91 protein-coding genes and 1 tRNA gene (2 of these 92 only partly in view) are annotated in these 115,343 nt (G+C 53.9%); 43 read left to right on the forward strand and 49 right to left on the reverse strand.

What is annotated here, in order from left to right; translation table 11 throughout:
- The 6 genes from trxA to BLR09_RS09430 all read right to left on the reverse strand — a co-directional run.
- Nucleotides 1-231 carry the beginning of a thioredoxin gene (gene trxA / locus BLR09_RS09405; protein ID WP_093200848.1) on the reverse strand. Its footprint begins 456 nt before the window's first position, so 231 of the gene's 687 nt are visible here — the first part of the coding sequence; it begins with the start codon at nt 229-231; its stop codon lies off the left edge, out of view.
- The gene (gene nadB / locus BLR09_RS09410; RefSeq protein WP_093200851.1) at nt 228-1,808 is read right to left on the reverse strand and encodes an L-aspartate oxidase; all 1,581 of its coding nucleotides are present in this window, start codon (nt 1,806-1,808) and stop codon (nt 228-230) included. The genes trxA and nadB overlap by 4 nt, the downstream gene beginning before the upstream one ends.
- Before the next feature lie 170 nt (nt 1,809-1,978).
- The gene (locus tag BLR09_RS09415) at nt 1,979-3,409 is read right to left on the reverse strand and encodes a Gfo/Idh/MocA family protein (RefSeq protein ID WP_093200853.1); all 1,431 of its coding nucleotides are present in this window, start codon (nt 3,407-3,409) and stop codon (nt 1,979-1,981) included.
- A 178-nt stretch (nt 3,410-3,587) separates the two neighbouring features.
- On the reverse strand, nt 3,588-4,487 hold the full coding sequence (locus BLR09_RS09420) for a carbon-nitrogen hydrolase family protein (protein ID WP_093200856.1): 900 nt from the start codon (nt 4,485-4,487) through the stop codon (nt 3,588-3,590).
- Complete coding sequence (locus BLR09_RS09425) at nt 4,484-5,083, reverse strand: GNAT family N-acetyltransferase (protein ID WP_093200859.1); 600 nt, start codon at nt 5,081-5,083, stop codon at nt 4,484-4,486. Before BLR09_RS09425 ends, BLR09_RS09420 begins: the two co-directional genes overlap by 4 nt.
- 1 nt (nt 5,084) lies before the next feature.
- Complete coding sequence (locus BLR09_RS09430) at nt 5,085-5,486, reverse strand: nuclear transport factor 2 family protein (RefSeq protein ID WP_093200861.1); 402 nt, start codon at nt 5,484-5,486, stop codon at nt 5,085-5,087.
- 108 nt (nt 5,487-5,594) lie between these two features.
- Here BLR09_RS09430 and BLR09_RS09435 point away from each other — a divergent pair, with 108 nt between their 5' ends.
- Entirely contained in the window at nt 5,595-6,095 is a 501-nt protein-coding gene (locus BLR09_RS09435; protein WP_093200864.1) for an SRPBCC family protein, read from the forward strand.
- A gap of 68 nt (nt 6,096-6,163) precedes the next feature.
- The gene (locus BLR09_RS09440) at nt 6,164-7,039 is read left to right on the forward strand and encodes a diacylglycerol/lipid kinase family protein (RefSeq protein WP_176785501.1); all 876 of its coding nucleotides are present in this window, start codon (nt 6,164-6,166) and stop codon (nt 7,037-7,039) included.
- Here the strand turns inward: BLR09_RS09440 and BLR09_RS09445 are convergent.
- Entirely contained in the window at nt 7,036-8,412 is a 1,377-nt protein-coding gene (locus BLR09_RS09445; protein ID WP_093200869.1) for a DEAD/DEAH box helicase, read from the reverse strand. The genes BLR09_RS09440 and BLR09_RS09445 overlap by 4 nt on opposite strands.
- A gap of 366 nt (nt 8,413-8,778) precedes the next feature.
- Between BLR09_RS09445 and BLR09_RS09450 the strand changes: the two genes are divergently transcribed.
- The 4 genes from BLR09_RS09450 to BLR09_RS09465 all read left to right on the forward strand — a co-directional run bounded on the left by BLR09_RS09450 (nt 8,779) and on the right by BLR09_RS09465 (nt 12,947).
- Nucleotides 8,779-9,015 carry a type II toxin-antitoxin system RelE/ParE family toxin gene (locus BLR09_RS09450; RefSeq protein WP_317039214.1) on the forward strand — a complete coding sequence of 79 codons (237 nt, stop codon included), beginning with the start codon at nt 8,779-8,781 and terminating at the stop codon, nt 9,013-9,015.
- The gene (locus tag BLR09_RS09455) at nt 8,996-9,301 is read left to right on the forward strand and encodes a helix-turn-helix domain-containing protein (protein ID WP_093200874.1); all 306 of its coding nucleotides are present in this window, start codon (nt 8,996-8,998) and stop codon (nt 9,299-9,301) included. The genes BLR09_RS09450 and BLR09_RS09455 overlap by 20 nt, the downstream gene beginning before the upstream one ends.
- Nucleotides 9,302-9,430: 129 nt before the next feature.
- Nucleotides 9,431-11,749, forward strand: coding sequence for a S9 family peptidase (locus tag BLR09_RS09460; RefSeq protein ID WP_093200876.1), 2,319 nt, complete (start codon nt 9,431-9,433; stop codon nt 11,747-11,749).
- Nucleotides 11,750-11,852: 103 nt separating this feature from the next.
- On the forward strand, nt 11,853-12,947 hold the full coding sequence (locus tag BLR09_RS09465) for a DegT/DnrJ/EryC1/StrS family aminotransferase (protein ID WP_093200879.1): 1,095 nt from the start codon (nt 11,853-11,855) through the stop codon (nt 12,945-12,947).
- Here BLR09_RS09465 and BLR09_RS09470 read toward each other — a convergent pair.
- The 3 genes from BLR09_RS09470 to BLR09_RS09480 are packed head-to-tail and all read right to left on the reverse strand — an operon-like array spanning nt 12,929 to nt 16,396.
- Entirely contained in the window at nt 12,929-13,954 is a 1,026-nt protein-coding gene (locus tag BLR09_RS09470) for a cytochrome-c peroxidase (RefSeq protein ID WP_093200881.1), read from the reverse strand. The genes BLR09_RS09465 and BLR09_RS09470 overlap by 19 nt on opposite strands.
- A gap of 1 nt (nt 13,955) precedes the next feature.
- Nucleotides 13,956-14,438 carry a molybdopterin-dependent oxidoreductase gene (locus BLR09_RS09475; protein WP_093200884.1) on the reverse strand — a complete coding sequence of 161 codons (483 nt, stop codon included), beginning with the start codon at nt 14,436-14,438 and terminating at the stop codon, nt 13,956-13,958.
- Nucleotides 14,435-16,396 (reverse strand): TonB-dependent receptor plug domain-containing protein, encoded by a 1,962-nt coding sequence (locus BLR09_RS09480; protein ID WP_093200886.1) that lies wholly within the window; start codon nt 16,394-16,396, stop codon nt 14,435-14,437. Before BLR09_RS09480 ends, BLR09_RS09475 begins: the two co-directional genes overlap by 4 nt.
- 139 nt (nt 16,397-16,535) lie before the next feature.
- Between BLR09_RS09480 and BLR09_RS09485 the strand changes: the two genes are divergently transcribed.
- Together BLR09_RS09485 and BLR09_RS09490 are read left to right on the forward strand one after the other, a co-directional pair.
- On the forward strand, nt 16,536-17,774 hold the full coding sequence (locus tag BLR09_RS09485; RefSeq protein WP_093200889.1) for an MFS transporter: 1,239 nt from the start codon (nt 16,536-16,538) through the stop codon (nt 17,772-17,774).
- Nucleotides 17,775-17,967: 193 nt separating this feature from the next.
- Nucleotides 17,968-18,741: a tetratricopeptide repeat protein gene (locus tag BLR09_RS09490; protein ID WP_218126638.1), complete on the forward strand. Its 774-nt coding sequence runs from the start codon at nt 17,968-17,970 to the stop codon at nt 18,739-18,741.
- A 53-nt stretch (nt 18,742-18,794) separates the two neighbouring features.
- Here BLR09_RS09490 and BLR09_RS09495 read toward each other — a convergent pair whose 3' ends face one another.
- The 3 genes from BLR09_RS09495 to BLR09_RS09505 form a co-directional block, all read right to left on the reverse strand.
- A complete protein-coding gene (locus BLR09_RS09495; protein WP_093200894.1) occupies nt 18,795-19,496 on the reverse strand; it encodes a hypothetical protein in 702 nt (233 codons plus the stop codon).
- 129 nt (nt 19,497-19,625) lie between these two features.
- Entirely contained in the window at nt 19,626-20,468 is an 843-nt protein-coding gene (locus BLR09_RS09500; protein ID WP_093200897.1) for a LytR/AlgR family response regulator transcription factor, read from the reverse strand.
- Between the two features lie 3 nt (nt 20,469-20,471).
- The gene (locus BLR09_RS09505; protein ID WP_093200899.1) at nt 20,472-21,095 is read right to left on the reverse strand and encodes a rhomboid family intramembrane serine protease; all 624 of its coding nucleotides are present in this window, start codon (nt 21,093-21,095) and stop codon (nt 20,472-20,474) included.
- 131 nt (nt 21,096-21,226) lie between these two features.
- On the opposite strand from BLR09_RS09505, the gene BLR09_RS09510 reads away from it, so the two are divergent.
- Both BLR09_RS09510 and BLR09_RS09515 read left to right on the forward strand, forming a co-directional pair.
- Nucleotides 21,227-22,537 (forward strand): aminotransferase class V-fold PLP-dependent enzyme, encoded by a 1,311-nt coding sequence (locus tag BLR09_RS09510; RefSeq protein WP_093200902.1) that lies wholly within the window; start codon nt 21,227-21,229, stop codon nt 22,535-22,537.
- 171 nt (nt 22,538-22,708) lie between these two features.
- Nucleotides 22,709-24,790: a T9SS type A sorting domain-containing protein gene (locus tag BLR09_RS09515; RefSeq protein ID WP_176785502.1), complete on the forward strand. Its 2,082-nt coding sequence runs from the start codon at nt 22,709-22,711 to the stop codon at nt 24,788-24,790.
- A 71-nt stretch (nt 24,791-24,861) separates the two neighbouring features.
- Here BLR09_RS09515 and BLR09_RS09520 read toward each other — a convergent pair whose 3' ends face one another.
- The 5 genes from BLR09_RS09520 to BLR09_RS09540 form a co-directional block, all read right to left on the reverse strand.
- On the reverse strand, nt 24,862-26,436 hold the full coding sequence (locus BLR09_RS09520; RefSeq protein ID WP_093200907.1) for a SulP family inorganic anion transporter: 1,575 nt from the start codon (nt 26,434-26,436) through the stop codon (nt 24,862-24,864).
- Between the two features lie 19 nt (nt 26,437-26,455).
- Nucleotides 26,456-26,683 carry a hypothetical protein gene (locus tag BLR09_RS09525; protein WP_093200909.1) on the reverse strand — a complete coding sequence of 76 codons (228 nt, stop codon included), beginning with the start codon at nt 26,681-26,683 and terminating at the stop codon, nt 26,456-26,458.
- Nucleotides 26,684-26,790: 107 nt separating this feature from the next.
- Complete coding sequence (locus BLR09_RS09530; protein ID WP_093200912.1) at nt 26,791-28,161, reverse strand: sensor histidine kinase; 1,371 nt, start codon at nt 28,159-28,161, stop codon at nt 26,791-26,793.
- 27 nt (nt 28,162-28,188) lie between these two features.
- Nucleotides 28,189-28,872 carry a response regulator transcription factor gene (locus tag BLR09_RS09535; protein ID WP_093200915.1) on the reverse strand — a complete coding sequence of 228 codons (684 nt, stop codon included), beginning with the start codon at nt 28,870-28,872 and terminating at the stop codon, nt 28,189-28,191.
- 91 nt (nt 28,873-28,963) lie between these two features.
- Complete coding sequence (locus tag BLR09_RS09540) at nt 28,964-34,441, reverse strand: alpha-2-macroglobulin family protein (RefSeq protein ID WP_093200917.1); 5,478 nt, start codon at nt 34,439-34,441, stop codon at nt 28,964-28,966.
- 151 nt (nt 34,442-34,592) lie between these two features.
- Between BLR09_RS09540 and BLR09_RS09545 the strand changes: the two genes are divergently transcribed.
- Entirely contained in the window at nt 34,593-35,483 is an 891-nt protein-coding gene (locus tag BLR09_RS09545) for a glycosyltransferase (RefSeq protein WP_218126639.1), read from the forward strand.
- Nucleotides 35,484-35,857: 374 nt separating this feature from the next.
- Entirely contained in the window at nt 35,858-37,210 is a 1,353-nt protein-coding gene (locus tag BLR09_RS09550; protein WP_245689895.1) for an alpha-L-fucosidase, read from the forward strand.
- Between the two features lie 43 nt (nt 37,211-37,253).
- On the opposite strand, the gene BLR09_RS09555 is transcribed toward BLR09_RS09550, so the two are convergent.
- Together BLR09_RS09555 and BLR09_RS09560 are read right to left on the reverse strand one after the other, a co-directional pair.
- Nucleotides 37,254-38,483: an HD domain-containing protein gene (locus tag BLR09_RS09555; protein ID WP_093200922.1), complete on the reverse strand. Its 1,230-nt coding sequence runs from the start codon at nt 38,481-38,483 to the stop codon at nt 37,254-37,256.
- A 68-nt stretch (nt 38,484-38,551) separates the two neighbouring features.
- Nucleotides 38,552-38,914 carry a hypothetical protein gene (locus BLR09_RS09560; RefSeq protein WP_093200925.1) on the reverse strand — a complete coding sequence of 121 codons (363 nt, stop codon included), beginning with the start codon at nt 38,912-38,914 and terminating at the stop codon, nt 38,552-38,554.
- A 124-nt stretch (nt 38,915-39,038) separates the two neighbouring features.
- Here BLR09_RS09560 and BLR09_RS09565 point away from each other — a divergent pair.
- Nucleotides 39,039-39,111, forward strand: a tRNA-Ile gene (locus BLR09_RS09565).
- 47 nt (nt 39,112-39,158) lie between these two features.
- On the opposite strand, the gene BLR09_RS09570 is transcribed toward BLR09_RS09565, so the two are convergent.
- The gene (locus BLR09_RS09570; protein WP_093200927.1) at nt 39,159-40,010 is read right to left on the reverse strand and encodes an NAD(P)-dependent oxidoreductase; all 852 of its coding nucleotides are present in this window, start codon (nt 40,008-40,010) and stop codon (nt 39,159-39,161) included.
- A gap of 66 nt (nt 40,011-40,076) precedes the next feature.
- Nucleotides 40,077-40,916 (reverse strand): MBL fold metallo-hydrolase, encoded by an 840-nt coding sequence (locus BLR09_RS09575; RefSeq protein WP_093200930.1) that lies wholly within the window; start codon nt 40,914-40,916, stop codon nt 40,077-40,079.
- 245 nt (nt 40,917-41,161) lie between these two features.
- Between BLR09_RS09575 and BLR09_RS09580 the strand changes: the two genes are divergently transcribed.
- Complete coding sequence (locus BLR09_RS09580; RefSeq protein WP_176785503.1) at nt 41,162-41,866, forward strand: hypothetical protein; 705 nt, start codon at nt 41,162-41,164, stop codon at nt 41,864-41,866.
- A gap of 412 nt (nt 41,867-42,278) precedes the next feature.
- Here the strand turns inward: BLR09_RS09580 and ggt are convergent, their stop codons facing one another.
- The 5 genes from ggt to BLR09_RS09605 form a co-directional block, all read right to left on the reverse strand.
- Nucleotides 42,279-44,039 (reverse strand): gamma-glutamyltransferase, encoded by a 1,761-nt coding sequence (gene ggt / locus BLR09_RS09585; RefSeq protein WP_093200933.1) that lies wholly within the window; start codon nt 44,037-44,039, stop codon nt 42,279-42,281.
- A gap of 77 nt (nt 44,040-44,116) precedes the next feature.
- On the reverse strand, nt 44,117-45,502 hold the full coding sequence (locus BLR09_RS09590; RefSeq protein ID WP_093200935.1) for a chloride channel protein: 1,386 nt from the start codon (nt 45,500-45,502) through the stop codon (nt 44,117-44,119).
- 112 nt (nt 45,503-45,614) lie between these two features.
- On the reverse strand, nt 45,615-46,514 hold the full coding sequence (locus BLR09_RS09595) for an NAD(P)/FAD-dependent oxidoreductase (protein ID WP_093200938.1): 900 nt from the start codon (nt 46,512-46,514) through the stop codon (nt 45,615-45,617).
- A gap of 50 nt (nt 46,515-46,564) precedes the next feature.
- Complete coding sequence (locus BLR09_RS09600; RefSeq protein WP_093200940.1) at nt 46,565-48,016, reverse strand: sulfatase family protein; 1,452 nt, start codon at nt 48,014-48,016, stop codon at nt 46,565-46,567.
- Between the two features lie 88 nt (nt 48,017-48,104).
- On the reverse strand, nt 48,105-48,794 hold the full coding sequence (locus BLR09_RS09605) for a DUF2461 domain-containing protein (protein WP_093200943.1): 690 nt from the start codon (nt 48,792-48,794) through the stop codon (nt 48,105-48,107).
- Between the two features lie 102 nt (nt 48,795-48,896).
- Between BLR09_RS09605 and BLR09_RS09610 the strand changes: the two genes are divergently transcribed.
- Nucleotides 48,897-50,726, forward strand: a complete 1,830-nt coding sequence (locus BLR09_RS09610; protein WP_093200946.1) for an ABC transporter ATP-binding protein — start codon at nt 48,897-48,899, stop codon at nt 50,724-50,726.
- A 139-nt stretch (nt 50,727-50,865) separates the two neighbouring features.
- On the opposite strand, the gene sov is transcribed toward BLR09_RS09610, so the two are convergent.
- From sov to BLR09_RS09655, 9 genes are all read right to left on the reverse strand, one after another.
- A complete protein-coding gene (sov, locus tag BLR09_RS09615) occupies nt 50,866-57,996 on the reverse strand; it encodes a T9SS outer membrane translocon Sov/SprA (RefSeq protein ID WP_218126640.1) in 7,131 nt (2,376 codons plus the stop codon).
- 288 nt (nt 57,997-58,284) lie between these two features.
- The gene (gene ruvA / locus BLR09_RS09620; protein WP_093200951.1) at nt 58,285-58,878 is read right to left on the reverse strand and encodes a Holliday junction branch migration protein RuvA; all 594 of its coding nucleotides are present in this window, start codon (nt 58,876-58,878) and stop codon (nt 58,285-58,287) included.
- A 71-nt stretch (nt 58,879-58,949) separates the two neighbouring features.
- Nucleotides 58,950-60,368: a lytic transglycosylase domain-containing protein gene (locus tag BLR09_RS09625; RefSeq protein WP_176785505.1), complete on the reverse strand. Its 1,419-nt coding sequence runs from the start codon at nt 60,366-60,368 to the stop codon at nt 58,950-58,952.
- A 136-nt stretch (nt 60,369-60,504) separates the two neighbouring features.
- Nucleotides 60,505-61,953: an Asp-tRNA(Asn)/Glu-tRNA(Gln) amidotransferase subunit GatA gene (gene gatA, locus BLR09_RS09630; RefSeq protein WP_093200956.1), complete on the reverse strand. Its 1,449-nt coding sequence runs from the start codon at nt 61,951-61,953 to the stop codon at nt 60,505-60,507.
- Between the two features lie 85 nt (nt 61,954-62,038).
- Complete coding sequence (locus BLR09_RS09635; RefSeq protein WP_093200959.1) at nt 62,039-62,239, reverse strand: Sec-independent protein translocase subunit TatA/TatB; 201 nt, start codon at nt 62,237-62,239, stop codon at nt 62,039-62,041.
- A 98-nt stretch (nt 62,240-62,337) separates the two neighbouring features.
- Entirely contained in the window at nt 62,338-62,775 is a 438-nt protein-coding gene (locus BLR09_RS09640; RefSeq protein ID WP_245689897.1) for a YkvA family protein, read from the reverse strand.
- Between the two features lie 75 nt (nt 62,776-62,850).
- Nucleotides 62,851-64,398 (reverse strand): aldehyde dehydrogenase (NADP(+)), encoded by a 1,548-nt coding sequence (locus BLR09_RS09645; protein WP_093200961.1) that lies wholly within the window; start codon nt 64,396-64,398, stop codon nt 62,851-62,853.
- A gap of 21 nt (nt 64,399-64,419) precedes the next feature.
- Entirely contained in the window at nt 64,420-65,244 is an 825-nt protein-coding gene (locus BLR09_RS09650) for a fumarylacetoacetate hydrolase family protein (RefSeq protein WP_093200964.1), read from the reverse strand.
- Nucleotides 65,245-65,354: 110 nt separating this feature from the next.
- Entirely contained in the window at nt 65,355-65,780 is a 426-nt protein-coding gene (locus BLR09_RS09655; protein ID WP_093201458.1) for a MerR family transcriptional regulator, read from the reverse strand.
- A gap of 370 nt (nt 65,781-66,150) precedes the next feature.
- Here BLR09_RS09655 and alaS point away from each other — a divergent pair, with 370 nt between their 5' ends.
- Complete coding sequence (alaS, locus tag BLR09_RS09665) at nt 66,151-68,787, forward strand: alanine--tRNA ligase (protein WP_093200969.1); 2,637 nt, start codon at nt 66,151-66,153, stop codon at nt 68,785-68,787.
- 206 nt (nt 68,788-68,993) lie between these two features.
- A complete protein-coding gene (locus BLR09_RS09670) occupies nt 68,994-71,537 on the forward strand; it encodes a TonB-dependent receptor (protein WP_093200972.1) in 2,544 nt (847 codons plus the stop codon).
- A gap of 135 nt (nt 71,538-71,672) precedes the next feature.
- Here the strand turns inward: BLR09_RS09670 and BLR09_RS09675 are convergent, their stop codons facing one another.
- On the reverse strand, nt 71,673-72,395 hold the full coding sequence (locus BLR09_RS09675) for an RluA family pseudouridine synthase (protein ID WP_093200974.1): 723 nt from the start codon (nt 72,393-72,395) through the stop codon (nt 71,673-71,675).
- Nucleotides 72,396-72,577: 182 nt separating this feature from the next.
- On the opposite strand from BLR09_RS09675, the gene BLR09_RS09680 reads away from it, so the two are divergent.
- Nucleotides 72,578-73,546 carry an AAA family ATPase gene (locus BLR09_RS09680; protein ID WP_093200977.1) on the forward strand — a complete coding sequence of 323 codons (969 nt, stop codon included), beginning with the start codon at nt 72,578-72,580 and terminating at the stop codon, nt 73,544-73,546.
- 2 nt (nt 73,547-73,548) lie between these two features.
- Here the strand turns inward: BLR09_RS09680 and BLR09_RS09685 are convergent, their stop codons facing one another.
- From BLR09_RS09685 to BLR09_RS09700, 4 genes are all read right to left on the reverse strand, one after another.
- Complete coding sequence (locus BLR09_RS09685; RefSeq protein ID WP_093200979.1) at nt 73,549-75,834, reverse strand: GH92 family glycosyl hydrolase; 2,286 nt, start codon at nt 75,832-75,834, stop codon at nt 73,549-73,551.
- Between the two features lie 73 nt (nt 75,835-75,907).
- Nucleotides 75,908-76,786 carry a fructosamine kinase family protein gene (locus tag BLR09_RS09690; RefSeq protein WP_093200982.1) on the reverse strand — a complete coding sequence of 293 codons (879 nt, stop codon included), beginning with the start codon at nt 76,784-76,786 and terminating at the stop codon, nt 75,908-75,910.
- A 21-nt stretch (nt 76,787-76,807) separates the two neighbouring features.
- Complete coding sequence (locus BLR09_RS09695; protein WP_093200984.1) at nt 76,808-78,067, reverse strand: M14 family zinc carboxypeptidase; 1,260 nt, start codon at nt 78,065-78,067, stop codon at nt 76,808-76,810.
- Between the two features lie 18 nt (nt 78,068-78,085).
- The gene (locus tag BLR09_RS09700) at nt 78,086-78,592 is read right to left on the reverse strand and encodes a cupin domain-containing protein (RefSeq protein WP_093200987.1); all 507 of its coding nucleotides are present in this window, start codon (nt 78,590-78,592) and stop codon (nt 78,086-78,088) included.
- A 225-nt stretch (nt 78,593-78,817) separates the two neighbouring features.
- Here BLR09_RS09700 and BLR09_RS09705 point away from each other — a divergent pair, with 225 nt between their 5' ends.
- The 3 genes from BLR09_RS09705 (at nt 78,818) to BLR09_RS09715 (ending at nt 81,089) form a co-directional block, all read left to right on the forward strand.
- Nucleotides 78,818-79,357, forward strand: coding sequence for an RNA polymerase sigma factor (locus BLR09_RS09705; RefSeq protein WP_093200989.1), 540 nt, complete (start codon nt 78,818-78,820; stop codon nt 79,355-79,357).
- Between the two features lie 72 nt (nt 79,358-79,429).
- A complete protein-coding gene (locus BLR09_RS09710; protein WP_093200992.1) occupies nt 79,430-80,026 on the forward strand; it encodes a hypothetical protein in 597 nt (198 codons plus the stop codon).
- A complete protein-coding gene (locus tag BLR09_RS09715) occupies nt 80,010-81,089 on the forward strand; it encodes a hypothetical protein (protein WP_143011070.1) in 1,080 nt (359 codons plus the stop codon). Before BLR09_RS09710 ends, BLR09_RS09715 begins: the two co-directional genes overlap by 17 nt.
- A 51-nt stretch (nt 81,090-81,140) precedes the next feature.
- Here BLR09_RS09715 and BLR09_RS09720 read toward each other — a convergent pair whose 3' ends face one another.
- Nucleotides 81,141-81,779, reverse strand: coding sequence for an alpha/beta hydrolase (locus tag BLR09_RS09720; protein WP_093200997.1), 639 nt, complete (start codon nt 81,777-81,779; stop codon nt 81,141-81,143).
- Between the two features lie 333 nt (nt 81,780-82,112).
- Here BLR09_RS09720 and typA point away from each other — a divergent pair, with 333 nt between their 5' ends.
- The 13 genes from typA to BLR09_RS09785 all read left to right on the forward strand — a co-directional run bounded on the left by typA (nt 82,113) and on the right by BLR09_RS09785 (nt 99,134).
- Nucleotides 82,113-83,930: a translational GTPase TypA gene (gene typA / locus BLR09_RS09725; protein WP_093201000.1), complete on the forward strand. Its 1,818-nt coding sequence runs from the start codon at nt 82,113-82,115 to the stop codon at nt 83,928-83,930.
- Nucleotides 83,931-84,041: 111 nt separating this feature from the next.
- Entirely contained in the window at nt 84,042-85,469 is a 1,428-nt protein-coding gene (locus tag BLR09_RS09730) for a glycosyltransferase (protein WP_093201002.1), read from the forward strand.
- Nucleotides 85,470-85,474: 5 nt separating this feature from the next.
- The gene (locus BLR09_RS09735) at nt 85,475-86,230 is read left to right on the forward strand and encodes a glycosyltransferase family 2 protein (protein WP_093201005.1); all 756 of its coding nucleotides are present in this window, start codon (nt 85,475-85,477) and stop codon (nt 86,228-86,230) included.
- A gap of 59 nt (nt 86,231-86,289) precedes the next feature.
- Nucleotides 86,290-88,650, forward strand: a complete 2,361-nt coding sequence (locus BLR09_RS09740) for an SLBB domain-containing protein (RefSeq protein WP_093201008.1) — start codon at nt 86,290-86,292, stop codon at nt 88,648-88,650.
- Nucleotides 88,651-88,671: 21 nt separating this feature from the next.
- Nucleotides 88,672-89,730, forward strand: coding sequence for a Wzz/FepE/Etk N-terminal domain-containing protein (locus BLR09_RS09745; protein WP_093201010.1), 1,059 nt, complete (start codon nt 88,672-88,674; stop codon nt 89,728-89,730).
- Entirely contained in the window at nt 89,721-90,803 is a 1,083-nt protein-coding gene (locus BLR09_RS09750; protein ID WP_093201013.1) for a glycosyltransferase family 2 protein, read from the forward strand. The genes BLR09_RS09745 and BLR09_RS09750 overlap by 10 nt, the downstream gene beginning before the upstream one ends.
- 47 nt (nt 90,804-90,850) lie before the next feature.
- A complete protein-coding gene (locus BLR09_RS09755; protein ID WP_394331403.1) occupies nt 90,851-91,840 on the forward strand; it encodes a glycosyltransferase family 4 protein in 990 nt (329 codons plus the stop codon).
- Entirely contained in the window at nt 91,831-93,258 is a 1,428-nt protein-coding gene (gene wzy / locus BLR09_RS09760) for an O-antigen polysaccharide polymerase Wzy (RefSeq protein ID WP_093201018.1), read from the forward strand. Before BLR09_RS09755 ends, wzy begins: the two co-directional genes overlap by 10 nt.
- A 124-nt stretch (nt 93,259-93,382) precedes the next feature.
- Nucleotides 93,383-94,624 carry a protoporphyrinogen/coproporphyrinogen oxidase gene (locus tag BLR09_RS09765; protein WP_093201021.1) on the forward strand — a complete coding sequence of 414 codons (1,242 nt, stop codon included), beginning with the start codon at nt 93,383-93,385 and terminating at the stop codon, nt 94,622-94,624.
- Complete coding sequence (locus BLR09_RS09770) at nt 94,611-96,071, forward strand: flippase (RefSeq protein ID WP_093201023.1); 1,461 nt, start codon at nt 94,611-94,613, stop codon at nt 96,069-96,071. Before BLR09_RS09765 ends, BLR09_RS09770 begins: the two co-directional genes overlap by 14 nt.
- Nucleotides 96,040-96,993, forward strand: a complete 954-nt coding sequence (locus tag BLR09_RS09775; protein WP_093201026.1) for a hypothetical protein — start codon at nt 96,040-96,042, stop codon at nt 96,991-96,993. Before BLR09_RS09770 ends, BLR09_RS09775 begins: the two co-directional genes overlap by 32 nt.
- Nucleotides 96,994-97,038: 45 nt before the next feature.
- Complete coding sequence (locus BLR09_RS09780) at nt 97,039-98,607, forward strand: coiled-coil domain-containing protein (RefSeq protein ID WP_245689898.1); 1,569 nt, start codon at nt 97,039-97,041, stop codon at nt 98,605-98,607.
- Nucleotides 98,604-99,134: a T9SS type A sorting domain-containing protein gene (locus BLR09_RS09785; RefSeq protein ID WP_093201029.1), complete on the forward strand. Its 531-nt coding sequence runs from the start codon at nt 98,604-98,606 to the stop codon at nt 99,132-99,134. The genes BLR09_RS09780 and BLR09_RS09785 overlap by 4 nt, the downstream gene beginning before the upstream one ends.
- Before the next feature lie 51 nt (nt 99,135-99,185).
- Here the strand turns inward: BLR09_RS09785 and BLR09_RS09790 are convergent, their stop codons facing one another.
- Nucleotides 99,186-100,487 (reverse strand): nucleotide sugar dehydrogenase, encoded by a 1,302-nt coding sequence (locus BLR09_RS09790; protein ID WP_093201031.1) that lies wholly within the window; start codon nt 100,485-100,487, stop codon nt 99,186-99,188.
- 262 nt (nt 100,488-100,749) lie between these two features.
- On the opposite strand from BLR09_RS09790, the gene BLR09_RS09795 reads away from it, so the two are divergent.
- Both BLR09_RS09795 and BLR09_RS09800 read left to right on the forward strand, forming a co-directional pair.
- Nucleotides 100,750-101,640, forward strand: a complete 891-nt coding sequence (locus tag BLR09_RS09795) for a sugar transferase (protein WP_245689899.1) — start codon at nt 100,750-100,752, stop codon at nt 101,638-101,640.
- A gap of 42 nt (nt 101,641-101,682) precedes the next feature.
- Nucleotides 101,683-102,879: an anhydro-N-acetylmuramic acid kinase gene (locus BLR09_RS09800; RefSeq protein ID WP_093201037.1), complete on the forward strand. Its 1,197-nt coding sequence runs from the start codon at nt 101,683-101,685 to the stop codon at nt 102,877-102,879.
- 3 nt (nt 102,880-102,882) lie between these two features.
- On the opposite strand, the gene BLR09_RS09805 is transcribed toward BLR09_RS09800, so the two are convergent.
- Together BLR09_RS09805 and BLR09_RS09810 are read right to left on the reverse strand one after the other, a co-directional pair.
- Nucleotides 102,883-103,509, reverse strand: a complete 627-nt coding sequence (locus BLR09_RS09805) for a HupE/UreJ family protein (protein ID WP_093201039.1) — start codon at nt 103,507-103,509, stop codon at nt 102,883-102,885.
- A gap of 71 nt (nt 103,510-103,580) precedes the next feature.
- A complete protein-coding gene (locus BLR09_RS09810) occupies nt 103,581-103,994 on the reverse strand; it encodes a nucleoside-diphosphate kinase (RefSeq protein ID WP_093201042.1) in 414 nt (137 codons plus the stop codon).
- A 324-nt stretch (nt 103,995-104,318) separates the two neighbouring features.
- On the opposite strand from BLR09_RS09810, the gene BLR09_RS09820 reads away from it, so the two are divergent.
- The 3 genes from BLR09_RS09820 (at nt 104,319) to BLR09_RS09830 (ending at nt 107,263) form a co-directional block, all read left to right on the forward strand.
- Complete coding sequence (locus tag BLR09_RS09820) at nt 104,319-105,341, forward strand: DHH family phosphoesterase (RefSeq protein ID WP_093201463.1); 1,023 nt, start codon at nt 104,319-104,321, stop codon at nt 105,339-105,341.
- Between the two features lie 48 nt (nt 105,342-105,389).
- Entirely contained in the window at nt 105,390-106,259 is an 870-nt protein-coding gene (locus tag BLR09_RS09825; protein ID WP_093201047.1) for an FKBP-type peptidyl-prolyl cis-trans isomerase, read from the forward strand.
- A gap of 110 nt (nt 106,260-106,369) precedes the next feature.
- Nucleotides 106,370-107,263 (forward strand): FKBP-type peptidyl-prolyl cis-trans isomerase, encoded by an 894-nt coding sequence (locus BLR09_RS09830; RefSeq protein WP_093201050.1) that lies wholly within the window; start codon nt 106,370-106,372, stop codon nt 107,261-107,263.
- A gap of 53 nt (nt 107,264-107,316) precedes the next feature.
- Here BLR09_RS09830 and BLR09_RS09835 read toward each other — a convergent pair whose 3' ends face one another.
- From BLR09_RS09835 to BLR09_RS09845, 3 genes are all read right to left on the reverse strand, one after another.
- Nucleotides 107,317-108,450 (reverse strand): hypothetical protein, encoded by a 1,134-nt coding sequence (locus tag BLR09_RS09835; protein WP_093201052.1) that lies wholly within the window; start codon nt 108,448-108,450, stop codon nt 107,317-107,319.
- Between the two features lie 140 nt (nt 108,451-108,590).
- On the reverse strand, nt 108,591-110,117 hold the full coding sequence (locus tag BLR09_RS09840; RefSeq protein WP_093201055.1) for a trypsin-like peptidase domain-containing protein: 1,527 nt from the start codon (nt 110,115-110,117) through the stop codon (nt 108,591-108,593).
- A 283-nt stretch (nt 110,118-110,400) separates the two neighbouring features.
- The gene (locus BLR09_RS09845) at nt 110,401-110,829 is read right to left on the reverse strand and encodes an Hsp20/alpha crystallin family protein (RefSeq protein WP_093201057.1); all 429 of its coding nucleotides are present in this window, start codon (nt 110,827-110,829) and stop codon (nt 110,401-110,403) included.
- Between the two features lie 305 nt (nt 110,830-111,134).
- Between BLR09_RS09845 and BLR09_RS09850 the strand changes: the two genes are divergently transcribed.
- Nucleotides 111,135-111,359 (forward strand): DUF2798 domain-containing protein, encoded by a 225-nt coding sequence (locus BLR09_RS09850; RefSeq protein WP_093201060.1) that lies wholly within the window; start codon nt 111,135-111,137, stop codon nt 111,357-111,359.
- Between the two features lie 3 nt (nt 111,360-111,362).
- The gene (locus tag BLR09_RS09855) at nt 111,363-111,923 is read left to right on the forward strand and encodes a Crp/Fnr family transcriptional regulator (protein WP_093201063.1); all 561 of its coding nucleotides are present in this window, start codon (nt 111,363-111,365) and stop codon (nt 111,921-111,923) included.
- Here BLR09_RS09855 and mnmD read toward each other — a convergent pair.
- Nucleotides 111,920-112,636 carry a tRNA (5-methylaminomethyl-2-thiouridine)(34)-methyltransferase MnmC2 gene (gene mnmD, locus BLR09_RS09860; RefSeq protein WP_093201065.1) on the reverse strand — a complete coding sequence of 239 codons (717 nt, stop codon included), beginning with the start codon at nt 112,634-112,636 and terminating at the stop codon, nt 111,920-111,922. The genes BLR09_RS09855 and mnmD overlap by 4 nt on opposite strands.
- A gap of 94 nt (nt 112,637-112,730) precedes the next feature.
- Here mnmD and BLR09_RS09865 point away from each other — a divergent pair, with 94 nt between their 5' ends.
- Together BLR09_RS09865 and BLR09_RS09870 are read left to right on the forward strand one after the other, a co-directional pair.
- Nucleotides 112,731-114,257, forward strand: a complete 1,527-nt coding sequence (locus BLR09_RS09865) for a tagaturonate reductase (protein WP_093201068.1) — start codon at nt 112,731-112,733, stop codon at nt 114,255-114,257.
- Nucleotides 114,258-114,354: 97 nt separating this feature from the next.
- A protein-coding gene (locus tag BLR09_RS09870; RefSeq protein ID WP_093201070.1) for a UxaA family hydrolase crosses the window boundary here: on the forward strand, nt 114,355-115,343 show its 5' portion. Its footprint extends 664 nt past the window's final position; only the first 989 of its 1,653 coding nucleotides appear in the window; its start codon is at nt 114,355-114,357; its stop codon lies off the right edge, out of view.

Raw genomic sequence — 115,343 nt, forward strand, 5'->3', positions numbered from 1 at the left:
TACCGGTTTATTTTTATCGAGCGATGCCGCCGCCGTCTTGAATGTTTCCGGATTTTTCCAGTCGACGTTTTTTGCCCCGGGAAGGTACCCCCGCTCAAACTCAGAAGGTGTCCGTACGTCGAGCAGCTGGGTATTGTCTTTCATTTTTGCCTCGAAAGCGTTGGCGTCGAGGTTGGTTTGTGCGCCGGCTGCCAGGGTTAGCAGGCTGAAGGCAAGAATCAGGTACTTCATGCTTTGATATTGTCCAGGTTGTAATGCAGCCCGACGTTTTCCCGCCGGGACATGGCCATTTTGATAACGAGGTACGAGACGTTGATCATATTCCGGAGCTCGGAGATCGGGACAGAAACCTTCGATTCCCGGTAGAGTTGCTCATGCTCCCGGTACAGCAGCTCCACGCGCTCGTATGCCCGCCGCAAACGGCGGTTGGTGCGGACGATACCTACGTAGTTGGACATGATGCTGTTCAGCTCCCGCGTCATTTCCGTCACCAGTACCTGCTCTTCCGGATGCGTCGTGCCGGAGTCGTCCCAGTCGGGTACATTGTCCGGAATATAGGCGTCCTTGAGGTTTTCAATCGTGCCGAGGTAGGCGCGGTGCCCGAATACAACCGCTTCCAGGAGAGAGTTGGAGGCCAGGCGATTCGCCCCGTGCAGACCCGTGCAGGAGCATTCCCCGGCTGCGTAGAGGAAATGAATATTCGTCTGCCCCCATTCGTTCACCCGGATACCCCCGCAGAGGTAGTGCTGGGCAGGTACCACGGGAATCATATCCCTGCGGACGTCTATACCAATGTCCAGGCAATGCTGGGTGATATTGGGGAAATGTTCGAGAAAACGGTCGTAATCGGCATCCCGGACATCCAGGTATACATGATCCGTCCCGTTTCGCTTCATTTCGGAGTCAATGGCGCGGGCTGTAATATCCCGCGGGGCGAGGGACAGGCGCGGATCGTAGTTTTCCATGAACGTCGATCCGTCCGCATTTTTCAGAATACCGCCGAAACCGCGTACTGCCTCCGAAATCAGGAAGGAAGGCTTCTTCCCCGGCTGGTAGAGGCTCGTCGGGTGGAACTGGATAAACTCAAGGTTATCACAGATTCCCTTGGCGCGGTAGGCCATTGCGATGCCGTCGCCGGTAGCGATGGTCGGGTTGGTCGTACTCTGGTAAATATTGCCGATACCGCCTGTGGCGAGCATCGTGGTTTTGGCGAGGAATTTTTCCACCTGCCCGGTCCGGGTATTGAGGACATAGGCGCCGAAACAGCGGATGTCTTCCCGGTAGCGGTAAACCGTCTCGCCGAGATGGTGCTGGGTGATCAGGTCGACCGCAAAAAAATGCGTGAAAATCGAAATACTCGGGTGCCGCTGTACTTCTTCCAGCAGTGCCCGTTCGATTTCAGCGCCGGTGATGTCTTTGAAATGAAGAATCCGGTGATCGGAGTGGCCGCCTTCCCGCGCGAGGTCATACTCATTGCCGTGCCGGTCGAACCGCGTACCATAGTCAATCAGCTCCTGGATACGCTCCGGGGCTTCACGAACAACGATCTCGACGATATGCCGCTTGTTGACGCCGTCGCCGGCATCGATGGTATCGTCAATGTGTTTGTCGAAAGAATCTTCTTTGGACCATACCGCGGCAATGCCGCCCTGGGCGTATTTGGTGTTGGTTTCGTCGGCCTGGACTTTCGTAATGACGGCGATGGAAACCGGCTCCCCGTTCGACTCAAAGTGGCGGGCCAGCTTGGTCGCATAGCTCAAACCGGCAATTCCGGAGCCGATTACGAGGAAGTCATATTGGTGCGTCATGCTAATCAACATACAAGGTAGAGCAGCGAAAGTTAGAAGATTACCGGGAAAACGGAGAAAGAACCCGGGCAATTTTGACGCGGCCGCTGCGTAATCCGTTCCCCGGAAAAGAAAAAGTCATTACCGGAACGGAACCGGTAATGACTGGCAAGAGGATAAGCGGGGCTCTTTCAGACGGTGAGCGACCAGCCGTCGCGGTACTCCCGCTTGACGAACTGATTGGCCAGGTCGTAATTCGTGATTTTCATGTTGGCGGCATCCCAGAGCAGCTTTTTGCGGCCGTTGTAGCGTTCGGAGGAGCGCTTGGCCGTCGGGTTATCCCGGAGCATCCAGCTGCGGAGCGCGAGGTTGCCGATCAGGATACTTTCGGTAAACGGAGCAGCATACTCAAACGGCGAGCTCGTCACACCTTTGCCATGCCCGGCGATGCAGGCGTTGACCCACTGGAGGTAGTGGTCTTCGTTCGGTACCCGGGCAATCGTTTCCTTGATGTTGAGGGTTTCATTTTTCTTGAGGGGCAGCAAGCGGGGGTTGGCGCCGTAGCAATCGGCCATCAGCTTGCCCTTTGATCCGATGAACATAACACCGCCGTCGGAGTTACCGAACGACTCACCGGGAAGAAGCTCTTCCGGCAATTCCGGAAGAATACCTCCGTCGTACCAGTGGACTTTAATATCTCCTTTTTTGTCTTTCCGGGGATAATTGAGGTGAATCGATGTCGAAAAGGGCGTCCAGTCCGGGTTATTGTCCTGCGGCCGGAGATTAAGGGCCCAGTTGCCCGCTACGCTGCATTCAACTGAATCAGGATAGTCCAGCGGCAGAATCCGGAAAATCGGATCCATGATATGGCAAGCCATATCTCCCAGTGCGCCCGTGCCATACGGCCACCATCCGCGCCAGGCAAAGGGCAGGTAAGCCGGATTATACGGAACGGATTGGGAAGGGCCGAGCCACAGGTCAAAATCCAGCTCCTGAGGGGTAGCGAAGGTCTGCTCTGTGGGCACAGCCTGTGGCCATACCGGGCGGTTGGTCCAGCATTGTACATCGTGTACTTCCCCGATGATACCGGAATCGTAAATTTCCTTCATCCGGCGAACGCCGTTGCCGGAGCCACCCTGATTCCCCATCTGCGTGACGACCTTGTATTTTTTCGCTGCCTGCGCCAGTACGCGGGCTTCGTAGATGTCGTGCGTCAGCGGTTTCTGCGTGTAGACGTGCTTGCCGAGCTGCATGGCGGCGAGCGTCGCGACGGCGTGGGTGTTGTCGGGAGTCGAGATGGAGCAGGCGTCGATGTTCTTGTTTTCCTTCGCCAGCATTTCCCGGAAATCCTTGTAATAGGGAGCCTTCGGGAAGTTCTTGCGGGATTCAACGGCCTGCCGGTCGTCTACGTCACACAAGGCAACGATGTTGACATTCGGGCTTTTCGCGAACGAGGCCAGGTCACTCTTTCCCTTGCCTCCGACCCCGATGCCGGCAATGTTGAGCTTGTCGCTCGGCGCGACAAAGCCTTTCCCCAGTACATGCCGGGGCACGATAAAAAACGACGATGCCGCGAGTGAAGAGGTTTTGATAAAATCCCGCCGGGTGTTCTTTTCGTTCATGTGTTGAAACTGGTTTGCCGGCTCGGCCGGTAGGTAAGAGGTTGTGATCCGCTTCTTCGGGAAACAGACGGATACAATACGGCAAACCGCTCCGAACGTACCGGTTTCGGAGAGAAAAAATTTTCGGGGTCCGACCGGGACCCCGAAAACAGAAAATCAGGCAGGTTTTATCCTGTTTTTACTCGGGAAGACGCACCCGGCGAAGGGTAATGCTCTCGTCCAGAAATCCGGACAGGAGCCGTTGATTATCCTTGAAATTGAAGACATGGCCGTCTGTCCGGACATCTTCCAGTACTGAAAAATCAAGCGATTGCACCAGCCAGCCCGGTGTTTGCGGAGACTGCCGGGCCACGATGCCTTCTTCCGGCCAGTTTTTGTCGGGACTAGCATAGATAGCACTGAAGCCGTAGTTGATATCCACTGCGGGCGACCATTCCGACTGACCAATTGTCTGTGAAACAACCGTGTAGCACTGGTTTTCAAGGGAACGCGCCCGCGCGCCGACGTGCACGCGCGTCGCTCCGCGGATGGTTTCGGTACAGCTCGGGGCCAGGAGCAGGGTTGCGCCGGCTCCTGCCAGCAGCGCCGAACCCAGCGGAAATTCGACGTCGTAGCAGATCTGAATACCGAAAGAGCCCCGGCTGCCTTCAAAAACCGTCAATACCTTCGGCGCCGACGAAATACCCCATTCCTCGTTTTCAAACCGGGTCATGAAAAACTTATCCTGGTACCCGGCCGGCCCGCCGGGGGCAAAAACCCAAACACGGTTGTAGAGTACGTTTCCTTCCAGAACGGGAAAACTTGGCGCGACAATCACCACGCGGTGTTCGCGGGCGAGGCGCTCGTAGGTCGCGCAGAAATCGGCCCGGAGCGCGTCCATTTCCCGGACCTGGCGCCGGATATCCATTCGTACCTCGTCCGCAAACAAGCTCACCAGTTCCATCGAACCATATTCCGGAAAAAGCAACAGCTGCGCGCCCTGACGTACTGCTTTACTGACCCAATCGGCGGTATGCTGCTGCCAGTCGGCGAAATGCGCGTGCCGGGTAATCGGGTATTGTGCAGAGGCGACAATCATGCGTCGATCGGTTTAGTCCAGTACACCATTTCTTTCGGGGTTGATTCGGTTTCTCCGATGTCGGTCCAGTCGAAAAAACTCCGGAGAGCCGGCTCCGGCTGGTATCCGCGCTTGCGCCAGAATACATCGTGCGGACGGTAGTCTGCCGGTCGTGCCGGGTGGTTTTCCGTCCGGACCACAGAGCAAAAGCAGGTCATCCGGAAGGTGCCGAAGCTGCGGGCATGCGCTTCCCGCTCGTCGAAATACCGGTGCCCCAGGCCGTGCCCGCGCCATTCCGGCAGAAGCAGGCTTTCCCCGAAATAAAAAACAGAGGCGGGAGCAATACCCGCCCTGAGAAAGGGCTCGCGTACTTCTTCGGTTTCATCCTCCAGCGGAATACAGGTTGTCGCGCCGATGAGGCGTTCTCCCGCCCGTACCCCGAAAAGAAAGGCCCGTTCAGACCGGAAATAGGTCTTCAAGTACTCTTTTTCATAGGCCATCGAGCCTTCGTAGAGGTACGGAAAAGCGCGGAAGACCTCGATCCGCAGGCGGGCGAGGTCTTTGAAAACTGACTCGATATCTTTTCCGGTCAGCCGGAAAAACGACAGGTCCTCCATGCTATTCGGAAACCAGTTTGATCCAGCGTTCGAGGTTGTAATACGTTGTGACGCGGGCGATTTTTCCGTCTTTTACTTCCAGGAAAGCACCGGCGGGCAGTACATAGGTCTGATTATGCGCAGGGGGCAGGCCCGGCTCGCCTTTTTTGTAAATACCGTTGACGACGAACTCAACCGCCACCCGGGTATCGGTGGGTTCGGAGAGAAAGACCATATCGGTCAGGGTCTCATCGTACGAATCGTCCATCTTGCCCAGAAACTCGCGGAAGAGCTCAAGACCTACGCGGGTATCGCCCTGGTTGGCTTCATGCCGGATTTGGGGATGAAGCAGCGAGAGCATGCCTTCCCAGTTTTTCTGGTTGAAAAATGAATAGTAGTCCTGAACAATCTGAAGTGCTGACATGATCAAAAATGCGTAAATATCCGGATACTGACTCGCAGGCGGGTGTACCCCCGATGGCGAAAATAACCTTTGACCCCTTTTTCCGGTTGTATAAAAATAAAAAAGCCAATGTCCCGGACCTTTTCCCTCCGAACTGTCCAGAACCTGCCGATATCCCCGGCAGAAGCCTGGGACTTCTTCAGCCGGCCCGACAACCTTGTCCGGATTACGCCGCCGGGGATGGGTTTCAGCATCCGCAGTCATCATCACGGCGACCGGATGTACCCGGGGCAGCTTATCGAGTACACTGTCACCCCCTTTCCGGGAATGCCGTTGTACTGGATGACCGAAATCACGCATGTATCGGAGCCGTTTTATTTTGTCGACGAGCAACGCTTCGGCCCGTATGCCCTCTGGCATCACCAGCATCATTTCCGGGAGCGGGAGGGGGGCGTGGAAATGACGGATATTGTGCACTACCGGCTGCCTTTCGGCATATTCGGTGTGCTGGGCGGCTCCTTCGTCCGGAAAAAACTGGAAGCTATTTTCCGCCATCGCTACGACGTCACTACGCAACTCTTCGGCGCCTGGCCGGAGCAGTCGTGCAGTATCCGCTTTTTCCGTTCCTGAACAAACAGGATCGGGAGGCGGGTCCTGCCCCGCGGAATGACTACTTTTGCCTTCTTTTTCCTGAGATGATGACTGAGACGACAGCCTGGTTTGTGGTGAACCCTGTTTCCGGGGTACTGCCGGCAGCCCGGCGAAAAGATATACTCGATTACATTCATACCCAACCCGGCGTACGGTGCCTGGAAACCCATTCTGCCGGGCATGCGACGGAGCTTGCCAGGCAGGCCGTTTCCGAAGGTATCCGGAAGGTAATCGCCGTTGGCGGGGACGGAACCGTAAACGAAGTAGCGAAGGGACTGACCGGCAGCGATACCGCGCTGGGCATCGTCGGGATAGGTTCCGGAAACGGGCTGGCCCGGCACCTGAAGCGCTCTCTGAAGCCGTTTCAGGCAATTGATGAAGCACTGGCAGGTACCTCCTCCCGCCTCATTGATACCTGTTACCTCGATGATATTCCCTTTTTCTGTACAGCCGGTATCGGGTTCGACGCCTACGTAGCCGACGCCTTTTCCCGGCAGAAAACCAGGGGTCTTTCCACCTATGTGAAGACCACGCTGTCTTCTTTCCAAACCTACCGGCCGGGGCAATATGTCATCGAAGGCGCCGGGGAAAACCGGCAGGTAGAGGCTTTTTCGCTGACCTTCGCGAACGCCGGACAATATGGAAATGACGCGTGGATCGCACCGGAGGCCCGTCTCGACGACGGGCAGATCGACGTATCGATCCTCCGGCCGTTCCCGTTTTTCTATGCACCGGTATTGGGCGCACGCCTGTTCGGGAAGTCTATTGCAGCGTCGCCGTACCGTGACCGGTTGAGCGGGGAAGCGTTTTGCCTTTCATCCGACCGGAACCTGCTGCTGCATTACGACGGAGAGCCGCTCCAACTCGACCGCAAATCGGTGCGCATATCCATCCGTCCGCTCAGCCTGAGAATCATCGCCTAGCGGCGACCGCTTCGCCTGGGTCCCGAGGGTCGTCCGCCTTTTTTCGGAGGACCGCCCGCAGGTTTGCCGGTGCTTCTTCCGGCAGGTTTCCCGCCGGAGCGGCTGGTACCCGGGCGACCGGAATGCGGCCGTGCGTGTTTCTTTTCGTGAAACGCGCCTTTAAAGGTGGGATCTTCCTTTTTCCGCTGACTATCCACTTCCCGGAGCATATCCTGCCGCTCATCGAAGGGCGTATTTTCGATTTCCACTTCGTCAGGAAGATTATCCCGGGGGATTTCCTGGCCGATCAGCTTTTCAATTTTCGCGATGTGGTACTCTTCGGCCATCGTCACGAAGGTGATCGCCTCGCCGGTATGGAAGGCGCGGCCTGTCCGCCCGATGCGGTGCACGTAGTCTTCGTAAACCAGCGGCACGTCGAAGTTGATGACGTGTGTTACTTCCTGAATATCAATACCACGGGCGGCGACGTCTGTCGTCACCAATACCCGGATTTCGTTGTCGCGGAAGGCCTGCATGGCGTTGATCCGCGTATTCTGGCCTTTGTTGGCGTGGATAACGCGGACCTTGTCTTCCGGTACCACCTTCCGGGCGATGAACTTGTAAATGTTGTCGGCAACTTCTTTCGACCGGACAAAGACCATGACTTTTTGCAGGGCTTCGTCCCGAAGCATGTGGCTCAGGAGGTGGATTTTGGTCTTGAGGTTGGGAACTTCGTAGATCAGTTGCGCTACGGTCTCTGCCGCCGTTGCCTGGGGCGTAACCTCAATCCGCGTCGGAAATTCCAGAAACTCGTGCGAGAGTGATTCGACCTTGGCCGGGAAGGTAGCCGAGAAGAGCAGGTTTTGCCGTTTCGTTGGAATAACCTCCAGAATGGCCCGGATCTGAGGCATGAAGCCCATATCCATCATCTTATCGGCTTCGTCGAGTACCATCACCTTCAATTCTTTCGTGATGATTTCCCCGCGGAGGTAAAGATCCATAAACCGCCCGGGAGTACTGACAAGAATGTCTACGCCGGCGTTCAGGGCCTCGATTTGCGGCTTGGGCCCCAGGCCGCCGTAGAGGCAGAGAACCCGCAGGTCGGTGTATTTGCCGAGAGACGTCATCGCCTCGCCGATCTGCATCACCAGCTCCCGCGTGGGGGCGAGGACGAGGCAGCGCGGAGCTTTCCCTTGGGCAAACTTGATTTTATAGAGCAGGGGAAGGGCATAGGCGGCCGTTTTACCGGTGCCGGTCTGCGCGATACCGAGTACATCATGCCCGGCCAGCACCAGCGGAATAGCCTGCTGCTGGATTTCGGTGGGGGTCTGGTACCCGGCTTCTTCCACCGCATTGAGAAGCTGGCGGTTCAGCTTAAAATCTTCGAACGTCATACGTTTTGTCGGAAACAACGCTGCGAAGTTCGGAAAAACCGTTGAGAGACAGGTATAAACGAGGGGAAATGACCGGCTGCTCGAACAGGAAATGCGTTGTCTTTCGGGAGGATTACTTTGCCGTACGGCGTTGGGCCCTCTGACTCAGTGCTATGCGTGCGGCAGAATCCGGAAAAACGAAAGTCGCAAAACCGAGCTCGTTCGAGAAGAAAAGTTGTACTTTAGTGAAACTTTACGGCTATTGATTGTTTTTGTGGAAGAGAAAGACAAAAACGTGCAGTCCTTTTTTACAAGGAGTATTTTCAGGAATTCTTTTCGAAACAGCGCCCCAAAGTTCAGGACAAGATTATCTGGACGCTAACGCTTCTGGAAGAGCTTTCCGTTATTCCGGAGACCTACCTGAAACATATTGAGAATACGGATGGATTGTACGAGCTGAGAATTCAGCAAGGCAATGACATTTTTCGAATTTTCTGTTTTTTCGACGAGGGGCGGCTGGTTATCCTGGTGAACGGTTTCCAAAAGAAGACACAAAAAACGCCTCGAAAAGAGATCGAAAAGGCTTTAAAGCTCAAGGAAGAATATGAAAGCGAAAGAAAATAATCTCACAACGCTCGACCAGTTCAAAGACAGGAACTATGGAAAAAGAGGAACCGCAAAGCGCGAGGCGTTGGAAGAAGGATACGAACCCTTCAAAATAGGGGCTCTGCTTCATGACGCCCGCCTCGAAAAAGGACTTACTCAGCAGGAACTGGCCGAAAAAACCGGCACGACGAAATCCTATATTTCGAAAATCGAAAACAATGTCAAGGAAGTTCGCCTCTCGACGCTTCAAAAAATTGTCGAAATAGGATTGGGGGGTGAATTACAGGTCGCTATTAAATTGTAGGTTGAGCTATAGGCTTTAAGTTATAAGCTTTAGGCCGGGACCGACCGCTTATAGCTTAAAGCCCTTTTTCCATACCTCATATTCCCTTTTTTAACAGTTTTGTGCTGTTTTCCATCAACAAGCCTTTTTATGCGTCATCGTTACCTGTTGTATGCCCTTCCCTTCTGTTTTGCCTCCGCCGTGGCGCAGAAGAAACCGGTTCTGACCGTCGAGAAAATCATGCAGGATCCGAAATGGATCGGCACCGCCCCTTCCAATCCGTACTGGGCGGAAGACGGTTCCGGCGTGTATTTTTCCTGGAACCCGAACAAGGCCAAGGGCGACTCCCTCTATCTGTACGACCTTCGCTCGAAGAAAATCGCCAAAGTGGCAGACCGCCGCAACCTCCCCGCCGAAGGGGGCGTGTACAACCGGGCCCGCACCGTCAAGTTGTATGAAAAGAACGGAGATCTGTTCTGGCTCGATATTCCCACCCGCCAGGCGCGGCAACTGACCAATACCGTCGAGGCTGAAACCAACCCAACCTTCAGCGGAAGCGAGGCACAGGTAATTTTCCGCCGCGGACTGAATCTCTTTTCGATGAACCTGGCTTCGGGAGAAGTAGCCCAGCTGACCCAGTTTATCACGGGCGCCAAAAAGGCTGATCCGAAGGCAAACGAGCAGGAAAAATGGCTGAAGACCGATCAGCTCGCTATGTTCGATATCCTGAAAGAGCGTGCCGACAAAAAGAAAGACGCCCAGTCCATTGCCAAAGCCGAGCAGCCGAAGCGGCCGAAGGAGATATACCTCGACGACCGCTCCCTGCAATACCCGTCCTATTCTCCGGACGGCAGGTTCGTCACCTTCCAGCTGGTGAAAGCGGCTTCCGGGGCCAAAAGTACCATCGTCCCGAACTATGTAACCGAATCCGGATTTACGGAGGATATTCCGGCGCGGACGAAAGTCGGCGCACCGGCCTCGTCCTATTCCTTCTTTGTGTATGATATTCAGAAAGATACGGTTCGGGAAGTACCTGTGAAAGATATTCCGGGGATACGGGACGTTCCGGCCTATATCGCGGAGTATGGAAAGAAAATCAAGCCTGCCGACCGGCCGGTGCAGTTCTTCGGGCCATCCTGGTCGGAAGACGGAACCTATGCCGTCGTCATTGTGCGTTCTCAGGACAACAAGGACCGCTGGCTCCTTCGCCTCAATCCGGCAACGCTGGAACTGACGCCGATCGACCGTCTCCGGGACGAAGCCTGGGTCGGCGGGCCGGGCAGCAACTTCCTCACGTGGATCGACAGGGAGACTATTCTCTTTCATTCTGAAGCGACGGGATACTCACATCTCTATTCTTACAACCTCCGTTCCGGGGAAAAGAAACAGCTCACGAGCGGGTCGTTTGAAGTGCAGGTAGCACGGCTGTCGAACGACAAAAAGAACATCTATTTCCAATCGAACGAGGTACACCCCGGCGAGCAGCACTGGTACCGGATGGCGGTCACCGGCGGCGAGCGCGTCCGGCTGACGACGCAGTCCGGCGCCAATGACGTGACCTTATCGCCGGATGAATCCAAACTCCTCATCCGCTATTCCGCGCCTACGAAGCCCTGGGAACTATACCTCCAGGACAATCGTCCCAATGCCGCTCCCGAGAAAATTACCGAGTCGCTGACGGAGGAATTCAAGGCATACCCCTGGCGGGAGCCGCAGGTGATTACCGTGAAAGCACGCGACGGAAAAGACATCTACGCCCGCCTGTACATCCCGAAAAAGAAAAACGGTGCGGCCGTGATCTTCGTCCACGGCGCCGGATACCTGCAAAACGCCCACAAGTGGTGGAGCCAGTACTTCCGGGAGTATATGTTCCATAACCTGCTGGTAGACAAAGGCTATACGGTTATCGATATGGACTACCGCGGCTCGGCGGGGTATGGGCGCGACTGGCGTACCGGTATCTACCGGTTTATGGGGGGCAAAGACCTCGACGACCACGTAGACGGTGCGAAATACCTGACGCAAAAGCTCGGCATCGATCCGAAACGCATCGGCATGTACGGTGGCAGCTATGGCGGCTTCATGACCCTCATGGCGCTCTTTACCCAGCCCGGAGTATTCAAAGCCGGCGCAGCGCTGCGACCGGTGACCGACTGGGCCGCCTACAACCATCCCTACACGGCCAATATCCTCAACCAGCCCCAGGACGATTCCCTGGCCTACCGCCGCAGCTCGCCCATTTACCATGCCGCGGGGCTGAAGGACAACCTCCTGATCTGCCATGGAATGGTGGATGTAAACGTTCATTTCCAGGATGCTGTGCGTCTTTCCCAGCGCCTCATCGAACTCCGCAAGGAAAACTGGGAGCTCGCCGCCTACCCGATGGAAGACCACGGCTTCGTCGAACCGACCAGCTGGATGGATGAGTATAAGCGGATTTTGAAGTTATTTGAGGACAAATTGAGATAAGTTTACGGTTTTCGGTTTATAGTTTTCAGTTGTTGGAAGGCAGATGTTTACCGCGCGAAAACTGTAAACCGAAAACTGTAAACCGAAAACCGACAACCAACCGATGATTCCCCACCTCAACCTCCAACGACAAACCGAACCCTATCAGCAGGAACTGGCAGAAGCCGCGGCGCGGGTCGTGGCGTCGGGCTGGTTTATCCTGGGTAAGGAGCTGGAGCGCTTTGAGGAGGACTGGAGCCGGTATTGCGGAGCCCGGTTTGCCGTCGGTACCGGAAATGGTCTGGATGCCATTGCCCTGATCTTCAAAGCGCTGGCTTTCCCGGAAGGGAGTGAAGTGATCGTCCCTGCGCAGACATTCATCGCTTCACTGCTCGGGGTGCGCCAGGCTGGGCTGGTACCGGTATTGGCCGAACCCGATCCGGCTACCTACAACCTCGACCCGGCCGGAATCGAAGCCCTGATTACCTCGCGAACCCGGGCCATTCTGCCAGTACACCTCTACGGCAAGTGCTGTGACATGGATGCGATACGGGCCGTTGCTGAAAAATACCAGCTTGTTGTTGTCGAAGACGCCGCCCAGGCACACGGCGCTACCTGGAAAGGCCGGCCTGCCGGTAGTTTGGGCGACATCTCGGCTTTTTCCTTTTATCCGGCGAAAAACCTTGGCGCGCTTGGCGATGCCGGGGCTGTTGTGACAGACGACGAGGCCCTCACCCGCCGGATCCGCCTGCTGCGCAACTACGGCTCCGAAGAAAAGTACTACAACGAGCTTCCCGGGATCAACAGCCGCCTCGATGAAATACAGGCCGCCATGCTCTCTGTCCGGCTCCGGTACCTGGACGAAGAGAACAAACAGCGCCGGCTGATTGCCCGCCGCTACCTGAATGAAATGCGGAATCCGGATATACGCCTGCCGGATGCGTCAACTTGTGAGGAGGATGCCTGGCACCTCTTTGTCGTGCGTGCGACTGACAGGGCGCATTTCCGGGCGTTTCTCGAACAAAAAGGAATACAGTCGGCTGTCCATTATCCCATTGCCCCGCACCGGCAAAAAGCCTTTCCGGAGTGGCACGGATTGTCCCTGCCGGTGACCGAGCAGTTACACCGCGAAGTAGTAAGCCTGCCGCTGTTTCCCGGCCTGACCGATGAAGAACAACAATGCGTGATCGACGCCGTCAATCAGTACCGCCTGCCCTGAACGAACGGGTTGGAAAAGGCCGGATTGGTCAGAAACGTTGAATCGGTAAGGATACGGAGAAACGCCACCAGGTCCTGCTTTTCCAGGGTACTGAGATGGATGGGTTTGGATAGCTCCGGGCTGAGCGTCCGGCTTGCATGGACATGATCACTGTAGTGCGCCACTACTTCTTCGAGGGTTTTGAAACGGCCGTCGTGCATGTAAGGGCCCGTTACGGCGATGTTCCGGAGGGTTGGAACGCGAAACCGGGCAAAGTCCGCCTCCTGTGTAGTAACCTCCTGCCGGCCCGGATCCAGCGGCGACGCGTCCAGGCCATTATTATGAAAGACATTCTGGAAAAACTTCGCCCCTCCATGGCAATGCGTGCAATTCCCTTTGCTTCCCTCAAAAACGGCTAAACCCCGTTTCTCCGCAGCCGACAGCGTTTCTTTCCCCGACAAAAAACGATCATACCGCGAATCGGCTGAAATCAGCGTCCGCTCAAACTGTGCCAGCGCCCGGGCGATCAGCACAGGCGTAATGGACTCAGTACCAAAGGCTTTTCGGAATTTTTCGGGATAGAATGTTGTACGGTTGAGCTTTTCGGCGGCTTTTTCCGGAGGAAGACCCATTTCGTCCGGGTGGGCCATCGGCACCAGCGCCTGCGCTTCCAGGCTGGAGGCGTGGCCGTCCCAGAAAAAATCCCGGACCCAGAGCAGGTTTGCCAGCGACATGGCATTGCGGAGGGTAGGCCGGCCGCTGACGCCTACGCTGAGGGCAAACCCATCGGTAAAGGCTTTGTTCTGGTGGTGGCAGCTGCTGCACGAAATCGTGTTGTTTTTCGAGAGCAGGGTATCATAGAAGAGATAGCGGCCGAGTTCAACGCCTTCGATGGTCGTAGGATTGTCGTCCGGAACCGAAATACGGTTGCCGAACGACGCCGGATAACGAAGCGGGAACGGCGTCGTCTTCACCATTGAAAACGCCGCGCAGCCGATCAGTAAACCGCCGAGGAGCCATCGCTTCATCTTACTTTGCGAATTTGATTTCGATTTCCCGGACTTCCCGTATCCAGCGCGCCGGTTTCTTTTCTTCCGGAACGACAATCCGGTAGGGACCGGTACCCGCCGGAAGCGCAGCTCCGTCTGCTTTATCGGCCAGGATGATGGTCCGCGGCGAATAGTCCGGATCCAGTTCCGGCAGGGCAAACAAAACTTCATACCCGTCAGCGGCCCGGACGAGCGCATATTTCACCAGGTTTTCGCCCCGCAACTGCCCGCCGAGGGTGACGCCGGCTTTCTTCAGGAGTTCAAAAACCGGAACCCCGTCATAGGTGTGGGTTTTTCCGTCGCGGTCTGCGGCCTTTACCTGTACATGCGGAAAACCGGCAATATCGGACGCCTGGAGCGCCAGCGGCGTCGCTACTTCGCCGCTGATTTTGAGGACTGTCTGGGCAGAAGTGGCCAATACCGACGCCAGTACGAGTATCAGGCTGATTTTCAGGGATTTCATAAGTTAGAAAGAACAAGATTCACGAAAAAAGTACGGCCCGGCTCCGGAAATCCTTCCTGTAGGGCATAGTTCCGGTTGAATACGTTGTTGACGCCCCCTTCCACCCGAACGTATCGGACGATCTCCGCCGATGCTTTCACGTTCACGAGTGTAAACGCCCCGGCTTTGGTACCATAGCTCGTGCTGTAGCGTTCGGAATTGTATTCGAGATTGGCCACGGCGGTGAACCGCTTCAGGAATCGTCCCTGAAGATACGTAATGACTTTGTTTTCAGGTACGTCGATAAACTTCAGATCGGCATTGGTGCGGTTTTCGCGGTGGAGATACGTATACTGGGCTCCGGCGGTGAGTACCCGCCCGAGGGTTGCGTCGACGCTCAGCTCCGTGCCGTAAAAAATGGCCTTTCCGGCGTTCTGAAGCTGGTAAACATTGGGCTGGACGTTATTCACCTGCTGGATGACGTCGTTGATACCCGAGTAGAATACATGTGCCGATCCTTTCAGCCAGGGAAGGAAGCGGTCGTCATACGCTGCCTCCAGGTGCGTGGCCCGCTCTGCTTTCAGGTCAGGGTTCGGAATCGCGGCGCCCATGCGGTAAGAGTACCGGTCTTTAATGGTGGCGAAGCGGGATTGCCGGGCGGCAGTCAGGCTGAAACGGCGGGTTGAAGCCGGTTGAAAGAACAACCCGATCTGCCCGTTCCAGGCGGTACTGTTATTCCCGGCAAATGGTACGATTTCCTTCGTGGAAGAAAGGTAATTCTCCGCGCGGATGGAATTACGGGCATTGAAGCTGATCCCGGGTACCACGCTCCATTTCGGGTGAAAGGCATAGGTATCTTCCAGACCGATGGAGTAGGTATCGTCGACAAATGTCCGTACCGGCTCGCCCTGATTATGTTCCCGGTGGTGATCCTGCTTGAAATGCGCCGATACCCGGTACTGATTCCGGCTGCCGGGGCGGTTGCCATACTCCGCGGAGCCGCCATACGTATCGTCGTCGTAATAGCTGTTGAAGGAAGAGCCCTTTTTCTGGGTGGAATAGGTATTGTCGTCGTAGGCGCTCAGGAGGTTGCTGAAGCGGTCGTAGTACAGGCGGGTTTTGACGTAGCTGCTACCCGAAAGCGCCGTTTTCGATAAGAAATACCAGCTTTCCTTGTTCCAGTACGGCCATTGCCAGAAGCGGGCGGTTTGTTTGGCGTCGTTCCCGACATACGTCGGAGTACCCTTGCTGCCCTGCTGGTTGACATAGCTGAGGGTATACTCGTCGGTAGCGTTGGGCGTAAAGCCGACTTTCAGGCTGTACTTACGGTCGTCGCGATACGCATTATCCCGGTTTCCTTTAGCCTGAAGCGTTTTGGCTTCAAAATCGCCGGACAGCGGGTAGATATCCTGTTTGAGCTGAGAGACCGATCCCTGGATATACCACCTGCCGATCCGGGAACCGAGATTGAGGTTGAGCCGGCGACCCGTACCGCTGAAAATACCCGCCCGGGCATCAAATTCAAGTTTTTGCTGTGGCCGCCGCGAAACGAGGTTAATAGCGCCGCCGAGGGTATTCGAGCCGTATGTGACGGACGTAAACCCTTTCGAAACCTGGATTTCGGAAACGTCAAACGTCGTAAAGCGCCCGAGATCCACATAGCCGTCGTATGGTACATATACCGGAATGCCGTCAATGAAAACCGGTACCTGGCGCAGGTCAAACCCCCGGATGTAAACCGTGGATTCATTCCGGGCGCCCACGGCGGAAAGTGTCACACCGGGCAGGAGCGATAACGCATGGCTGGCGTCGACCCGGTTGAAGGCTTCGATCCGGCCGATGCCCAGCGTGTGGGTAGAATCTGCCAGCCGGTTGGCGAGGATAGTGACCTCGCCCAGGCGGAAAATCCGGGTAGAGTCGGCCTGTCCCCGAACCAGAAAGGGTACTAGTAAAAGCGTACAGAGGTAAAAAATGCGCATGGGAAGGGTGGAAGAGGTTATCGTTATGTTTGCAAAAATATAACGATAATGGAATTGCCTCTTTTTTTACGCCGGATTTCCGCTCCGGGAACCATCTCCCGCTCCCGCTGTTACCCTTCCGAGCGAGCAAGATGAACCCATGAGTCAAACGTCTACCCTGTCCTCTTCGTCCGTCACGATGCGGGAATACCCGTGGGTCATCGCCGTATCGGGCCTGATGATTCTGATTACGGTCAACGGCCTGACGACGTCCTCCCTGTCGGTTTTTGATGAGGTGATCCAGCAGGAGTTCGGGCTGTCCCGCGGGCTCCTCAAATCGCGTGAAACCGTCACGTATGCCGTTTCGGCGGCGTTTATTCTGCTGTCAGGAGTATTGATCGACCGTTTCGGAGTGAAAAAGCTGTTGCTGACCGGTCTCGGCTTCATGACGCTGGCGCTTGCCGGCTACGGGTATGCCCGGAACCTCACGCACCTGTATCTGCTCCATGTATTGCTGGGCCTGGCGTACGTTTCTGCCGGATCGGTATCGGTTGTGATTCTGGTATCCGCCTGGTTTCGGGAGAAGCGGGGACTGGCCCTGGGCGTAACGCTTGCCGGTACCAGTCTCGGCAGTGCTGTATTTCCTCCGTTGCTCACTTATCTCATCCGGACCGAGGGTTGGCGGAGTGCCTTTCACTGGCTGGCGGTTATTCCGGTGGTATTGGCGGTGTATACAGCGCTGGTGGTACGGGATTCGCCGGGAACGGTCGGGGCGCGGATAACCGACGCTACCGAACACCCGATTCAGGAAGGCATGGAGTATTCGGTCGCTCTCAAAACCCGCCTTTTCTGGATTATCAGTTTTTGCGGCTTTTTGTCTTTCCTGGGGATAGTAGGGCTGGTGTCGAACCTGTTTCTGCATTTCCGTTCGACGGGCTTTTTACCTGCCGAAGCCGCCTGGGTACTGACGCTGTACTTCTCGATGGCGCTCCTGGGGAAATTTACCGTATCGTCGCTGTCTGATTATGTCTGCATCTACCGGATGTTCAGCCTGTGTTTTGCGGGGCTGGCCGCCGGTGCGCTGGGAGTAGCGTGGCTGTCGGGCGGGCCGGCGGTCGCGGCGGTAGGCGTCGCGGCGTTCAGCTGGGGCGGCGTATTTACGTTGTACACCATCCTCATCGTCCGGACATTCGGGCTGAAAGCCGCCGGAAAAATCAACGGAACCATCCACCTGTTCGAAAACATCGGATCGCTGCTCGGGCCGGTGCTGGTAGGTCTTTTGTCGGATGTGGGCGGATCTTACCGGACGGCGCTGCTGCTGGTGGCGGTCGTTTTCAGCGTCGCGCTGATTCTCTCGTTCTTTTTTGAACGCTGGAAACCAGCAAATTCCGCCGGATAAATGGTTCGCTGTCAGTAACTTTTACCCCCCTCTACTGTTGCAGGTTCGGAATGTTCGTCCCAACTTTGGAGTCCGTGGACGCCGGATATCCTCCGCCCGGCCGGATCGACGAATCCTTTTCAGATTATCCTTCCCATCTAAACACTTATTTCAGAACGAATACGTTAAGTTGTTCAGAACCAATTCGGAGAGTGTGAATTCGATGAGAGCCATCGCTTTTTTTTGGACGATTACCCTGATTGCCCCGCAAGTATTCGGGCAGTCGCCCCGACTGGTGAGCCAGACGCAGGCCCTGGCCCGGCCGGATCAGTCTTTTGCCAGGGAAGACAGTGAGATTGCCCGCCTGAACTGCGTACCGATGTTTGGAGAAGTGAAGAAGACGGCACGCCAGAAACAGGAGCAGGACGCTTTTCTTCAATCGTGTGACCGGTCTTTCGGAGACCGGGCGGAAGCCAGCCGGTTCTTTGCCGAACGCGGGTGGGAGTACATTGCCGAAGGCGAGCTGGATACTGCCTGCTACCGGTTTAACCTTGCCTACCTCCTCGACGCCGCCAACAGCGACGCCTACTGGGGTATGGGTGTGGTTTGCCACCAGAAAGGAAACACCACCGAAGCCATCCGCATGCTGAAGAAAGGAGTCAGCATTGATTCGACAGATTCCATGCTGATCGACGACCTCGCTACGCTGTACATTCAGCACTTCACCGACACCAAGGACGAGAAGGAGCTCGATGCTGCCTTCACCTGGCTCGGCAAGTCGATGGCGCTGGATTCCACCAATGCCAACACGTACCTGAAGCTGGCGCTGGCAGAGTACCATCGGACCAACTACGACAAGTCCTGGGAAAACCTGCACAAGTGCCGGGCGCTCGACGTGCAGCTGCTTGATTTTGATTTCATTCAGCAACTGGTCGCCAAAAGAGAAGACCCGCAGGGTATCTTCAAAGGGAAGGAAGAAGAGAAATAACCTTCTTCGTTCCATAGCAAAGCCGGCAATATGCATTGCCGGCTTTGCTGTTTTCAGGCCGTTGCTGCCGTCCGCTCGAATTTCCGTCGGTAGTACCGGACGCAGCGGGGAATGATGATACCGGCCAGGATACCGGGGCCGACCCACAGCAGGATGTTCACAAAGGACGGCAGCGCTTTCGGAAGCATACGCGGCACGCCGGTGACGAGGAAGGCCGTCAGCGTAGCGGTATACGATGCGAGCATCCGGGAAAGGTGCGTATAAAACCAGCGCATTTTTTCAGCCGGAACCTTCCGGGTAAACGAGCGGTAATCAGCCCAGGCGCTTCCGACACATAATACGGTGAGAAAACCAAAGAGGATGGTCATAAACACATCGCCGGCCAGTGCGCGCTGCACCGTCCACGTAATCGTTACCAGTCCGAAAAGACCGATGCACCAAAGGGCGATCCAGTCGGGTAAGCCGGGTTTGTCGGCTGTTTTTTTCCGGAGAAGAATACGCTTGCCCGTAAACGTCTGGTAAAAACTGGCGATACCGACCGGCAGCAAAAACTGCATTTGCAGGGAAAGAGGATTCAGCGAAAAGAGGGCGATGGTCGTCACGAAGACACCCGCCATTCCCCAAAAATAAATACGGCCGGCGGAGTTGTGAACCCGGCCGCCTTTTTGGGCGATCATCGGAACGATGCCGGAGACCAGCGCGGTAAAACCGCATAGGATGTGGATAACGAGAAAAACCGAATGTGCCGTTGCCATACTTGTTGCGTTTTGAAGACGAAACAAAACTAGGCAGCGGCCAAACGCCGCGCTGGTCAATGGGCTGATCAACAGCGTTGTGGGACGTTTGACAAAGCTTGCGGGATGCCGGGGACGATTGACAAGGCGTCAGGAAGACCGGAACGGAGCCATGACAACGTCGGCGTATTTCCGGGCTACAGGAACGGGTATCTCCACGCCGTTCAGATGCAGTTTATAGCCTTGTGCATTACCGGTGACTTTCGCGACCTGCCCGCGGTTGACGATGTAGGAGCGATGGCAACGCAGGACGGAATCGCCGTGGAGCTGCGCTTCGAGCCGGCTCAGACTGCTGCGCAGGAGATCTTTCCGGACCTGGCCGTCCCGGACGGATACAATCTCCGAATAATTATCTGCCGATTCGATGTAGCGAAGTTCCCCGAGCGTCACCGTCAGCGTATCCCGGCCGTTTTCGGCCACGAACGTGAACGTCTCCGCCGGTACCGGCGCGGGTACGGGCTGTGGGGGAGAACTGTACCGCTTCAACTGCTGGATATACCGGGTCAGCGTAAATCCGGCGGCCGGAAAAATCCCGAGAAGGAAGGTAGACGCCACCATACCCGCTAATCCGGGAATACCGTGATTATGGCCGGATTCAAAAAACAGGTTGTTGTAAAAGTAATTGGCGACTCCGATGAAGAGAAAGTGCGCGAGGATGAAGCCTATATTTCGGCCGACGGTCCAGGTTTTCTCCGAAAAAAACGAAGGAAACAGGACCGGCGCGACGAAATAATGTACCAGCAATACTGCCCCCGAAACCGCCCCGAAGCCGAAGAGGTACAGGTATTTGTAGGAAAAGGTCACCGCCGCGGTCCCGAAAGGCTGAAAAACAGCCAGAAAAAGCCCGACAAACAAGCCTGTTCCAAGGCAGAGAAGGAGCGTCTCCCGGTCGCGCTCAAACAGCGGAAAAGGCTGGCGAAGCAGGGAAAACATAGGTTAGAACCGGCCGGCAATCTGCTCGAAAAACATGCTGATAACCGGCGGGTACGTCGCAATGGTAAAAACAATACCGTAAAGTGCTCCCCAGAGGTGAGCGGAATGGTTGATATACCCTGCGCCGCGGCGTGCTTCCCAGTAGGAATAGGCGATGTAAAGTCCACCGAAAATCCAGCCCGGGATAGGAATGGGAATGAAGAACATATACAGCTCGGTGAGCGGGGCAAACATAATTCCCGAAAAAATCACCGAAGAAACGCCGCCGGACGCGCCGATGGAATTGTAATACGGATCGTTACGGTGGCGGAAGTACGTCGGCAGGTCAGAGACGATGATTCCGCCGATATACAGCAGCGCGAAAAGTGCTGCTCCATTGGCTGATATCTGATGAAAAATACTTTCCACCATCCGGCCGAACGAGTACAGGGAAATCATATTGAAGGCCAGGTGCCCGATGTCGGCATGGATGAACCCGGATGTCAGAAAACGCCAGTATTCGTTCCGGCGGCTGACCTGATAAGGGTTCATGGCCCATTTTTGCTGTATGGAGGGATCGTAATACCAGGCGTAAAGGCTTGCGCCAACGGCGAGAACGACAAAGAGTAGGGTGAGACTGAGATCCATAAGATTCGGGTAATCGGCTGCTTGCAATGCGTGCCCAAAAATAGGGCTTTTCGCCGTTGTGTAGCCGTTTTGAAAATTTTAGCCTAACTTCCGTACCGGCCGCACCAACAAATTGTCAACCATTCACTCCCATGATGCGTTCCCGTCGCCGGTTCATTCAGCAATCTGCCTCCCTGGCACTGCTCCCCGGTTTGAAACCCCTTTCCGAATCCTATCTCTCAGACATTCAGCGGTATTCAACGGCCAAAACTCCGGAACAGCTGGCTGTCGACGAAGACTACTGGGCGCTTATTCAGCGGGCCTATACCGTTTCTCCGTCGCTGCTGAACCTCAATAACGGTGGCGTCAGCCCGAGCCCGGCAGTAGTGCAGGAAGCTGTAGAACGGTACTTCCGTCTCTCCAACGAAGCGCCGAGCTACTACATGTGGCGGATTCTGGACCAGGGGCGAGAGCCGCTGAGGGAGCAACTGGCAGCACTTTCCGGTGTTTCGCCGGATGAGATCGCCATCAACCGGAACGCCACCGAAGCACTGGATACAGTCATTCTCGGGCTTCCGCTTGAAAAAGGAGACGAAGTAGTGGTCTGCGTGTTCGACTACCCGAACATGATGAGTGCCTGGCGGCAACGCGAGCTGCGCGACGGCATCAAGCTCAACTATGTCACGTTGCCTGCACCCTGTGAAGACGAAGCCCTCATCGTACAGAAGTACGTCGCGCAGATGACGGCGAAGACGAAAGTGGTCCATCTGACCCATGTTTTCAATTGGACCGGACAAGTCATTCCGGTGCGGAAAATAGCCGACGAAGCCCGGGAGCGGGGTATTGAAGTGCTGGTAGACGGCGCGCATAGCTTCGTGCACCTCGATTACAAAATTCCCGATCTCGGCTGTGATTACTTCGGAACAAGTCTCCACAAATGGCTGAGCGCGCCAATCGGAACCGGGATGCTGTGGGTACGGAAAGACAAGATCGCGAAAATCTATCCCCTCGTTCCGGGAGAAAAGCCGCTGTCAGAGAACATACGGAAGTTCGAAAACCTGGGCACCCGCCCGTTTTTCATCGAGCAGGCTATCGGCCAGGCGATCCAGTTGCAGAACGCGATCGGTTCGGCCCGGAAATACGAGCGACTGTTTTACCTCAAAAACTATTGGGCTGAAAAAGTAAAAGACCTGCCCGGCGTTCATGTCTATACTTCCCTGAAAAAAGGGTTTTCGGGCGCGCTAGCTGTGGTGGGAGTGGATGGATTCACTCCCGGCGAGCTGGAGAGTACGCTTCTGAGCCGGTTTAAAATTCATACGACGCCGATCGACAAGGAAAACGTGAAAGGCGTGCGGGTAACCCCGCACGTATACATCCTGCCTTCGGACCTCGACCGGCTGGTCAGGGCTCTGACGTTGCTGAGTCAGGAAAGTGCCGGGAAACTGGCGAAAGGAGGGAAATAGCACCAGGGCCGCGGGATTCCGCGGCCTTCTTTTTTCAGGAAAACTGTCGGAAAAGTACCCGTTGTACCGGGTAAAAACCGGGGAGCATTTTTTAAGTATTTCCGGAAACGATTGCGTAGAAATGAGAATTTCGGGTAATTCGAACTGTATCTCGGCTGAATAGTGATGTCCATGAAAAAGAGTCTACTGATAGTTTTATCTGCCATTTGGGTGTTGGGTACCGGCCCGGCTGCCGCCAGTACCGACCCGGTTGCCGACTGTACCTTGAAAGTCACTGCTACGTCGTCTATCGGAAATGTACTTTGTCCCTCCGGAAGCACCGTACTGACCGCGAACCCCACAGGAGGTACCGGGACAGCCGCCTATACCTGGAAAAAAGGATCGCAAATGGTAGGATCAGCCAAAACGTACGAAGCGACCACTGCGGGTTCGTATACCGTTACCGTCAAACAGGGAGGATGTACCGCCACCTCCGATAGCCTGAAGCTCACTGTCGGAACGATCCCGGTGATCGGCGCGATACGGGGAGATACGCTCATCTGCGCGAATAAGGACATCGTCCTGACTACTTCGGCCACCAACGGTACTGCTCCCTATACGTATGAGTGGAAACGGGAGGGTGTGGTTCTTCCCGGCCTTACGGCCAATTCGATTACGATTTCGCTGGCCGGTAATTATTCGGTGTCGGTTAAAGACGCCAAAGGATGTGTCTCGGCCTCCCAGGCAACGTTTACCGTCGGCGCTCCGAAACTATTTATTACCACGCAGGGGCGGGGACAGCTTTGCTCCGGAGACAACCTGGGCGTGAAGCTGATTGTGTTTTCAATGGAAGGTTTCGTTGCTGACAGCTATTCCTGGAAAAAGGATGGGAAGGCTGTCGGTACCGGTCCGGCCTTTCAGGCAACATCCACCGGAACCTATACCCTGGAAATCACCGATACCAAAGGGTGTGTGGCCGTTTCGGGAAATTCGGCGAAAGTGGAGCAGGCGACTTCTCCGGTCGCCAACGCCGGCCCCGGCGCAACGCTCACCGGTACCGAAACCTACAACCTTGCCAACGTAACGACAGCAAAGAGCGGTACCACGCCCTATACCTATGCCTGGACGACAGACCCGGCCATCGGAAAAACATACAGCGAAGCCCAGCCGCAAATCGGCCCGTTTAAAGCGAGTACTGCTGTGACATTGACCGTGACCGACGCCAAGGGCTGCACGGCAACCAATACCGCGCAGGTAGTCTACAACCCCTGCAAGATCAGCGTAGCTGTTTCCGGATCCGAGTATTTCTGCGAAGGAATCAAAGCCACCCTCACCGCCACCGTGAAAGACACGCTGGGCAAGGTTACCTACAAATGGAGCAGCGGCGAAACGACGCGCGGCGTCAACTTCACTACTGCCGGAAACTACTCCGTTACGGTAACCGATACCAAAGGCTGCTCCGTTACACAGAGTATTGCTGTGGAGCAGAAAGGTACCCCGACAGTCCAGATCAACGGCGATAATTACTACTGCCGCGGTGGCGGAGCCCTGCTGAAAGCGACGGCATCGGGCGGGCAGGCGCCCCTCCGGTACCAATGGAGAAAAGGAACGGCAGCTATTTCGGGCGGAACGGCAAGCCAGTATAACGTGTCGGCAGAAGGTAGCTACAGCGTTGTCGTGAAAGATACGCTGGGCTGTACGAAAGAATCGGCTTCGGTGACTATTACCGAGCGGGGCACGGATATCACGGCGACGCTGACGGCCGCCGGAAAAACGTTCGTTCAGGAGCCTGATACGGTCGTGCTGAATGCGTCGACGGGAACGAATTATGCCTACGTCTGGACACGAAACGGACAGGTAATCTCCGGCGCAACCAAAGCGCGGTACGTCGCCCGGAGCTCTGCTGCTACCGGTAGCTATGTGGTTATTATCGTGAAAGAAGGCTGCTCGGTACCGTCTCCGTCGGTTCAGGTAACGATTGAATCGCCGACGGCGGTAGAGCCTTCGTCTCCCGAAGTCATCACGAAAGTCTATCCAAACCCGTCTTCCGGTCGCGCGGTACTCGAACTGACACTGCCAAACCCGTCTGCTGCCACGCTTGTTTTACAGGGTCTTAACGGTACCCGCCTCGATACCCAGCAAAAGGCGCCGGCCAAATCGCACCGGTTTGAAGTAGACCTGACCACCTCGCCCGATGGCCTGTACCTCTGGCGGATTGATACCGGAAACGGATGGGTAAGAGGCAAATTGCTGAAAACATCCACCGGCTACTGATCACAAAAAAGGGGTGTCTCAGCGAGACGCCCCTTTCCCTTTCCAAAGAGACCCCGAGCAGGGGTCTTCAACTAACTCCTTATCTTTTCCGGCGATACCGGCTCTTTGAGAAGTACCTTGTACTCGGCCGTCACCCGGATGATCCGGATGTTGCGCTGCCGGGCATTGGCTTCGAAATGAGAGAGTAAATGCATCACATCGCTGTCGATGTAGGTGGATCGCGAACTATCAATTTCGACGACGGCTTCGTCCGGAATATCCTTTAGCATGGAGGCGACGCTGGCCTTGTTGAGGAAGGACACATACTCGCCCATGCGTATCCGGATGCGCTCTTCGCCGTCGACCCGGTATACCTGCGTATGATGGGCCTTCCGGTAGGTTTCCCGAAGGATAAAAAACACGCCGACGACCATACCGATCAGAATACCTGTGAGCAGATCCGTCAATAAAATGGCAGCTACCGTTGTGACAAATGGCAGAAACTTGTTCAGCCCAGCTTCAAACTGCTGCCGGAAAACAACCGGCCGGGCCAGCTTGTAGCCCGTCACAAGCAGGATAGACGCCAGCGCCGCCCAGGGAATCTGATTCAGCACCGTCGGAAGTGCCAGGACGCTCACAAGCAGCATGGTACCGTGGACTAGGGCCGCCACCCTGGTTCTGCCGCCGGCATTGATGCTTACCGAACTCCGGACGATCACGGAAGTCAGTGGCATGCCGCCCACGAGTCCGCTGGCGATGTTTCCGATACCCTGTGCGACGAGCTCCCGGTTGGGCGGCGTCTTACGTTTCAAAGGATCCAGTTCGTCGGTCGCTTCCACTGCCAGCAGGGCCTCCAGGCTGGCGACGAGGGCGATGGAAAGCGCCGACGCATATACTTGTGGGTTGGTCCATTCCCCGAAATCAGGGAGGGTAAACAAGGAAAAAAAGGCTCCGACCGATTCCGGAACCGGTAGCCGGACGAGGTGGTCTCCATGAAGAGCCACATCTGCCGGAAGCAGGTAACTGTTGACCAGAATACCCAGCGTGACCACCAGAAGCGCCGCCGGAACCGTCCGGAAAAACGAAAACCGCTTCAGCGACGGTACTTCCCACAGCAGGAGAATACCCAGTGACAGCAGGGAAATCAGGCAGGCGGCGCCGTTGAACTGCTGGAGCGCGGAGCGTAGCTGCCCGACGATGTCAAAGCCGTCGGGCTGAAACAGCGAAAACCCCTCGGCTGAATCCGCGTCGTAGCCAACCAGGTGAGGTAATTGTTTGAAAATCAGTATTAAGCCAATCGCCGCCAGCATTCCCTTGATCACGGCTGACGGGAAAAAATGGCTGACAGTACCGGCCTTCAGCAGGCCGAATCCGATCTGCAACACACCGGCCAGGCAGGTAGCGAGCAATACGGCTTCGAACGAAGGCAGACTATTGACCGCGGCGAGTACCACCACGATAAGACCGGCTTCCGGGCCGGAGATACTCAGGGCCGACCGGCTGAAAATACCGACCACGAGCCCCCCGACAATTCCAGCGATAATGCCGGAAAACAGCGGTACCCCCGACGCCAGGGCAATCCCCAGACAGAGCGGCACCGCCACCAGAAAGGAGACTACGCCTCCGCGGATATCTCCCGGCAGTGTTTGTTTGGAAAATGCGTTCATGGCTGTGGGGCGGTCCGGTTCAGAGGCCCGCGTTTTTCGGCTCCGTGGCGGTTCCGAACGTGTGAAGAGTGGGCTGAGCCAGGCGAAGGGAATCAGCTTCCCGCGATTTGGCGAGGTACAGCGCCTTGTATTTGAGCTTGTCCTGCCGGGTCTGCCGGAAGTCCAGTACAAGTTTGAAGACAATCACCAGGGCAATCATCGCCCAGACGGCCACCCAACTGACGAGTTTCGGATTCTGTGCTTTCATTTTCTGATAGAATTGTCCGTAGCAAAGATCGAAAGCAAACAGACCCGGCACATTAGGGACCGATTAGAAGGCTATGAGAATCCGATGAGAAACCTATTAAAGATTGATTAGATCGGAATGTGAATGGCAAAAGAGGTGCCTTCGCCGAGTGCGGATTTTACATGAATCTGCCCCTTGTGCAACTGAATAATCCGGTACGTGAGGGGAAGCCCGATTCCGTAACCGTGGATTTTCTTGACATTTTCTGCCCGGAAAAAGGGCTCGTAGATGTGTTTGAGGTCCTCCTCGCTGATACCGACGCCCTCGTCTGTAAAGGTCACAGTGATCCAGTGCGAGCTCATTCCGAGCCGTACCCGGACCTGCCTGTTGGGTGAAAACTTGCACCCGTTTTCCATCAGGTTGAGAAAGGCGGTTGTCAGGAGGGATTTGTTGCCACGGACCGAAAGGGAGGGTTGCGACGTAGCAATGTCTCCGTCAAACGAGAAGATGGCTTGATAGTCTGGGCTCTTTGTTGTGAGGAGTTTGGCGGCGTCGTAAATCGCCTCATCCAGCGAAAAATCACGGAACTTGATCGTCGAATCGTCCTGGTTGACCTGCGCAAGTTCCAGCAGGTTATTGGCGAGGTTATTGAGCCGCTTGATGGATTCAAGTACCATCTTCCATTTTGCCTCATGCTCTTCGGGCGTTCGCGGCTTGATCAGCGTGACCTCGATCTGCCCGGTAATGATGGTGAGGGGCGTCCGCAACTCATGTGAGGCGTTGGCGACGAAATCCCGCTGCACCTCGAAAGCCTTCTCGACCCGGTCGAGCATGGAGTTGAACGTCGTTGCCAGTTGCGCGATTTCATCCTGATTGCTGCCGGCTACTACCCGCTGATTGAGGTTAAGCGCGGTAATCTGCCCGACCTGCCGGATGACTTCGGAAATCGGCTGCAACGTCCGTCCCGCAAAAAACCAGCCCGATAGCCCCACGAGCGCCAACCCGAAGGCGAGTCCGAAGCAGAGAATCGTCCGGAGGTGGGACATTTCCGCCAGGCCATACTCGTCATAGGCTGAAGCAATGATGATAAACTGCTGATTTTTATAGGGATAAGAGAGCCCGACTATCTCTTTACTGCCATGGCGGACAAACAGCGGATTCTTTTCCTTCGTGCGCTGTAACAGGTTGAGTTTTTCGACGAGCTGATCAGGCCGGTTTTCGCTTTCGTAGATAATCTCGTCGTCGTGATTGTAAATGACAATCTGTTCCTCCGGCAAAGAAGTCAGGTTATTTCGCTCGAATAGCTGGAGGAGGTGCGTGTCAAATTTTTCCTCTTCAATGAGCAGGCGGGCGGTGGTTTTGGCCTTGTCGCTCAGGCGGAGGTAAAAGTCCTTCTGCCGGAAGTATTCCGAAATGAAGTAGACCACAAATGAAAACAGGATCAGGTTGGCCGCGACAATCAGCAGAAAGGTCAGGGACAAGCGGGTTCTGATTTTCATGGGCGAACGGGGTTGGGAAAGCAGGCGTCAGTCTTCCTGCTCCTGCATGATGTAACCGATACCACTGATGGTATGGATGACTTTTGGCGTAAAATCCTTGTCAATTTTCTTCCGGAGGTAGTTGACATACACGTCGACTACATTGGTTCCCGTATCAAAGTTGACGTCCCATACCTTCTCGGCGATTTCGCTTCTGGACAGCGCCCGGTTCTGGTTTTTGATGAAAAATTCCAGTAAAGCCAGCTCCCGTGCAGTGAGGTTGATTTTCTGATTTCCGCGTTTGACGGTTTTGCTTTTCTGGTTGAACTCCAGGTCGGCTATTTTGAGGATAACGGCTTCGGATGGTACCGTCAGTCGCCGCCGGTTCAATGCCCGGAGCCGCGCCATCAGTTCCCGGAATTCAAAGGGCTTGACGAGGTAATCGTCTGCCCCGGCGTCAAATCCCGTCAGAACGTTCTCTGTCGTTCCCAGCGCCGTGAGCATCAGAATCGAAAGATCTTCGTATTTCTCCCGGATGATTTTGCACAGCTCATAGCCGCTCATAATCGGCAGGTTGATGTCGAGAATGACCGTCCCGTACTCCTGCTCGCGGAGGAGCTGCTGCGCACGGAAGGCGTCGTCGGCAATGTCGGCTTCCAGGCCGTAGTCCTCCAGGCCGCTTTTGATGAAAGAGGCCACTTCCTGCTCATCTTCAACAATCAGAATCTTCATCGTAAGGAGGTTTGGGGCACTAAAATAGCAGACGGAACGGGAAGACAATGCGTCTGCCGCGTTCCGTCTGCGGGGAAGGAAAGGAAGTTTTTTACTGGACGATGACCGTTCCTCCGCCGTTGTAGCTCCGCAGATCGCCGTTGTACATGGCGTCGGCCGAGGCCGGCCCGGCTGTAAACGTACCTTTCGATACCGCACGGGCGAGGTAGTAGAATGTCTGCGTTTTGCCCGGCTGCAGGTCGGTAAAGAAGTGAATCCGGTCGTCCCGGAGATCAAAATGCGACGGGACGGACTGATCCTTGATCCAGCTGAGATCCCGTTGCGGCGAAATACGCGGGTTTTCGATTTCAAGCCCTGCCGGCAGCATATCGGTGACGACGACGTTTTCCACCGGTAACCCCGTCTGGCTCCGTACCGTAACCTTGACTACCACCAGCTGATTTTGCGTAAAGGACGGCGAAACCGACTTGCCGAAGCGGTCGAAATACGTCTTCCGAACCTCCAGTCCATGATCTTCCGCTTTGACGGTACCGCTCGCGCTGAGGCCTTCTGCCTGCGCAAAATAGTAGACCGCTCCTTTGCCCTGACCGGCAATCAGCAGGGGTTCGGCGAGGCCTTTCGCCAGCAGCAGATCCTTGCCGGTAAAGGATCCGAGAGGCTTGCCTGCGGCTGAAACAGATGCCGTTGCGGTAGAGGCGGCGGCTTTCCGGGCGATTTTTCCAAGTGCGAGCAGGGCAAAACTTTCTTCCTGCGTCGACAGCCAGCCAGCCTGCCGCACAGCCGCCGACAATTGCCGGGCGAGACCCGGTACCTGTGCGTTGCCGGGGTCGGTTTCGAGCAGGGTATTCAGTACCAGCGCCTGGTTGCGGATCGGGCTGGAGAAGCTGCCGCCGGTTTGCCGTTCGCTGGAATCAGAAAGGTAGTTTTTCGGGGTCAACGCCTCCTTACCCGCGGCATCTCCGATTACGCCGAAAGTCGCCGCCAGGAGGTAGCGGGCGTCGGATGTCAGCAGTTGCGGATGGGACTTGTAGTAATTCATCGCTGAGCGGTTTGGCTTTCCGGCTACGGCCAGCACATACAGGCTGTAGGGCGCTTCCCGCCGGGCCTGTGCCCGGTTGGTAACGCTGCCATCGGAATTTACGACGCCCGTTTTTTCGGTCGACTGCTTCGAAACCTGCTGATTGAGGTATTCAAGGGCCTTCCCGAGCGTCGTCTGATTGATTTCATGGCCGGCTTTCTGCGCTTCCAGCATGAAATGAACGGCATAGGCCGTTGCCCACCATTCGTCTTTCTGCCCGGCCTGCCACATCGAGAAGCCCCCGTTGAAAAGTTGCAGGGTTTCGATTCGTTGCAGCGCAGCCCGGACATTGGCAGTAGGATTCAGGTCCGACGCGCCGGTTTTGAGGTAGGGTTTCGGGCCAACCGGCAGAGTGCGCACAAAATCGGCAAAATACAGTTGCGGGAAAGCCATCGAGACCGTTTGCTCCAGGCAGCCGTGCGGATAGGTCAGCAGGTGCGTGAGCTTATCGGCCAGCGCCACCATCGGAGAGCGGCTGACGCGCAGCGAAGCCGAGGCGGTACCCGGTACAAACTGGCTCAATCCCAGGGGCACCGGCGCCGACTGCCCGCCGGATACCGTACCCGACACAGCTGTTTTAATAAGACCTACAGACGGTCGTACCGTCATATCTACTTCTTCTGTAAACGTCTCACCCAGTCCCCGTACGAGCACTTTTACTTTGCCACTGCCGAGTACCGTGCCGGCTTTGACGGAAAAGGTAGCGCGACCTTCCCTATCCGGAGCGATTGATACCGACTGAGGCGCCGGCGCTATAGCCTGAAGCGCGCCCGTTGCCTGCAACGTAGCCGTTACCTGCGCGGCTGTTTTGGTCGTATTGGTGATGCTGACCGGAACCGTGAGCTGGTCGTTCGGACTGGCGAATCGTGGTAGCGATGTGCTGATAACCAGCGGGTCAGCTACTTTCATATTCGAGGAAGCCGAGCCGAATGCCTGGTCTTTGTACGCGACCGCCATAATCCGGAGATCTCCCGAAAACTGAGGAATATCGATGTTGAACGTCGCTTCCCCGCTGCCGTTGGTCTCCAGAATACCACTCCATAGTGCCACGAGCTTCACCCGCCCGTTGGCGAGGGGATTCACGCGCTTCTCGAGGTCAAAGCCGTCGCCACCTACCGATCCGGACGACCGGATACCCAGTTCAGGATGGAGATAGGCGTACAAGTCATGTCCGGTGACTTCCAGCGCCCGCTTCTGGTAGAAATACCCGAAAGGATTGGGCGAGCGGAAATTCTTCAGTTGTAAAATACCTTCGTCCACAACCGCCAGCGTTACCTGCGCCTTGCCGCTTGTCTTTACCCTAATGGTTTGCTTCGTTTTCGAGCGGGATTTTTCCACCGCTGTAATCGCTACGTCAAGTTTGCGGTCGGGGTCTTCGACCATCACCGGCGCATAGCCATGGGCTACCGTCAGCGGGAGGTCGGCATCGTCCATTTCCCGGAAGAGTGTCGCCGAAACATACACGTTCGGAAGGTGCTCTTCGCCGATGCCAAACGAATACTCGGCAGACTTGCTATCCGTTTCCAATACCTTGTATTCCAATACTTTATTCCGCTCAATGGTAATCAATAGCTTTCCGGCGAATGGCGTTTTGAAGAGTACTTTGGCCTTTTCCCCGACTTTGTATTTCGGTTTATCGAAGGTCATTTCCACCTGGCCTTCGTTATTGACTTCGAAGGAGGTACTGCTCGTTTGCCCGTATCCATAGGCGTAAAAGGACTGGGACGTCCAGCTCGCGGCGCCTACCCGGCGCAGCCGGACTTCATACTCCCCGGAAACCGGCGGGGCATAGCTCACAGAGGCCCGGCCTTTCGCAAATGTTACTGCCCGGGAAAAGACAATTTTCGATTGCTTCTTCGACGAGTACTTCATCGATCCGTCCGGGTTTTTCTCGATAACTGTCTGGTAATCATGCTTGACGATGTCCAGCTGGCCCGTAGCCGTCAGCAAGGCGCCGTCGGCGTTGAGCGCCACCAGGGGTATCGAAACCGGCGCGTTTGTTCCGACATAGGTATCCGGCATGCCGATACCATATAACACGGGCTGCGTCTGAATCGTAAACTGCTGCAGGCGGTTGACCGGCCGGCCGGTTTCATCGAAAACAGAAACAAAACACTTGGCATCCAGAAGCCCCATGTCTTTCCAGGTTGCCGGCAGGACGAACGACTCGTTTGCATTCCCGGCGGCGTCTGTTTTGCCCTGCCGGACGTCGCTTTTGAATTTTGTATTGTCCTGAATATCAAACACAAAGCTGTCAAAACCTTTCGGACGGAAAAGCTGCCTGTTTACCTGTAATTCCATTTCGTAATTCCGGTCGGCTGCAGGCGGGCCGAAAAGGTTTGTCGCCACCGCCGAAACAGCGGCGGTTTCTCCGGACGCGTACCGTTCCTTCGCCGAGCGGACGTCTACACGGATACGGTCGGGCATAAATTCTTCCACCGAAATCGGCTGGGAAGCCAGCAGCGCGTCGTTGGCGTTGAGTACTTCCAGCTGGTAGGAGCCTGTTACAGCGGCGGTTTCCAGGAGTATGTCGGCGGATGCCGCGCCCTGGGCATTGGTGGTGAGCCGCAGCGTACGGTATTCCCGGCCATTTGGCATTAGGAATCGGACCTTCAGCGGTATTTCTCCGGGAGAATCCCACGTCTGTTTCCGGATAATGGCGTTGAAATGCACCGTCTCGCCCGGCCGGTAAATATTCCGGTCGCCGTAAACGAATGCATCAAAACCGGAGGCGTTGTCCCGCTTGCCGTCTACTTCAAACCGACTGGTCTCCACCCGGGTATCGCCGAGGTGGAGGTAGTTGAAATCATCGTCTGTCCGGGCGGTGACCAGTGCCGGCGTGAATCCCGATTGGGTGATATCCTTGAATACCGCGACGCCGCTGGCGTTGGTTTTGACCGTCTGGATTGTCTGATTGTTGGAGGATACCAGGTTGATTTGCACCCCCGAAAGCGGTTCCGAGTTGCGGATGGAATGCGCGAAAACGAGGAATTCATCTCCGGCATTCTTGGAAATCAACCCGATATCCGAAATACTCACCAGCTTGGCGGCGTGGTGGTAGTACTCGTCGTTCGAATTCAGCGAAACCAGGTAAATACCCCGGAAGGAGTTGGATGCATCCGGAAGGCTGAGGTTCAGCAGCGATACCCCGCCGGTTTTGGGCAGGTTTTCCGTTTCCAGGGTCTTCTGAACGATGACATCGGAATAATTGCCGCCGTCTTCGGAGTATTCGTAGCCATTGGGCGTAGCGCCGTCTTCGTCATAGCGGTAGTTTTCATACCGGTTATTCTGAAGAAAAGCGAGGATGTTGTTTTCGTAAATCTTCGAAATGCGTACCTGTACTTTCGGGATATTCACGATGTTGACCGCCACATTCCTGTGCCCTTTCGAGGTGAGATACACCGCTTTTTTGTGGACAAACTCCAGGTTTGCCGGCATCTGCCCGAAATACAGGTCCTTGGTATATCCTTCGGTAAGGGTAGGTCCGAGCGCCCCGCGCAATTTGCTGTTCAGCGTGAGGGAGTAGGTATCCGTTTCGTTGAAATCGCCACGGATAACGAAGCCGTTTTCCAGTAATTCAGCCTTTGTTGCCAGCTTCGGGCGGGCCGGTTCGGCAACGGGTTTGGACGGCAGCGGATTTCCCAGCGAATCGTATTGTACTTCCGGTTCCGGCGCTACGGGCCGGCTACTTTCTACTGTATACGCATCCGCCAGATTTTCCGGCGAGAGCTCCTGCGTGGTGATCACGCGGATATATCCCCGGTTGTTCTCAAACCCGTTTTCGACCCGGACGATCTCCAGCGTACGGGGGTCGGGCAGCGTGGTTTTGAGCTGAAGTGGGGTAGTGGATTTATATTTCGTGCCGACCACACTCAGGCCTTCCTTAACGGTCAGGTCAAGCGTGCGGGCCTCCGTGACATCCTGCAGGGCAACCGGTACAGACGATGTCGTACCGCCCTGCCCGACCTGGAAACCGACACGGGTATCCCCGTCCTGAACGCTCAGGTTGGTACCGGCTTCTCCTCCCGGAACGGGATAGTTGAAATTCAGTTTCAGTTTGGCCTGCGCCCAGCCTGCGCCCTTGCTCCAGTACGCTTCCGCGCTGTTGAGGCGCAGATACGGGGTGTGAAAGGCGACCGTTTCGGACGACAGGCTCCAGGCCTTGTCTTTCACCTGCGTGAGGAGCTTGTCGGAAAGCCGGGCCTTGTATTCCGTCGCCGGCTGAAAAGAAGCGGCGGGGGAGAAAACGAGTTCATTTTTTCCGACCCACTTGTACCGGCCTTCGATGGCGGGTTCGAATTCGACGAACCGGGTCGTCTGCCAGGTACCGAGCTCCGCTTCCGGAACGAGGTCCTTGCTGAAGGTAAAGACGAGGTTTTGAGCCAGTTGTATTTCGTCGTCGAAGTTTGTCGCCCGAATGGAGACATCCCCCTGCTTTGAACAGGAAAGGAACGAGACGGTAAGAGCCAGCAACAGAAATAGCCGCCGCATGTGAAGACAAAGATTTTAGGGTGAAGAAGGTGGGAAGTTGAGAACTTTCAGGGACTTAGGCAATGGGCGGGTCTGGATATTGAGGGAAAGGAACGCGTTAGGAAACCGACGGGCAGAATTCTGGCGGGTCCTGTTGGGATGCATCCCGAATGTGTTTAAGTTTGCAGCAGACCAGCTTATTCTCGGTTTTTTTCGGATTTATACCCTAAGCGGTTACCATCCGATAATAGACGGCAGGAAAGGCACTTACGTTCAGGATTTTGAAATAATGCTTATTACAGCAGCAATTGTTACCTATCGGAACGATTTGTCGGTGCTAAGCAAAGCAATCGAAAGCGTTCTGACCTATGAAGGAGATATTAGGCTATATATTATTGATAATTCTCCTGATAAAAAGATAAAAACAATTCTGGATGATCCCCGGATTGAATATGTTCATATCGGGGAGAACCTTGGATTTGGGAAGGCCCATAACGTGGCCATCAGGCTGGCTGAACAAAGTAAGTCGACTTATCATATAGTTGTTAATCCTGATATTTATTTTGATGCCGGCGAACTGGAAAAAATGGTCGATTTTCTGAACCGGAATCCAAAATATGGTTTGATGATGCCCAGAATTATTTATCCGGACGGAAGCAATCAATATTTGTGTAAAAGGCCGCCCTCGTTATCAGTGCTTGTTTTGAGAAGATTTATGCCGGGTTTTATCCGGAAAATGTTTCAAAAAAAGCTCGATTATTTTGAGTACAGGGACCATAGCTATAACGGGTTGATTGAAGATGTTCCCTACCTGTCGGGATGTTTTATGTTTTTCCGTACAGATATTCTGGTTTCTCTCGGTGGCTTTGAAGAACGGATCTTTATGTACATGGAAGACGCTGACATAACATTCCGGACGTTGAAAATCAGCAAAACCGTTTACTTTCCAGGCGCTACTGTTACCCATATGTTTGCAAAAGGCTCCTATAAAAACTTCAAACTGATGTATTATAACATCGAGGGGGCTGTTATTTATTTTCAGAAGTGGGGCCTGAATTGGTAGAAAAGCAGGAGGACGCGTCTGCCGCTGTTACCCACAAATAGTCAGGGCATTAGAATTGTACGGATTGCGGAAGTAATGAGATTTCCGTGAAATACATCGATTCAGCTAGCATTACTGGTTTTCCTCTCATACTGGAGTGCTCCGCAGGCCGTAAATGTCTGAAATATGCGGACTCAGCTCAAACTTTTGTAATCTCTGTGTGATTTAATTCGGAAAACTATTCATCCCGGCAGCGCTGGCTTGAAAAAGCTATATTCCTCCTGATTATGGCCGGAAAGAGAAACTAGTCGTTGAAAAGGCAGAATAGTTTGCTCCGAAAAAGTATCTATATGTCCCTCCGCTCTTTTCCTACCAGTCATCTTTTGTTCCTGATTGTGAAAAAGCACGTTTTATACCTCTTACTCCTCCTCTGCGGACCGGCGGCGATTGCCCAGAAAACATACCAGCCGCAGTGGTCTTCGCTGGATACCCGTCCGGTACCTGCCTGGTTTTCAGAAGCACGGTTTGGGCTTTTTATCCACTGGGGGCTCTACTCGGTTCCGGCCTGGGCTACCAAATCCGGCGCCGACGGCTTCGGCAGCGGATATGCCGAATGGTACTGGCAGCGCCTGCATACGCCCAGTCTCAAAATTCACAAGGAATTCAAGGCGTTTCACGAGAAAACGTACGGACCGGACTTCCACTACCAGGATTTCGCTCCGATGTTCAGATGTGAGTTTTTCGACGCTAATCAATGGGCCGATCTCTTTCAGCAATCCGGCGCGAAGTACATCGTCCTGACCTCCAAACACCACGAAGGCTATACCCTCTGGCCGAGTGCCCAGGCCTGGAACTGGAATGCCATGGACGTAGGCCCGCACCGCGACCTGGCCGGCGAACTCGGCGCCGCCGTGAAAGCCAAAGGGCTGCACATGGGCTATTACTATTCACTGTATGAATGGTATAACCCCATTTACAAGGAGTCACCGGCGAAGTATGTCGACCAGACCATGATTCCCCAGATGAAGGATCTCGTCACGCGTTATGAGCCGGAGGTATTGTGGACGGATGGCGACTGGGATCAGTCTTCCAAAACCTGGAAAAGCGAAGAATTTCTGGCGTGGTTGTACAACGAATCACCGGTGAAAGACCGGATCGTTGTAAACGATCGGTGGGGTAATGACACGAAAGGTAAACACGGGACGTTCCTGACTTCAGAATATGGCAAAGGCTCTGTGGAAAAAGGTCGCCCGTGGGAAGAATGCCGCGGCATAGGGGAGTCATTCGGCTACAACCGGAACGAAAACCTGGAAGACTATCAATCCACCGAAAAACTCATCTACGAGCTGATCAGCGTCGTTTCCCGGGGAGGAAATTTTCTGCTGAACATCGGTCCTACGGCAGACGGCCGCATTCCGGTCATCATGCAGCAGCGCCTGACCGATCTCGGCGCCTGGCTCAAAACAAACGGCGAGGCCATCTATGGCACGCAGGCTTGGGAAAAAGCGCCGGGCAAGGAGGTTTTTTACACGCGTAAAGGCAAAGACCTGTACGTCCTGTGTACGCAATGGCCGGAAAAACTGGAAATCGACGGGATCGGGAAGCCTGCATCGGTATCCCTTCTTGGCCAGGCAGTGAAAGTAGCCGGGAAATTCTCCGGCGGAAAACTGCAGGTAACGCCGCCGGTATTATCGCCCGGAAAGGCGGGCGCATACGCCTGGGTCTTCAAACTGGAGAACGCGTTGTAAGACGGGTTGTTCAGGACCGGGCCGGCGGAAACGCCGGCCTTTTTTATTGGTATCCCCGGACAGAAAAAGCTACATAAAACTTCCGGACAATCTGACTAAGTGCCTTGATCGTCGGGAGATCGGACGCCTCGGATACATCCACGACTCCCCGGTCTTTCGTCAGAATCCGGATGGGCTGTTTGCTGGAAAGGTAAGCGGAGTTGGTCGTCTCGCCGCGAACGACGAGGTAGGGAAGGTCATCTTCCGTCACGCCGGGCAGGGCGAGTACCTGTTCTTCCAGGGCCACGGTGACATCGGGTGAGGGTGGTTCGTCGAAAAACCGGATCTTATACAGCTTCCGCTCCAGAAGCATGCGGGAGAGGTTAGCCAGCAGCCGGTCGGGGTGAAGGGTCCATTGCTTGATGCACGCCCACATATCGTAGTCATCCAGCTGGGTAAAGGCTTGAATATAAGCCGGATCTGAACGGAATACCTCCAGTGTCGGTTCGCTGGCGAGGAATAGTCCGAATGCCGGCGTCGTGAATACCTCGGTACCTGCGTGAACCAGCTGGCGCGCCCTGCGTATCAGTTGTACCAGCATGGTTTCGGTACAAATAGAGGTTTTGTGCAGGTACACCTGCCAGTACATCAGGCGACGCGCCGTCAGAAAATTCTCAATCGAGTATACTCCTTTTTGCTCTACGACGAGCTGGTTGTCCACAATATCCAGCAGCTTGACAATCCGTTCGGAACCTATACTGCCTTCCGTGACACCGGTGAAAAAACAGTCCCGGTTGAGGTAGTCCAGCCGGTCAATATCGAGCTGGCTGGAAATCAATTCATAGAAAAACCGCCGCTCATATTGTCCTGAAAACATGCGGATAGCGAGATCCAGGGCTCCGTCGAATTCCTGGTTGAGCTCGTGCATGAGCAGGAGGGAAATCTGTTCGTGAGGAACGTGGTACAGGAGAGTATGTTCGAGTACGTGCGAGAAAGGCCCGTGGCCGATATCGTGCAGGAGGATCGCAATCTGCGCCGCTTCACATTCCTGATCCGAAATCAGGTGACCTTTGCTTTTGAGGGAAGTGAGGGCTTCGCCCATCAGGTGCATGGCGCCGAGGGCGTGGTGGAACCGGGTATGAAGCGCACCCGGATAGACATACTCGGCCATACCGAGTTGCTTGATCCGGCGCAGCCGCTGGAAGTACGGATGTTCGATGAGATCGAAAATCAGCGGACCGGGAATACTGATAAAGCCGTAAACGGGGTCGTTAAATACCTTTTTCTTATTCATGGGCATGGCCTCAAAACAAAGCAGGAACGCATAAAAATACGTTCCTGCTTCATAAGTCGGAGAAAATCTTACCGATTTCCGCCGCGGTTGCGCATGCGTTCCCGTTGTTCTTCGCGGACTTTTTCGTATTGCGTCCACTGATCAGCGGTGAGAATGGGCTTCAGTTTCGTCTCGAAATCGGTTTGAAGCCCCTGCATTTTTTCGCGGTCAGGGCGTTCGCCACCGGCGCGGAGTTCATCCAGTTTCTTGGCCCGTTCGAGGGAAATAGCCTGTACCTTTGTGGTCTGGTCGGCCGAAAGACTCAATTGTTTTGTAAGTTGTTCGGTCTGGCGTTGTGCACGCTCTTCCGGCGTGCGGTTCTGGCCTTGCTGGGCAAACGTAAGGGTGGCAGACAGCATCAGCACACCCAGCATTCCCATGAATTTTTGCATGACTTTATTCGGTTAACGTTCAGGCCGTTGGAAGCGAAAAGCCGGGAGCAGGTTTAACGCAGCGTTGGAAAAAGGGCGAAAAAAATGTAAACTTGCGGCTCAATTTGCCGCGAATGCGCAAATGGGGCCCTTAGCTCAGGGGTTAGAGCAGTTGACTCATAATCAATTGGTCGTAGGTTCGAAACCTACAGGGCCCACTTGGAAATCAAACGGTTACGACGAAAGTTGTAGCCGTTTTTTGATTTTACCGCGTGAATACCTTCGCCAGCGCCGCCCAGTCCAGCTGCCCTTCGTTGTGCGCGAGGCTGTCGTCATGCAGGTCGCGAATGGTTGTTGCCAGGGGCATTTTTGCCTGAACTGCGCCGCCGGCATCGAGTGTCAGACGGATATCTTTCAACCCCAGTGAAAGTTTGAAACCTGCCGGTTCGTAGACGTCTTCGGCAATGGATTTACCATAGCCTTTGTAAATCGGAGCGGCGAAAACCGTACTGGAAATCAGATCAATAAATAGTTTTTTGTCGACTCCATATCCTTCCACCAATCCTGCCGCTTCGCCCATGGTCGCAATCGCGCTGCCGATCATGAAATTGACGGCCAGCTTGGTCGCATTTGCCTGCTCGGGAGTTTCACCCAGGTACCAGATTTGCTGACCGAGGACTTCCAATACCGGACGTACCCGCTCAAGTGCCGGCAGATCCCCTGCTACGAGAATTTGCAATTGCCCCGCCTGTGCCACGGGCGGGCGTCCGAGTACCGGAGCGGCGAGGTAATACCGGCCGTTTTCCCGGTGCCGGGCAGCCAGTTCCTGTGCCAATTCCACCGAAATCGTCGCCATATTGATATGTACGGCACCCGGCTTCAGGGTATCAAGCGCGCCGGAATCCAGCAGGGCAGCGCGGTTGGCGTTGTCGTCTGCCAGCATGGTAATCAGGATATCCGTACCGGCAAGGGCCGCTGCGGGCGTATCCGCCCATACGGCTCCGTCGAGCCCTTCTTTTGGCGTGCGGTTCCAGACGGTAACGGCGTACCCCGCACGCAGAAGGTTGGTGACCATCGGAATGCCCATCGCACCCAGGCCAAAAAAGGCAATATTCATAGGAGTGTTCGTTTTATCGGTAGGAAGAAAAAAATCAGACGAGGGATTGGGGGCATATCCTGAAAATCAGATAAAATCCGTCAGCCTCCCTGCCTCCTTCACCCGGAATCCCTTTTCTGTCAGCTGCACCGTCAGCGCTTCATGGACCGGATCGTGATCGGAGACGAGGACCCAGTTTCCTTCCGCCGCCTGCCTCAGAAAGGCTTCTTTTTCCGTCATCGTCTGGAGCGGGCGAACGTCATACCCCATCACATAGTTGACCGGAACGTGGCGGGAAGTAGGGACAAGGTCGGCGGAAAAAACCACCGTCCGGCCGTTTACCTGCAGTTTGGGTAAGAGCATTTTTTCGGTATGCCCGTCCATCGTCAGCCACTCGATATCCGCTCCGAAGGGCTCCTGATCGAGAAAATACAAGTGTCCGGACTGTTGGATCGGCTCAATGTTTTCCCGGAGGAAAGTCGCTTTTTCCCGGGCGTTGGGCATCGCCGCCCACTGCCAGTGAGCCGAATGCGCCCAGTAGCGGGCGTTTGGGAAGGTCAGCTCGTAGCCGTCGCGGGTGGTATTCCAGCTGACGGCCCCGCCGCAATGGTCGAAGTGGAGGTGGCTGGGTACCACGTCGGTGATCTCCCCGGGGCCGAAGCCGGCTTGCCGGAGCGAGCCGAGCAGGTCTCCGCCGCCGTGGCGGTCGTAATATCCCTGCCATCGGGCGTCCTGCTTATCGCCCATGCCGCAGTCGACCAGGATGAGGCGATCACCCGTTTCGATCAGCAGGCAGCGCATACCGAGGGAAATATGGTTCCGGTCGTCCGGCGTCGTCAGTTTTTCCCAGAGTACTTTCGGTACTACGCCGAACATCGCGCCGCCGTCGAGCTTGAAATGCCCGGCATCAATTGCGTACAGTTTCATTCTATCCATCCAAATCGTTGCGTCGTTAAAGTAGCGCAATTCCGGGAGAACCTTTTCAGATAGTGCATTTTTACCTCCTGACAGATGCGGAGGACAAGGCGTAAATGATTGAGTTAAAATTGGTTAAAGGCAATACAAGGGGTGGCTTCGAACGTATATCCCGATAGATTTTGGAAGATTGCTTGACATTACTCATCTTCCCGCATCCAAAACGCATCAGTTCATCCTAAAACAATCGTTACGTCATGAAAAAAATGTTCGCAATGGCTCTTCTCGCAGTGAGCGTTGCCTTCTCTTCTGTGTATGCGCAGACTCCGGCGCCGGCTGCCGGCACGGAAAAACCGAAAAAGACCAAGAAGACGACTGATACCGATGCAGCGGCCAAGGCCGAGAAGAAAGCAGCGAAGGAAAAAGCGAAAGCAGAAAAGGATGCCGCAGCCAGCGACGCTGAAAAGGCGGCGAAGGCCAAGGAAAAAGCCGACAAGAAAGCAGCCAAGGAAAAGGCCAAAGCCGATAAAGACGCTGCTGCTACCGAAGCGGAAAAAGCTGCCAAAGCCAAGGAAAAAGCCGATAAAAAGGCTGCGAAAGAAGCCGCTAAAGCCGATAAGGCTGCTGCAGACGCTAAGGCAGCTACCGACGCGGAAAAAGAAGCCAAAGCCAAGGCAAAAGCCGATAAGAAGGCTGCCAAGGCTGAAAAAGACGCGGCCGATGCCAAAGCCACCGCTGCCAAGGACAAAGCCGAGAAGAAAGCTGCCCGCGTCAGCAAGGCCGATGATACCAGCCCTGAAGCCGACGCCGGTACCCGTAAGAAAGTAGCCGGTGAAGACAAAGTGATCGGCAAGGATGGCAAAGGCCGGAGCATTTACCTCGGTCCCCGCGGCGGTCAGTACTACATCAATTCCAACGGCAACAAAACGTACCTCGATGCCGATGCGAAGCTGAAAATCTAAGAGGTTTTCAGGTAAAGAAAGGAGCTGACTCGTTTCCGGGTCAGCTCCTTTCTTTTTTCTGTGCAGTCTGTGTTTTCTGTGAGCTGATTTATTTTTTCACAGACGACACAGACTGCACAGAAAGTATATCACAACCCGCACTGGTTTGAGCTGCCCTCAAGCGTACTACCCGGCAGTACCGGCATACAATCCTTTTTTCTGTGAAGTCTGTGTAGTCTGTGAGCTGATTTAATTTTTTCTCACAGAAAACACAGACTTCACAGAAAGTATATCTTAACCCGCACTGGTTTGAGCCGCCCTCAAGCGTACTATCCGGCAGTACCGGAATACAATCCTTTTTCTGTGTAGTCTGTGTTTTCTGTGAGCTGATTTAATTTTTCTCACAGAAAGCACAGACTTCACAGAAAGTATATCACCAGCCCACACTGGTATCATCTCCCCGCGGGTCGGAGCCGCCCTCAAGCGTACCATCCGGCAATACCAGAATGCAATCCATCCGCCCGAGCGTACCGGCCTGCGGTTCAATTTTATAGCCTTTTGACCGGAGTTTAGCCAGTACCTTTTCAGAAAAAGCACCCTGCTCGAAGGTCGTCCTGTCGGGTAGCCACTGATGATGAAACTTCAGGGCATTGACCGCTTCCTGCATGCTCATTCCGTGATCGATGACATTGACAATCGTTTGAAATACACTGGTGATAATCGTCGAGCCGCCGGGCGTTCCGACCACCATAAACAGCTTTCCGTCTTTTTCCAGAATAGTGGGCGTCATGCTCGACAGCATGCGTTTTCCCGGCTGGACAGAGTTGGCTTCCGCGCCGACGAGGCCAAATACATTGGGTACGCCGGGTTTCACGGCAAAATCTTCCATTTCGTCGTTCATCAGAAAACCGGCGCCGTTGACGACTACCCGGCTGCCATACCCGTTGTTGATCGTAGTCGTAATCGAAACTGCGGCTCCTTCTGCATCCACGACCGACAAGTGCGTGGTTTCGTTGCTTTCATACCCCGGAATAGCGCCGCCGGAAATCGCTTTTGAATCACTGGCTTTGTTCCAATCGAAATCACTCCAGCGTTTGGCGAGGTAGGCGGGTTCGAGCAGTTCTTTCGCCGGTACTTTGAAAAAATCCGGGTCGCCGAGCCATTTGGCGCGGTCGGCATACACCCGCCGCTCGGCCTCGATGATTACCTGGGTAGTCGAATCCGAATGCCAGCCCCACTTTTTGAGGGGATAGGGCTCAACGAGCTTCATGAGTTGAACCAGCGCGATGCCTCCGGATGACGTCGGCGACATCGAAATAACTTTGTAACCGCGGTACGTTCCCGTAATAGGAGTACGCCAGGCAGAATGATAGTCGTCGAGGTCTTTTTGCACAATCGGTGCTTTGGCTTTCGCCATTTCAGCAATCAGCAGTTGCGCTGTTTCGCCTTCGTAAAATCCGGCGCGGCCTTTCTCCTGGATACGCCGGAGGGTTTTGCCGAGATCTGCCTGAACATGCAGCTCACCGGTTTTCCAGACGGTATCCACGCCGGCTTTCAGGAAATAGGGTTCGCCGGGGTTGAACTTCCGGATATCGGAACGGACGCGGTTGAGGCCTTTGGCTTCGTCGTCCGTAAGTGCTACGCCGTTTTCCGCGAGTTCGATGGCCGGTTGAATCACTTCTTTCCAGGAAAGTTTGCCAAACCGCTGGTGCGCCACGGCCATGCCGTCGACCGATCCCGGTACCCCGCTGGCGGAATGCCCGAGCCAGGCCATGTTCGGAACAACGTCCCCCTTTTCGTCCAGGTACATGTCCCGGGAAGCCGCGTAGGGTGCTTTTTCCCGGAAATCAAGGGCGAAACTTTGCCCGGATTTATCCCGGAAAACCATAAAGCCGCCGCCGCCGAGGTTTCCGGCCGACGGGTGCACAACCGAAAGGGCGAAGAAGGTAGCGACCGCTGCGTCTACAGCGTTACCGCCTTTTTTCATGATTGCCGCGCCGACTTTCGAGGCCTCCGGGTGCGCGGACGCCGCCATGACGTGCGGCTGAAATACGCCCTTTTTGTCAGAGATGAAAGGCTTGGCACCCGGATCGTCCGTGATGAAGGTATAGGCGCCTTTTGACGCAGACGGATTTTTCCGGCAACCGGCAACGGCCAGCAAAACGAACAATACAACAAAGGAAAGGTATCGCATGGGAAAGGGAGTTTAACGAAAATAGCGAATCTGCCCCTGAATTGAAAATACGGGGTGTTTCATACGCCTCGCGGAAGCTACGCCGTCTCCTGATGCAAAAACTCTTCTTTCCGGATTTCGTAAAAGGATTGGCGGAGGACAAAGCTCGCCGCCAGGTTGGCCACTATTCCCGCAAGCAGGAAATAGAAAATGGCTGAGTGCCGGTCGGTCATTTCCAGGACCAGAATAGCGGAGGTGAACGGCGTCCGGGTAACGCCCGTCAGAAATCCGATCATTCCCGCAAGTACCAGCAGGTTATGGTGTTCGACAGGTACGGTGAAAACGGTATTCAGCAAAAGCGAAACGAGCATGGCTCCGGACGACAGCGACGTCGCGAAAATACCCGCTGCTCCGCCCGCCGAAAAAGACAGGGCATTTCCGATAAACCGAGCCGGAAACGCATACCACGGGATATGCCCGGTTCCGTGAAAAAGTGCATCGTTGATCAGTTCCTTGCCGGAACCCATCGTCGGAGTGCCGGTGTAGTAAACCAATACAGCGAAGAGTAATCCGAGTGCGGTTACTGAGATGAGCTGGAGGGTAAACCCCTTCAACCGCTGGCGCATTGCGCCGATCCACAGGAGAATACGCGTAAACCACGCGCCCGCGAGCCCCGTCACGAGCGCCAGCAGTACTACCAGCCAGAGCGAAGAAAAAGGCAGCGGAATTACTTTCGGAAAGCCGAGGAAAAGATAAGGGCCGAGGAGGTACTGGCTGGTCATCCCCGCAATAATTACCGAACTCAATACCGCCGTCCGGAACAAGGCAAGATGCGCCTTCGTCAGTTCCTCCACTACGTACACGATACCTCCCAGCGGCGTATTGAAGGCGGCAGCCAGGCCGGCCGCTCCTCCGGTTACGATCATGGTTTTCTGGGAAACCCGATTCCATCCTTCGGGTATCAGCCGGTATACTGTTTCGAAAAGAGAGCCGGCTACCTGTAGTGTCGGACCTTCCCTGCCGGTAGAACCGCCGCCGAGGAGGAGAAGGAGATTACTGGCGACCTTGACCAGCGCCACCCGGACGCTCAACAGGCCGTCGACCCGCTGGTGCGAACGTCCTTCCGCCAGTTCCACCGCCGCCATTAACTGCGGAATACCACTGCCCGCCGCGGCGGGAGCCAGGTAGCGGGTCAGGAGCCAGGCTCCGGCAAAACACAGCGGCGTTGTCAGAAAAATCCAGGAAGGATGTGCTTCGAAAAACTGAATCCCCTGGCGTTCGATAAAGGCGAAAATGCGTTCATAGCCGACTGCCACGAGACCGACCAGGGCCGAGGCAATCAGCAACGGAGCCGCCCGGAAAGGAGCCGTAGAAAGATGGTGGCGGATGAGCCATCGACTGGCGCGTTGTACGATGGGAAGGTTACCGGCTTGCTTCAGATGCCTCCGGAAGCGGATTTCCCAGGGATTCAAATGGTACTTCATAGCGAGGACCTGACGGTATCAACCGCTAAAGTACCTTGTTTGACGCATGAACCGGATAAAGGGTTTGAGTTATGTCAAAGACAAAGTGTCTGCCGTCCGGCAGACACTTTGTTCAACGCGCAAAATCTTCGCCTGCCAGCTCGTGATTGAGCATGCCGGCCGCCAGTGTTCCGGAGGCGACTGCCGCCGAGATGCTCCGCATGGGAATCGCCGCATCGCCGGCCGCGTATACGCCCGGTACGTTCGTCCGTCGCAGCTCATCTGTCTTGATCAGGCCCGCAGGCGTCAGATCACAGCCAAGTTCCTGCGCCAGGGTATTCGGAAGCGTTACCTGCACGCGGGCGAAAAGCGCAGCTATTGAAACGGAGTCGCCGTTTGCGAAATGCAGCTCCTGCCCCTCCGGAGCAGGGGCAATGGCAGCAAGTTCGTGCTCGATAACAGGTATTCCGTGCCGTTCCAGCTCCTGCCGCTGCTCAGGGGTGAGGGTCGCCGGGCCGTTTGTCAGCAGGCGCAGGTCGTTTGACCAGCCGGTGAGCAGTTTGGTGAATTCATATACGACATCGCCGTTCCCGAAAATACCCAGCGGCCGGGAGCGTACTTCGTATCCGTGGCAGTACGGGCAGTGCAGCGTTGTGATACCCCAGCTGTCTGCAAATCCCGGAATAGCCGGCAGGTGATCTTTTACCCCATACGCCAAAATGAGTTTCCGGGATGTATAAAGCGTTCCTGTATCCGATTCCGCTTCGAAACCACCGGGTGCCGGGCTTACCCGTACAATCATACCTGATTCCCGTGCGACTGTCGGGTAAGCGGAGACCTGCTCCCAGGCGATACGGGCGATTTCCGCCGGCTTTTCGCCGTCGCGGGTGAGGAAGTTATGGGAATGAGGCGTCTGACGGTTGCAGGGCTGCCCGCTGTCGACGATCAATACGTTTCTCCGGGCCCGTCCGAGAGCCATGGCGGCAGATAGTCCCGCATAACTTCCGCCGATAATCAGTACATCGTGGTGCATGAACCTGAGGTGTTTTTACATGCAACATTGTTGCATGTAAAAAGTTCGGCTCATTTCTCTTTCCGGAAATATTTGTCGACCAGCTCTTTGGGCTGGTGGGCGTCCGGTTTGCGGTCGAGCTGGTGGTAATCCCACGAAAGCGGTGCGGGTTGCGAAGTAGTCAGCGGCAGGTTATCCCCGAAAATATGCTGGTTCTTTTCCAGCAGCTCCGTCATCTTCCGGACGCGTTCGGCGTGCTCCGGTTTGTCGGCGAGATTGGCGAGCTCCCAGGGGTCATGCTCCAGGTCGAATAGCTGGGTATAGTTAACTTTCGGGTATCGGATGAGTTTATACCGGCCGTCCCGCACCGACCGCTGGAAACTCATGTAGGCTGTAAACAACTCCGATCGTACGCCGTCGCTTTTTCCGGAGAGGACCGGGTTCAGGTCCTTTCCGTCCATACCTGCCGGGACCGGGAGGCCGGCATAGGAACACAAAGTCGGGAACAGATCGAGCAGGTATACAAAGGCGTCACTTTGGCGTCCTGCCGGTATCCGGCGACCCTTGACGATCAATGGAACGTGCATCGAATGCTCGTAAAGATTCTGTTTCCCAAGCAGTCCGTGACTACCGAGTGCCAGGCCGTTGTCAGCAGCGAAGATGACGAGGGTATTTTCTTCCAGTCCTTTTTCCTTCAGTTTGGCGAGGATCTTTCCGATGACTTCATCGAGGTGCGTGACAAGGCCGTAGTATTCCGCTGTCTGGGATCGGATCGTTTCCGGGGTCCGTGGATAGGCAGCCAGAAACTCGTCCCGGATACCCATCGAATTTCCGAAACTGAAGGGGTGCAGAGGCATGAAATTGGCGGGTAGCGGAACGCCCTTTTCGTCATACAGCTTCCGGTACTGCGGCAGCGGCGAGCGAGGGTCATGCGGCGCAGTGAAAGGGATATAGGCGAAGAAGGGCTTCTTCGGGTCGTGCTGATCAAGGAACTGCATCGCCGTTTCTCCGAAAATATCTGTCGAAAATCCCTTGCGGGTCACTTCGGTGAAAGTGCCGTCCGGCCGGAGGTCCTGCGTCGGTACCTGAAAATGGTCTGACATACCGGCAAACATCAGGTTACGCGCCTGGTCGAATCCCCGGGCTACGACTTCCTTTTCATTGTGCCATTTTCCGGTCATAAAGGTTTCATATCCGTTTTTCCGGAGATAGTCCGGAAGGGTCAGTTCTCCTTTCAGCTTGTCGCTGACGCGGAAAAAAGACTTTCCTGAAAGCAGCATGGCCCGGCTGGGCGCGCAGACGGCCCCCTGGTCACCGCCGAGGATATAGGCACGGGTAAACTGCGTTCCTTCTGTCGCGAGCCGGTCGATATTCGGCGTGATGACATAGGGATTCCCGTAGCACCCAAGCGCGTCGGCACGGAGATCGTCGGCAAACAAAATGAGGACATTCGGCCGTCGCTGAGCCGAGGCATCGGAAAGAAACAAGCCGAGAAAGCCGGCGAGCAGGAGAATGAGGCGCATGGGGTAGTCTGCCGGGCAGGCAGTACGTTACAATAATCGTTGCTATAAATCTTTCGAGAAAGACGGGTTTCCGCTACAACGTCAGTAGCTATTCACCGTTGGCATTCGTCGTCAGTACCTCACTCATGTAGTCAAAGAATGGGCGCATATGCTGATAGGTCAGGTCGGCCTGCTCCAGAAAATCAGGACTTAGTACTTCTTCATCGGTAAACCGCCGGATCAGCAGGTACTGTTTGAAACGCAGGAGATCAACCGCCTCATGCTCCTTATCAAAACCTTTGGGTACTGTCTTTAACTGCTCGCCTTCCAACGTGCCGAAGGTACTGACAAAGGCAGGGCTTGCGAGTATTTTCTGCAACGGTGCCGGATCAAAGGCAATGTCGTCGCGTACCCGTTTCAAATCGTCGTTATTGGGCCCCCAGAAGCCCCCGGCAATAAGGCTGTTGCCTGGTTCCAGATGGAAGTAGTAGCCACCGCGGCGGTACCTGGTCGCCCGGGTGAAACCACCGCTCCAATTCGTTTTGTAGGGTGTTTTATCCTTCGAAAAACGCGTATCCCGGTAAATACGGTGCAGGGATTTTTTGCCGGAGAGGGTTTCAATCTCATCGTGCCTGTTGACTGCGTGCAGCAATGCGTCGGCAAAACCTTCTATCGCCTCCGTTTCCCGCAGGTATGTACCCTTGTGCTGATTAAACCATTCCCGGTTATTGTTTTCTTTCAACGCATTCAGAAAGTCAAAAGCGGATTGTGGAATCTGTACCGTGTTTTGTTTGGCCATGGCTGTGATAAGAATGGGCGAATGATAAGATGCCGGCGGGAAAACCATACCTGCTGGTTTTCAGGAATTATTTAGACCCGTCCTGCCGTTACCGCAATATATATGGCAAAAAGACGTCCCCCTGAAACAGATAAACCCTCTTTCCGAGAAAGGTTTGAGGCGATGCGGAATCTGCCTGCTTTTTTCCGGCAGATCTGGCAGACCAGCCCCCTGCTGACAACGCTCAACTTACTGCTCCGGCTGGGCCGGGCAATCGTACCGGCTGCCAGCCTTTATACGGGCAAACTGATTGTAGACGAAGTCGTCCGGCTCACCAGTACCCATTCTTCCGACCTGAATACCCTCTGGCTTTGGATAGGTGTCGAGTTTGGTCTGGCCATTCTCAGCGATTTGCTCAGCCGGGGTATCAACCTGTCGGAAAGCCTGCTGGGCGACTGGTACGCACACCGTACCTCCGTGCGCCTGATGGAGCATGCAGCGACCCTGGACCTGGCGCAATTCGAAGATGCCGTATTTTACGACAAACTGGAACGTGCGCGTCAGCAAACCGCCGGCCGTACCCAGCTGCTGTCGCAGGTTTTCGGGCAGTTGCAGGATGTTCTGACGATGACCTCTCTGGCCGTCGGGCTCGTCGCGTTTCAGCCCTGGCTACTGGCGCTGTTGCTGGTGGCGGTGATACCGTCATTCCTAGGAGAGCTGCATTTCAATGCCCGAAGCTATTCCCTGCAACACGGCTGGACGCCGCAGCGGCGGGAGCTGGATTATTACCGTTACATCGGCGCGAGCGACGAGACTGCGAAAGAAGTCAAGCTTTTCGGCCTGTCGGACTTTCTCATCCGCCGGTATGAATCGCTGTCAGAACAGTATTTCCGGGAAAACAGAAAGCTCTCCATCGAGCGCGCCGGCTGGGGCAGCTTACTGCTGACCATCGGCACGGTCGGGTACTATGCCGCCTATGGCTATATCGTCGTGCGGACCGTCAGCGGGGCGGTTTCCCTTGGCGACCTGACCTTTCTGGCGGCGTCTTTCCGGCAAATGCGGGGACTGCTGGAAGGTCTTCTCGGGCGCTTCAACAGCATTTCCCAGGGCGCGCTGTACCTGAAAGACCTGTTTGAGTTTTTTGAAATCCGGCCCAACATCGTTTCGCCGGTCCATCCCCTGCCTTTTCCGGCCGAAATACGGGAAGGGTTTACGTTTGATGACGTCGGTTTCAAGTATCCCAATTCTGACAAGTGGGCGGTAAGGCACCTGTCTTTCCGCCTTCATCCGGGAGAAAAACTCGCACTCGTCGGCGAAAACGGCGCCGGAAAGACTACTCTCGTCAAATTGCTCGGCCGCCTCTATGATCCCGACGAAGGGCAGATCCTGCTGGAAGGCCGTGATATCCGGGAGTATGACCTGGCCGAGCTCCGCGCACACATCGGTGTCATCTTCCAGGACTACCTCCGGTTCCAGTTTTCTGCGGGAGATAATATTGCCGTTGGCGATATCCTGCAACGGGAAAACCAGCCGGTCATCGAACGGGCGGCGCAGCAAAGCCTCGCCGACGACGTCATCAGCCGCTTGCCCGGCGGATACGGGCAGCCGCTGGGGCGCCGCTTTTCCGGGGGCGTCGACCTCTCGGGCGGGCAGTGGCAGAAAGTCGCCCTGGCACGCGCGTACCTCCGCGAAGCAGACCTGCTCATCCTGGATGAACCTACCTCCGCATTGGACGCCCGCGCGGAGTATGAAGTCTTCCAGCGCTTTGCCGAACTGACGAAAGGCAAGATGGCGGTACTCATTTCGCACCGGTTCAGTACCGTCCGGATGGCCGATCGTATCCTGGTGCTGGAAGGAGGGAAGGTATTGGAAATCGGGACGCATGAAGAACTCATCCGCCACGGCGGCAGGTATGCCGAACTGTTTGAACTACAAGCGGAAGGCTACCGATAACCACAAAAAATTCTGTGTATTCTGTGCTTTCTGTGAGATAAATCTTTTTTGTTTCTCACAGAAAGCACAGAATACACAGAAAGAAACAAGCCGTCTTCAAAACAACGGGGCTGTCTTTCGAAAGACAGCCCCGTTTGCATTAGTTCAGGTTAAACCGGATCTGAACGCCGCCCTGTGTGACGGCTCGCCGGAAGGAATTCGATACCAGCGGATCGTTGACCATCCGGTCGATGTACACCCGGAACGTCAGCTGCTTGCTGGCGTTATAGGTGACACTCGGGTTGAGCTGGAAGAAGAGGTTCCCGGCTGTCGGCGTGGTTTCGCCGTCCAGCTTCCGGATCAGGTTTCGCTGGTCGCGGTAGGCTACCTTGCAGTCAAACGTCAGCTCGTTTTTCAGGTGGATGGTCCGCCCGCCGAACCGGAAGCGGACGTTCTGACGGGTAAACCCGACGTGCCCGACAAACTCCTTGTTATTGACTTCATTGACGGAGACGTTGGAAAGGTTAAGTCCCACGTTCCGGTCCTGGTTGTATTCAAGACCGCCGGAGATCCCGTCTTTCGTCCGGAACTGCACGCCCGCGAGGGGAGAGAACCGTTCCACAAACGAAATCACACTCATCACGTACACGGGTACAAACTGGTTTTCGGCGTTGACCTGCGTCGCGAACGGGTACAGCGGTGCGTTCAGGGCTACGAAAGCCGCATCGTAGTCGAGCGATGAAACGAAGTTCCCCACGTTATACGTGCTCGAGTAGGAGTGGCTGATCTGTATTTGCGAAAACCGCTTCTTGAACCAGGGAACGTTCGTCAGCCCGTTGTAATTCAGGCGCCAGTTTGGCAGCGGAATTTTATAGAAAGGCGAGAACTTCACTTTCTGCGGGCTCTTTCCGGAATACGCTGCAAAGAAGGCCGGAATCAGTACATCCTGTGAATTGAGGTTGTAGGCGTCGCCGGCAGGGTTCGCCACTTTCAGTCGGTTGAGCAGAATTTCCCGGTACTCCTTGAACCGCTCGAAGTTGGCCGAGAAGTTCTCCTTGTTCGTTTTTTCGAAGGCCGTCAGGAACGACAGGTAGCTCATGGAATAGTTTCCTGACCGGACGGGCGACTGGCTTTCAAACACGCCGCCAACCGCTCCGGGCCGGAAAAATTCCTGGTAGTTGTCGGACCGGTTCCAGCGCATATCCACGAACATCTTGAAGTCTTTCCACGGCTCCAGATCCGTTGTTGCTTCGAAACGTTTGGTAACCGACTGCACGAACGGCTGGTTTTGGACAGTACTCCTCGTCAGCCAACCTTCGTTCGCTCCCCGGTGCCGGATACCTGCGTCCTGGCTGCCCAGGATAAACTGATAGCCGGGTACGCCGCTGCGGTCGCCGAAGAATTGCGGCGTCGGCAGGAAGCCCGGCAGGATCGTGGATTCCTGAATCGCATACGAATACCGGATACCCCGTACCGTCAGCAGCAGACGGGAAACGCTCTTGAGGAAAACGTTGGATTCCCGTTCAATCTCCTCGAAATCACCCGGGCTGCGGGCAATATCCCGGCGCGGCGCACGCGGGGAGTTGACCCAACGGAGTGCTTTTACCTTGTTGTACAGGGCGACGAAGTCAATACGGCCCGTCAATACCCGCTCCCGCTGGTTCTGGATGATATTTCCAAACGGGATATTGAGGGAATCCTTGATACCATAGCTGTTGGCCTGGAACTTGTAGGTAACGTTGTACTGTACCTGCGCCGTCATCCAGTCGGTAAGCGGAAACTTGTTGAGCGGTATCTGCCAGGTATTCGTAATGCGCTGTTCGAAGTTCTTCATCCGGCCAAAATGGCGGAGGCTGTTCCAGACTGAATCCCGTTTCTGCTGAGTATCGAGCTCGCCATAAGGTTCGTCGATAATGGCCTGGGCTGTAGCGTTGTACTGGGCATTCCAGTTTTTCGAGAAGTTCCAGTTAAGCCCATACAGACGGTTGAAGAGCCAGTACTTTTCAAACAGCGGCGTAACGCCTTCGGTCGACAGGTTGGGTTTCCCGGCCGTCGACCCCGTGAGGGCATTCCGGTACTGGGTTTTGATAAAGCTACGGTCCATATCCGCCCGGAATGTTACGCTGTTCGGAACAGGCGTGAAATTGAAATCCTTGATGAGCTGGAAAATATGGCTGTCATTTTTCCACTTTTTAAAAGGCTCCCAGGGTTTCGGCGCGGTAGTGAAGGCGTAGTTGATCCCTCCCCGGCGGGAAAGCTGCCGGTACTCCGCCATCGTGATACTCGACCGGACGGCATCCGAATAGGCATACGTGAAGGAGAAGTTTTCGATGTCGTAGAACTGAGCCCGGCCACTCGGGTTGACCCGTATCTTCCGGACATTGGAAAAGTTGAACGACTTCCGCATGGTATTCTCCTCCACCATTTTCCGGTAAGCAGCGCGCTCCGACGGCGTCATGGTACTCAGCGAAAGATCGAGCGGCATGTCGGGGTCGAGGGGATTGAAGTGCGGCTTGATGTTCGTCCGGTCGTAGCTGAAGTAGAACGGAATCTGCAGGCCCCATTTCTGCGGCAGCAGCTTGTCCAGGTTTACGTTGGTGGCAATACCGAAAGCCGTCGAGTTACTCTGCGAGCGCTCCGAAATCCGGGTTTCCACCCCGCCGAACCCATAGGTTTTGATCGCCCCGGTGAGCGTTACGGTGGCAAAGTCGGCGAGTTTGATATCTGCCCGGGCAACGGCCGCATAGCCGGACTTCTGATCGAAGTCCGTCGCATGGAACTCATCCAGCCATACGCAGAAGGATTTGGATTGCCCGTCATCTGATTTCGGATTTCGTACCCCGAGCATGATGACCTGCACTGCCGATATGTCGGGGTTACCGTACACGGTGATGCGGTATTTGCCGTCGTCCGAGTCCATGACAAACGGGATCGTCGTGATACCTCCGGCTTTGGCCCGTTCATATTTGGCTTTCCGGAGATCATCGATCGCAAAATCAAACTTGTTATCCGCCGGCCAGATGAGATTCGCATCCGCGGCCGAAACCGGGATCTTGGTTGCAATCAGACTCTTGACTTCGATTTCGTAATAGTTGTCCTTGAAATCAGTGCCGAGACGGATAAACGCAGACGTTTTCCCGTCTTCGTTGGCTGAATTGTCCATGTGGACAGACATTGTCAACCGGCGGTACTGGTTCAGGTTGTAGTTGACGACTTTGTAGGCGGCCTTCGAATTACCGTCACGGAGGTCTGTCACACAAAGGCTGAGAGACTGCTCGTTCAACTGTGCGTTGTTCAGCGTCGTAATGTCGCGGTCGCGCTCGTATCCCGGAGGAACTACGTATGGTACCGATCCGGCGCCCTTCGTGCCCGGTCCGTTTTCTTCAATGCTGACGGTCGACAGCTTGAAGTTATCATCTTCCGGCTCCGGTACTTCGCCGATACCCTTCGCATTGAGGTCGTAGGGATACTTCCGGTACTGGAAGCCTGTCAGCTGGAACTGGGCGAAGCGCAGGACAACCGGTTGCTCAAAATCCGTCATCACCAGACGCATGAAGCGCATGGATTTGTAACCGGTGATATTACCTACTGACCGGGACGGCTTCCGGATCTCCACGCGGAACAGGTACCACTTCGAGCTGTCGGCAGCTACGGCTTCGTCCACGATGTTGTTTACCCCGATGCGGAACTGGTCCGGCCGGACGGGGATTTCATATTCGTAGTAAGCCTCGGTTTCGTTGACGGTATTGTCGGTGTTGAGATCTTCGGAATCGGGGAGGTTGGTCGACGACGGCGTGACGGTATTTCCCTTCGCGGTATTCGGCGGAGAGTTGTTTTCCATCCCCATGAAGTTCTTGTACCGCTGGATAATCGACCAGTTCTTCTGATCGGCTTCCGTCGTCAGGTAGTAGGAGAAATCATCGTTCGACGGGTCATTGGTAATCTTTTCAATCGCCTCGGCATCGCTGACCTTCGGCCGTACCTGATCGAGGTAGCTCTTGAAAAACCGCTGCTCGTCGGTATTGTTCAGCCCGTCCAGACCGATGTCCTGCCTGGCGATGTTCTCGTTGTCGAAGGCGTTGATGACAAACTGGCTCTTCGTAACCCGTCCCCAGGCCGTCGAATCGACATTGGCACCGGTACCCTGAGAGACTATCGTACCGGTAGGCATCCCGTTTTCAAAGCCGAAACGGCTGTCCGGAATCACGTCTTCCGAAATATCGCCGAGGTGGATGAGGAGCTTTCCGCCGGTGGTGTTTTCCTGGTTGAAAATACCGTCCTGTACCTTGCTCAGTTCCGTATTGGTCGGGCTCTTAGAGAACGGGCTCATCATCCAGAACTCAACAATTTCGATGTTGGAGTTATCAAAATCGTTGTCGGAAGTGATCGCCCGGGTAATGGCCCCGAAGTTCTGTTTCGGGTTCCGGAGCAACCCGCGGGTATCCAGATCCGGGTTGTAGTTGTACATCCCGCGTTCGGAGGGGAAGTATGAAATATCGAGGGTATTGAGCGGCAGGTTGTAGTTCTGCAGGGCTTTTCCCTTGAAAATTTCCTGAGGAAGGAACTGACGGACAAAGAAGTTCTTCACGTCCAGGTTGGAAGGTACGAGCCCGGTTCCGAGACCGCCGGCGCCGTAAAACGTCTGGTCGATGTTGTACACCGAAATCTTCGCCCGGCGGTAGGCATACTCCAGCGGGTTCGACGGCGTACCCTTCGGAAAGCCGTCGGGTGTGGCGCCCAGCCGCCAGCGGATGGGCTGCCGCGTGAAGTCGTAAGTAGTCCGCGTACCTTCAAAATCGTCGATGTAGCTGCGGTTCTGTGCCCGGGGAGTCACGCCCGGCAGCAGTTGCGCATATTCGCCGGAGAAGGCAATGGTCGACATTTCCTTCGTCTGAATCAGCGGAAGCGCATCGAGCGCCCGGGTCAGGAATGGCGCGTCTTTCTTCAGGTTGGCGTCAAAGCCGAACATGAAGTTGTTGACCGGTTCGTTGCCGATCGCTACCCGGCGAAGGTTCCCGGGAGTACTTTCCCGGAGGTTCATGACCGTTGCTCCGACGTGAAAATCCCTGTCGATCCGGTAGTCAAACCGGCCGGCGAGCAGCGTCCGGACCTGGTTGTTGAACATATCGGGCGTTTCCCAGCTTACCGTGATTTCCCGGCCCGAAGCCATAAGGGACTCGTTGAGAATACGGACGGCGCCGTTTTCAACCACAAAGTCGGTTCCGGCGGTGAGTGCCGAACCGCCGGCGGTTACCTGAACGGTTTTTTCGTCGACGCCGAAGCCCAGCTGAACCGTCGCGCCATTCGCGCCCTGGTAACTACCCTTGATATAGAACTTGTTCTTATCGGCCTGTTGAGTTGCGTCGGTTTGCGTACCGCGATACAGCGTAGTTTGTACATATTTTTCGACAAGCGCGGGGTCGTTGTTCAGTTGCGACCGCATCGTCGAGCCAAACGGTTCGAGGACTGGAAAGATAATCCGCCCGTTTTTCGCGTCGATGGTGATATCGTCGACGAAGTCAAAGTTTCCGTCCGGCTGCGCATCGCCCATCTGGTTCAGGTGGTCAAGGTTCATCACCTGCAACAGCGGCACGCCCTTGATATTTCCTTCCTGAAGGGAGGGGTTATCCACACCCGTGATGTCGTCCTTGTAAATGACGCGCGCCTGGAACCCCTGCTTCTGCACGCTGATAATGCCGCCGGTATAGTTCGTGACGCTGTTGTTGCTGCTGGCGGCCTGGGCGCTGAGGGAATAGATGTTTTTCATCATCAGGTCCCACATCGGCAGGCTGGTATTGTTCCGGATCGTGGAGGATTTCAGCAGTTTGAGGACCAGTACTTCATCCTGCGCCCGGTTCTGATAGTCTTCCGTCAGTTCCCCAACCTTGTATTTCCGGCCTTGATAGGTGTATTCGAAGGCGACGGCGATGATTTCATCGTTCCGGATCGGCGTAATCAGCGACAGGTAGCCGAGCTGCGCGTTGAATTTGAATTCCCGGTCGCTCAGCTTCCGTGCGCCGCGGAGAATGTCAAAATCCGCTCCGCGCACATATTGCCTGGTTTGCAGCTCATTGGCCACGTTGTCGATCTGACGGACGTTCGCATTCTGTGCGACGTTGTTATACAGAGCGTTGACGCCGTTGTCAGACGGCGACCCTGTCGACCCGTTAATCGGCTGAACCAGCGGCGACGTCTTGTTATAGGGATTGCCTTCCCCAAGGTCAGCGAGACCTACCAGGTTCCGGAGCGTTTCCGTGTTCTGGGAACGGTTCGTGACATATACCTCTACCCGCGTGACATTCACCCCGGAGGTAATCATGGGTAGCTGCTTCAACGACCGTTCGTAATTCTCCCGGAAGAAATGGCTCAGAAAGAAGTGCCGGTTTTCGTCGTACAAGTCTTCCCGGATCTCAAAACCCTTGTTCAGCGCCCCGCCTTTCAGGGTGATACTCTGACGTTTGGAGCGTTGCTGAGCGGCGACAATGTTGACGTCCAGCTTTCCGAACCGCATGGCCACGTTGGCTCCGAAGAGGTTTTCTACTCCTGGAATGAGCTGGCTGTTGGTCCGGAAACTGGTGTTCCCCGCCTCGATTTTCTGGATAATATCTTCTTCCTGATTCCGGAAGCCGAGCTTGAGCTTGTTCTCGAAGTTAAAGGCTGCCTTCGTGTCGAAGTTGGTGTTGAGATTCAGCTTGTCTCCGATTTTTCCGGCGAAGTTGAGGGCGATGTTCGGCTTGAAGTCGAAATACCCCCGGCGCCGGTTGGCTACGGCGACACTGGGGTTATCCGTGGCTTCATGCTTGTAAAACATGTCCAGCGTTACGGAGCCGTTCGGCAGGAAGTCGATCAGATTGGAACCGAAAATCCGGTCGAGAGACGGGTCCGACAGCTTGATCTGCGGAAACAAACCCCGGCCTGAAATTTCACTTTTCCCGCCCGAGCGCGCCGCATACTCGCGAAGCAGCTGCTTGTAGGAAGCGTCGTTTTGAATACGGAGATAATCCTCGAGGGAGATGTTCTCGCCGGGACGGTACGGAACAGTCCGGTCGCCTACCCGAAACTGATCATAAACGCTGATTTTCTGCTGTTCCGGATTAAACCGAAACTGGGTTTGAAGGTCTTTTGGATCACGGGGAACCAACGGAGACTGTGGAAGCCTGTAACTAAAACGGGTGGCCAGTCGATCGGTCACTTTGAGGAGCGGGCGACGGCCGGTTTTCGTACGGTAAAGAGTATCCTGTTGGGTTGAATCGGTGGGGACGACCTGCGCCTCGGCGGCAGCAGACGTCACCCCAATAAGCAAAAAAGCCCGTAATACACGCGGGACCGATCTCCTGAGCCTGACTGGAAAGTCTGACAGTCGAACGGGTTGGGGAATTCGCATTGTTAGGTAGAGTATCCTTCGCAATTGGCTTTAGACAGACTGGGTATATTGGACTCCAGGGGGCAGGAGCCTGATTTTCGCCACCTTGTAACGTCCAAAATAGGGGCAAAATTGCAAAAAAAATAGGTTCCGGCGGGTCTTCCTTCGAATTATGAAAAGATAACCCCCCGAAACCTGTATCATTTTTTGCCGTTCTCAGCGGAGCGACAGCTTAATTAATTCTTCGACAGTCACATCCGGTTGCTTTTTCAGGATAGTTTCAACCGACTTTTCGGCAGCCGGGCGCGGAATACCCATGACCACCAGCGCGGAAATGGCGTCGTTCCGAACGGCCGATGAGCCGCCCGTCAGCAGACTGGTCTGCGTGGTCCCTCCCGTCAGGGATTCCTTGCGCATTTTGTCTTTCAGTTCGAGGATTACCCGTTGGGCGGTTTTCGCACCGATGCCCTTGATGCCCTGAATGACGCGGAGGTCTTCCGCTGCGATCGCCTGTTTGATTTCTGCCGCAGACAGAGAAGACAACATGACGAGCGCCGTATTCGGACCAATACCCGAGACGCTCACGAGGTCCAGGAAAAGCTGTTTTTCACCCGGCTCTGCAAAACCGAAAAGGACGTGGGCGTCTTCCCGGATAGCCAGATACGTAAACAGGCGGCATTTTTCCGGAATCGCCGGAAGCGCCGAAAAAGTCTGCAGGGAAATACGGACTTCATAGCCGACGCCCTGTACATCTACAATGGCATACGCCGGTTCCTTGTAGGTCAGTTTGCCGTCGAGGTAAGCGATCATGAGTAAACTGGTTGAATGGGGAGGGTATCCCTCCGAATGAAAAAGCCCTTCGGGGAGAAGGGCTTTAAATATCAGATAATGAGCAGCTTTTGTCCGGGTCTGACTTCATTTCCCTTGATACCGTTGATCTTCTTGATCTTGTCGATGGAAATGCCGCCGTACCGTTGCGAGATCTTCCAGAGCGTATCCCCGCGCTGTACCGTATGATACTTGCGGGCCTTGCTCAGGCGCTCCGACCGCGGCGAGTTGCTGACTTTCGCAACCTGGGCCGAGGAGGCGGGTACCTCTACCAGCTTGTATACGACCAGCTTCTGTCCGGGGTGAATTTTGGCGCGACGACCGAGGCGGTTCCAGATTTTCAGGTTCCGGCCGTCGATGTCGTACTTATGCGCGATGGAAACAAGTGATTCGCCCCGGCGCACACGGTGAAGGAATTTTTTGGAGGTAGTCCGGACCGGTTCTTCTTCCTCGTCTCCGAAATCGCCGTCGTCACGCGTTTCGGAAGCAGCCAGCATAACCTTGTCGTCGTACGGCAGGCGGATCGCCGAGTCTATAACCGTCTGGCGGTGCGCGTAGAAGTACTTCAGGTCATTTTTCGGAAGACGCAGGGGAAACTGGCGCGTATCATTCGGCAACACGTCCGTCAGGATATGCGGGTTGAGTTGCCGGATTTTGTCGTAGGGAATTTGCCCGGCAACGGCCAGCGTCTTGAGATTCAGGTACGAATTGACGTGAATGGTATCAAACGAGGCCTGCCGCTGAACCGAGTCGGGGCGGATGCCGTGATCGTCTGCATAATGCATCATATACACGATCGCCGCGTATTGCGGGACGTATCCGCGGGTCTGCTTGTGCAGGTAAGGATAGACGTTCCAGTATCCTTTCTTCCCGCCGGAACGGCGCATCGCGCGGAGTGCATTGCCGGGGCCGGTATTGTAGGATGCCAGCATCATTTCCCAGTCGTAATTGAAGATACGGCCGAGCTGCAGGAAGTACTTGCAGGCTGCTTCCGTGGCTTTGTAGGGATCGAAACGTTCGTCGACATACTTGTCTACCCGAAGCTTGAAGTCGATCCGCGCCGTGCTGGGCATGAACTGCCAGAGGCCGCCGGCGCCGGCATAGGAAATGATCGTCGGCTCCAGCCGGGATTCGATCAGGGAAAGATATTTCAGCTCGTCGGGGAGGCCGTACTGAGCGAGGTATTTCTCAAAAATGGGGAAGTAGAGGGCCTTCCGCTCCAGCATCGTTTTGACGAAGGAAGGCTTGCGGACGGCGAAGAACTCAACGAACTGATGCGTGACATCGTTGTGCGTCAGCGGAATCTCCTTCTCCAGCTTGGCCATGCGATCATGGACAACCTGAAAATCCACGTGAGGAATAGTGTCCTGCGGGGAAGCAACGGTTTTCGTTGAATCGGTTTGTGCTCCAGCGGAACAAATCGAAAGAGTGGCGGTCGCCAGTGCGACGGTCAGGATTCGAATTTGTTTCATCATGTTGTGTTAGGCAATTTTCCGGAGCATCGCTCCTACAACTCACTAAACATATTTCGTTGATCGAGTGGGGACAGACAGGCTGACCCGCTCTGTTCCGAACAGAGCCGGCCGGGTTGACTGCACTTTTGTTTCTTCAGATAGGTACTTCTTCGCTGGCCTGGACGAACTGCTCGAGGTATCGGGCAAAGGCAAGCAGCTTTTCTTCCTGAAAGGCGCCTGCCAGCACCTGGATTCCCACCGGGAGGCCCTGTTCGTCCGTTCCCAACGGAAGCGAGATAGCAGGTACACCCGTCACATTGGCCTGAACGGTAAAGATGTCGGCCAGAAATGTTTTGATCGGGTCGGAGTTTTCTTCTCCGAGGGGGAAGGCAACCGACGGCGTGGTAGGATAGAGGAGAAAGTCATACTCCTGGAAATGCCGCTCGATTTCTTCCTTAATCAAACGCCGGACCCGCTGGGCTTTGGTGTAATAGGCGTCGTAATAATTTGCACTCAGCACAAATGTACCCAGCAGAATGCGTTTCCGGGCTTCGGCTCCCAGTCCCTCGGTCCGCGAAAGACGGTAGAGGGAATCCAGGTCGTGCGCCTTCGGACTGCGGTACCCGTAACGTACTCCGTCATACCGGGAGAGGTTCGAACTAACCTCGGCCGTCGTCAGGATGTAATAGGTAGGCAGGTAATAATGAGCCAGGGGAAATTCCACCGGCTCTACGGTATGTCCTTCCTGCCGGAGGCGTTCGATCGACTGGCGGAGAACCGCCTTGACCGATTCGTCTACTCCTTCAGAGTCAAGACTTTCGCGAAAATAGCCAATTTTTTTGGAACCGTCTATGGAAAGGTACTGAGAATACGACGGAACGGGCCATTGGGATACCGTACTATCCTGCTCGTCTCCCCCGGCCATGATTTCCAGAAGCAGCGCGGCGTCTTCGACACAGCGCGTAATCGGGCCGATGGTATCGAACGAAGAGGCATAGGCAAGCAGCCCCCAGCGGGACACGCGCGAGTAGCTGGGTTTGAGTCCGACTACCCCGCAAAACGCAGCCGGCTGCCGTACCGAACCGCCGGTATCCGTTCCGATCGACGCAAAACAAAGATCCGCCTGTACCGCTACGGCCGAGCCGCCCGACGAACCACCGGGTACCCGCGTGGTATCGGCAGCGTTGAGCGTGGGGCCGTAGGCCGAGTTTTCGTTGGAAGAGCCCATTCCGAACTCGTCGCAGTTCTGCCGGCCGATGATGATGGCATCTTCGTCGATAAGCCGCTGAATCGCCGTCGCCGTAAACTGGGACACAAATCCTTCCAGAATCTTGCTTCCTCCGTGCACACCGTGCCCGGCATAGCAAAGCAGGTCCTTGATCCCGATGACCATACCGGCAAGCCTGCCGGCAGTACCATTCGCCAGGCGGGCATCCACTTTCGCTGCCCGGGAGCGGGCTTCATCGGCGTAGGTAGCCAGAAAGGCATTCAGGTGAGACGTGGATTCAATACGGTCCAGGTAATACTCCACCATGTCCCGGCAGGAAACAGTACCCTGACGAAGATCATGCTGGAGGGCGCGGAAAGAGGAATAGTACTTCAAAACAGAAACAATCTGGAGATATCGGTAAAAAACAACAAAAGGGCATAGCCGGATCGGCTAAGCCCTGTAGTGTCAACGACGAAGGTTATTTATTGGCTTCTTCGCCTGCTTTTTCAATTTCGTTGCGAACGTCTTTGCTGGCATCCTTGAACTCACGGATTCCTTTTCCCAATCCCCGCGCGAGTTCCGGAATTTTCTTGGCTCCGAAGAGGAGAATGAAGGCAAAAATAATCAGGGCGATTTCGGGCCCACCGAGGCTAAACGCCAAAATTGATGCCATTTCCATGTCAGATTCTTTTATAGTGACGGTAAAATTAACAGTTTCGTTTTATAACTCGGCCAATGCGGCAGGGTTTTGTTTTCCGAAACGGCCCTTCTCCGGGGCTATTCTTCGGTCTCCAGCGGCACAGCCTGTTTTTTCTCCCACTGCCGGAAACGCTCCAGATCTTCGGAGATCGCTTTGAACAGCCAGAGGATAAGCGCAACGTCGTCCGTCAGTCCGATGATCGGAAGTAAATCCGGAATTACGTCGATCGGACTGACGAAATAAATGAGTACTGCAATCGTGAGTACCAGGCTTTTCCATGGAATCTCCCGGTAATCTCCGCGGGCATACGAACGGAGTAGCCGTCCGAGCAGCCCGACCTTCTCCTGTACCTGGCTCACCACGCCATTTGGCGAAGTATTGAGCTTCTGGAATACCTGCGCAAGCAGCTGCAGGATCACAGCCGGATTTTTGGCAGTATGCCCCGCTTTGGAACGGGCGTTCCGGAAAATCACAGAGTTCAGAATCCGGTTCAGCAGATTGGTTTTTTCAGCCATTGAGTATGTTGGATAAGACAAACCCGGCGCCGGTAGCGGTGCCGGGTTGTGCCCTAAAAAACGCCTGCCTGACGCTTATTGTTTCATGTGACCGTCGACCAACCGCCAAATTGTCAGCGGATTGGCTTCCCGGAGCGCTTCAGGCAGCAAAAAGTCCGGAAAATCCTGGAACGTCACCGGGCGCACAAACCGCTCGATCGCTTTGGTGCCGACGGAAGTAGTCCGCGCGTCTGTCGTCGACGGATACGGCCCGCCGTGCGTCATCGCATGGGATACTTCCACCCCCGTCGGAAATCCGTTGAGGACGATCCGGCCGACTTTCGTCTGCAGGATATGAAGCAGGTCTGCGTATTCCCGCAGGTCTTTCTCTGTGCCGTGAACAGTGGCGGTCAGGTGCCCGCCGAGCGACCGGGCAAAGGCATACAAATCGTCGGTCGACTCCGCCCGGAGCAGTACCGACGAAGGGCCGAATACTTCTTCTGTCAGGTGGTCGTCTTCCAGTGCCGCAGAAACGGAGGTTTCCAGGACGACGGGTTTGACCTGGCGGTCATCGTCTGTCACTCCGGCGCCGAGAACCGCGGCTTTCTCCGTCAGGTTTCCGATCCCGGCAAGGTATGCCTGGCGTATGCCTTCGGTCAGCAGGTAGCCGCCTTTGGTCGCCGCGAGGAGGCGCGCGGTTTCATTCGCAAAATCCTCCTGGTCCGGAGGCAGTACCGCGACGCCGGGATTGGTGCAGAACTGCCCAACACCCAGCGTAAGCGACTGGATATAAGCCTGTGCGAGGCCGGCGCCCCGCTCTTTCAGTATATCCGGAAGGAAGAAGACAGGGTTTGTACTGCCCATTTCGGCATATACCGGAATAGGCTCCGGTCGGCGTGCTGCCGCGTCGAACAAGGCTTTTCCTCCCCGGAACGAACCCGTAAAGGCAACCGCTTTGACAGCAGGGTGCTCCACCAGCGCCATGCCCGGCGTAGTACTCACGCCGTGTACCATGGAAAATACGCCTTCCGGAAGAGATAACCGGTTTGCTGCGCGAACGATGGCTTCCCCAACCAACTGGCAGGTACCCGGATGGGCCGGGTGCGCCTTGAACACAACCGGGCAGCCGGCAGCCAGTGCCGAAACCGTATCCCCACCGGCTACAGAAAAGGCCAGCGGAAAATTACTGGCGCCAAAAACAGCTATGGGGCCAATAGGCAGCAGCATCTGCCGGAGGTCCGGCTTCGGCGCAGGTACGCGGTCGGGCAGGGCATGATCGATACGTGCCTGTACCCATGAACCTTCCCGGAGGAGTTCGGCAAAAAGCCGGAGCTGTCCGACGGTCCGGCCCCGCTCGCCGGTGAGGCGGGCTTCCGGAAGCGCGGTTTCGGTACGGGCTATCTGAAGCAGGGGATCTCCGAGCGCAAGGATTTCTTCGGCGATGGCTTCCAGAAAATCAGCCCGGGCCGCAGCCGATAGCCGGCGATACGGATCAAAGGCCTGCTGCGCGAGGGTAACGGCCTGGTCTACTTCCGCAGACGTAGCTTCGGTGTAGGCCGGTCCGGCCGGCTGACCCGTCGCCGGATCATACCCGAAAAAAGTATGGGTACCCTGATTGGATGTTTGATAACCAATGAGTTGCATAGGACGGAAGAGAGAAGAGAATCAGGCTACCTCATTGACGAGGGTCCCGATGTCTCCGATGGTGATGTGTATTTCGTCGCCCGATTGAAGGGTGAATTCATTGGGGGGAACGATGCCGGTACCCGTCATGAGGTAGGCTCCGTTGGGGAAAGACATTTCCCGGAAGAGGAACTCGGCCAGTTCAGCAAAACTGCGTTTGATCTGACTGACCTGTGTGGTGCCTTCGAAAGCAGGAACGCCGTCGCGGCGGATTTCGAGGCGGATGCTGGTATCGGGCGAGAGGGGCTCGTCTGTGACATAGAGACACGGACCGAGCGAAGCCGCGCCGTCGTATACCTTCGCCTGGGGCAGGTACAGCGGGTTTTCGCCTTCGATACTCCGGGACGACATGTCGTTGCCGATCGTGTACCCGGCCACTTCGCCGCGCCGGTTGAGAAACAGCGTCAGTTCCGGTTCGGGGACGTTCCAGGTAGAGTCCTGCCGGATGCGGACCTTGCCGCCCGTCGGCACTACCCGCTCAGGAGTACTTTTGAAAAACAGCTCAGGCCGCTCGGCGGCATACACGCGGTCATAGAAAGTGCCTCCGCCGGCATCCTGTGATTCTTCCATCCGGGCCGTGCGGCTCCGGAAATAGGTCACGCCGGCTGCCCAAACTTCCTGGGAGCCGATCGGCGCGAGTACCTGGGCAGAAATGTTTTCTTCTGCCTGCGCCGTCCGGATTCGCTCGCGGCAGGCAGCCGCCAGGTGGTCCTGGTTGACGAAGGCGTCCCAGTTTTCATCGGAAAGAAGGTAATACCGGTTGTCGTGCTCAAGCAGCACACCGGAAGAAGTGCGGAACAGTTTCATGATTCAGAGGAATAAAGAAAGCCCGCCTCCCGGCCGGGCTTTCGTGATAAAGAATGTCGTTTCATGCTTTGGAAGCCTCCCAACGACTACGGAAAAAAACGGAAAACAGGCTATTTCATCTGGCGAACCCAGCGAAGTGTATTCCGGGAGTTATCAGTCTCCTCCTCCGGCGTTTCGGGTTCCGGGAGCTTGCCTTTGGGCGTTTTTTTTTCCAGCTCCGCTTTCAGATCCACCAGAAATTTCCGCAGCTCCAGCAGGGAATCTACCAGGGCAGAATTGTTCTCTTGTTTGAATTCTTTATTCTCGAGGTACTTACGGGCACCTTTCAGGGTATATCCTCTCTCCTCGACCAGCTGATAAATAATCTCCAATTGCCGGATATCTTCCTTCGTGTACATACGATCTCCTCCCCGGTTCCGCTTAACCTTGTTTTTCAGCGTCGGGAAGTTGTCCGTCCAATACCTCACTTTCGAGATATCGAAAGAAAACATCTCAGCAACCTCACGGATAGTATAATAGCGTTTCTCGTCCGTCATGTCCGCCACTTAGTTAACGTTGAAGGTGTTGCATCACAAACCCCAAACAGCCACAAACCCAGCAGGCTCCGTCCCGACAATCGTCGTCACAGGCTCGCACCGCAGGGTCTGAGGGTATAAAAACACCGGCCGGATGACCGGTTCAAACGCTTAAAATTGTTTCATTTTTGTGAAAAAACGGCGAAGAATTTCCCTTTAATTTTTACTTTTTTTTTAACGGGTTGGTTCTCAACGGCTAAAAATAATTCCCTATCATCCCTCGCGAGATTTATCCGCCCTTTCGCCCTGAGGGATTTTTCGGTTACCTTTGCGCCCTCAAATTGAACGTGGTTCGCCTGTTTCAACAAAAACAGGCATACAGAATATCCCCATGACTTCCAGAGAGATACGGCAGGCTTTTCTCGACTTTTTTGTGTCCAAGGGGCACCTCATCGTTCCGTCGGCTCCCCTCGTAGCCAAGAACGATCCGACGCTGATGTTCAATAATTCCGGAATGGCCCAGTTCAAGGACTACTTCCTCGGAAACGGAACACCCCCGTCGACCCGCATCGCGGATACCCAGAAATGCCTTCGCGTTTCCGGTAAGCACAACGACCTCGAGGACGTAGGCTTCGATACCTACCACCATACGATGTTCGAAATGCTCGGTAACTGGTCGTTCGGTGATTACTTCAAAAAAGAAGCCCTGCACTGGTCCTGGGAGTTGCTGACAGTAGTCTATCAGCTTCCGAAAGACCGGCTGTATGTTTCTGTCTTCGGCGGCGACGAGAAAGACGGCGTACCCTTTGACCAGGAAGCCTTCGATATCTGGAAGGAAATCCTCGGCAGCGAAGACCATATCCTGCTTGGAAACAAGAAAGATAACTTCTGGGAAATGGGCGAAGTAGGCCCCTGCGGCCCCTGCTCCGAAATCCACATCGACCTGCGTGATCAGGCTGAGGTAGACCGTGTGCCGGGTAAGTCGCTTGTCAATGCCGACCATCCTCAGGTAGTCGAAATCTGGAACAACGTCTTTATGCAGTTTGAGCGGAAAGCCGACGGCTCTCTTATCCCGCTGCCCGCACGGCACGTTGATACCGGCATGGGCTTCGAGCGGCTTTGCATGGCGATCCAGAAAAAGCAGTCGAACTACGATACAGACGTTTTCTCCGGAACAATCGGCTTCGTCGCCAATGCCTCCGGCAAGAAATACGGAGAGGAAAAGTGGGCGGACATCGCCATGCGCGTTGTTGCCGACCACATCCGGGCTATTGCCTTTGCTATTTCCGACGGGCAGCTGCCGTCCAACGTCCGTGCCGGATACGTCATCCGCCGGATTCTGCGCCGCGCAGTTCGTTACGGCTATACGTACCTGGGCTTCCGGGAGCCGTTTCTCTACTCCCTCGTACCACTTCTGGCCGAACAGTTCGACGGCGTATTTCCGGAGCTGAAAGCCCAGCAGGATTTCGTGGCAAAGGTCATCCAGGAAGAAGAGGCGGCATTCCTCCGCACGCTGGAAAAAGGCCTGACGCTGCTCGACAAAATCCTCGTTCAGCAGCCGGGTGAAGCCGGTGGTGTGATCGACGGCCAGACGGTCTTCGAGCTCAACGATACCTTCGGATTCCCGGTGGATCTTACGGCGCTCATCGCCCGCGAAAAAGGATTTACGATTGACGAGGCCGGCTACCAGAAAGCCCTCGCCGAGCAGAAGGAGCGCTCACGCAAGGATGCCGCCACCGAGAAATCAGACTGGATCGAACTGGCGGAAGCCGGCAAGACGGTCTTCCTTGGTTACGATCAGCTGGAATCGGATTCAGTGATCCTGCGCTACCGGAAAGTGGAAGCAAAGGGCAAGACGCAATACCACGTGGTACTCGACCGGACGCCGTTCTATGCGGAGTCAGGCGGGCAGGTGGGTGATACCGGTCGGCTGGAATGGCCGACGGCCTCCCTGATCGTCGTCGATACCAAAAAGGAAAACGACCTCAGTATCCACGTCATCGAAGACGAAGAGTTTGAAGAAAAGCTGAAAGCGCACGGTACCCGTGTGAAAGCGGTAGTCGACGCGCACCGCCGCAAGCTCATCGCTTCCAACCACACCGCCACGCACCTGATGCACAGCGCGCTCCGTGAAGTACTCGGCGCGCATGTGGCGCAGAAAGGCTCGCTTGTGAGTCCGGACGTGCTGCGGTTCGACTTCTCACACTTCACTAAAATGAGCGACGAAGAAATCGCCCGGGTGGAAAAGCGTGTCAATGAAAAGATCCGCGAGAATATTCTTCTTCAGGAAGACCGCAATGTTCCGATCGAAGAGGCGCGTCAGCGGGGTGCTACGGCATTGTTCGGTGAGAAATACGGTGATTTCGTACGCGTTATTACGTTCGATCCGAACTACTCGGTCGAATTGTGCGGAGGTACCCACGTACCGGCAACAGGCGAAATCGGTCTGTTCAAGATTACTTCCGAAGGTTCCTCTTCTACGGGCGTTCGCCGGATTGAAGCGATTACGTCGGAGAAGGCCTTCCAGTTGCTGGAGGAACAGGCAGGCCTCCTCGCCCAGCTCCGCGAACTGCTGAAAGGGCAGGATGTACTGAAGTCGGTGCAAACCCTGCTCGACGAAAAAGCGGATCTTCAGAAACGGGTAGAAACCCTGGAAATCGAGAAGCTGGGCAGCGTCCGCGAAGCCCTTCTTGCCAATGTAAAGGAAAGCAACGGCCTGAACGTGGTACTCGAAGAAGTCAGCGTACCCAACGCCGACGCCCTCAAGCAACTGGCTTACCAGCTCAAGGATAAGGTCGACAACCTGTTTTGTTTGCTCGTCGCAGACATCAGCGGCAAGCCGGCGCTGGCACTGATGATTTCTGAAAACATCGTGAAAGAGCGCGGCCTGAATGCCGGTCAGCTGATCCGTGACCTGGCGAAGGAAGTCAAAGGCGGCGGGGGCGGGCAGCCGTTCTTTGCTACAGCCGGCGGCTCCGATGTCAGCGGATTGCCCAATGTACTGAAGAAAGCAGCTACGCTGATCTAGTATTTTCTAGCGAATAGATCGCAAAACCCCGGGGCGAAAGCTCCGGGGTTTTTTAGTTAGTTGATCGATTAAATAGGCAATAAAAACAACCTGTTTACCTTCGGAATTGCTGAGTTATACCGGTATATTAATGATTGTTTTTCCTTACCAGTACCATTTTGCCTTTTTGTTCATTCTCCCAAAACTAAAAACCAGAAACTACCCGTATGAAACAGGTTTTTTTACTGCTATTGTTGTGTTTCGCTTTCACAGGTTTCGCCCAGACGACCGTGGTTACCGGAAAGGTGACCGGAACAAACGGCGAGATACTGGCGGGGGCGACGGTCGTCGAGAAGGGTACTTCCAACGGAACGACCACCGATGCGCAGGGCCGGTACCGGCTTACCCTGCTTTCGAAGACGGCCATACTGGTCGCCTCTTATGTAGGTTTTGAAAAACAGGAGATGGCGGCCCAGCCGACGCTTGATTTTGTCCTTCCGGAAGGAAACCTTCTGAACCAGGTGGAAGTAGTAGGTTCCCGGAGCCTGAACCGCTCTCCAACCGATACGCCGGCGCCGGTTGACATCATCGATATTCAGAAAGTGACGTCCCGGACCGGGCAGCTTGACGTTAACCAGCTATTGCAATATGCCGCGCCTTCCTTCAATTCCAACCGGCAAACCGGCTCGGACGGCGCCGACCACGTAGATCCCGCTTCGCTGCGCGGGCTGGGGCCGGATCAGACGTTGGTACTTATCAACGGAAAGCGCCGGCATCAGTCCTCACTCGTGAACCTCTTCGGAACACGCGGCCGCGGTAATACCGGTACTGATCTCAATGCCATTCCGGCGGCGGCGATCGAACGGATCGAAATTCTCCGCGACGGAGCGGCGGCGCAATATGGTTCCGACGCGATTGCCGGCGTTATTAACATTGTCCTGAAAAGTACGACCGGCGTCCTGGAAGCGAATGTCAACGGCGGCGCGTACCAGGCGAAGTACCGCTTCGATTCGAAGAAATTCGACGGGCTGAACTACAACGTCAACGCCAACTACGGCGTCTCGGTAGGGAAAGACGGATTTATCAACCTCACCGGCGATTTCAACTACCGCGATCATACCAACCGGGCGAATACCAACCCCGGTGACCTCGCGCGGCGTCAGTATGGCGATCCCCGCATCCAGAATGCGTCTGTGTACCTGAACGCGCGGATACCTCTCAGCGAAAAGACCCAGCTGTACGCTTTCGGCGGGTTGAATCACCGGAAAGGCGATGCCTATGCCTGGACGCGGTTTGCCGGTGATGACCGGAATGTACCGGCGATCTACCCCGATGGTTTCGACCCGATTATCTCCAGTAAGATCGAAGACCGGGCGCTGACCGTAGGCGTACGCCGGCTCATTGGCAAAGGCGATCTGGATTTTTACAATACGATCGGGCAGAACAAGTTTCACTACCTCGTCAACAATACCCTGAATACGTCGCTCGGAGCGGCTTCGCCGACGTCTTTCGATGCCGGCGGGTTTAAACTCCTTCAGAACGTAACCGGATTGCGGTACTCCCGCTTCTATAAAACCGTTTTGCAGGGATTCAACCTGGCCGCGGGCGCGGAATACCGGGTGGAGAACTACCAGATTTTTGCGGGAGAAGAGAAGTCTTACAAAAGCTATGTGCCAGGTGTAGCGCCGGGTTCGCAGGGCTTTCCCGGCTTTCAGCCGTCGGACGTCGTCAACAAAAACCGCAATAACCTGGGCGTTTACGTTGACCTCGAAGCGGACCTGACGAAAGCCCTTATGGTGGGTATCGCCGGCCGGTATGAACACTACAGCGATTTCGGCGGTACGATGAACGGTAAACTTTCCGCTCGCTACAAGCTTACCGACTACCTGACGCTGCGGGGAACGGCGAGTACGGGTTTCCGCGCGCCGTCTTTGCCCCAGATATACTTCAATTCGACGATTACCAACTTTGTCCAGGGAAAGCCTGTGGAAGTACTGATTGCCCGGAACGATAGCAAAGTGACGCAGGCGCTCGGCATCCCGAAACTGAAGCAGGAAACGTCTCAAAACCTCAGTTTGGGGGTAACGCTGAATCCGGCTGCGAATCTGTCGCTGACGGTGGACGGCTATCTTGTGAAAATCAAAAACCGGATTGTATTGACCGGACAGTTTTCAGATGACGACGATGTGATCGGAGAGGACCTGAAGGCGTTGGGAGTAGGGAAAGCACAGTTTTTTACCAATGCTATTTCAACGACGACGAAAGGGCTCGACGTCGTCCTGACGCACCGGATGCCGCTCGGCGCCGGGCATCTGACTACGTCGCTGGCGGCTAATTTCAACAAATTGACGATCGACGAGGTAAAAACCACGCCGAAGCTGGAGGGCAAGCAGGATATCTACTTTGACATCCGGGAGCGGTACTTCGTCATGGCTTCTGCGCCTCCGTCGAAAATCAACCTCGGGTTCGATTATGCCCTGCAAAAGTGGAATTTCATGGTGCGGCTGACCCGTTTCGGTGAAATCAAACTGGCCGACTGGAACTACGATCCTCAAAAACTGGACGTATATACGCCGAAAGTCACGACCGACGTAACGGTCGGATACCGCTTCTCGAAGCAAATCGGCCTGGCGGTTGGCGGAAGCAATGTCTTCAACGTCTACCCCTCCATGTTTACCCCCAGCCTCACCGAAACCGGCGGCGCCTGGGACCCGGTCCAGATGGGCAGCAACGGGGCATTCTGGTTCGCGCGGGTGAATTTGAAGTTCTGAGCAAAGGGCGTGGAGCAGGGGGCATCAGGCGATTCCCTCCCCTGCTCCCTGCCCTTTGCCCCATGCAAAAAAGAGACGGCTGCCTTTTTGGGAAGCCGTCTCTTTTTTATGCAATCTTACCCTCTGCCCTCTGCCCTACCCATACTTCTCCAGCTGCTTCACCAGCACTTCAAAGTCTTTCGGATAGGGAGCCTCGATTTTGACTTCTTCGCCGTTGAGGAGGTTGAACGTCAGGGAGTAAGCGTGCAGAGCAACGCGCTTCATGAGCGGCTGCTCGTCCGTATCTTTTTTGAGGTTGAAATTCCGCTTGAGCGCAGAGAGAAAGACGGGTTTGCCGCCATAGGTCGGATCCGAGACGATAGGCGCCTTCAGGCACATCAGGTGAATACGGATCTGGTGCATACGCCCCGTAATCGGCAGGCATTCGACGATGGTATATTGCCGGTATGCCTTCAGGGTGAAGAAAAGTGTCTCTGCTTCCTTGCCTTTGGTCCGGTCGATTTTTACGATACCGTCTTTCGGCAGCGCCAGAATAGGCAGGTAGACCGATTCTCCCTGGAAATCATGTACGCCATTGACGACGGCATGGTACCGTTTGACCGTCTCCCGGTGCTCAAACTGCATCGAAAGGTGTCGGTAGGCTTCCGGGTTTTTGGCAATAGCCAGCACGCCGGACGTTTCCTTGTCGAGCCGGTGGCAAAGCTGCGCATCGTCGGTATACGCCCGGGCCATCCGCAGGATACTCTGGGAGTTGTCGGCCTGGCGTTCGTCGAGCGACGCGATGTATGGGGGTTTGTTGATAACGATGTAGTCCTCGTTTTCGAAAATAATTAAGTCCTTAAAATCCAGTGGCTTCATGGCGCAAAGGTACGGCGAAGTTACCGGGAGGCAAGGCAGCGGCTCATTATTAAGGGCCGGGCGGGGATTACTTCCCGTACGGGTAATGGTTTTTTTCGGGACGGGCGGTTTCGCGGATGACGGAAAACCACGCAAATTCTGCATTTTGCCATATTTTCTGACCAATCCCTCTTCCTCGTTTCATGGACGCGTTCGAATCCCGCATTGACCTAAGTGAGTTATACCAGACAGTAGCCGATATCCGCGCAGAAGTAGGCAAGGTGATCATAGGCCAGCAAACCATGATCGATCTGCTGCTGACGGCGCTTTTTGCGGACGGGCACGTGCTCATCGAAGGCGTGCCGGGCGTGGCGAAGACCCTCACAGCGAAGCTGCTGGCCAAAACCATCTCCGTCGATTTCAGCCGGATTCAGTTTACGCCGGATATGATGCCGTCCGATGTCCTCGGTACTTCCGTCTACAGCCCCAAAACTGCGGAATTCGAGTTCAAGCCCGGACCGGTGTTTTCCAATATTATTCTCATCGACGAAATCAACCGTGCCCCGGCCAAAACCCAGGCGGCGCTTTTCGAAGTCATGGAAGAGCGGCAGGTAACGAACGGTGGCCAGACATTTCCGATGCGGCGGCCCTTTCTGGTACTCGCTACCCAGAACCCGATCGAGCAGGAAGGGACATACCGGCTGCCGGAAGCGCAGCTCGACCGTTTTCTCTTCAAGATCGTCGTTGGCTATCCGACGCTCGAGCAGGAAGCCGAAATCCTGAAGGGCCACCACGAGCGCCGGGTGACCGCCGAGAACGGCATATCCGCGGTGCTGTCTCACGAGCAGCTCGCTGCTCTGCGCGAAAAAGTCAGTCAGATTCTGATTGAAGACAAGGTACTGGCCTATATCGCACAGATCGTGCACGAAACGCGTAACTCCAAATTCCTGTACCTCGGCGCATCGCCCCGGGCGTCGGTTGCGCTGCTGAGCGCCACGAAGGCATTGGCTGCGATCCGTGGCCGGGATTTTGTCACGCCGGAAGACGTACAGGAACTTGCGGCTCCTGTCCTTCGTCACCGCCTGATTCTGACGCCGGAAAAGGAAATGGAAGGTACTACGCCCGACGACATCGTCGCCCAGATTCTCAAGAAAGTAGAAGTCCCCCGCTGATCTCAGCGGCTGAGGGAGCCGGGGCGATCTGCTTCCCGGCTTCCCCGGGTTTTGTCGGGCTCAGGTCCCATGATGACTTCCAGCGTCCCGCCGGCCAGAATTTCGGCGTGCGTGAGGTAGGTTCGGGTAAACGGCTTTCCATTGAGCATCGCCGACCGGATGTAGATATTCGTGTCAGACGTCCCTTTCGCCCGGAGCGTAAACGTCTTTCCATTTGCCAGTTTCAGGCTTGCTTCGGGGAAAACCGGACTGCCGATGACGTATTCCGGTCGACCGGGGCAGGCAGGATAAAAGCCCAGCATGCTGAAAGCCAGCCAGGCTGACATCTGACCGCCGTCCTCATTGCCCGACAACCCGCCCGGCCCGAGGCCGTATTCTTCGCGGATCAGCTTCCGAACCCAGTATTGCGTCTTGTAAGGCTGCCCGCCCCAGGCGTAGAGGTACGCCGTGTGGTTGCCGGGTTCGTTTCCATGCCAATAGTATCCCTTCGAAAACATGGTGTCCAGTTTGGCATTGAAGCGATCGGCGCCGCCGATCTGCCGGATCAGTCCGTTCACATCCTGCGGAACAAACCAGGTATACTGTGCCGGCGATCCTTCTGTAATGAAACTGGCCCGCTGGGCAAACGGATCGAACGGAGTAATCCAGCGACCGTCGGCATACCGGCCACGCGCCCAGCCGGTTACCGGGTCAATAACATGGCGGTAGTTCAGCGCCCGCGTGGCCAGTTGCCGGGCGTCGTCGGTTTTGCCAAGCGCCGTGGCGAGTTGCGAAAGGCAGAAGTCATCGTACGCATACTCCAGTGTACGGGATACCTGCTCCCGCCGGTGAAATGCCTGCCAGACGGAGTCCTCCAGCGGTATATAGTTGTACTTCAGGTAGCTTTCCATACCCCGGCGACCTTTGCCGGAGACATAGCTCTTCCAGTCCGGATTGGCCTCAAAAGCATTTTTCCGGAGATAGGCATAGGCCGATTGTACATCGAAATTCCGCACACCTTTGAGGTAGGCGTCTGCAATGGCCGACTGAACGTGATCGCCTACCATCGCTGCCGTATACTGATTCCAGCAGGGGAAAATGGGCATCCAGCCGCCCTGTTCCGCTTTCTTGGTGAGCGATTGCATCAGGCTGGCCGAGCGTCCGGGTTCCAGCAATACATGCAGGGGCAACCCCGCCCGGAAGGTATCCCACATGCTGAAATCGCAGTAGTAGTCATATCCTTTGGCGACATGGATAGTCGTATCATCCGCAAAGCCGGGGTATCGGCCATCCACATCGGAAAAAATGCGCGGCGTCAGTTTGGTGTGGTAGAGTGCTGTGTAGAAAAGGGCCTTGTCGTTTTCGGAACCGCTGACGAGTACCCGGCCCAGTTCCTTGTTCCAGGCTGTTTCAGAGGCTTTGCCGATGGCATCAAACCGGGTGTCGGGGATTTCGGCGTCGAGGTTGCGGCGCGCGCCGTCAAGGTCGGTAAACGACGTGCCGACCCGGGCCGTCACCTGCAGGCCTGCGTTATCCGCAAATTCCAATACTGCGCCTACCTGCTTCCGGTTTTGGGTACTGCCGGAGGCTGAGCGGGCCGCCGAAAGTGACGTACCTTCAAACGTCTGTACCTGCCGGAAGGGCTGATCAAACCGGATGACGAAATACCCGCTGAACCCGGCCGACTCTCCCGAACCCTGGTAAATACGGTGCACCGGATTGTACCCCACTACTTCGTTTCGCTCCGGATGCACTTCGATAAACCCTTCGCCCTCATCACTATTGGGTTCTGCCAGCACGAAATGCCGGTCTTTCTTCCCGAAACGGAAACGCAGTATACCTGCCCGTTTGGTAGCGGTTAGCTCTGTTTTTATTTGATAATCAGGTAATTGAATGGAATAATAGGAGGGCGTGACGATTTCTTCTTCGTGGGAAAAGCGGGATTCCGGTTTGGTTGTCGGTATGCCGGAAAACGGCATCAGCGTGACCGTCCCATAATCCTGCACACAGGAGCCGTTGAGCCAGTGCGTGCCGCGGAAGCCGTTGATTTTGGTATCCGTGTAATAGTAAGGGACGATACACTTGGTTTCGGTACGCCGGGTTTGCGGCGTCCAGCTGGTCATCCCGTGCGGATGGCCGATTGCGGGCGCGATCTGGCCCTTGGCTTCACTTCCTGCTTCGCTGTGGCGGCGGGCCGATTCGGTGGTGCTCGGAGCCGAACCAATCAGGGGATTGACATAGCTGACCGGTGATTTTTGCTGACCGGCAACCGTGCCGGCAGTTATCAGAAGGAAGAAAAGAAAGCGCATGGGGAAACAGGGTTACCTCCGGAGAAGACCTTCAGACGGCCGGTAAACCCTGCATACCGGCCGTCTTTTCGCGTCAGTACCGGCGAAGGATCCGCTCGACTGCCGTCAGATAGCCACCCCCGAAGAGGTTGACATGCACAAAGAGCGGGTACAGGTTATACAGCGGAATGCGTTCCTGAAAGCCCGGAGCAACCGGGAATGCCTCGTAATAGGTCTGGTAAAAGGCCGGGTCAATGCCGCCGAACATAGTCGTGAAGGCTATTTCCGCCTCCCGGAGGCCGAAATAGGTAGCGGGGTCAACCAGTGCGACGAGCCCGTCGGCGCCCGTCATGACGTTGCCGCTCCAGAGGTCGCCGTGCAGCAGCGCCGGTTGCTCGTCGGGCAGCAGGCCCGGAAGTTTCTCACAAAGCCGGAGAAACTGATCGTGCAGCTTGCCGGTAATTTTCCCTTCGAGCAGGGCTTGTCCGGCCTGTACTTTCAGGCGGTTTTCCACGAAAAACGAAATACCCGAAGGATTCCAGTCATTGTTCTGGGGAAGCGCGCCGATGTAGTTGTTGAACTCCAGGCCGTGCCGGTCGTTGGTAACCCGGTGCAGGCGGGCCAGCTTTTCCCCGAAGTCTACCCAGTAGCCGGGTTGCGCCGGACCGGATTCGATGAAGTCCATCATCAGGTAATTTCCGCCGCTGCGTTTTCCGTATCCATGAACCTGCGGAATGGTCAGGATACCGGTTTCCCGGAGCCGGTTCAGGCTTTTGGCTTCGCTTTCGAACATGCGATCCTGGTCGCCTTCGTTCCATTTGACGAAGAAGATGCCCTGCGCCGTCGCGACTTTCGCCGCCAGGTTGAAATTCCCGCAATAGAGAAAATGAAATTCCCGGACGTCCGGGCGCTGGCCCAGGGTATCTTCCAGGACACCTTCGATGAAGTGATATTGATCTGTACTTTGAAACATAGGGCGGCTGTTGGAGCTTACTCAATGAACCGGAAGGAGCGTCCCGTTTTCGATACGGTATTTCACCTGCCCGTCGGCCGACTTCAGTTCAAAATCGGCTTTGACGCCCATCCGGACGTCGCCTTCGATCGTCAAACCGGTCGCATCGAGTTCCTGTGTGCCAAAGAAAACAGATAAATCCCCGAATTCTTCGACTGTTCCCCGGATATACCATTTTTCAGGCCGGTTGAAAACGGCCAGCTCCTGCCGGTTGACGGCAATGTCGGTGAGAATAGCTTGCCCGTTGCGGACTACGTGTACGTTGCGGACCAGCAGGTCATACACAGCCCGGCCGTTTTCCGGAATTGTCTCGTAAGCCTTGATATCTTCTTTTCGGTAGCTGCCGGAGGCAATGGCCTGCAGACCGGTCAGCAGCGCCAGGTAATTGAGCTTGCGGATATAGAGCTTCTCCGGATCACCGGCATAGCCTCCCGATTCGATCAGAATAAGGGAGCTGCCCCATTTCTGGATATTGTCGCCGAACGCGCGGGGTTCAAATTCATCCGAGTACCGGGCTACCTGGCCCGGAATATAGGTTTGAAGCATGCGGTTCAGGCCGACGATGAGCTGCATCGAACGCTTCCGGACGTCATTGATTTCCCGGGCCTCGTTATAGGCGGTGGCCAGGAAGGAAACGGTAGCCAGCTTCCCCGTCGGGCCGGCAGAGTAGCGCGGCGACTGGTCATGCAAATTGAAGGCAAAAGTTGGCTGAAGCGTCTGCTGCAACTGTTTGAGCAGGCGGCCCTCCGGAGTCTGGAGGCGGAGGGCATCGCGGTTCATATCAATACCGAGTGCTGTACGCCGCGTCCAGGCTTCCGCGCCGTCGGGGTTCAGCATGGGGACGAAATAGAGTGTCGTCCGGCTCAGAATTTCAGTACGGAGGTCGTCGAATCCGTCTCCTGAGGCGGCAAAAAAACGGAACAGGTCGAAGATGGCCATCGTTGCCGTGGCTTCGTCGCCATGCATCTGGGACCACAGCAGTACTTTAACGGGACCGTTCCCGAGGCGTACCTGAGAGATGGAGCGGTTTTGGGTGGATTTTCCCACTTCCGTTACTTCAAACGACGCCGGCAACTGCTGCATTAGCGGAACCAGGTCTTTATGCCGGAAGCGGCGCTCGGTCAGCGCCGGCTCGCGAAAGGTATCGTAGGTATCGGAAAGCCGTTGAGAAAGGGATTGAGCAGACATGGTAAACGAAAAGAGGCCGAAGCTCAGCAGGAAGGTAGAAAAGCGAAAAATCATGAGAGCAGGGGCTTGGTGTTAAACAGAATCGGGGCGCGTCAGTTGCCGGACGATATCCCGGTGTTGCGGAAAAAGATCCAGCAGACCGGAACGTGTGCCGAGTTCAAAATCCGAAAAATCGAACCCCGGAGCAACGGTACAGCCCACCAGTGCGTATGTACGGACGGGGCGTGCGCCAAACCAGCTACCGGCCGGAACTACTGCCTGGAAAACTTCACCGGCATCCGGATCCGAACCGAGGCGGATCAGGCGAAAATCGCCCGAGGGATCGATGACGGAAATCTCCAGCGGACCGCCGGCGTAAAAATGCCATATTTCGTCGGACTGAATGCGATGAAGCGAAGAGAAATGCGGAGGTTCCAGCAGGAAGTAGATGGCAGTGCTGAAGGACCGGTCGCCGGCAAACCCTTCCGGAAGTGCGTAATGCGGTATAGATCCGGCTGATCGATAGGTTTCAGCGTAATAGCCGCCTTCCGGATGAGGTTTCATCTGATAGGCGTCAACCCAGTATGAGGCAGATTTCATGAATATTGTAAGGTCGTTCCAATTTTTTTTAAAAATAACGAACGGGACGTGCAACGCTGGGACGAATGCGCTTGTCATTGTGATGAAATTGATTCAGAGGGGGACGAACGAGTTGTTCTGCGTGAAGAGAGCCGAAAGGCAGAAGGCTGGAAAAGAGTGACTTATAAGCGAGCGGAAGGGATCAATGGAAAAACCCGTAGCCTGTCTGCCTTTTATAACTGACCCTTGGAACAGACGTTATACATCGATCGTCATTATTCACTCGTCGAAGCCTGCAAGCGGGGAGACCGGAAGGCGCAGTATGAGCTGTATCGTCTGTATTCCAAGTCGATGTTCAACGTCTGCATGCGGATACTGAATCACATCGGAGAAGCGGAAGACGTACTGCAGGAGGCCTTTCTGGATGCATTTCAGAAGATTCATGATTTCCGGCAGACGAGTACTTTCGGCGCGTGGCTGAAACAGATCGTCGTCAACCGCGCCATTAATCAGCTCCGGCAGCGCCGCCTGGAATGGGCGGATGTCGGGGAAGAAGCCGAAAACGTCGGCGAGGAAGACAGTCCGGCAGACGAGTCGGATTGGGAAATTGCCCGGGTTCGGGACGCGATTCAGCGGCTCCCGGATGGTTTCCGGACCGTGTTGACGCTGTACCTGCTGGAAGGGTATGATCACGAGGAAATAGCGGAGATTCTTTCTATTTCCGAATCGACCTCCCGGACGCAGTACATGCGGGCCAAGCGGAAATTGCTGGAACTGTTAGCTTGAGTTTTAGTTGCCGGACATTGTCCGGATTCGTATAGATGTAGCCTGGTACATGGGGCTTTACTGCTCAGAAAGATGAAAAAAGATCGTATTGAACGTTTCATTCGGGACAACCGGGAGGAATTCGATGCCTTCGAACCGCCACTCGGAATGTGGGCGGAAATCGAGCGCCGGCTGCCGGAACCTGTTTTCCCGTCTGACGAGGAGAAAGAGACTAAAATTATCCCGCTCGGAACGGGAGCAGACCGGAAAAAGCGATTTTTCCTGGACTGGCGGATGGCGGCGGGCGTTGTCCTGCTGCTGGGCGTCGGGTTCTTTGCCGGACAGTATTTCGTCAAGCCGAAAAATACCGACCCGATTATAGCCAAAGTCAGCCCGGAAGAAGGGAAAACGGCATTCCGCTATGCTTCCCTGATCGAAAGCAAGCGCGAGGAAATCCGGACCATTGAACAGACCGACCCGACGCTGTACCGGGAATTTGCGTCTGAAATCGAGCGGCTCGATTCCGATTACCAGAACCTTCGTTCGGAACTTCCCCAGACTCCCAATCAGGAGGAACTGGTGGACGCGATGATTCAGAACCTGCAAATGCAGCTGGACATCCTTAACCGGCAGCTTCAAATTATCAACAAGATTCAGCAATCCAAGCAAAGCCATGAAAAGACTATTTAGCGGCGTGTGGCTGGCACTGCTTCTGACTGCTCCTGCCTGGGCGAGTGATGTGTCAGGGACGCTGGCCGAGCGGAAACGGACGATTGTCAAGTCGTTCAGTGTTTCCGGAAAAGACAACCTGTATCTGTCCAATCAGCACGGTGACGTGCGGATACATATCTGGGACAAGAATGAGGTCCGCGCGGAGATCCTGATCCAGGGGTTTGGAAAAGACGACGAGGAAGCGCAGAAATTCATTGATGCGGTGGAAATCGACGAATCCCGGAACGGCAATCAGATCCGCCTCGAAACCCGGTACAACGAGCCCAAAGGCAACTGGAACTGGAAGAACCTTGGGTGGGGCCGTTCAGAAGAATCGAAAACCCGCGGCGTACGGATCAGCTATTCCGTCAACATGCCGAAATACGTGGCGCTTGAGCTTCAGAACCGCTTTGCCAATGCCCAGCTGGCCGATTTCTCGGCGCCGCTGCGGGTGAATACCCAGTACGGCAACTTCGTGGCGGATCGCCTCATGAGTACCGACAACGATATCCGGGTGGAATACGGCAATGCTACCATTAAAGAACTGAACGAGGGGAACCTCAAAATCCAGTACTCCAAACTGGACCTCGAAAAGGCGGATCGCCTCCGGCTGATCAACAACTACGGTTCTCTGCTGGTGAATGAAGTGGGCGACCTTGACGCGACGATCCAGTACTCCAAAGGAAAGATCGGCAAGCTGAAGGAACAGGCCCGGCTGAATATCAATTACTCGGACAACGTACAGTTGCCGGTGTTGATGCGGACGGTCCGGAAGGTGGATGTGCGCTCGAACTATACATCGGTTCGTTTGCCTGTGGGAGACAGCCAGGACATGGATTTCGACGTAACTGTCAGCTATGCCAACTTCGGCTATCCCAATAACCTGCCGATTGCCTTTGACGTGAAGGACGATGGCTCCGGCGAGGACGGTAAACACCGGTACGTCCCGAAAATGACAAAAACTTATAAAGGAAAAGTCGGAAAGGGCGGTTGCACCGTACGCATTGTCTCGAATTACGGCGCGGTGAAGTTTGTAGACTGATCCGGACGCATAGATAAAAAAGACGACCTGCCGGGTCGTCTTTTTTTATGCTCAGATCGAAAAGTTGGTTTTGAGCCATTCACGTGCCAGCGTCATATCCTGCTGGGTCAGGTTATGGCTGGAGGGCAGTATTTCATGCTGTACCCGAAAGCCTGCGGATGTCAGCAGCTGCTCATATGCCTTCATATTCGCCGGCTGGAAGTACGGGTCGGTCTGACCGGAGGTGAGCAATACCGGCGCGCCGTTGGAGGTTGCCGGTTTTTCGTCCGGGAGGGGCAGCATAGGTCGCCAGAGAATCGCGCCTGCCAGCAGTTGCGGATATTTCTGAAGAATGGCTCCGCCGATATTGGCGCCGTTGGAATAGCCGAGGGCGATGACTTTGGAGAGGTCGAATCCTTCGGAGGCAGAAACGTTTTTCAGGGTTTCGACGAGCTCGTCGGTCCGGAAGCGAAGGTCGTCATAATCAAAGATTCCGGTACCCAGGCGACGGAAAAAGCGGGTAGTCAGGCCGTTTTCCAGCACATTACCTCTGACACCGAGCAGGTTGACGTGCCCTTCGGTCAGTTCTTCGGCCAGGTTGAGGAGATCGTTTTCGTCGCCCCCGGTTCCGTGGAGCAGGAGGAGCGTCGGCCGCTGTCCGGGTTGTTCGGCTGCGGCGATGAATCGGTATTTCAACGGATGAAAGGACATAGTCTGGTCTTTTATAGGTGCGGTGGCGTGGTTCACCCGTGCGGTGAGACGTCTTTCTGTCTGACAGACAAAGATGGATATAAAAAAAGTTCAATTACCAATCGCGGCCCGGAGGCTATATTAAGAAATGATGATGTTTTAAATCAAACAGTTAGCGAATTTTTATGGAGAACCATAAGATAATATTGTTATAAATACGTACCTTTGCGGGCATTTTCATAGGACGTTATCCGTACATCTGTTGTCAACTGCCCCGGAACGGGAGGTAGGGGGCTGAAAAAAGCCCGTCGGTAAATGAAGCGGATAACCTAAACGTACAAACTTTCTTCTCCGATGCAAAGTATCCGTAACATTGCCATCATTGCGCACGTTGACCACGGGAAGACGACGCTGGTTGACAAGATCATCCACTTCAGCAAGCTTTTCCGCGAGAACCAGGAATTCGGCGATCTCATCCTCGATAACAACGACCTCGAGCGGGAACGCGGTATTACCATTCTTGCCAAAAACGTATCCGTCCGGTATAAGGACGTCAAAATCAACATCATCGATACGCCGGGCCACGCCGACTTCGGCGGGGAAGTAGAGCGGGTACTCAAGATGGCCGACGGAGTTTGTCTCCTCGTCGATGCCTTTGAAGGCCCCATGCCCCAAACGCGTTTCGTATTGTCCAAAGCCATCTCCCTCGGTCTGAAGGTAATTGTCGTTGTCAACAAAGTCGACAAGGAAAACTGCCGCCCCGACGAAGTACATGAGCAGGTATTCGACCTCATGTTCAACCTCGGAGCTACCGAAGAGCAGCTCGACTTCCCGACCCTGTATGGTTCCGGAAAGGGCGGCTGGATGAGCCTTGACTACAAGAAGAAGACGGAAGACATCGCGCCCCTGCTCGACGTCATCCTCGAACATATCCCGGCTGCTCCGAGCCCGGAAGGTATCCCGCAAATGCAGGTTACTTCCCTGGACTACTCGCAGTTCACCGGCCGGATCGCCATCGGCCGTGTCTTCCAGGGTACCCTGAAAGAAGGCGCTTCGATGGGCCTCTGCAAAGCGGATGGTACCGTGAAGCGCGTCCGGATCAAGGAACTTCAATTGTTTGAAGGCCTTGGCCGCGTGAAAGTGGCTGAAGTCAGCGCCGGCGATATCTGTGCCGTAACCGGTCTCGAAGACTTCGAAATCGGCGACACCCTGACGGACTTCGACAACCCGGCTCCGCTCGAGCGGATCGCGGTAGACGAGCCGACGATGAGTATGTTGTTCACGATCAACAACTCACCGTTCTTTGGTAAGGAAGGTAAGTTCGTTACCTCGCGCCACCTCCGGGATCGTCTTTTCAAGGAAATCGAAAAGAACCTGGCCATGCGCGTGAAGCCGACTGACAGCGAAGACCGCTTCCTGGTATTCGGCCGCGGTATTCTTCACCTGTCTGTCCTGATCGAGACCATGCGCCGCGAAGGTTATGAACTTCAGGTAGGACAGCCCCAGGTACTGTACAAGGACGTAGACGGCGTTCGCCACGAGCCGATCGAGCTCATGGTAGTAGACGTTCCCGAAGCTACCGCCGGTAAAGTAATCGAACTCGCCACCCAACGCAAGGGCGAGCTCGTGATCATGGAACCGAAGGGAGACGTTCAGCACCTTGAATTCAACATTCCTTCCCGCGGGCTTATTGGTCTGCGTTCCGATGTCCTGACGGCTACCTTCGGGGAGGCGGTCATGACGCACCGGTTCCGGGCCTACGAACCGTTCAAGGGCCCCATCCCGGGCCGGATCAACGGATCCATCATTTCCAAGGGTACCGGTACGGCTACGGCGTATACGATCGACAAACTCCAGGACCGCGGACGGTTCTTCATCGACGCCGGTGAAGAAGTCTACACCGGGATGGTTGTCGGCGAACACAACCGGAACAACGACATCGTCGTGAACCTCCAGGAAGCGAAGAAGCTCACCAACATGCGGGCATCCGGATCTGACGACAGCGTCCGGATCGTACCGAAGGTGAATTTCTCCCTCGAAGATTCGCTCGAATACATCCAGAAAGACGAATACCTCGAAATCACCCCGAAATCGATGCGTATGCGGAAGATTTTCCTGGATGAAAACGACCGCAAGCGCGCCGAAAGCAAAGGCGTTTTCGCGGAAGCATAATAACCGGGAACACCCCGTTCCCGGTGTAACACAAAAGGCAGATCACTTGGGGTCTGCCTTTTTTTGTGTAAGGAAAAACCGTCGCTTATTTCGCGTTACCATTCACGTACCATGTCATCTGTGTTTCAGCATTCGCATTTACCTTATTTTGAGTCGATTGCCCCGGGTCAGGCGGCGTACCGCCGGAAGCGCCAGTATTATTGGAATGAGATCACGAACTATTGTGATTACTTCGCCCATGAGGAGCTTTCTGTGCTCGAAATAGGCTGCGGCACCGGCGAGCTCATCGGCCAGATCCGCGGTAACCGGAAAAAGGGAATCGATTTCAGCAAAACCATGATTGCCGGTGCGAAAAAAGCGTTTCCGGAGGTTTCGTTTGAGGTAATGGATGCGATGACGCTGCAACTGGACGACGAACCGTATGACCTCATCGTCATCTCCAACCTGATCGGGTATGTAGACGACGTCGAAGCCCTCTTCGCCCAGCTGCACCGGGTATGCCACGAGCGGACGAAAGTCATTGTGACGTATTACAATTTCCTGTGGGAGCCGTTTCTCCGCCTGGCCGAAAAGCTTGGACTGAAACGCAGCACACCCCGGCAAAACTGGCTTTCCCGGATGGACGTCAATAACCTGCTCTACCTGGCAGGATTTGACGTATACCGGAACAGCCTCCGGATGCTCTGCCCCGTGTACATTCCCCTGGTTTCGCACGTGCTGAACAAGTATGTGGCGAAACTTCCCGTTGTCCGGCACCTGTCGATCAACCAGTACAGCTTCGCCAAACCGCTGAAGGAGGTGAAGGACTGGGAAAATCGCTTTTCAACCAGCATCGTCATTCCGGCGCGGAACGAAAGCGGAAACATCGAAAATGCCCTGCTCCGGATGCCGAAATTCGGAAAGCACCAGGAGATCATTTTTGTGGAAGGGAATTCGACGGATGATACCTGGGAGACGATTCAGCGGATTTATGCGCAATACAGGGACCGGTTCGACATCAAAATCCTTCAGCAGGACGGAAAAGGCAAAGGCAATGCCGTGCGAAACGGATTCGCCGTCGCGACCGGTGATATCCTGATGATTCTGGATGCGGATCTGACCGTTCCACCGGAAGACCTGCCGAAGTTTTATGATGCCATTTCATCCGGGAAAGGCGACTTCGTCAATGGATCCCGCCTTGTTTACCCGATGGAAAAAAAGGCGATGCGTTTTCTCAACCTGCTGGGTAACAAGTTTTTCAGTCTGCTGTTTTCCTGGTTGCTCGACCGGCCGTTTAAGGATACCCTCTGCGGAACCAAAGTAATTTTCCGGCGGGACTACGACCGCCTGATCGCAAACCGTAAGTTTTTCGGGGATTTTGATCCGTTCGGTGACTTCGACCTCATTTTCGGGGCGTTCAAGCTCAACCTGAAGATCGTCGAGGTACCGATCCGCTACCGCGAACGTACCTATGGCGATACCAACATTTCGCGGTTCAAGCATGGCTTTATTCTGCTGAGAATGTGTGCATTTGCCGCGCGTAAATTGAAATTTATCTGACCCGTATGACTGACTACCCGAAAGTGTCCATCGTGACGGTCGTGTACAACGGCGCGGAAACCATTGAGGATACCATCCGGTCGGTACTGTCGCAGGACTATCCGAATATCGAGTACGTAATCATCGACGGAGCGTCGACAGACGGTACGCTGGAAAAAGTAGCGCCGTACCGCTCGCACGTGGATATCCTCATCAGCGAACGTGACAACGGCCTGTGGGATGCGATGAACAAGGGCTTACGGACGGCGACCGGCGACATCGTCGGTATTCTCAATTCAGACGACGTCTATGCCGGCCCTGATGTGATCAGCAGGGTAGTAACAGCGTTCCGGGAGCATCCCGGCGTCCGCGGCGTTTACGGTAACCTGAAATACATGGATAAGGGGTTGGAAAAGGTCATCCGGGACTGGAAGTCGCGGCCGTATGACAAGACCTTTTTTCCGGGAGGAGAAATGCCGCCTCACCCGACACTGTTTCTCGAGAAAAGCGTCTATGAAGAGATCGGCTATTTAGACCTGAATTTCAGGCTGGGAGCGGATTATGAGTTCACGTTCAGGGCGTTAGAAGTAAAGAAGGTACCCGTTTGGTGGATAAACGACTACCTCGTGCATATGCGGATCGGAGGGGAGTCAAACCGGAGTATCAAAAATATTCTGACCCAACACCGATTGAATATGAAAGCTTGGACAATTCATGGATTAAGAGTTCCTTTGTCATTCCATTATCGAAAGTTTATTCACCGTTTAAGGCAGTTTTTATAGTCGGCACGCGTCTTATAAGGGGAGTGCCGTGCTCAATTCATTCAACCAGCTACCTGTAAATGTTACGTATCTTCTCCCACCTTGTTACCTTTCTATTCCTTATAAGCTACATAGCCGTCGGGCAGGTTCCGGCAAAGGTGGAACAATTATCAGATGATCAGATTCAGGAATTTCTCCAGAAAGCGCAGTCAAGTGGTCTGAGCGAAGCGCAGATTGAGCAAATGGCTCTTCAGCGTGGCTATACCCCTTCTGATATTGCTAAAATGCGGGACCGGATCGCAAAGATCAAGTCTGGACAAGTCAAAAAAGAATCCAGCCTTTCCGAAGAAACGGAGACGTCCCGCTTTCAGGCCGAGGAGGTAGCCAAGAAAGCTACAGTTACTCTGACCCAGACGCCATCCAAAAAAATAGCTTCTGATTCGGTCGTTGCAGTCGGTCTGGAAAAGCAGGTATATGGCTCAGCCTTTTTTCGGGAGGCAGGCATATCCTTCGAACCCAATCTCCGGATTGCCACTCCTAAGAATTACATATTGGGCCCGGAGGACGAAATCAATGTCGAAGTTTTCGGCAGCTCCGTCCAGACGTATCGCCTGAAGGTCAGTCCGGAAGGAGCTGTGAAGCTCGAAAATTCCGGTCCGATTCTGGTGACGGGACTGACGATCGAGGAAGCCCGTAATAAGATTGCCGGCCGTCTCCGTCAGCTGTACTCCATGCCCGGCGTGGGCATTCAGGTAACACTTGGTAATATTCGTACGATCCGTGTAACGATCACCGGAGAAGTGGTTCGGCCGGGAAGCTATTCGATTTCATCTTTGGCGACTGTGTTCAATGCCATTTATCAGTCGGGAGGACCAAATGCGAACGGAACGTTTCGTAGCATTCAGCTCCGGCGCGACAATAAAATCATCCGAACGATTGATCTCTATGACTTCCTCCTCAACGGAGACGAAAAGGACAACATAGGACTTCGGGACCAAGATGTTCTGGTCTTTCCGGACTATGCCGCGCGGGTAGAACTGCGGGGCGAGGTCCGACGCCCAATGATCTTCGAAATCAAGCCTGGGGAAACACTGAAAGATGTTTTCCGGTTTGCCGGAGGGTTTACCGATCAGGCCTACTCAGCGAATATATCCGTTCGCCGGAATACATCGCGTGAATTGAAGGTCGTGAATGTCGATCAGGCGGGTTTTTCAAATTTCGCCCTTCAGAATGGCGACAAGATATCGGTTGGAACGATTCTGAACCGTTATGAAAACCGTGTGGAAATCTCCGGTGCCGTATTTCGTCCGGGAGAATTTGCGCTAGATGAATCTGTCCGGACGGTGAAGCAACTGGTCGAAAAGGCAGATGGCGTTCGTGGAGATGCTTTCCTAGGCCGCGCCTTTATACGCCGGGAAAAGGAAAACCTTGATACCGAGAATATTTCCTTTGACCTGGGTAAGCTGCTTCGCGGAGAGATCGCCGATATCCCGCTGAAACGCCAGGATATTGTGACGATCAAGTCGATCAATGAGCTTCGCGAAGCCTATACGGTCTCGATTGGCGGTGCGATCAACAACGGCGGAGCGTTTGAATATGCGGAAAACATGAGTATCGGAGATCTCATTGTGCTCGCCGGTGGATTCAAGGAGGGAGCGGTTTCGTCACGGATTGAAGTATCCCGCCGGATTAAAACGGACACAGCGACAACTGCCGATGCAGCCAATGTTCAGGTATTTGTTCTGAACCTTGATAAGAGTCTCAAAATCAATACCGAAGACGCTTCTTTCCGGTTGCAGCCTTTTGATGCGGTGTTTGTCCGAAGCTCCCCTCTTTATGAAGTGCAGAAGGTAGTCGTGATTCAAGGAGAGGTGAATTTCCCCGGTTCGTATTCCATTCGGACCCGTGACGAGCGCGTATCAGATCTTATCGAGCGGGCTGGCGGTCTGAAGTTGCGCGCTTACCTGAAAGCTGCCCGGTTTTTCCGGAAAGGCGAGCTCGTGGCAGTTGATCTGAATCGGATTACCGAACATCCGGAGTCCATTGATAACCTCCGTCTGGAAGATAGAGATACCCTCATTATTCCGCAAAAGGACGAGCTCGTCCGGATTACCGGAGCTGTACTTAACCCGGCTACTGTTAACTACGGGACATCCAGCGTGGGAGATTACGTATCTCAGTCGGGAGGGTTTACCTCGGAAGCCATCCGGAAGCGGGTATATGTCACCTATGCAAACGGTAAGATTGCCAGTACCCGTAAGATTCTCTTTTTCCGATCTTATCCTCATGTGGAACCTGGCGCGGTGATTACGGTTCCGGCGGTGGATGAAACGAAACGCCGGAAGATGGAGCCCACGGAACGGATCGCTATTTTCTCGTTGATCGGATCGCTGGTAATCGCTACTGGATCGATATTGGCTGCCATTTTGAGAAATAATTAATCGCCCCTTACCTGGTAAAATATGGAAACAACCCAGAACCCGAGCAGCGTCTTTTTCAGAATATCGGACATTACGGGTTTCCTCGGAAGAAATAAATGGAAGATCGCGGTGGCGGCAGTGTTATGTGCAGGGCTGTCAGCTGTGTATTCCCTCATGGTACTGGAAGAGTATAACTCCAGCGTAAAGCTGCTTCCGGAGATGCAGAGTAAAAGCACGATTGGCGGATTCAAGGCGCTGGCAGATCTGGCCGGTATTAATCTTGATAATGCGCAGGTATCCGAAGCGATTCGTCCTGACCTGTATCCGAGTGTACTGGAAAGTAGTCCGTTTTTATTAAAACTGGCGGATTACAAAGTGACGACGAAAAACGGAAAGGCGATGACGGTCCAGCAACTCCTCGAAAGCCAGCATTCGCCGATCGATGGAGTGAAATCAGCGATCTTTGGCTGGATGTCGTCCGAAAGTGAAGAAGAAAAGAAGCCGGTCGTTATTACGTCGCCGCTGCCGGGAGGAGTTGTGATGCTTTCCAGAGAGCGGAAAAGAATCGTCGAGAGCCTCTCAACACGTATCAGCGCGAACCTGGATAAGAAAACAGGGATTATTTCGATCGGAGTAGCAATGCCGGATCCGGTTGCCGCGGCGATGATTGCCGGCTTTTCGGCCGAATACCTGACGGATTACATGCTCAACTACCGGAGCGGCAAACAGGCCAAGCAGGTCGAATTTCTCAAGGCCCAGATGGATCAGGCGAAGGGCCGGTTGGACGAAGCGGACAGGAGATTTCGGTCGTATCGGGACCGTAACCGAAATCCGTTTTTATCGGCGTCTACTTCCAGCGAAACAGACCTTGAAGCTTCACGCCTGACAGCTCAGACGCTTTTTACCGAGCTCTCCCGGCAGTATGAGCAGGCTAACCTGAAAATGAGGGAAGAAACCCCGATTATCAAAGTACTGGATCCTGCTGAAGTACCGTTGAAGAGAAGTAGCCCCAAGCGAACCCGGATGGTGATTTATGGGTTCATTTTTGGAGTGATGGCCGGAGCCGTTTTGTCATTTATTTCGGAGGTTAAATGGAATTAGACCTGCCGGCGATAGATCCGCTTGTTTCTGTAGTAATCCCTTGCTACAACGCGGAGAAGTTCGTCGAAGAGGCTGTCCGCTCTGTATTGAATCAGACCTACCGGAAACTCGAAGTCATTGCAATCGACGATTGTTCGACTGACAGGACCGGTGAGATCCTCCGGCTGCTGACCCAGGAAGACGATCGGGTGAAGTATTACCGGAATGAGGAAAATAAAAAGCTTATCTGGACGCTGAATTTCGGTTTGGATCAGTGCCGTGGGAGCCTGATAGCAAGGATGGATGCAGATGATGTGTGCCATCCGGACCGGATCAGGAAACAGGTGGATTACTTGGTGAAAAAAAACGTCGACGTTGTTTCCTGTTTCTGTTTATATCTAAATGAAGATAACTCTTTCCATAGCCTGAACACTAACTTCAGCGTTACCGGTTTCCTGCCTATTCTTTTTGTCTCGCTGATCGAGAATCCGGTGCTACATCCGGGTGCGCTGTGTAAGCGTGACGTGCTGCTTTCAGAACGATACAGGCATGAGCCGGAAACAATTCATTCGGAAGATTATGACTTGTGGAGCCGAATGCTTCGTAAAGGAAAGGTAATCGAAGTAATCGGAGATTATCTGTTGTATTATCGTCGGAATACGCAAAGTGTATCACACCTCTTTCGGGATATCCAGAATAAGAATCAGCTTTTGATTTCGAAGGAAAACATTTTGCATTTTCTTCAGATCCATGTGCGAAAAGATTTACACTTGCTGATTCTGTCAAAGCGAAAAACATCATCATCTTTTACGGTGATTTCCGAAGCGCTTTCCCAGTTAGAAGTTCTCAGAGATACATTCGTCAAGTGCTACACTATTAGCGATGAAGATTGTCGAGAAATAGATCGATGGGTAGCGGCCCGCTTCCTGCGGATGATCGTCTATTACGTATTGGCTGCTGGAAGTGTACCTACGATGCTTATGGGTATCCCGCTTGTTTGGAAATTCAGGAAGGTATGTCTCAGTCGAAACATGTATTGGGTTATATGTACGATTATTAAATCACGGACAGAGGTTCGAAAATATAGGCTATGAGAATTGCTTTTATTGTTGCTTCCCTGCGAGCATTTGGTCCGGTTCTCATGGTAAAGACCCTGGCAGACGAGCTGTTTGAGCGGGGCTATGAGGTAACTGTCTATTATTTTGACGACTTGAAAGGGATAAATTTCAAATGTCCGACAAAGCGGATTAGCTACCTCTCTTCGGAACCATTTAGAAATAATGATATCATTCACTCTCATTCGTTCCGGCCGGATATCTATAATCTCGTCCGGGGTGTTTTTTTTCGTAAGCCTAAAATCTCTACAGCGCACTGCTATGTATATCAGGATTTTGCGATGTTCTACGGAAAAATTGTGTCGGTCGTTTTCGGTTCACTTTGGATTCAAATTTGGCGGCGGTTCCGAATGGTTGTTCAACTGACGGATGACATGGAAAAGTACTACCGGTCCTACCTGCGTTCTGACAGGATGTGTGTGATCCACAATGCCAAATTTGTGGATCGGTTCGAACCAGAAATAACAGAGACAGAAAAAGCGGTACTTGACGGGTGGTCGGCCCGGAATCTGTCAGTTTTAGGAATTTCAGCTAAACTGATTCCCCGTAAAGGCATTGACCAGGTCATCAGAGCGTTGCCATCTCTCCCGGGTTTTGCCGCTCTTGTGCTAGGCGACGGCCAGGAGGCCGAAAACCTGCGTGACCTGGCGCGTCTGGGTGGAGTTGAAGACCGCGTTCTATGGGGCGGTTTCAGGGAAAACTCCTACCGCTTTCTGAAATATGTGGACATTTCGGTTCTGCCGTCTTTTTCAGAGGGATTTCCACTTGCCTTGCTGGAGGCGATCTACTTTGAAAAACCGATTGTATGCTCTGGAATTCCGACTCACCGTTCTATTTTTACAGAGGAGGAAGTAGGTTTTTTTGAATTAGGAGATATTCAGGATCTTGTACGTGCGATTGAAAAGACATATGCCAGGCGGAAGGTAATACGCGCCCGGATGAAAGAACTGAGTATAAAGTATTCGCTTGATGCAATGACCGAATCTTATCTGAAACTTTACAGAGCATGCTTGTAGATGATAGTTCTCTTCAGAGGAAAGAAATTGCAATGCACGTGATCGTCTTTACGTGCATCGCTGTAGCTGTACTTCTTTACGATTGGGAAAGTGAAACGGTTTTTCTTCTGAATCGCTATCTTGCGTGGCTTTATGTGACACTCGCTGTTATTGCATTGTCAATATTTAGGGTATCTTCTTTTTTGTCCATTTATGGACTCTTTTTTATTACTTCCAATGTATTTATTTGTGGGAGATTTTATGCGCATTTTATCCTGGATTCGGATCCGTTTAGCTCACCTGTCAGTAATAACTATTATCCCAGTGATTTGGAGAAAATCCGATTAATGTATTATGTTATTCTGTCATTTGTTGTCGTTCATCTCGGATATTTATTGCAGAAGTGTCTGTTTGATTATGATGCACTTCCGGAGCTGAAATCGCCGTTTAAAGAGTGGATGTATACTAATCGAAAACAAATCGCTCGTGCTTTTTTTGCTATAAGCGTTATCTACTGTGGTATCACGTTTAAATCTCTTGCGCAAGTATTTGCCACCGGAAGTTATCTCGGTCTTTATGAGTTTCAGGGAGAAGAGTATTCTACGTCCATTGTTGCTGTATTTAAAGTAGCATTTGTGTTTTTATTCGGTGTTGTTTTTGCGATTGCAGATAAAAAAGATCGGCGGATTGCTCTTGCTATTTCTGTCGTTGTTGGAATTGCTTATTTTATGATTGGGACTCGGAGCAGTTTTATTTCCTCCGTTCTGTTTATCGTGTGGTATTTTCATAACTACGAAAAAAAAGTCTCTTTTTTTAAAGTAGGCCTTGCTGGAGTGTTCGTTGTTTTTGCGTCACAGTATCTCATTGGTTTGACGCTAAGAGGAGTGGGCCTTGATGGTATGGCGGTTAGTCCAATAGATTTGCTGGCATTCTTTTTGCACGATCAGGGCGTTACATTAATGGTATTTGAGTTTTCATTCCAGTTTTCTGAATGGCCTGCTGTATTGTATTTTCAGAGTCTGTTTCCTGGAGTTAATGCACTAACGAGTCTGTTTGGAGGAGGATTCGGGAGCCAATATTCAAATATTGGAAATTACCTGGCATATACTGTGAATTCTACTGCTTTTTTTAATGGAAATGCTTTAGGCTGGTCCATGTTTGGAGACTTTTCAATGTATTCTTTTGGCAGTAAAACGGGATTTATTTTAGTTGGACTTCTATGGGGTGGTTTTGTGTCTTTTTTAGAGTCGTATTCGAGGCGAAGTGTTATTGTTAGAGCACTTGCGTTATCTACTTTTTCTTCTATCGTTATTTCACCTCGCGGAGGTTTTTGCACGGTGTTTCCAAATTTTCTTTATTATGCAATTTTCTGGTTATTGTTTTATATGCTGTGGAAACGTTTCAGCATTCGTACCAGTATAGCGGAGCCTGGTTCATAGTTTGCTAAAATGGGCTGCCAGGTCGCAGGCGTAGCTATCCGAATTTAAAGGGATATACCTACAGAAATACAGTCGTCACTTGAAAACCTAACAAAAAGGTTGGGTTAACTCATTGAAAGAACATATGAAAGTAGGAATTATAGGTGCTGGTGTCTCAGGTTTGAGCATCGCCAAGTTGCTGTCACCCTATTTTGAGGTTGAAGTTTTGGAAAAGAAACAAGTTCATGGTGGTATTGCACGGACGCAGACCGTAAACGGAGCCACATATCATCCGATAGGCGGACACTGTTTCAATTCCAAATTCCCAGAAGTATTGGATTTCGTCTTTGACAAAGTTTTGTCCAAAGATCAATGGCATTTAGTCGAGCGTCGTGCTTCTATTAAACTGAATGATCACAAAGTCCCTTATCCAATCGAGTTTTCTGTCCGGCAGATTAACGAATTTGATCCAGAACTCGCCTTTCGGATTACAAAGGACTTTCTGTCTGCAGAGGATAATGGATCCTACTCAAACCTCGAAGATTGGTTTCGTAGAAAATTCGGTGACACACTTGCCGAACTGTATTTCATCCCTTATAATTCGAAAATATGGAATCGCTCACCTCAATCGATGAGCCACGAGTGGGTAAAGGATAAACTTCCACTTCCGGATAAAAAGAGCTTTTTTGCCGGCCTTGTTTCGGAAATGAGAGATGCTATGCCGCATTCTTATTTTTATTATCCGAATTCCAATAATCAGAATACTTTTCTTGATGCGTTAAGGGGGGATACAACTATTCAGTTCGAAACACCGGTAGAATCTATTGCCAGGATTGGGGGTAAATGGGTGGTGAATGGAGAGTTGTCATATGATATATTGATATCGACGGCTCCTCTGGACGAAATTCCGGCAAAGATGCAGGGCTTTGAGGAATTCGCAGAGCTGGCGAAGGGGTTGACTTATAATCGAGTGACCACTATGCTATGGAGGACTACCGGCACAGAAGATACATGGACGTATGTCCCCTCACCTGATATTATTTTTCACCGATATATCCATGTAGGCAGCTTCCTGGATCCTGTAAAGCCATTCTCTATTACCGAGGCCGTCGGAGTCAGAACAAGGGAGGAGATGATTCTTGCCGGCAAGGCCGATCCCTTTTTGGTGGAGCCTTTGAGTTATAATGTCTCTCAGCACGCCTATGTAGTATTCGACGCCAACTATCGAAGGCTTGTTGTCGGATTGCGAGATGGACTTCAGCGTGATGAGTTTCATTTGTTAGGTAGGTTTGGCGAATGGGAGTACTATAACATGGATATTTGTATTAAAAAGGCTATGAATCTGGCGGAGACGCTCATCCGCAAACACGTGAATGGCGCTCTTTAAAAATCTCTTTTTTAATTATCTGTTGTCCATCAGCTCTCTTCTGATTCCGCTGATGATTTTTCCATACCTCACACGGGTACTGGATGAAGATGCGTTAGGAACGTATTTGTGGGTAGACTCAATTACGCAGTACTTTATCGTTCTCGCGTCATTTGGAATCCCTTATTACGGTGTCCGGGAGATTGCCAAAGCCAAGGAAGATGCAGACAAGGTGGCAAGCCTCACTTTTGATCTGATTCTGCTTCATATAGTGTTCACGCTGATTGCCTGCATTTGTTATGGGATCAGTGCGGTTGTGAATGAGGAGCTGAATAGTCATTTTTATTTCGTCAGGTTGGGCCTGCTGACTTTGCTGTTTAGTGTATTTCTGATTGAATGGTTGTTTCAGGGATTATCCCGATTCAAGTACATTACGGTCCGAACGTTGACAATCAAAGCGTTGTCGCTCCTGTTGATTTATTCGTTTGTCCGTAATTCGGACGATGTACGGGTGTACGCGGTTGTGACAATGCTATCCGTTTTTCTAAATGCGGCTGTGAACATATCATTCTTCTATCGTAGTTACCCGATAGCCTTCTCGATCTCCTTCGAGCGACTGAAAGTTCACTTACGTCCGCTGCTGGTGTTCTTTTCCATTAATGTATCGATCAGCGTATATACATTGCTGGATTCGGTTTTTCTTGGGTTTTTGGACTCGCCGGGACACCTGAGTCTCTATGCTATGCCACTGAAACTTGTTAAGATTTACTGGACAGTACTGAATAGTGCGACGCTGGTATTTCTTCCGAAGATTACGAAGCTTGGCGAAGAAGGAAACCTCGTGAAGATGTCAGATCTGCTGTCTAAGTCGATGAACATCGTAATCCTCGGCTCTCTGCCATTTATCTTGATATGTAATGTATTTCCAGAATGGATTCTTACGACATTTTTCGGGAAAGGGTACGGAAAGTCGGCGGATGTTCTTCGCTTATTGTCGCTACTTCCACTGATCATTGGCATTTGTAATGTATTCAGTGTACAGTTTCTCGTAGCGATACACAAAGAAAAACTAGTACTGTATGCTACCGTCGTAGGTTTGCTGATCAGCGTCGTATTTAATTTCCTGCTTATCCCCCGGTTCTCCATTTTAGGCTGCGCAATTACGACATGTCTTTCGGAACTTGCCGTGATGGGGATGATGTACCTGAGTTCTGCCCGCTTCCTTTTTCTTAAGCCGGAGAGCAGGCTATTTTGGTCAATGGCATTGGCCTTTGCTGGAACGCTTCTTTGTCACTATTTTTTAAGTTCGCTTGAGCTTTCGACGCTTTTTGAGCTACCAATCATATTGAGTATCTACGGGACAATTGCTATGGCATCGGCTGTATTTATTTTCAGATCGGCTTTTGTAATAGAGATAATCAAACTTGTATCTTCTTATGTCAGGCGTTACATTAATTCTACTGTTTAATCACAACTATGAGAAAAATATAGAGCCGCTGGAGAAGCTATATGGTGACAGGTTTTCCAGTATATATTTTATCATGCCCTTTTATTCCGGCAAGAAAAAGAACGTGATTTCTGTATTTGATGACTCGTTTTATTTTCAGGGATATATGGCATATGCGCTGGATCGCCTGAAGGATAATGGCTCAGAGCACTTCATTATAGCCGGTGATGACCTGATTCTTCATCCGGCTATTAATGAACATAATTATATGGAGTTCTTTAAGGTTGACAGTTCCACCGCGTTTGTTCCTTTCATTTTTGAACTCACGGATACGACAGTTGGGCAACCGTGGAGGAAGATTCGACCGGCCTGGGGGCATATTTCCAAAGCTGTTGATCTGCGTCTTGAATCTCCCGGTATAAATATTTGGAATTATCTGCCAAAGGCGGAAGATGCACGGATATTGCTTGCACGGCACGGTTATCAGTTTGAGCCCATACTTCCAAGGAGCGTATTTATTGGAGAGCTGTCTGCTAAACGCAACGATAAGTCTTTTCTTTTTACCAAGCTGTCACAGATTAAACTGGCAATGAGGTACTTCCGGTACCTAGCAGGTAGTCGCCGCGTACCATATCCGCTGCTCGGAGGTTATGTCGACCTACTTGTCCTTCCTCGCGCCAACCTGGAGTCATTTGTGCAATACTGCGGGGCTTTTTCCGCCAGAAATCTCTTTGTCGAGATGGCGGTACCAACGGCTGCTTGTCTAGCCTTTGATAACGTCGTGACAGAAACTGATATGGAATGGAAGGGATTGACTTACTGGTCGGCAAAGGATGTTGAGTTGTTCGAGTCTTCCTATTCAAACAGCCTTTCGGAGCTTTGGCGCAGGTTTCCGGACAATACACTCTATATACATCCCATTAAGTTATCCCGTTGGAAGTGAAATGACATTTTTGTTTGTATGTTTGGCTACCAATCGCTCTCAGATATGAAAAGAACTTTACTCAGAGCTAGTGTTCTATTATTGAGCGCGGCTTCATTTGTAAATGCTCAGCAAATCACGACGCCTGGCGGGAGTCCGTTGATTGTTGGCAATAACGGCCTTCGATTGTCTAATATTACCTCTGCCTCTACGCCACAGGCATCTAATGGTGTAGCTCTTTCCGTTAACGGCACCGGTGATGTTATTCTGGTACCCGCAGGTGCCGGTTCTTCGGGTTGGTCTGCATCTGGCAACAATCTTTTTTCAAGTGCGACAGGGAATATTGGCGTCGGAACGAACACTCCCGGGTTTAAGTTTGATCTCAACGGAGATTTCAACCTCGCTGAATCAAGTCAGTTCCGGATAGGGGGCGTAGGTTTTTTGCGGAAGTCGGCTACTAGCATTTATTTCGGCGACAACGCTGCAGGAGCCGGAACCGGAACTACAAATGCTGCCAATAACCTCTTTATGGGTGGGCAGGCTGGTTACAGCATAACAGATGGAAAGGAAAATACATTTATTGGAAACTATGCCGGTTATACGAATAAGGTAGGTATTCGGAATTTGTATCTCGGATTCCGCGCAGGAGTTTTGAGTACCGGTTCCAACAATATGTTTATGGGGGCCTATGCTGGCAACGTAAACACAACGGGGGAATACAATTCTTTCATCGGTACTGGAACAGGTGCTGCCAACACGACTGGGTTCTGGAATACTTATATCGGTGGTATTTCCGGCTTTTATAATAATGGTTTCGGAAATACCGCGATTGGCTATGGTACGCTCAATCCCCCGGATCAATCCGCCTCGGGGATCAATTACGGAACTTTTATAGGCACCAATGCCCAACCTTCCGGCGCAAATATTGCCTCCCTGACTAACGTTACGGCTATCGGTGCCAATGCGAAAGTATCTGCATCCAACTCGGTCGTATTGGGGGATAACGCAAATGTCGGCATTGGTGTAACTGCTCCGACTGCCAAGCTGGAAGTGAAATCATCCGCTGCTGGTTCTTCAGGTCTTAAGTTCACCAACCTGACTTCTGCTTCGCCCGGGACGATTGTTACAGCTACCCGTTTCCTCACCGTCGACGCCAACGGCAACGTTGTTCTGGGTAGCACAACCGGCGGCCGCGAAGCGGCATCGTTTGCCGAAAACTGGAAACTGGATGCGGCGACGAAGAGCCTCTCCAACTCCAATGACGGTGCCGTTGTTATCGGTCAGAACCTGCTGAAGCTTCCGGGCAGCTACCGGCTCTTTGTACAGGAAGGTATCCTGACAGAACGCGTGAAGGTGGCCCTCCGGGGGACCGACGACTGGTCTGATAAGGTATTCGAACCCTCCTACAAGCTGCGCAGCCTCAACGAGGTAGAACAGTTCATCAAGGAAAACAACCACCTCCCGGGTGTTCCATCGGCGAAGGATATGGTTAAGAGCGGTAACGATCTCCATAAAACAGACGCTGTGCTGCTCGAGAAAATCGAAGAGCTTACGCTGTATATGCTCGAGCTGAAAAAGGAAAATGAGAAACTCCGGAAAGAAGTCGACCAACTGAAGCAATCACAACAACGATGAAAAGATACCTCTTCGGGGTAGCTTTTCTGACCTGTTTCAGTCTGGCTGCCCAGGCCCAGGAATACGCGATCCGGCTGACCGCGAAATACGTGAAGGGAAGCAACGTCGTGGAAGAAGCCGTAGAAACCATCGTTGCGTCGGGTTCAGTCGAGAACGGTGCGAACGTTGTGCTGAAGGCCGGTAAAGCGATTTACCTTGAGCCTGGTTTCACTGTACAGCCGGGTGCGGGTTTCGAAGCCCGTATTGAGGCGGTTCGGGTGGGTGATGTACGTGAACTCGCCGTCCGGGTTTTCCCGAACCCTGTCCGGACGAAAACAACCATCGAATACGACCTGCCCAATGACAGCCAGGTAACGCTGGGAATTTATGATATGAACGGAAGGCTGGTAAAAATGCTTCTCCAGGAGAAAAAGACAGCCGGCAAACATGCCGAGGACTGGGACGCTACCGACGTTTCCGGCGGAACCTATCTGTATTCGCTGAAGACGGAAAAGGAAACGAAATCCGGACGTATGGTAAAGGAATAAGAGACATGCTCTTCTGAAAAAGGCCATCAATCGCGCATTGATGGCCTTTTTTTATAACCGACCGTCGATCAGATCCCGTGGCAGTACACCCTTGACGTCGTAGATAGCCGTTGTTTCGTGCCGGTGAACTAACCAGGCGAGATCCAGAAAGCAACTGTGGGCTACGGTCAGAATGATCGCGTCATAGAAGCCAGACGGGGCAACGACCGGCCTGTTCCAGCGGGAAAATACCTCCTCTTTGTCCGCAAACGGATCCCAGGTGTCTACCGCTGCGCCGAACTCGGTTAGTTCCCGCACTACGTCAATTACTTTGCTGTTCCGGATATCAGGACAATTCTCCTTATAAGTCACTCCCAAAACAAGGATCCGGCTTCCGTCAATGCGGTGCCCTTTCCGGATCATGAGTTTGATGACCTTGTTGGCGACAAAGATGCCCATCTGGTCGTTGATCCGCCGTCCGGACAACAGTACCTGTGGCGCATATCCGACGCTTTCGGCCTTAAACAGGAGGTAGTAAGGGTCTACGCTGATACAATGTCCGCCGACAAGACCCGGCCGGAAGGGCAGAAAATTCCACTTGGTAGCCGCAGCATCAAGGACTTCATTCGTATCGAGACCAAGACGGTCGAAGAGCAGGGCCATCTCATTGATAAAGGAAATATTGACGTCACGCTGAGCATTTTCCAGTACCTTACTTGCTTCGGCGACACGGATCGATGAAACAGGAAAGGTCCCGGCGGCGATGATCGACGCATACAAGGTGTCAACGAATCCGGCGACTGCGGGCGTCGACCCGGAAGTAACCTTTCGGATGGTAGTCAGGCGACGCGAGCGATCCCCCGGGTTGATACGCTCCGGGGAGTAGCCGCAGAAGAAGTCTTCGTTGTAAACCAGTCCGCTTTCTTTTTCAAGTACAGGAACACATTCTTCTTCCGTACAGCCGGGATAGACAGTCGACTCGAAAATAACCACATCTCCCTTCTTGAGCCGGGTACCAATGAGGCGGGAAGCGTGGAGAAGAGGCTTCAGATCCGGTTTCTTGAATGCGTCAACCGGCGTGGGTACGGCAACGACAAATACGTTGGCTCCACTGATGGCGTCGGCGGAGTCCGAAAAGGTTAGTTGTGGGGATAGAGAAAATTCATCAGAAATTAACTCGCCTGTTATGTCTATTTTCTGAGAGAGTTCGTTAATTCGCTGAGTATTAATATCGAATCCGACCGTAGGGTACTTTCTGCCGAATTCGACTGCCAGCGGCAGACCAACATATCCGAGTCCCACTACAGCGATCGAAATAGGGCTTCTGTCATTGGGAATCAGTGAGTTGTCTTCTGATGGTAGAATCAAATTCATGATTAATTTTTTAAGAAATGTCAAGGGCAGTCTTGGAGGTAATAGGTTTCTCCAGTAGATTAGCATCCCCAGAAGTATATAGATATTGATTAAAATTGGTTTTTGTCGTTACGCATATGATTTAGTTTTACAAAGACCTTCAAAGATGGATATATTTTTAGCTTCCACTTCCCGGCAGCAGTTTATACATCGTTTGCGGAGCAAGCGGGTAAAGAACGGGAAAGTCATTTTATTTACGGGATATGATTATTTCTTGCAGAAATTGGATCTTCGTAATCTGCTGGAAAAGTTTCAGGAAGTTGTTCTGGTTCCCCGCTTTATTGACGAAACCTACCTGATTCAAGAGGCAATATCTCCTCTTTTTCACAAATACGGAGATATCCATCTGGTGGCCAATCCGGAATATGAAGAGCGATACCGGATTATCTATGAGTTCGCTGCCCGGAACAACAAGTCTATTAAAATCATCACAGTTTACGATTTTTGCGAGAAACATCTTCGGAAAGTATACGTCCCGGATTCTGTCCATGAGCGTAATCCGCGCCTGGGGAAATTGAAACCAAAGGGTGTTTTTCAACAGGTAAGCAAGAGTTTTATCGACGTTTCCCTGGCGTCTGTCCTGCTGGCGGTGACGAGTCCATTGTGGCTGCTGAGCCGCATTCGGATCGCACAGCAATCCCCCGGGCCTACCTTCTACAAGCAAAAACGTATAGGGCTAAACTACCAGGAATTTGACTGTGTTAAGTTCCGGTCCATGCGCCTGGATGCGGAGGCATTTGGTGCGCAGTTTTCGAGCAAGCGTGACAAACGCGTATTCGGATACGGCGCTTTTATGAGAGCGACGCGTATCGATGAGCTTCCGCAGTTGCTGAATATTTTCCGGGGAGATGTGTCTCTCGTTGGCCCCCGCCCGGAGCGCCGCGTGTTTGTAGAAAGCTTTGAGGAAATGATCCCTCACTATGCCAGCCGGCACGTGGTCAAGCCCGGAATCACGGGTTATGCCCAGGTGATGTATCCTTACGGAACAGGTGTAAAAGATGCCCGGCACAAGCTGATGTACGATCTGTATTATATTCGCAACTGGAGCCTTGGGCTGGAATTGCGGATTGTCTGGAAGACCGTCGTTACTGTGCTGTCATTCGGAGGATTCTGAAACCGGTACCGGGCCGTTTCATCCACGTTGTGAATCGCCTCGATGAGCCAGCAACTTTCCCGTCTGTATTCCATTTCCCGAAAGGAAACCCGTCAAATTATTGGTCTGATGTCAGGGACGTCGCTTGACGGCCTTGATATTGCCTTGTGTGCCGTTTCAGGCTCAGGCCTCAATACATCCGTGCGCCTCCGGAATTTTGCTACAGTTCCTTATTCGGAAGAGGTAAAGACCCGGATACGAACCGTTTTTGCCCGGAAAGAAGTGGATTTTCAGTACCTCATCGTACTGAACGAATGGATCGGCATGCTGCATGCAGAGATGATTACCAACTGCCTGCAGGAATGGGGAGTCGCAGCGGAGGAGGTCGATTGTATTGCCAGCCACGGACAAACAGTATTTCATGCACCTGCTCATCAGCACGGCCTTCCGGATATGCCGAACGCGACCCTGCAAATCGGCGACGGAGACCATATCGCTGTGCGAACCGGCATTATTACCCTGAGTGACTTCCGGCAAAAGCACCTCGCTGCCGGTGGTGAGGGCGCTCCTCTTGCCGTCTACGGCGATTACCTTCTCTTTTCGAAAAAGGAGGAAAATCGACTTATGCTCAACATGGGAGGTATCGCCAACTTTACCTACCTGCCGCGAACCCTCGACGCATCCTCTGTTTTCGTGACGGATACCGGACCGGGGAATACCCTCCTGGATGCTTTTTCGCAGAAACTGTTTGGTCTTCCATATGACAAAGACGCAGCGCTCGCCCGTGCCGGAACCGTGCATACGGCATTACTGAATGCGTTGAAAAACAACCCATTCTTCGATGCGCCTTTCCCGAAAACAACCGGCCCCGAGGTATTCAATACCGCTTATGTCCTGAAAGCACAACAGGAAACAGGTACCCGGGAAATTTCGGGCGAGGATCTTCTTGCCACCCTGACGGCCTTCAGTGCTGAAACAATCGTGGCAGCTATCCGCCAGATTATCCTTCCGGGAGAACGGTATTCTCTGTATGCCAGCGGCGGCGGAATGCACAACCCCCTTCTGATGGCGTATATCCAGCAGGAACTTCCGGAGATGAAACTTGCTCCGTCTGATGACCTGGGGATATCCGGAGATGCGAAAGAAGCGGTTCTTTTCGCTATCCTGGCCAATGAAACGCTGGCTGGCGAGGCTGTTGACTACGGCTCACGCGAGGGTGTGCCCAGCGTCCACATGGGAAAGATATCGCTGCCCCGGTAGGATTTAGTGGACGGTTCCCGTAAGCCCCTGCCAATAATCCGATTCCTTAATGAGTATCAGGGCAATACCCGCGACGGCTCCCGACAGAATCAGCTTCCAGTCATGCTTCCGGACCCGGAACAGGTCAATCAATATCCAGGAAACGGTCAGGATGATCAGCACGATCAGCAATTGCCCCAGTTCCAGCCCGATATTGAACGCCAGAAGAGGCTTGACAATCGAAGCTTCTTTCCCGAGCAGGCTTCGCAGGAAATTCGAAAAGCCCATGCCGTGAATCAGGCCGAAAAGCAGCGCCATCAGGTAGCGGGAGCGACCGCCGCGTACCGGTTCTTCGTCGAAAATGCTGTCCAGGCGACTTCGGTGGAAGAAGTTTGAAAAGGCAGTTGCCAGAATGGTACAGGGAATTAAGAACTCAATGACTTCCGTAGAATAGGAGAGGTAGTTCAGCGTAGCGAGCGCCAGCGTAATACTGTGTCCGAGGGTGAAGGCCGTGACCAGGATCAATACCCGTCTCCAGTCTTTCAACCGGTAAATAGCGCAAAGGGCTACCAGGAAGATGATGTGGTCGTATCCATTTGGATCGGTGATGTGATCAAAACCTAATTGCAGGTAGACGGAAAACTCGTTCATAGTGGAATAGTCGTAAAAAAGGGGATCTGAAAACGCGTTCAAATCCCCTCTGGCGGTGCGGCCGGGCCGGTTTAGTATTGTTCCGTTTGGGCAAAGAAGAATGCCGACTCAATCGCAGCATTTTCATCCGAATCCGATCCGTGAATGGCGTTGGCCTCGATAGACTTGGCGAACAGCTTCCGGATCGTGCCTTCCTCGGCGTTGGCCGGGTTGGTGGCGCCGATCAGCTTGCGGAAGTCTGCCACGGCGTTGTCTTTCTCCAGAATGATCGGAACGATCGGTCCCGAAGACATGTACGCACACAGGTCACCGTAAAAAGGACGCTCGGCGTGTACGGCGTAGAATTGGCCGGCCCGCTCGGGCGTCAATTGGGTCTTCTTCAACGCGACAATGCGAAATCCTGCCTCCTGAATCATCTTGATGATAGCTCCGGTGTTTTCGATCGCATCCGGCTTGATCATCGTAAAGGTGCGGTTACCTGCCATAGTTAGGGTAGTTTACTGATACACACGGAAGAAGCAGTCCGGTAAAAAGGCCTCTCCCTCCTTTTGGGGCGCAATTTAGGCATACATTTTCAGCCATTCCGCAACGAGACGGGAAATGAACAGGTTTTTGGACTCTTTTTCAATAACTTTGCCCGCCCAACCGATGGGGTATGCCGGATAGGTTGTCCGTAAGTTTTTGATTAACAGAAATTTATCGTCCGGAACTGGTGGAGTACCAACGGGTTTCTTCCCGATTTTCACTGAATGATGAAGGACTTTTCCGCTCCCACCGGCGGATAAAGGACCTGGATGAACGATTCTAGTATGGATCAATCTGCGTTGGACGCTCTCAGGCGGATCGTCGATACCCCGCAGCGGGTGGTGATTACCACTCACTATAACCCCGATGCCGATGCCCTCGGGTCATCGCTCGGGTGGGCCGGATACCTTCGGAAGAAGGGGCACACGGTGACCGTCATCACTCCGTCGGAGTCTCCCCGCTTCCTTTGCTGGATGGAGGGAAACGAAGACGTTGTGGAGTTTGGCGCCAAAACCGCCCAGCGTGCCGCGGCGGAAGCAGCTGCCGCCGAGGTGATTTTCTGCCTTGATTTCAATGCTCTGGGCCGGCTGAACGACCTCGAACCGATCATCCGGAACGCGAAAGCGCCGAAGGTAATGATCGACCATCACCAGTTGCCGGAAGATTTTGCAACGGTGGTGATTTCGGAGCCGTCCGCCGCCGCAACAGCACAACTGATCTACCAGCTCATTCTCGAACTGGGAGACAGAGCGCTGCTGGATATCTCCATCGGCGAGTGCCTGTATGCTGGTTTGATGACGGATACCGGGTCTTTCCGACACCCGAGTACCAATCCGGAGGTTCACCGCATGGCGGCCGAACTCATCGAACTGGGCGTTAATACCAGCCGGATTCATCGGCTTATTTTTGATAACAATTCCCTCGGCCGGCTTCAATTCCTGGGCTATGTACTTTCCCAGAAGCTGAATGTGCTTCCTGAATTCCGGACGGCCTATGTCGCCCTGACGTCGGAAGAGCTCCGCCGGTTCAATTCCCAGACGGGAGACACCGAAGGCGTTGTGAACTACGTGCTGTCGATCGAAAATGTCGTGATGGCCGTCCTGCTGATCGAAAGGGAACAGGAGATCAAATTGTCCTTCCGGTCTGTCGGAGACGTCGCCGTCAACGAATTTGCCCGGAAGCATTTCAGCGGCGGCGGTCACCGGAACGCTGCCGGCGGGCGCAGCACCGACTCCCTCGAGGAAACCATCCGCCGCCTGATTGCCTCTCTGCCTGAGATCCGGGAAGCCCTGGAAAAGGTTTCCTGAAAACAGCAGCTCGATTTCGTTTTTTAACTTTGAAACATACTCAATCCCATGCAAAAAAAAGTCTGGATGTTGCCCCTGTTGGCAGCGGCCACCCTGTGGTCCTGTAACCAGTTCAAGGTGAGCGTCGCTGAAAACGGAGTAAAATACCAGTTTCATCAGCACGACGAAAAAGGCAAGCTGCCCAAGGATGGAGACGTCATCTCCTTCCACATGGTAGTGAAGACCGCCGGCGACTCCGTCCTCCGGAACTCCCAGGAAGAAGGACAGCCCCTCGTCATGCTGGCTCAGAAAGGCCCCTACAAAGGCAGCTTCGAAGACGGTATCAAAATGCTGACCGTCGGCGACAGCGCCACGTTCTTTATCAGTGTAGACTCACTCTTCCGCGGCGCCATGCAGGCTCCGCCGCCATTCGCGAAGCCGGGCACCGACTTCCGTTTCCAGGTGAAAGTGCTGCGCATCGAAAGCCAGGACGACTTCAAGAAACGTTCAGCTGCTGAAGCCGCCGGCCGCCCGAAGAAAGAAGCCTCGGATATCGCCGCCTACGCTGCGAAAAATGGCTACAAGACTCCTACAGTACTCGCTTCAGGTGTACAGTACGTCGTGACGCAGCCCGGTACGGGCGAAGCGCCGGCAAAGGGAGATACCGTAAAAGTTCTCTATGTCGGCAAGCTGCTGAGCGGCAAAATCTTCGATCAGGATCAGAAAAAAGGCCTTGTCTTCCCGGTAGGACTGGGTCAGATGATCCCCGGATTCGACGAAGCAGTACAAACCATGAAGAAAGGCGAAAAGGGCGTGATCCTGATTCCGTCGGCACAAGGCTACGGCGAGCAGGGCTCTCCCGGCGCTATTCCCCCGAATTCAGTACTCGTCTTCGACGTACAGCTGATCGACGTTCATAAGGGTAAACTCCCCCTTTGATCCCCGTTCAGGCCGTATTGGTAGACGCAACACCTGTTTTGTTCGATGAAGGACACCTTTCGGGTGTCTTTCATCGTTTAAGAAAAAAATTGTTCGCTACTCTGTTAATCATGAAACTCTATTTACCTGTTTTATTCGCCGCAGCAACAATGCTTTTCGGATGCAGCCCGATGGAATCGGAAGACGAAAAGCGTCTGGCTGAAAATGACAAATTGATTCAGTCTTATATTACTGCCAACAGTCTGAGTCCGACCAAGCAGCCGAACGGCTTGTATTACCAGCAGAAAAACTCGATTCCGGGTAATCGCAAACCCGAGCTCGGAGATCAGATCGCGTTGAATCTGGTCATTCGAAACCTCTCCGGTACGATCATTAACGACTATTATCAAGTAACGCCCTTCAAACTTGTGTATCATCCGGGCGGTACCTCTTTCACCGCGCTTCTTGAAGGTGCTCAGTACCTGCGTGAAGGAGAGAGCATCCTCTTGCTGGCGCCGTATTTCATGGCGTATGGAAGTGGCGACCTGAAAGATTCAACCGGGCGCCTGCTTTTACCCGGCTATTCTCCGGTGCGGGTAGATATGACACTCGCCAAAGTTCGTAACGAAGAGGAACAGATCAAGCAATACCTGGTCGATAACAGACTTACTCCGACAGACTCAACTACCGACGGACTTCGCTACATCCGTACCAAAGCCGGCACCGGCGCAGCGATTACCAATGGCAAGTATGTGAAGTTGAAATACACAGGCCGCCTGATTACCGGTGGTAAGTTTGATGAAAGCACCGATGGCTCCTACTCGCTCACGATGGGTGTCGCGAACGTCATATCAGGATTTTCCAAAGGCCTCCTGATGATGAAGGAAGGGGAGAAAGCCACGATTATTTTCCCGTCAGCACTGGGTTATGGGACGCAGGGCTACCCTAACCCAAATGGTAACGGTTATTACATTATGCCGTATTCTCCGCTGGTCTTCGATATCGAAGTAGTATCGGTGAACTGATCGGAAATTGTACTGAACAAAAAAGGCGACCGGATTCCCGGTCGCCTTTTTTGTTATCCATTGAATCGTCTTCGGACAATCTCGTAGAAATCATCGGCTTCATCCACCACATTACGCCAGTTGTATTTGGTCGAATAGGTCCGGTTCATGAGATCTTTGGCCTGGTCAAACGCCTGGCACTTTTCCAGCTCATCTACGGCGTGGTGATAGGCCGTCGCATCTCCCTGGAATAACTGGTTGATGAAAATAAACTTCCGGTTCAGGGAAATAAAGCTATGAATGCTGTCACCATTTTTCGGACGAAGCTGGCTGGCAAGTGACTCGGCCGCCGGTTTTTCCTTCCGGAGCGAATCGTTGAGCGTTGCGCCGGCTGACGCATACTGCTGGTGGACGGCCGTCGATTCTTCGCGTACGGATTGTTTGGCGGGAGTAATAACAACGGGCTCCGGCACAGCCCGGGGAACTACCGGTTGCGCGGCTACAGGAGGAGCCGGTGCAGGTACTACCGGTTCGGGCGTCGCGGCAACCAGTGGCTGTTCCGCTACCGGTTCCGGCACAATCTGATCAAAGAAATTTCCCTGATACAAAGAGGATTCTTCCAGCGGAAGAGTAGCCGAAAAAGCCGACAGAGTCTCCTGCGGCGCATCCGCCTGTGCGAGTAGCCCGGGTACAAGTGCCAGCACTTCGTTGATATAAACAGCGTCGCGGTCGGCCAGGCGGGCGCTGAGCCCGGCGACGATGGACTTGTGAATCCGGTTGTACTTCTGAAAATGTTTCAGCGCCGCGGAGGTCAGCCGGAAATCCGGTTGCTCGCGCAGCCAGCCGTCGAAGTAGGATTCAGGCTGGAGAAGCAATTCCAGGGTTTCGTGCGTAGCTTTCGTCAGCAGGGGTTCCAGATCCTTCCGCTGAACGGAAATGTACTTCGAAACGGTATTGAGAAAGGTTTGCAGGGAAGTTTTGACTTCTTCCTGTTCAAAATCGAAGTAAGGACTGCGGAAAGCAGACGCCGTTTCTTTCCAGGCTTCGTACAGGTCACGGAGAACAAACAGGTTGACCTGCGGTACGCTGCTGAGGCGGAGGAGGTCATCCCCGTTGATCCGGTTCTTTTCCGAAAAGTACTGCCGGCAAAGCTGGCTGGCGTAGGCCTTTGCGTAGTTCTCTACTGCGGTGACATCTAATTTCGGCATAGAATAGTCGCTGATTGTCGGTAAAAGTACACATCAAACGCTGACACAGGCGAGGTTATTCGCCGGAACGGCCGGGAAAGTAGATAAAAAAAATCCCCGGCAGGTATCGCCGGGGATTTTTTTCGAACGACTGGACCGGCTTAGCGGAGGCTTCCGTCAATCCGGTATTGCTGTCCGCTGGAAGGATCAATGCCGATGATGCGTACACGTCCGCGGCGATTGGCCAGAATTTCGGCTGCCTGCTTGGCATCCTTGATGGCTACGTCATCAATCTTGGTGATGATGAAGCCTACCGGCACTTCCTGGTATTCCATCCAGCCGTCGGGAAGTACTTCCACGATCTTCGCACCGCCGTTGATCCGGAACTTCGCCTTTTCATTGGCATTCAGGTTGTCGAGCTTCGCGCCGATGGATGAAACTTCGAGCAGGGAGGATACCGGAGACTTGACAATCGCGGTATTGCCTTCCATGTTCTTCAGCGTCACGTTGAAATCTTTCTGCTGACCGTCACGGTTGACCGTCACGACTACCACATCACCGGGTTTATGCTGCCCGACGAGCTCTACCAGTTTCTGCAGATCCCGGACATCCTTGCCGTCGACCTTCGTAATAACGTCACCGATTTTAAGACCAGCGGCTTTCGCGGCGCTTGCATTCGGATTTTCGCCAAAGCTGCCGAAGTAGATGCCTGCATTGGTTTTCAGATCCCGTTCGTTGGCCAGTTTCTCATCGACAACCTCCATTTTGGAGATGCCGAGGTATCCGCGCTGAACGTTGCCATACTTAAGCAGATCGCCGGCTACTTTCTTCACCAGGTTAGACGGTACGGCAAACGAGTAGCCGACATAGGTACCGGTCATTCCGCCGGCAATAGCCGTATTGATACCAATCAGTTCGCCTTTCGCGTTGACGAGCGCACCACCCGAGTTGCCGGGGTTAACCGCCGCGTCGGTCTGAATAAAGGCTTCGATGGGGCTTTGCGCCTTGTCATTGTCACCGATGATACCGATGGAGCGGCCCTTGGCGCTTACAATACCGGCTGTAACAGTTGATTCCAGGTTAAAGGGGTTGCCAACGGCCAGTACCCATTCTCCGACTTTGATATCATCCGAGTTGGCAAAAGGCAGGTAGGGCAGGTTATCCGGCAGCTTATCTCCCTGGATCTGAATAACGGCGATATCCGTATTCGGGTCGGTACCGACGAGCTTGGCCCGGAACTTGCGTTTGTCGCTCAATACTACTTCCAGTTCGCTGGCATCGGCTACAACGTGGTTGTTCGTCACGATATAGCCATCCGGGCTGATCATGACACCGGAGCCGGAGGCTTCACCCTGCTGGCGGCGCTGAGGCTGCTGGCGCCCGCCGAACATATCGTCTCCGTCACCGAAGAAGTCGAAAATGCTGGGCATTTGCTGCTGCCGCACCTGGCGGACGATCTTCGATTTGATATGGACGACGGCCGGCGTCGATTTGTCGGCGGCGTATACAAAGTCACCCGGGGCACCCGCAGGCGCCGAGGTAAAGCGCGCACCGGAACCGGAGGCGGCTTCCGTCAGGATAACGTCGCGGTGTGAGGAACCGAGTCCGAGAAAATGGGCTCCGCCCAGCGTCAGGCCACTGCTCAATACCCCTACGAGGGCGAGTGGTTTCCAATTGGTATTCTTCATAGCTGTCTTGCGTTGTTTGGAGAGGGAAATAAAAATAGGTACGAGTGCTCCAAAATCGTGTCAACAGGTTTGTTAGGGACAGTGCGGAAAAGCGTTTGCTAACCTAAACGGCATTTCCGGAATTTGAGTTGCTAAAGTAGGGCGTTTAAGGTTTTTTAACAACACTTCGCCGGCATAGTAAAGGGCAAATGTGATGATTGGATCAGGCAGCGGCTGAAAAGTAAAAAAGAGGCAGAGGGAATGGTTCTCTCTGCCTCCCTTCAGGATGCTACCGGACAGTGGATCAGGCAATCGCGATTTCCCGCGGCTGGATCTTCGCTTCTTCTTTTTTCGGCAGCGTCACATGGAGTACGCCATCCGTGTAGGAAGCTTCGATCTTTTCTCCGTCGACCGTTTTGGGGATGACGAACGCGCGCTGGAAGCTGTTATAGCTGAATTCCTTCCGGGTATATTTTTCGCTGGATTCTTCGGTTTTGTTTTCCTTGCTGGCAGAAATGACCAGGCGGTTTTCCTGCACGGAAATCTTGAAGTCCTCCTTCTTGAGGCCGGGCGCGGCGACTTCGAGTGAAATCGATCCTTCGCTTTCTTTCACGTTCACTGCGGGAAGGCTGTTCCATTCGCCTTTTGCAGGAACATTATACGATTTGAGAAAGTCATCGTGGAAGAAACGGTTCACGAGAGAAGGAAAAGCAGGCTGATTGAAACGTGACATGGCTATTGATGTTTGTGTGTTTTCGAAATGATTCCCGGCGTCTTATTTGTCGCCGGACGCCTCTCTTTTCAAAAGCTCCGTTCCAATTTTTACAAGGTATTGTTTTTGTGACAAAATGTCTTGTTTTGATAAGTTGTTGTTTTTGTATGGTGACAAAATGTCTTAATGGGTGCTGCGTGTGACAGTTATTGCCTGGTAAACAGGTTTTCAATAGCCCATTTCAGCGTTCGTTTCTTGATCCGTATCAATATTTCCGGTCCCGTGCCGAAGGAATTTTGCGGTGTAATCACAACAAACCAACGTTCATGAAACGGAAATACTACAAGTTTGTAAACACGCTCTTCGTCGTCGTTCCGATGACGCTCGTCATGGCCTTCGTCGCTCTTTTGCGGAACCACGGCCTTACGCCTGGCTGGGTTTCGCTGTTTTTCAAAGCCTGGTCGGTCATGCTGCCCGTCGCATACCTGGCGGCTTTTCTGATCATTCCGCGGGCGAAAAAGCTCACCGATCGATTTAACTGGAAAGAGTAACACATGAATACCCTCAGAGAAAAGCTGAACATTCCGGTTTCGGATTCCGAATGGGATCGGATCCGGAGCTGTTTTCAGCCGGTACATGCAGAAAAAGGGGAATTCCTCGTCCGCCAGGGACAGCGCCAGCAACGCATGTACTTTGTTGTGAGCGGATGCGTGCGGATTTTCTTTGTGCCGGACGACGGCCGGGAAGTAACCCGCTACCTCGCTTTTGAAAACGAGTTTGCGACCGCGCTCGTGAGTTTCATTACGGAAGACCCTTCCGGAGAGTACGTGCAGGCCCTTGAAGAATCGGAGCTGCTGGCCATCTCCGGGTATGATTTTCAACGATTACTGGCTGAAATACCCTCCTGGGAGCTTTTTTACCGCCAGTACCTGGAGCTTGCTTACGTCACGAATACCAACCGGCTGATGAGTTTCATCACGCTTGATGCAACAGCCCGCTACCGGTTACTGCTGCAGGAAAAGCCGGAAATAGTCCGGCGGCTGCCGAACCAGGTCGTGGCTTCCTATCTCCGGATTTCGCCGGAGACGCTGAGCCGGCTCAAGTCCCGCGTTTAGTCCTTGATCGCGCGGACAATTTCCCGCTTGCGGCCTGGTCCGGGATGTTTCTCCACCCGGAATCCGGCTGCCTGCAAGGCCCGCCGGACATCTCCCTTCGCCGAATACGTCGTCAGAATACCACCTGAAGGCAACAGGCGGGCAATCCCCGCGAATACCTCCGGCGTCCAGAGCTCCGGCTGTGAGCCGGGAGCGAATGCGTCGTAATAGACCAGGTCAAACGGCCCTTTTGCCGTTTTCAGGTAGGCCTGCAGTTCCGCATGTACTTTCTCAAGCATGAAAGACGGCGAAATCACTACCGGTATATTCCACTCCGCTTCATGAAGCGCCTGCAGCTCGCCACTACCCATGACGGCGTCGTAGTTTAACTGCCTGTATTCGGCAGGAGAGATGGGATAGGCTTCAAGGGACGTATAGCGTATAGACAGTTCTCCCGCTTCCAGCAAGGTCAGCAGGGCATTAAACCCCGTTCCGAAACCCATTTCGAGAATACGTACTTCGCGGCGTTCCGGAAAAACTTCCCGGAAATAGGCCAGTCCCAGTTCCAGAAAAACACGCCGGGATTCTTCCAGCGCGCCGTGTACCGAATGATACCACTGCCCGAACCGGGCCGAGTAGAGGGTATGGGTGCCGTCCTGCGTCAGGACGAGGTCATTCGAAAAGGCTGTACTTTCCGGTGACTGTTCTTCATTTGTTGAAGTTCCTTCGCTCATCGTTGTCTCTTCTTCAGGGTGATGGCGGCTTTCGCCCGTCTTACGTTACAGCAGAATCGCCGATTCGCCCCGAACTCATTCAAATTTGCTTCCTATGTTGCTCTCCCGCGAAAATCTCTCCCAAATTTCGGCATCCGTGCCGGTTCAATTGCCCGATCCGGCCGTTTTTGAATTACCCGAACGGATTCTTCAGTTCGGAACGGGTGTGCTGTTGAGAGGGTTATGCGACTATTTTGTCGATAAAGCCAACCGGAAGGGTGTCTTCAACGGCCGTATTGTTGTTGTGAAGTCCACCGGCCGTGATACCTCCGATTTTGACCGGCAGGATCAATTATTTACGCAGGTAATCCGCGGCCTTGAAAATGGAAAGGCCGTCGAAGAATACATTGTCAACGCCAGCATTTCACGTACCCTGGCAGCCGATGGGCAGTGGGAAACCATCCTGTCCTGTGCTGCCAGCCCGGACATGCAGATCGTTGTCTCCAATACCACCGAAGTAGGTATTCAGCTGAATGAAAACGAAGACCTGACAGCGAATCCGCCCCAGTCGTTTCCCGGCAAGCTGACTGCCTTTCTCTACGCCCGCTGGAAGGCCTTTAACGGGTCGGCAGAAAGCGGTATGATTATCGTACCGACGGAGCTGGTCCCGGATAACGGAACCAATCTCCGCCGGATCTGCCTGGAACTGGCGCGGCGCGGTAACCTCGAACCTGCCTTCATCTCCTGGCTGGAAAGTGCTAACCATTTTTGCAATTCGCTCGTCGACCGCATCGTCCCCGGAAAGCCCAATGCCGCAGATCTGGCCGGGTATCAGGAGCAGCTCGGCTACGAAGACGACCTGCTGTGCGTTTCGGAAGTATACCGTCTGTGGGCAATCGAAGGCGGGGAAGAAGTGAAAAAAGTACTGAGCTTCGATCAGGTTGATTCAGACGAAGCCAACGCGCTCGGCGTCATCATCAAGCCGGATATCGACCGGTACCGGGAGCTCAAGCTGCGCCTCCTCAACGGAACACACTCCCTGACCTGCGGACTGAACTACCTGACCGGCAGGAATGCCGTGCGCGAAAGCATGAAGGATCCGGTGGCTGCCCGGTTTGTCGCAGAACTTATGCTCGAAGAATTGGCGCCTTCCATTCCCTATACCATCGATCTCGCGGCCGCCCGTGCCTACGGCGAAAGCGTACTGGATCGTTTCCGGAATCCGTTTATTGAACATAAACTGCTCAGTATCACGCTGTACTACACATCTAAGCTTAAGACGCGGGACGTGCCGATGCTGCTCCGTCACTTCGAACAGTTCGGTTCAGTACCCCAGCGCTTTGCCCTTGGTTTTGCGGCCTATCTGTATTTCATGAAAGCGGTGAAGGAAGAAGGCGGGAAGTACTTCGGCGAGCGGAACGGCGAATCATACCTCATTCAGGATGAGCCTGCCGCCTGGTATTTTGACTGGTGGCAACGCCGCGGACCGGTTTCGGAAGTACTCGGAAATACCGACTTCTGGGGAACCGATCTGAATGTTCTTCCCGGCTTCGGAGAGCAGGTAAACGAGTACCTGGAGAAGATTGAAAAAGAGGGAGCAATAGCCGCTTTGGCCGCTTTGCCAGTACCTCAGGGAGAGTGAGTCCGGAACCGGCAGACCGGCTTTGGGCTTATTCGCGTAAATTCGGGTAGCAATTTACGGTTTGACTCTTACTGAGGAAAAGAATCCCATTAAATCCATGCAACAGCGAGTATTGAAGGTACACCCTTCGGACAACGTGATAGTGGCGCTGACGGACCTGAAAAAAGGGGAGGTCATCACTTTTGAGGGTGTCGATTATGAACTGGTCGACGACATCGCGGCGAAACACAAATTTCTGACCGAAGACCGGGCCGTGGGAGAGCACATCACCATGTACGGCGTGCTGGTCGGAAAGGCAAAGCAGGCCATTCCCCGCGGCGGGCTGATGCATACGTTCAACACCACGCACGCGTCAGACGATTTCGGTCTCGGAACGCGTAAGCTGGACTGGCACAAGCCCGATACCGGCCGCTTCGAAGGCCGGAGTTTCATGGGCTATCCCCGCCAGGACGGCAGCGTCGGTACAGCCAACTACTGGATCGTTTTGCCGATGGTTTTCTGTGAAACGCGCAACCTGGAAGTCATGCGGGAAGCGCTCGTAGACTCCCTCGGCTACGCGAAAAGCCAGGTCTGGAAAGATCAGACGGATCAGTTGGTCAGCCTGTACAAGGCCGGTAAGTCGGTCGCGGAAATCCTGGAAGCAGACGTAGCCGTTGAAACCACGACCGGTACCTCCTCCCGCCTGTTTCCGAATATCGACGGCGTCAAATTCCTCAACCATGAAATGGGTTGCGGTGGTACCCGTTCCGATGCGCAGGCACTTTGCGGGCTTCTGGCCGGGTACGTAACGCACCCGAACGTCGCCGGAGCTACTGTGCTCAGTCTCGGCTGCCAGAACGCGCAGGTATCGATTTTGCAGGAAGAAATTGCCAAGCGCGATCCGAATTTCTCCAAGCCGCTGCTCGTCTTTGAACAACAGGAAATCGGCTCGGAAGAAAAACTGATTTCAGAAGCAATCAAGCAAACCTTCGCCGGACTTATCGAAGCGAATAAGCTCGAGCGCCAGCCGGCTCCCCTTTCCAAACTGGTGATCGGCCTGGAATGCGGCGGTTCGGACGGATTCTCCGGTATTTCGGCAAACCCGGC

Source organism: Siphonobacter aquaeclarae (genome assembly GCF_900103285.1).
GTDB classification, from domain to species: Bacteria; Bacteroidota; Bacteroidia; order Cytophagales; family Spirosomataceae; genus Siphonobacter; species Siphonobacter aquaeclarae.

What these genes read in the sequence shown, in the direction of transcription:
- nadB (WP_093200851.1), bottom strand. Translation starts at nt 1,808, where the DNA reads ATGACGCACCAATATGACTTCCTCGTAATCGGCTCCGGAATTGCCGGT.
- BLR09_RS09415 (WP_093200853.1), bottom strand. Translation starts at nt 3,409, where the DNA reads ATGAACGAAAAGAACACCCGGCGGGATTTTATCAAAACCTCTTCACTC.
- BLR09_RS09420 (WP_093200856.1), bottom strand. Translation starts at nt 4,487, where the DNA reads ATGATTGTCGCCTCTGCACAATACCCGATTACCCGGCACGCGCATTTC.
- BLR09_RS09425 (WP_093200859.1), bottom strand. Translation starts at nt 5,083, where the DNA reads ATGGAGGACCTGTCGTTTTTCCGGCTGACCGGAAAAGATATCGAGTCA.
- BLR09_RS09430 (WP_093200861.1), bottom strand. Translation starts at nt 5,486, where the DNA reads ATGTCAGCACTTCAGATTGTTCAGGACTACTATTCATTTTTCAACCAG.
- BLR09_RS09435 (WP_093200864.1), top strand. Translation starts at nt 5,595, where the DNA reads ATGTCCCGGACCTTTTCCCTCCGAACTGTCCAGAACCTGCCGATATCC.
- BLR09_RS09440 (WP_176785501.1), top strand. Translation starts at nt 6,164, where the DNA reads ATGACTGAGACGACAGCCTGGTTTGTGGTGAACCCTGTTTCCGGGGTA.
- BLR09_RS09445 (WP_093200869.1), bottom strand. Translation starts at nt 8,412, where the DNA reads ATGACGTTCGAAGATTTTAAGCTGAACCGCCAGCTTCTCAATGCGGTG.
- BLR09_RS09455 (WP_093200874.1), top strand. Translation starts at nt 8,996, where the DNA reads ATGAAAGCGAAAGAAAATAATCTCACAACGCTCGACCAGTTCAAAGAC.
- BLR09_RS09460 (WP_093200876.1), top strand. Translation starts at nt 9,431, where the DNA reads ATGCGTCATCGTTACCTGTTGTATGCCCTTCCCTTCTGTTTTGCCTCC.
- BLR09_RS09465 (WP_093200879.1), top strand. Translation starts at nt 11,853, where the DNA reads ATGATTCCCCACCTCAACCTCCAACGACAAACCGAACCCTATCAGCAG.
- BLR09_RS09470 (WP_093200881.1), bottom strand. Translation starts at nt 13,954, where the DNA reads ATGAAGCGATGGCTCCTCGGCGGTTTACTGATCGGCTGCGCGGCGTTT.
- BLR09_RS09475 (WP_093200884.1), bottom strand. Translation starts at nt 14,438, where the DNA reads ATGAAATCCCTGAAAATCAGCCTGATACTCGTACTGGCGTCGGTATTG.
- BLR09_RS09480 (WP_093200886.1), bottom strand. Translation starts at nt 16,396, where the DNA reads ATGCGCATTTTTTACCTCTGTACGCTTTTACTAGTACCCTTTCTGGTT.
- BLR09_RS09485 (WP_093200889.1), top strand. Translation starts at nt 16,536, where the DNA reads ATGAGTCAAACGTCTACCCTGTCCTCTTCGTCCGTCACGATGCGGGAA.
- BLR09_RS09495 (WP_093200894.1), bottom strand. Translation starts at nt 19,496, where the DNA reads ATGGCAACGGCACATTCGGTTTTTCTCGTTATCCACATCCTATGCGGT.
- BLR09_RS09500 (WP_093200897.1), bottom strand. Translation starts at nt 20,468, where the DNA reads ATGTTTTCCCTGCTTCGCCAGCCTTTTCCGCTGTTTGAGCGCGACCGG.
- BLR09_RS09505 (WP_093200899.1), bottom strand. Translation starts at nt 21,095, where the DNA reads ATGGATCTCAGTCTCACCCTACTCTTTGTCGTTCTCGCCGTTGGCGCA.
- BLR09_RS09510 (WP_093200902.1), top strand. Translation starts at nt 21,227, where the DNA reads ATGATGCGTTCCCGTCGCCGGTTCATTCAGCAATCTGCCTCCCTGGCA.
- BLR09_RS09515 (WP_176785502.1), top strand. Translation starts at nt 22,709, where the DNA reads ATGAAAAAGAGTCTACTGATAGTTTTATCTGCCATTTGGGTGTTGGGT.
- BLR09_RS09520 (WP_093200907.1), bottom strand. Translation starts at nt 26,436, where the DNA reads ATGAACGCATTTTCCAAACAAACACTGCCGGGAGATATCCGCGGAGGC.
- BLR09_RS09525 (WP_093200909.1), bottom strand. Translation starts at nt 26,683, where the DNA reads ATGAAAGCACAGAATCCGAAACTCGTCAGTTGGGTGGCCGTCTGGGCG.
- BLR09_RS09530 (WP_093200912.1), bottom strand. Translation starts at nt 28,161, where the DNA reads ATGAAAATCAGAACCCGCTTGTCCCTGACCTTTCTGCTGATTGTCGCG.
- BLR09_RS09535 (WP_093200915.1), bottom strand. Translation starts at nt 28,872, where the DNA reads ATGAAGATTCTGATTGTTGAAGATGAGCAGGAAGTGGCCTCTTTCATC.
- BLR09_RS09540 (WP_093200917.1), bottom strand. Translation starts at nt 34,441, where the DNA reads ATGCGGCGGCTATTTCTGTTGCTGGCTCTTACCGTCTCGTTCCTTTCC.
- BLR09_RS09555 (WP_093200922.1), bottom strand. Translation starts at nt 38,483, where the DNA reads ATGAATAAGAAAAAGGTATTTAACGACCCCGTTTACGGCTTTATCAGT.
- BLR09_RS09560 (WP_093200925.1), bottom strand. Translation starts at nt 38,914, where the DNA reads ATGCAAAAATTCATGGGAATGCTGGGTGTGCTGATGCTGTCTGCCACC.
- BLR09_RS09570 (WP_093200927.1), bottom strand. Translation starts at nt 40,010, where the DNA reads ATGAATATTGCCTTTTTTGGCCTGGGTGCGATGGGCATTCCGATGGTC.
- BLR09_RS09575 (WP_093200930.1), bottom strand. Translation starts at nt 40,916, where the DNA reads ATGAAACTGTACGCAATTGATGCCGGGCATTTCAAGCTCGACGGCGGC.
- BLR09_RS09580 (WP_176785503.1), top strand. Translation starts at nt 41,162, where the DNA reads ATGAAAAAAATGTTCGCAATGGCTCTTCTCGCAGTGAGCGTTGCCTTC.
- ggt (WP_093200933.1), bottom strand. Translation starts at nt 44,039, where the DNA reads ATGCGATACCTTTCCTTTGTTGTATTGTTCGTTTTGCTGGCCGTTGCC.
- BLR09_RS09590 (WP_093200935.1), bottom strand. Translation starts at nt 45,502, where the DNA reads ATGAAGTACCATTTGAATCCCTGGGAAATCCGCTTCCGGAGGCATCTG.
- BLR09_RS09595 (WP_093200938.1), bottom strand. Translation starts at nt 46,514, where the DNA reads ATGCACCACGATGTACTGATTATCGGCGGAAGTTATGCGGGACTATCT.
- BLR09_RS09600 (WP_093200940.1), bottom strand. Translation starts at nt 48,016, where the DNA reads ATGCGCCTCATTCTCCTGCTCGCCGGCTTTCTCGGCTTGTTTCTTTCC.
- BLR09_RS09605 (WP_093200943.1), bottom strand. Translation starts at nt 48,794, where the DNA reads ATGGCCAAACAAAACACGGTACAGATTCCACAATCCGCTTTTGACTTT.
- BLR09_RS09610 (WP_093200946.1), top strand. Translation starts at nt 48,897, where the DNA reads ATGGCAAAAAGACGTCCCCCTGAAACAGATAAACCCTCTTTCCGAGAA.
- ruvA (WP_093200951.1), bottom strand. Translation starts at nt 58,878, where the DNA reads ATGATCGCTTACCTCGACGGCAAACTGACCTACAAGGAACCGGCGTAT.
- BLR09_RS09625 (WP_176785505.1), bottom strand. Translation starts at nt 60,368, where the DNA reads ATGAAACAAATTCGAATCCTGACCGTCGCACTGGCGACCGCCACTCTT.
- BLR09_RS09635 (WP_093200959.1), bottom strand. Translation starts at nt 62,239, where the DNA reads ATGGAAATGGCATCAATTTTGGCGTTTAGCCTCGGTGGGCCCGAAATC.
- BLR09_RS09640 (WP_245689897.1), bottom strand. Translation starts at nt 62,775, where the DNA reads ATGGCTGAAAAAACCAATCTGCTGAACCGGATTCTGAACTCTGTGATT.
- BLR09_RS09645 (WP_093200961.1), bottom strand. Translation starts at nt 64,398, where the DNA reads ATGCAACTCATTGGTTATCAAACATCCAATCAGGGTACCCATACTTTT.
- BLR09_RS09650 (WP_093200964.1), bottom strand. Translation starts at nt 65,244, where the DNA reads ATGAAACTGTTCCGCACTTCTTCCGGTGTGCTGCTTGAGCACGACAAC.
- BLR09_RS09655 (WP_093201458.1), bottom strand. Translation starts at nt 65,780, where the DNA reads ATGACGGACGAGAAACGCTATTATACTATCCGTGAGGTTGCTGAGATG.
- alaS (WP_093200969.1), top strand. Translation starts at nt 66,151, where the DNA reads ATGACTTCCAGAGAGATACGGCAGGCTTTTCTCGACTTTTTTGTGTCC.
- BLR09_RS09670 (WP_093200972.1), top strand. Translation starts at nt 68,994, where the DNA reads ATGAAACAGGTTTTTTTACTGCTATTGTTGTGTTTCGCTTTCACAGGT.
- BLR09_RS09675 (WP_093200974.1), bottom strand. Translation starts at nt 72,395, where the DNA reads ATGAAGCCACTGGATTTTAAGGACTTAATTATTTTCGAAAACGAGGAC.
- BLR09_RS09680 (WP_093200977.1), top strand. Translation starts at nt 72,578, where the DNA reads ATGGACGCGTTCGAATCCCGCATTGACCTAAGTGAGTTATACCAGACA.
- BLR09_RS09685 (WP_093200979.1), bottom strand. Translation starts at nt 75,834, where the DNA reads ATGCGCTTTCTTTTCTTCCTTCTGATAACTGCCGGCACGGTTGCCGGT.
- BLR09_RS09690 (WP_093200982.1), bottom strand. Translation starts at nt 76,786, where the DNA reads ATGTTTCAAAGTACAGATCAATATCACTTCATCGAAGGTGTCCTGGAA.
- BLR09_RS09695 (WP_093200984.1), bottom strand. Translation starts at nt 78,067, where the DNA reads ATGATTTTTCGCTTTTCTACCTTCCTGCTGAGCTTCGGCCTCTTTTCG.
- BLR09_RS09700 (WP_093200987.1), bottom strand. Translation starts at nt 78,592, where the DNA reads ATGAAATCTGCCTCATACTGGGTTGACGCCTATCAGATGAAACCTCAT.
- BLR09_RS09710 (WP_093200992.1), top strand. Translation starts at nt 79,430, where the DNA reads ATGAAAAAAGATCGTATTGAACGTTTCATTCGGGACAACCGGGAGGAA.
- BLR09_RS09715 (WP_143011070.1), top strand. Translation starts at nt 80,010, where the DNA reads ATGAAAAGACTATTTAGCGGCGTGTGGCTGGCACTGCTTCTGACTGCT.
- BLR09_RS09720 (WP_093200997.1), bottom strand. Translation starts at nt 81,779, where the DNA reads ATGTCCTTTCATCCGTTGAAATACCGATTCATCGCCGCAGCCGAACAA.
- typA (WP_093201000.1), top strand. Translation starts at nt 82,113, where the DNA reads ATGCAAAGTATCCGTAACATTGCCATCATTGCGCACGTTGACCACGGG.
- BLR09_RS09730 (WP_093201002.1), top strand. Translation starts at nt 84,042, where the DNA reads ATGTCATCTGTGTTTCAGCATTCGCATTTACCTTATTTTGAGTCGATT.
- BLR09_RS09735 (WP_093201005.1), top strand. Translation starts at nt 85,475, where the DNA reads ATGACTGACTACCCGAAAGTGTCCATCGTGACGGTCGTGTACAACGGC.
- BLR09_RS09740 (WP_093201008.1), top strand. Translation starts at nt 86,290, where the DNA reads ATGTTACGTATCTTCTCCCACCTTGTTACCTTTCTATTCCTTATAAGC.
- BLR09_RS09745 (WP_093201010.1), top strand. Translation starts at nt 88,672, where the DNA reads ATGGAAACAACCCAGAACCCGAGCAGCGTCTTTTTCAGAATATCGGAC.
- BLR09_RS09750 (WP_093201013.1), top strand. Translation starts at nt 89,721, where the DNA reads ATGGAATTAGACCTGCCGGCGATAGATCCGCTTGTTTCTGTAGTAATC.
- BLR09_RS09755 (WP_394331403.1), top strand. Translation starts at nt 90,851, where the DNA reads ATGGTAAAGACCCTGGCAGACGAGCTGTTTGAGCGGGGCTATGAGGTA.
- wzy (WP_093201018.1), top strand. Translation starts at nt 91,831, where the DNA reads ATGCTTGTAGATGATAGTTCTCTTCAGAGGAAAGAAATTGCAATGCAC.
- BLR09_RS09765 (WP_093201021.1), top strand. Translation starts at nt 93,383, where the DNA reads ATGAAAGTAGGAATTATAGGTGCTGGTGTCTCAGGTTTGAGCATCGCC.
- BLR09_RS09770 (WP_093201023.1), top strand. Translation starts at nt 94,611, where the DNA reads ATGGCGCTCTTTAAAAATCTCTTTTTTAATTATCTGTTGTCCATCAGC.
- BLR09_RS09775 (WP_093201026.1), top strand. Translation starts at nt 96,040, where the DNA reads ATGTCAGGCGTTACATTAATTCTACTGTTTAATCACAACTATGAGAAA.
- BLR09_RS09780 (WP_245689898.1), top strand. Translation starts at nt 97,039, where the DNA reads ATGAAAAGAACTTTACTCAGAGCTAGTGTTCTATTATTGAGCGCGGCT.
- BLR09_RS09785 (WP_093201029.1), top strand. Translation starts at nt 98,604, where the DNA reads ATGAAAAGATACCTCTTCGGGGTAGCTTTTCTGACCTGTTTCAGTCTG.
- BLR09_RS09790 (WP_093201031.1), bottom strand. Translation starts at nt 100,487, where the DNA reads ATGAATTTGATTCTACCATCAGAAGACAACTCACTGATTCCCAATGAC.
- BLR09_RS09800 (WP_093201037.1), top strand. Translation starts at nt 101,683, where the DNA reads ATGAGCCAGCAACTTTCCCGTCTGTATTCCATTTCCCGAAAGGAAACC.
- BLR09_RS09805 (WP_093201039.1), bottom strand. Translation starts at nt 103,509, where the DNA reads ATGAACGAGTTTTCCGTCTACCTGCAATTAGGTTTTGATCACATCACC.
- BLR09_RS09810 (WP_093201042.1), bottom strand. Translation starts at nt 103,994, where the DNA reads ATGGCAGGTAACCGCACCTTTACGATGATCAAGCCGGATGCGATCGAA.
- BLR09_RS09820 (WP_093201463.1), top strand. Translation starts at nt 104,319, where the DNA reads ATGGATCAATCTGCGTTGGACGCTCTCAGGCGGATCGTCGATACCCCG.
- BLR09_RS09825 (WP_093201047.1), top strand. Translation starts at nt 105,390, where the DNA reads ATGCAAAAAAAAGTCTGGATGTTGCCCCTGTTGGCAGCGGCCACCCTG.
- BLR09_RS09830 (WP_093201050.1), top strand. Translation starts at nt 106,370, where the DNA reads ATGAAACTCTATTTACCTGTTTTATTCGCCGCAGCAACAATGCTTTTC.
- BLR09_RS09835 (WP_093201052.1), bottom strand. Translation starts at nt 108,450, where the DNA reads ATGCCGAAATTAGATGTCACCGCAGTAGAGAACTACGCAAAGGCCTAC.
- BLR09_RS09840 (WP_093201055.1), bottom strand. Translation starts at nt 110,117, where the DNA reads ATGAAGAATACCAATTGGAAACCACTCGCCCTCGTAGGGGTATTGAGC.
- BLR09_RS09845 (WP_093201057.1), bottom strand. Translation starts at nt 110,829, where the DNA reads ATGTCACGTTTCAATCAGCCTGCTTTTCCTTCTCTCGTGAACCGTTTC.
- BLR09_RS09850 (WP_093201060.1), top strand. Translation starts at nt 111,135, where the DNA reads ATGAAACGGAAATACTACAAGTTTGTAAACACGCTCTTCGTCGTCGTT.
- BLR09_RS09855 (WP_093201063.1), top strand. Translation starts at nt 111,363, where the DNA reads ATGAATACCCTCAGAGAAAAGCTGAACATTCCGGTTTCGGATTCCGAA.
- mnmD (WP_093201065.1), bottom strand. Translation starts at nt 112,636, where the DNA reads ATGAGCGAAGGAACTTCAACAAATGAAGAACAGTCACCGGAAAGTACA.
- BLR09_RS09865 (WP_093201068.1), top strand. Translation starts at nt 112,731, where the DNA reads ATGTTGCTCTCCCGCGAAAATCTCTCCCAAATTTCGGCATCCGTGCCG.